This window comes from Arenibacter antarcticus (genome assembly GCF_041320605.1).
In the GTDB taxonomy this organism is placed as follows: Bacteria; Bacteroidota; Bacteroidia; order Flavobacteriales; family Flavobacteriaceae; genus Arenibacter; species Arenibacter antarcticus.
This window is the reverse complement of the sequence record NZ_CP166679.1, coordinates 1,787,815-1,903,157: the sequence shown is the minus strand read 5'-3', so window position 1 is coordinate 1,903,157 and position 115,343 is coordinate 1,787,815. Positions and strand designations below refer to the sequence as shown.

Sequence of the window (115,343 nt, the reverse complement as noted above, 5' to 3'; positions counted from 1 at the left end):
GTTTTGCAGGTAAACTTTCCAAGCCCACTGAGTCTTTGGCTATTACCGTGTAATTATATAAACCAGAATCGTGAACTGTTGTATCATAAAAAAGGGTGTCATTTACCGTGAAAGATTCGACTATTTTTTCCCATTCCTTTTCCTCTTCACTTCCGTATTTTCGATATACTATATGAGATGCCACATCCACACTACTACTAGGTATCCAAGAGAGTATTATTCCTTCTGCGGTTACTTCATAGTTATTTAGCAAGGGGGATGCTGGCGGAACCATATCCGGTTTATCCACCGTTAAGATTTCCGAAAATCCAGAACGATTGTACCGTAAATCCTCTGCAGCTATTTTATAATAGACTTTACGGTTCAGGTTTTTAAGGGGGACGGTGTCTGTAAAAGTTTCTCCTCGTAACGTTGTATTCGTCAGTTCGCTGAATTCCACATTGGGATTATTGCTCTTAAAAATGCGATACCCCCCTAAATCCATTTCAATGTTTTTTGTCCATCTTATTTTTACAATACCTGTAGAATCCATAATCCCCTGTAAACCGATAGGTGGTATGGGGGGAGTGGAATCGATGGGTTGTACCATGGTCGCATAGGATTCGCTTTCCAATCCATTTCTTCCGAGGGCAACAACGGTGAAATAGTTAATCCGTTGTAGGTTTGTAACGTTCGTTTTCCTTTCTGTAGCAGGAAGACCAGTTTCTACAGTTTCAAACGGCCCTTTTTCATTATTGGCGCGGCGCACTTCAAAACCAGTAATAAGGTCGTTGCCTTCTTCGTCAAATTCCCAATACAGAATGGCAGTGTTTTCAGTAGGTATTTCCTTCCTATAGATACGTGGGACAAAGCCTAGATTTTTCGTTGCCTTGCCCATCAATGGTTCTGTGGCTGGTCCGGTTTCACCAAAAGCTGTTTTGCCTCTTACACGATAGTAGAAGTCGGTATTGTTGGGAATAGAATCGGTATAATGGAGAGAAACCTCCTCCATACCTGTGGATTCTTGCGCATTGAATAATGGCACTCCATTCAGGCGACTAAATGTTTTGTTGTCATCGGATCTCTCAATGATATAATTGGTATAGAGATGTTGTAATAAATTGAAATTCCAGTTGAGCATAACATTTTCATCGCCAAAAACAGCAGATAATCCAATGGGTTTTGGAAGTTTCTCATATATATCGGGACTAGCAAAAACACTCCCCTCTTCAATATCAAGAGTATTTTCTAACGGTATGGCTACCGTAATTTTGTACACATATTTCTCCCCAGATGCTACATTGTTATCTTCAAAAGCCCAGCCTGCTAATTTTGCTGCTTCAAAATTCTGTTCTGCAGCGAGTAGTGCAAAGGTAAATCGCTGCTCTAATTCATCGTTTACGGCGTATATTTTACCCATGGCATTGCTTGGAGATTCAGTTATAAAACTATCTCCATATAAGGCCTGCGCCAGTACTGCAGCGTTTTGGTCCGAGACTGCGAGAGTCTCCCACTCTTCCAAAGGCCTAGGTTTTAATGGATTACTTGCCAATTGCTGTCGCTCTATGGGAACCACTGCCTCCCCATTACGAGAGATGGTACTTTTCTCGATTAAGAACCCATATTCGTTTGCTTTTTTCCATGCTAAAGGTTGATCAACCGCCCAACGCAGAAGGACTTTATTGGGTAACGAACGTGCAATTATCTGAACAGCAGGATTCTCTTGGGCGTTTGCCAAGGAAATCATCAACAATAAAAACGGTAGTACATGTTTCAATATAACAGTGTTTTATTTTTTTAATTTGTTTCCACGACCTGCACTAATTTGGCTTATTATTGAGGTTACAATAGTGATGGTGGCCTTTTAATCATTTTTATATTTAATCTCATAACCTTTTTGATATAGATCTCCAGGGGTACGATAAATTAATTGAGCTTTATAAATCCCTAATGGCAAGGGAGGAAATGCGTTTTCAGTTAGGTATTTAAATGCCTCGTATTTTTCCATATCCCCATTCGTTTTGTTGTATACATTAATAATACTATTCCTTAGATGAACTAAATCCGATTTATAGATAAAGGGAAGGTTGTACACAAAGGGAATCCTATTCTTCACCCAAGCTGAATTGGGATTACCCTCTAGATTGGCTAAGTATTCATTCCCCACATAAAAGGAACGTATCGGAGGTACGCCCAAAAGTTCCTCATCCCTATTTACCCTAATGTTGCCATCCAACGGATAATTTTTATAGAGTAACGGGTGTATTTGTTTTTCAAAGTATGAGTCGGTCAATACCGCTTGTGCGTATACTAAGGGAATTGAATTGGTATACTTACCTCCAACTACTTCTAGTTTTTCTAAATACTCATAATTCGCAACCTCAATGGACATAGAATGCACATCAGCATAAATATAGTTGAGTAAATTATCGGTTACTTTCAAGTCTTTCACCTTATTTTTAAATGATTTGTGCTTACTGGTCTTAAAATTATAGTCCAAAATTGATTTAGGAGCACCGTTGGAAAGGGTTACTTTATTAGCCTTTTTACTTGCAACAAGTGCACTACCAGCAGTAATTACAGTTTCTTTCCCCTGAGTTTTTGAACCTACATCGAACCAATTGGTATCTCCCGCATCCACCTCGGCAAATAACTCTTCTTTCACAATTTTAATTTCCTGATTTATTTCAGTCCCAGGAGGGAATGCAACAAGATTTAAGGTATAAGAAGCATTTAACATCATGTCCGGTACGTCATAAAAGACGGTCGATTTGGACCGATCGTAGGAAATTTTGGTCCGGATGGCTTGCCCTGAATTATTGTCGGCAAATTCGGCTCGCATTTCGTAGCCCGACTCAAAAAGATAATTTTGAGCACTTTTTAATTTTACATACCCTATTTTGTATTCTTCCGGATAAAAACTTTGCTGATCTGGTACGGGATACATATATAAAATATTTTCCATAGGAATATAATCTGGAGCTTTATCAGTTTTAAAGATTACCTCCTTTTTCTCCAGTACAGGTTTTCCATTATCTACTAGGGTTTGGAACGTACCGCCAATTTTTTCATCAAAACTGACTTCCACTACCAGTTTAACTTCCTTTTGGGAAGGAAGGGTCTCAGCAGACATAAAGGTTACCGCATCATTTTTATCGTTCCATTCCAAAGTACCTTCCAGAGATTTTCCTTCCGAGGTAACATGAAATTTTTGTAACTGGAGCTTAAAAGTTCTTTTGCCTTTATCCAACTCCACGTCAAAACTTTGGCCGGCAGGATAGTTGAAAACTGCTTGTGGAGCCGTAAATACGGAAACATCATCACTATTATCAGTAGGTGACACATCAGCAATCATAGGTACACCTATTTCATTATTAGTGTTCTCTAATTGACATTCTTCGCCCATTTCTACTTTTAGACGCATTCGTCCCGAAACCAAACCGCCTAAAATATTATAATACATTCCTACATAACCTTGAATATATACTGGATTTGGAAATTGTCCGCGGAGCATAGCCGCTACCCCTGCTTCGGCTACCTGAAATTTTCCCTTTATAAATAGTAGGTTGACCTCGACTCCAAATTCCCCGTACAGATACGCATAAATCTGACCCATGGAATACCAGCCGTTATTACCTATTGGTCCAGGGCGGCCTAAGCATTTAGCGTCAGGGTAGTAGGCGTGCATAACATCAAAACCAGCACCAGCTTCCAGCGATGCATAAAATATTGCGAAATTATAATTTTGCCGATAAATGAAATTAAGACCGAATGCAAAGCCTTTGGCAGCTTCTAATTGATTCTCTTGACGATTATCGTTTAGCATATCACTACCCAAAATTTTTACCACTTGCGGGTGTGGATCTAATTGAGAGGGCAGTTTGGTACCTGTCATAAAATATCCGCCAACTTCCAACTCGAACGCATCCATGGAAAAAACTAAGGAAATTCGCTTTTGCGGAGTACCAATATAAATATACCAATCTTCTGGCCCTGTGTGCATCTTAGCATAACCTGCAAGATTGTTGGGACCACCCCCTCGGATGCCCTCAAGATCTAAGTAAAGCTCAAACTCTCCATCAAACGTTTGGTTCACAAAGTCCTTCTCAATGCCTACATAAACTCCAATACTTCCTTGCTTTGCAACATCGGATTTAGGAATGGATTTTTGGGCTGCCTCCAAATAGTTGCCGTCATCCAAAAATTTTTTTATTTGTTTTTCATTTTTTTCGATGGCTTTTTCAACATTTTTTAGCGTATTCTCTAAAAAACCCATATTATCTTTTGAATTGCTTGCAAAACTATTTTTGTCGCCTCCCATGAAAGTCCCTTCTCCGGTAAATCCTATTCTATTGAGACCGCCATGGGTATTGAATTCCATATCGAGATAAACCCTTCCGCTAAATGCACCTTTGTTTTGAGCACTAATACCTATACCGGCTCTTACACCTAAACCCGTGTTGCTATCTGGTTTGTAAACAGCAGATGATGGTGAAAATCCATCACTATTACCACTTACTTTTCTCATCTTATGGGATACGCCTCCCACAAAAGAATTTATAAGTAATTTACCACTACTCTTATCTTCATTTTTATCTGACCAGACATCTACAAACCAATACCTAAAATCCTTATTACCAAACATCGCTTTTCCTGATGCAGAATAATCTATGGCGGTTAGCGTAAGGGTGAGCTCTCCTGAAAATCCGTCACCATAGGTGGGGTCGTCTTCCATTACAGCCAATCCTCCCTTTAATTTAATGTTGCCTTTTTCATAATTTATTTCGAGTCCGTCAATTTTGACCTGTTCGAATTTCCATTTCTGGACTTTCGCATCATCTTCCAATTTTCCCATTACCACCATGCTGGTTGTGGCATGGGAGCCTTCCCCGTCCAAATTGACTTTAAGGTCAAAGGAGAGTCCAACTTGGTTACTCGGGGTTACTAATTCCAATTTCTCTACGGAAGCAGGAAAGTTCATCAACTTCATTTCTCCCTCAAATCCAAAACTTTTGGCACTAATACCCTTTTTTCCTGGTTCCGTTTCCAACTTCAGGCCTTCGAAAGTAATCCCAGGAAAACTAAAACCTTTCGCATTATTCTCTGTAAATTCGGGCTTGGCTGATTCCTCTTCTCCTTCTTTTTGATTTATTTTTCCAAACATGGATAGTTGGCCCGCCAAGTTTGCGGAGGGATATACGGTGCCATCTTTCACATCGATTGCTACACTCGAGTTACGTTCCAGATGCATTTCTCCTAGAAAAACAGGCGTCTTATACTTACTCTGAAGTCCCACCTGAAGACCATAACCATCATGCTGTATGTAGCCTTTGTAATCCATAGGTTTCTCTAAAATAGGGACAGCGATATCTCCTCCTATGGTCCCTCCAGTCAATGCATTCCTAGAGAGGGATAGACTTACATCGGCAATGGTAAAGGCCCATTGGCCAGCCGATCCTTCGCCTACCTTCAATACATCTTCGGCAAAGAAGCTACCAGATACGCCATGACTGTCCAAGATGAGGTGTTGGGCACCAAACTGTACCCGCTTGTTGGATGATTCCGTATTTTCTATGCCCTTGGGCAACATTACGCTAATCTCTTTAGCATAGAATCCTCGCCATAGGTTGCGTTGGCCCCTAGTAAGCACCTCACTATAATCTTTTGGGAATTTTATTCCATCTGCATTACGACTATCGCTTAGGTCTAAAACCGTACGTTTTAGATTGAAACCCCATCCCTTTAATCCCCTTATTTCAAATTGGGGCAGGGAAACTTCAACCAGTAAATCATTCCATCCATTACCTTTTACACTAAAATTTGCCCCCACATAGCACTCATTTTTTACTACATCGGAATCTCTGAAATATTTGTCCTCAGATTTATCACCACATTTATAATTACCACCACTTGTTATCGGTAGCAGAATATTACGGGAAATCCGTAAGTCGGCCTCCAAACCAATTGATTTCAATCCAGAACAGTCGAATTCTATATAAGATTGATCGCCAAAGGCTCCTGTTTTCAAATTAACGCCCCCTTTAAGGGTGAGTAACCAACTATCCCCGTTTAAGGTAATAGCCTGGTCTCCTAATAATACCAATTTCATATCTCCCAACAGGGCACCGTCATGTGAGAGTTTTATGCCTTCCGCTCCAAAATATAGCTCCCTACTTGGCTCCCCCTTGGGTCCTTTTACAGGTATAATCATTTTGGCCCATGCATTGAATTCGGCATATTGAGGAGTAAACACCACCTTGGTAATGGACAGTTCAATGGTATTTCCTGAAGTGGAGTCCTTTTTACTTAGTCCTACTGGTAATTCCAACAATTCCTTTCCAGTGATGACATCTACGAAATTTCCGAGTTCCTTTACCGCATCAATTGCGCGTTTTGCTTGTGCCACCAGCGTATCCACTTTTGGGTTCTTAGAAAAATTGGCAGCAATAAACTCTTGGGTGAATTCTGGTTTCAAATTGAAGAAAGAGACATTGAAGTCTTGATTTTTAACTAGATTTTCATCTAGTAAAGGAAAGGTTCTTGTTTCCCACTTCTCCATTAGTGCAGGTTCTTTGCCTTTAAGGACGATGTTGTTACTAGAGAATGTCGAGAGTGGTTTCGTTTTTTGGAAAATCACACTATTTCCCTTCCTAATAGCTGCAATTTGTTGTAAACGCGATAAATGACCTATCTCAACAGTGGAATCTAAACTCTTTCCTAATAGGAAGGAGTTTCTTTTTTTAATTTTGATGCTGTCTTTATCCTTTGAAATTAGCCTTGAAACTATTACCACATTATGATATAAGCTTTTTTCATTTTTGGGATTGCTCGCTGAGTATATTTCATTGGTCTCACCCAATGCTAGGGCATTCATACTGTAAAGGCATGCCCACAGCAAGGAGATAGTCTGTACGGTCTTTTTTTTCATAATTCGAAATTATGACAGGTTGGTTTTTTACTTATACGCTTGGTTGTCGAGATTAGGGTTGCCTAATCTCAATTCTCTACGAATTATATGGCAGCTACTCTAGCAAAATAATCATGCCATCGGGTCCATCACTTAGTGTATTTACTATTCGTGATAAAACTAGTTCGCTTCATAGGGTTACTCCTTCATTTATTTTTCAATCCGGGCAAGAGTACGGGGGTATTGCCCAGTGATTCAAATGCTTTAGCTGGGGGCTTTATTACACATCTGGAACAAAGATTCTATTACATGCAGGACATTGTTTTTGTAGGAGAAGGTCATGCCAAAATTTTTGTTGTAATAGCGAAATGATTGGGGGATGTAATACAGAGAGGGGGCCTTAAAATTTAGGTTTTCAGTAAAATAAGGAGGTAAGTGAAGATGGTTAGGGATACTATTAAATTGAACTCTAGTTGCGGTGATTCCGCCGAGATCGTGCAGTCGATATCCCATGCCCAAGTGGTCAAAATTAAAACATTGGGTGAAACCGAGCGTACACAGCATCATAAAAAGGATCTTAAATAATAAAAAAAGTTAAAATTTACATAATTACCTAATTTATTCGACGAAATACTATTAATAATTGTAGTATTTAAATTATCTTTTATAAGATTATTCTTCTTAATGTGAAATAGTATATCGATGATAGTTATTGGAATACGTTAGTAATAACGCGTCTTAAAAGGAAATGACTTACTACAGAGACAACCCACTGTAGCACTATTAGTTAAGTCTTATTTTAATCTCTTTTTTATAATAGAACCCCCTCATTTTTTTGGTTATTCCACTAGCTTGGGAGAGCTAGATTTATCTCAGCAGTAACTGTAATGATATGTGCTTTGTCTTGCACGCGTATGATATTGCCTTCTTTAAAATTTTTGTTCAGATTAACTTCTCGAATCGGTAATTTCCGCAAAGTCGGGAGACTTTGCGGAGCGGGGCTGGATCTATCTCAGCAGTAACTGTATGGAAATGTGCTTTGTCTTGCACGCGTATGATATTGCCTTCTTTAAAATTTTTGTTCAGATTAACTCGAATTGGTAATTTCCGCAAAGTCGGGAGACTTTGCGGAGCGGGGCTGGATTTATCTCAGCAGTAACTGTATTGAAATGTGCTTTGTCTTACACACGTATGATATTGCCTTCTTTAATATTTTTGTTTAGATTAACTTCTCGAATTGGTGATTTCCGCAAAGTCGGGAGACTTTGAGGAGCGGGATGATAGCGTTAATCTCTGCAGAAAACAATGGATATTTGGCAGAAATTCAGCATCCTTAACACACCAAATTTCTGTTTAATGATTGGCAACCGCCACCAATAATTTAATTACTTTTATCTCCCAGGCCAATATGCCTCACTATCCATGCAACAGTGCCTAAATTTAAGTTCGTAAAAATGAAGATCTTACTAATTTCAAACCATATTATGGGCTATATGGAAGTTCCCCGCCAAGAGTTGGAAAATATGGGGCATGATGTACATATTCTATATTACTGTAAGTGGCCCTTAAAATTTAAATACAAAAGTTTTGGGCAAAGATTAATTTCTTTTCTAAGAAAAATAAATGGCAACTCAATCAAAAAAAAACATAGGGAAGATACTATTAAAGAATTTACGAGTACCAAAGTTTACGACAAGATATTGGTTACCCATCCTCAAAACCTAAACTCAAAGACCCACAAATACCTAAAGAGTATTACGAAAGACTATATTGTTTACTTATTTGATGGATTAAAAAAAATGCCCATCCAGGAACATTACATCCACTTTTTCGACGAAGTTTTTAGTTATGAGCCTGCTGATTGCAAAAAGCACAATTTAAAATTTATTACCAATTTTATCCCTACGGAACGCTTTAGAAACTCGGATAGTAAGCGTAACTTATTTAATATCTCGTCTAAAGATGTCAGATACCCTAAATTGCGAAAACTAGCGGAATACTGTCATCATAATAACATTCCCACACGATTCATCCTCTTTTCAAAAAAACCTCTTAAAACCGCTCTATTTCAAGTCATCTCTTGCAAAATAAATATTCAACAAATAGACCAACACTTAAAGCATGTGACCACATTTGTAGATATACAACGCCCGGAACAAAATGGATTGAGCTTTAGAGTATTTGAGGCAATGGGCAATGAAAAGAAATTGATTACCAATAATAGCCATATAAAACAATATCCTTTCTACAACCCAACCAACATTCACGTTATAGATTTTAATAATCTCCATATCCCGGAAGAATTCCTTGCTACCCCATATCAAAAAACCGAATGGAACCTTTATCAAAAATACACTGCAAAAAATTGGGTGCAGGATATCTTAAGCTTAAATTAAAAACAACAGGTATCGTACATCCATAAAAATAAAAAAGCCATACAAATTGTATGGCTTTTCACTAATTATGTATAGGGATCTCGTATTAATCTGCTAATATTATCACCCTGTTTTTCTTCATTTCTACCGTACCACTGGTAATATGTAACACCGTATCACCATTGGCAGCTTTTGAGAATTTACCTTCATAGGCTTCCTCAACAACCACATTTCCCTTTATCTTCACATTACCTTCCTCCAATAGGGATACTATAGGCGCGTGGTCATTCAACATTTGAAATTCACCATTTACACCAGGCACAGTTACCGAAGTAACCTCTCCTGTAAATAACGTAGCCTCTGGGGACACAATTTCTAGATACATATTTTTATAGTATTAAGTATTAAGTAGTAAGTAGTAAGCTGTTAAATGCCAACCTTCACTATCTACCATCTACTAGATTATACCTCAGCAAGCATTTTTTCTCCTGCTTCTATAGCTTCTTCAATGGTTCCTTTAAGGTTAAAGGCAGATTCTGGAAGGTGATCTAATTTACCATCCATAATCATATTAAATCCTTTAATGGTCTCCTTAATATCTACCAAAACTCCTGGAATCCCAGTAAATTGTTCCGCAACATGGAAAGGCTGAGAAAGGAAACGCTGTACACGTCTTGCTCTACCTACTGCCAATTTATCTTCTTCAGACAGTTCTTCCATCCCTAAGATGGCAATTATATCTTGTAGTTCCTTATATCGTTGTAATAATTCTTTTACGTTTTGGGCACAAGCGTAATGGTCTTTACCTAAAATTTCTGCTGTTAAGATCCTAGAAGTAGAATCCAATGGATCTACTGCTGGGTAAATACCCAACTCAGCAATCTTACGAGACAATACTGTAGTAGCATCCAAGTGGGCAAATGTTGTTGCCGGTGCCGGATCCGTTAAATCATCCGCAGGTACGTAAACCGCCTGTACAGAAGTAATAGATCCTCTTTTTGTTGATGTAATACGCTCCTGCATGGCTCCCATCTCTGTTGCCAAAGTTGGTTGGTACCCTACTGCAGAAGGCATACGACCCAAAAGTGCCGATACCTCTGATCCTGCCTGCGTAAAACGGAAGATGTTATCCACGAAGAATAAAACGTCCTTCCCTTGTGCTTCACCCGCTCCATCACGGAAATATTCTGCAATGGTCAATCCTGAAAGGGCCACACGCGCACGAGCTCCAGGAGGTTCGTTCATCTGTCCAAAAACAAAAGTTGCTTTGGACTCTTTCATTACTTCTTTATCTACTTTGGATAGATCCCATCCGCCTTCTTCCATAGAATGCAAGAAATCGTCTCCATATTTTATAATTCCTGATTCCAACATCTCACGTAGCAAATCGTTCCCTTCACGGGTACGCTCCCCAACTCCTGCAAATACAGATAAACCACCGTGTCCTTTTGCAATGTTGTTGATTAACTCCTGAATCAATACTGTTTTACCTACACCAGCTCCTCCAAAAAGACCAATTTTACCTCCTTTTGCATAAGGCTCAATTAAGTCGATTACCTTAATCCCGGTAAACAATACTTCGGTAGAAGTGGACAGATCTTCAAATTTAGGGGCATCCCTATGGATAGGAAGACCATCCTTACCAGCTTTCGGCAAATTGCCAAGGCCATCAATAGCATCACCAATTACGTTGAAAAGACGACCGTATACGTCATCACCGATAGGCATTTGAATAGCGCTACCTGTTGCTTTTACCTCAACACCTCTGCTTAAACCATCCGTGGAGTCCATGGAAATTGTCCGCACGGTACTTTCCCCAACATGGGATTGAACTTCCAATACTAATAGTGATCCATCTTCATTTTGGATTTCCAAAGAATCGTATATTTTTGGAAGGTCTGCTCCAGATTGAAATTCTACATCCACAACCGGGCCGATGATTTGGGAAACTTTACCTGTAACTTTAGACATTACTTAAGTGTTTAATGTTGAGAAATATTAATTCGAAAAACTACGGGACCAAATTAAACTACCATTACATTTTTCGCGCTGCAAAGATATATTTTTTTAATTAAACAAAGAAAGGGGAATAGGATGTTTTTTGGATATAAAAAAACACCTCCATTTAGAAGGTGTTTTTGAATTGTTATTTATGTCTCATTTATTGAAATGTATGACTATAGTTTGTGGGATACGCTCCAACATCCGCCTTTACCCCGGCTTCTATAAAGTTAGATCCATACTTGGCATCCATGGCTTCTAGAAATTTATTGGCCAATGCTGCATAACCCCTAGAGGTTAAATGAATCCCATCTAATCCCATTAAACCACCTTGCACCAATGCAGTGGTGAATATAAAATTTCCATCAGATACTCCTTGGGTTGCTGCTTTTTGCAGTATGCCCTTAAAATCCACTAGAGCCAGACCCTTAGCATCGGCCACAGACTGGATGGTGGCGTTATAAGCATCGGTCGCCGCTTTTATTTCGTCTTGTTCGCTAGGAAGAACTACCCATTTATCTGCCAATGGAAAGGTAATTCCTTCTATAGAAAATTGTCCCGCCAATTGCTGCGACAACCCCATACTCATCAAAGCAGCCACAGAACCCGTATTCACAGTTCCTATTATAGAACTACTAGGCAACACCAAAAGATCTCCTGAGGTAGCCTGCCTTGTTTGCCCATAGGCTGTGCCTAATAGGTTAGCAACTAGCGGAGCAGCCTGCGCAGGAAGTCCAAATTGGGCAATAAAAGCGGGGAATGTTGGGCTGTTATTTAAAGCTCCCTCGATTTGTAAAGATATATCCGCTAATGTCTCGTCCCTAATAACAACCGCACTAGCAGCTGTCTCAGAAAATACAACCTTACGATTCGGCTGTTGTACCGCTTCATAGATTTGGTTTAATGCCCCAAAAATGGAATTTAACAGCGGTATCTGCGGACCAAAGTCGGGATTAGTTGGATTTAAAGGTTTATGTGGAACTGTTGTAAAATGTGGTAAAGAAGTAATATAAGGTACGTTGGTTACAACTCCCTTGGCACCATTGGCGGTTAGCCCATCTACCAATGCAGTAAAGGAGCCTCCGAAAACCGCTGGGGGAGTAATAGGGTTATAATTATCCGCACTGATATCGCTCTCTCCACCAGAAACAGCATATCCCAATACATCATTCCCACCAACATCTGAAAGTGTAAAGAAAGTTGGGTTCTGAGCCATGGCCAATTCCAATACCGAGGCGTTTGGCGTAGTGCCCGTCATTCTCACAAAATATGGGTTAGCTGCGGCCGGAAAATTAGCAAGGTTACCATATCCAGGCGCTAATAAATGGAAGCTCTTTGCTCCAGGCACCCCAAGGTTATTAAAAGGACCTGTTGGGTTGTTCATGGCTATATCCGTACTAACGGTAATGGGCCCTATCAAGGATTCTATTGGCACAGGCGTCTTTCCTCCAAAAACAAGCCTTGGCCCAAAAATTCTATTGCCTCCTACAGCCAAGCCACCATAATTATCGTTCATCAATGGCTGGGTAAACGCTCCGCCACCCCCTTGGGCAAATTGTTGCGAAAGAATGTTTGGAAAAGATTTTTCCTGTGCTGCCTTAAATAGTGCATTATCGCTATAACCCGCTGTAAAACTAGCCCCTACGGCCACATAAGTAGTTAAATCGAGCTCCCCGGTAGTAAGTTCTGGTACAGGCACAATAACCACATCATTGCTGTCGTCATCGCTACATGCTGTAAATCCGATAAGGATAGCGGACAGTAGTACGTATTTTATATTTTTCATTGTAGGTTTCATATTTGTTAGTTATTTATTGTCCAAGACACATAATACATAGATCCTATATGGCCCGTACCAATTGCAGTGGTATATTCCTCACCCAAAGCATTTGCCGCACCTACTTTAAAGGTCGACTTTATACTTGGAACACTATAGTTGATCTGTGCATCCAAGGTATGGAAAGAGGGAACTTGACCATCACCAAATGTCGCTTGCCAGTAATAGGTATCACTCCATCTCCAAGCCACATTAAATCCAAAGTTTTTGAAAAGTTCTGGATTCCCGAAGGAAGCTTTTACTTTATGCTCGGGTGTATTAAAATTGGTCCTGAAATCTGGGAAAGCAGCTTGGTCAAAATCTTGTTGGGTAAAAGTATAACTACCGCCTAGATCAAAATTCCCCAAGACCTTTGTTGAAATTCCAATAGATCCTCCATAGGAATTAACATCCGCTTCTGAATTAGTATAGGTCTGATACACCTTATAATCTCCATTGGCAATGGCTGCAACAGACAATCCATTGTCGCCAACTTCTCCGTAGAACGGGGCAATGACATTTTCACCGGAGATAAAATCTTTATAAGTACTGTAATAAACACTCATATCTATTACGGTGTTTTTTAGCTTACCTCTATACCCTACCTCAGCAGAACTCACTTTTTCTGGCGCTACCAAATCCGAGTTCCCTATTTCTAGGACTGCGGGATTTTCGGTAGCGGCAAACTTCTGAACGGAGGTTGCTAAATAAGAGTTGTTATAGGCAGCGCCACCAGTTTGAGTAACCGTTGCTGGCTGGCCCATTAATTGACCAGAGGCACTCACGTCATACGATCTAGAATACCTGTCCAAGTTTGCAGGAGCCGACCCTACCAAGATAGCCCTACCGGCATCCAAGCCTATAAAAAGATCTTGGGTAGTTGGATTCCTAAACCCGGTTTGCACCGAAGCCCTAATATTGTGATTTCGATTTACTGTAAAACCTGCAGAAATACGCGGGGACAAAAATCCATCAAAGAATTCGGATTTGTCATAACGCGCAGAGCCTGTCAATTTCAAATTCACATTATCGCTTAAGTCGATCTGCTTTTGCAACTGAGTATAAATTCCAAACTCAGAATATTTAATACTACCATCATAATCCGTATAGATGGTTCCAAAAGAATTTAAGTCATACGTTCTATAAGATCCCCCTACTTGGATATCTATAGCATCCCAAAGGTGGGAAAAGTTGTAATTGGCATCGGCATGGTAATATTTGGAAGCATCCTTAAACTGTGATCCCTTGGAAAAATCAGGATCTTGGATAACTCTATCAAAAGCGGATTTAAATTCTGGCGTCCCTGGAACCAATCTCCCAGTTTCTGCCTTTGCCCGTGCCGCGGCATGCGCCTGCTCATCTGTAGCACCGCCCAGTGTAGCTCCGGCATAGGTAGTTATATATTCACTGAACCATTGTTGGTCCGGTTTCCATACTCGGTTGATATTGATCCCGGTAAAGACCATATCATAAGAATCCCCTGCCTTATCAGCCACCACATAGCCTCTGACAAAGAAATTGTCGTTCTTTACCTCTAGCTTATGCTGCTGTTGTGTAAAATTATCAATATTGTATCTGTTGGTTCCTTGATATATAGTGGTTCCCGTTCCTACTTTACCTACATAGGCGATTTCAAAATCGTCTCCCCAAGGTCGGTAATAAAGACCCCAGTCTGCCTTTACACTTTCGGCATTATAATCGGTTAGGTCTCGCTCTTCATAACCGGTCCTGCTTACTACAACGTCTGGAATTATCCCCAGACCTCCAGAAGCTGCACGTATATTGGTTGAAACCTCATCCCCATACACATTATAACCATCGTAATCTATGCTCGCCCTAGTAGCGCCGGTTCCAGGTTTTGCAGAATAATCATTTGCTGCCCAATCTGTACCTTTTAGAGAAGAAAAATTGACCTTCCCTGCAAATTTATCACTGAATTTAAGTGCTGCACGGATACCAAAATCGGTATACGCATTATCACCTGAAGCATCCTGTGAAGTAATTCCCCTTTTGGCATAAGCACTAATCCCAGAGTAGTCGAACGGACTTTTACTTCTCATAAAGAGAATTCCATTAAAGGCATTCGCCCCATATAGGGCAGAAGCAGCTCCAGGAAGCAACTCCACACTCTGTACATCGTTCTCATTCATCCCCACAAGGTTTCCAATAGGGAAGTTAAGCGCTGGAGTAGAATTGTCCATCCCGTCTACCAATTGCATAAAACGGGTATTCGCAAAACTGGCAAAACCCCTGGTGTTAATCGACTTAAAAGTAAGACTGTTGGTATTTACGTCTACTCCCTTTAAATTCTCCAGTCCGTCATAAAAATCGGCCGAAGCAGTGTTTTTTATTTCTTTTAGTCCAAACCGCTCTACTGTTACGGGGGATTCAAAAATACGTTCTGGAGTTCTAGAGGCAGAAATCACCACTTCATCCAAACGTGTCTGTTCTTCATTTAAAACAATGTTAAGGGTCTGCTCACTTTGCGTTATACTTACCGTAGTAGGCACAAATCCAATACTGGTTACATTAAGTTTAAATGGGGGTATTTCACTGGTGTTCAAAGAAAATTTACCATCAAAATCGGTCACCGTACCAATTGCTTTTCCCACAATTACTACGTTGGCTCCGGGTACGGGAGCATTGTTCTGGTCCACCACAATCCCATTTATGGCTGTTTGGGAATGAGCGAGCAATCCAAACATAAAAAAGAATAATAGAAGGGTCGTTCTCATAAAGATTTGAGTTAAGTTAGCATTAGTATACATCAAAATGTATTTAGCCAATATACATATATTTTTATTTCAACTCGAATAAATTCAATTAAATTATGCATGCATAGTATTTATTTGTCAAAATTTCTATGATTTTGATCACTTATCCCCAAAAATATGCCCTCAAAAAAATAACATCCCTAAAATATAGCTTTTTAGACTACACTTTAGGGATGTTATACACACTCTATTATTTAATCGCTATTCCACTGTGACAGATTTTGCCAAATTACGTGGCTGATCCACATTACACCCTCGCATAACCGCTATATGATACGAAAGTAATTGCAAAGGAATTGTAGTCAATAAAGGTGTGAGATTTTCCAAAGTTTCTGGAACTTCAATAACATGGTCCGCCAATTCCCTAACCTGAACATCTCCTTCAGTTACAACAGCAATGATCTTACCTTTCCTAGATTTTATTTCTTGGATATTACTGACGATTTTTTCATAATGCCCCTTACTGGTAGCAATCACCACCACTGGCATGTGCTCATCTATCAATGCAATGGGACCGTGCTTCATCTCGGCAGCCGGATACCCCTCTGCATGAATGTAACTGATCTCCTTAAGCTTTAATGCCCCTTCTAATGCTACTGGAAAGTTATAGCCTCTACCCAAATACAAACAATTGGGGGAGTCTTTGTACACCTTCGCAATAATCTCTACTAAGGGATTGGTGAGCAGGGCCCTCTCTACCTTAGCAGGAATCTGCTCCAATTCTGTTAAATACTCATGAAAACGTGTACTATTGAAAACTCCTTTGGCCTTGGCCAATTTTAAGGCCAACAATGTAAGGACAGTTATCTGGGTAGTAAAGGCTTTTGTAGAGGCCACCCCAATTTCTGGACCAGCATGGGTATAGGCCCCGGCATCAGTTTCCCTAGCAATGGAAGATCCCACTACATTACACACCCCAAATACAAATGCCCCTTTTTCCTTGGCCAGTTTGATGGCCGCTAACGTATCAGCCGTTTCCCCAGATTGAGAAATGGCGATAAGTACATCATTTTCTGTAACTACAGGGTTTCGGTACCTAAATTCGGAAGCGTATTCTACCTCTACTGGTATTCGCGCCAAATCTTCAAAAATATACTCGGCAACCAAACCGGCATGCCAAGAAGTGCCACAGGCCACAATAATAATCCTGTTAGCATTAAGAAATTTCTCCATATTTTGATCGATCCCAGCCATTCTTATTATTCCCTCCTTGGCTAAAAGTCGGCCTCTATAGGTATCCAATATTGCTCTAGGCTGCTCATAGATCTCCTTTAACATAAAGTGATCAAAGCCTCCCTTTTCTATTTCCTCAAGATTTAATTGTAATTCCTGAATTGAAGGATAGGCTATAGAATCGTCCTTGATCTTGCGCAACTTAATTTCCTTTCCCAATCGGATGATAGCCATTTCCTCATCCTCAAGGTAAATAGCATTGTTAGTGAACTCTATAAAAGGGGAAGCGTCAGAAGCTATAAAAAATTCATTTTCCCCTACACCGATCGCTAACGGACTTCCCAATTTAGCCACCACTATTTCATCGGGTTTTTGCTTGTCTATAACGGCAATAGCATAAGCACCTACCACCTGGTTCAATGCTATCTGCACAGCCTGGCCAAGCTTCACATTTTCCTTTTTCTTTACTTCTTCGATGAGGTTCACCAATACCTCGGTATCGGTATCCGAAGAAAAGGTATACCCCCTATTGATCAGTTCCTTTTTTATAGAATCGTAATTTTCTATAATCCCATTGTGAATTATAACTAAATTGCCAGAATTGGAATAATGGGGATGCGAATTTACATCGTTAGGAACCCCATGAGTAGCCCATCTAGTATGTCCAATCCCCAATTTCCCCTTTAAAGAAATAGTATTCTCGGATTTTCTTTTTAGATCTTCGACCTTTCCTTTTGTCTTTGATAAATTGATGTTACTCCCATCAAAAAGAGCTATGCCTGCACTGTCATAGCCCCTGTATTCTAATCGTTGAAGTCCTTTTATTATAATTGGATAGGCATCCCTATGCCCAATATATCCTACAATTCCACACATATCTCAAGGTTTAGTTATTAAAAATAAAAAAGGTCTATAGTAACAAATGTAGTTTCTTGTTACTATAAACCTTCAGATTTTTAGATAATTAACCAAAAAATACTTTGATCAGTACTTTTTTTGCCCTAATTAGCTTTGGTGTAAAATATTTCGAGTTGTAATTTTCTGTTTTCCTGACCGCTAGGCACATTATTACTTCCCATCAGCACTGTACCTAAGGGGTTGACTATGGTCATTAACGGCAGCTTATCCTCGGAACCATCGCCTAACATGGCTTTTCTAACAGTATTCAATCTAATGTCGGAGGTCACTGCCAAGTTAAGTGTAGCATTTACGGAGTCCCTAACAATTATGTCGTTTATTAGATTGGTGATCCTAATCTTATATCGATCCCCTTTACCCTCTTTCTTATACAGTTTGCCATCGTAGTTGGTCAAATTTCCAAGATTAAAATCCTGCTCATTTTCCAAAAATGCATTGTACACAGGGCTCTTATTTTCCTTGTAGAGGTATAATATGGAAGGCTCAATAGCTTCCGGAGCAGCATCAAGTGTGCCCCTATCTACATAAAACACAAGATTAGCCTCATTTATTATCCAGTTCTTATCCTTGATCTGATTGATAATTTCCTCACTATTGGCCTCATCAAAAAGTTTAATCTGCACAAAACTACCAGCACCTCCTTTTAGATACAATTTGGAGGCATTCTCTCCAGTATCCATAGCGCTAAGAATTTCACCAGGATAGTTGGCATTATTAAGGGTATTTACGGCGTTCCCCAAAATGGCTCCTGTATTGGCATCCCTTCTAATAAAGGACAGCACATAGTCCTGTTCAATCTTTTTAATCGTGGCGTCCGTAGAACTGGTAACGCTATCGTATTCGTATTTTATAGTGATACTTCCTTGGGTAAGGTCCAACAACAACATTATATCATCTGAAACAGACATATGGACACCCCTAAAATATTCCTTAAAATTAGCCTGACTAAACAATTCAGTGCTGCCTTCCTTGTCTAGAATAGCAGCTTGAAAAAATGCGGCATTAAGGGGAACTTTTATTCCTGGAAGCGTTCTCGTAGGTGCCTCTTCTGATTCGTCTATATCTTCTGTAGCGGGATCATCCACTTTAAACACCAAGGTCTCCGTATCTGAAATTTCCACTTCCCCATCAAACAACACATCAGAAACAAAATCTGGCGAGAATTGTTGGGAAGAATAATAGGGCTGTGACTCTTGAAAATTACTATTGGGATCCAAATCCCTTAGGAAATAGGTAGAGCGTTCTACCTTAAAATTAAAGGGCACCTCTCTGTTTCCAAATATACTGTCCAAGTCAAACTTTTTTGGGAATCTATTTGGTGCGGTTTCACTATCTAAACTATCCTTAATACCATCTCCATCTGTATCCGGATTTAAAGGGTCTGTTCCCAACTGAAGCTCTTGTGCATCCGTTAAACCATCTCCGTCTGTATCGCTGTTTGGATCATCTGGGTCCGCATCAAAAATATCCGGAACTCCATCCCTATCCCTATCTCCACGAGTATTGGTCAGGAATGGTATAAACAAAAATACTTCCTTCACCGTCTCATTCTCCTGAATGGTAAGACTACTACCATCAGAACCTGAATTGGCCTCTACATCGGCAGAATATTTCCCAAAAATGGGATTACCTCCCCCGGCAAGCTGAACTTGAGATGTAATACTAGCTTCGGTTGCCCCATAAATGGGATCGTTAAAAGTCCCTATCTGATAAACTGGAACTCTATTAGACCTAACCGCTTCTATTTTTTTGTTATAAGCAAAAACATCATAAACTGCCTTGTTCGCTGTAAACGGTTCATTGCCCACAACCCCACTACCAAGAGTGGTAATATCCTCTTCACACGATATAAATGTTGCAGCGAGCAATATTCCTACTACCGTAGATAAGGTAAATCCTTTCCTTAAATTCATTTAGATTATTTTAATACTTCAGTGTTATAAAAGTTCATGTAAGCTTCTTCAAACTCTTGTAAAGAAACGTACGGCAACACAGGTTTATTGAGGTTGGATATATGATCTCCCAATTCTTTTGGAATATCGTTGGCAGCTAATATAACGGCATCGGAATTATCTACCGCAACTTTTAACAAATTATTATAAGTGGGGTCTTCAAGGTCTTTTATGCTCTCTTCCGAGATACCGTCAAAGGCAATTTTTTTAACCATTTCGGGATCAAGGGCACCATCAAATCCTTGCCCATAAACGGACATTACTATTTTACTTTCGACAAATAAGGGTTCGTCCGCATAGTATTTCTTTAAATACAATGGAAGCAAGGACGCCATCCACCCATGTACATGAATAATATCTGGGGACCAATTTAATTTTTTAACGGTTTCCACTACTCCCTTTGCAAAGAATATGGCCCGTTCATCATTATCTGAAAAAGCATTACCATCCTCATCTGTAAAAGTGGCTTTCCTTTTAAAATACTCATCATTGTCTATAAAATAGACCTGTATACGCTCCCTCGGGATAGAAGCAACCTTTATAATCAAAGGCATATCCATATCATTGATCACCAAATTCATACCAGATAGTCTGATCACTTCATGCAGTTGATGTCTTCGTTCATTAATGTTTCCAAACCTGGGCATAAAAATCCTAATCTGGCCGCCGTTACTGTTGACCATCCTAGGAGTTTCATAGGACATTAGGGATACTTCATTCTCTGGTAGATAGGGTACTAATTCAGAAGATACAAACAATATCTTTTTACCATTCATAAAAGCTATATTTTATTTCTAGTGCAAACGCAGCTGCAAAATTACGAAAATTATGCAGATTAGGAGTAATTATAGTAAGTTTGCTGTCTTTTAAGCAAAACACATGCAGTTAATTAACACCATTAAGGAGCTAGATTCGCTATTAAAGTTTATGGACAAAACCAAAACCGTTGGCCTAGTCCCTACCATGGGTGCCCTACATATGGGGCATATCTCCTTAATAGAGCAATCGGTAAAGGAGAACGACCATACCATAGTAAGTATTTTTGTAAACCCAACCCAGTTCAATAATAAGGAAGACCTTGCCAAATATCCAAACACCTTAAATGCGGATATTTCCTTGTTAAAGTCTGTTTCCGACAGCCTTATTGTCCTCACCCCGACCGCCAAAGAAATCTATTCTGGGGAAATTACGTCCAAATCCTATGATTTTAATGGTTTGGAAAATGTAATGGAGGGAGCATTTAGGGAAGGTCATTTTAATGGGGTGGCCACCATTGTTGAAAAATTACTTTCCCTAACTAAACCCACAAGGGCCTATTTTGGAGAAAAGGACTTTCAACAATTACAGATCATTAGAAAACTGGTTCAACTTAAAAATGTGCCTGTAGAAATAATAGGCTGTCCAATTGTCAGGGAATCTAACGGCCTTGCCATGAGCTCCAGAAACGAAAGGCTTTCCAAAACCCAAAGGGAGGATGCATCCTTTATCTATAAAACACTGAAATCAGCCAAAGAAAAATTTGGCACGAATAGTGCTAATTCTACAATAGACTGGCTGAAAAATGAATTCCTTACACGGCCAGAATTTAAACTGGAATACATTAAAATTTCTGACGAGGAACAATTGTTGCCAGTTATCGAAAAAAAGGAAAATTCAAAATACCGGGCATTTATTGCTGTATATATGGGCGATGTAAGACTTATAGACAATATAGCCCTTTAACTTAAACAATAACCTCAATACTTTTTAGGCACTTATCCCGAACATCTGAATATAAAACGTAAAATGATTAACTTTGTCCCATGTTAATAGAAGTAGTAAAATCTAAAATACACCGTGTAAAAGTTACTGGTGCAGACCTAAATTATATAGGTAGCATTACCATTGATGAAGATTTAATGGAGGCTGCAAATATTATTAGGGGAGAAAAGGTGCAGATTGTAAATAACAATAATGGGGAGCGACTGGAAACTTACGCCATTCCAGGAACTAGGGGCAGCGGTGAGATTACCCTGAACGGAGCGGCAGCTAGAAAGGTTGCAGTAGGAGATGTTCTAATATTGATCACTTACGCGCAAATGGACTTTGAAATTGCCAAAACCTTCAACCCTTCTTTGGTATTCCCCAACGAGGAAACCAATCTTTTAACATAAGTTGAAAACTTCTATAAAGAATTCCTTAAAAACAATACTTCCAATAGCATTTGGGGTCTTCCTACTATGGTACTCCTACTTTTCCACTTCGGAAGAAGAGCGAAAACAAATAATATACTATATTAAAAATGCCGACCTTTTTTGGGTGGGCGTATCTGTTTTATTGGGGGTGTTAACCCATATTTCCAGAGCAATACGGTGGAACTACCTATTGGAACCCCTAGGCTATCGCCCAAGCTTAATCAACAACATTCTAATCATCCTCACCGCATATTTCACCAATTTAGGCATTCCCAGGTCTGGGGAAATTTTAAGGGCTACAGCTTTGACTACATATGAAAATGTTCCCTTTGAAAAAGGGTTCGGAACTATTGTGACCGAGCGAGTGGTCGATTTAATAATGTTATTCTTAGTAGTTGGACTTGCATTTTTTTTACAGACCGATATTATTTGGGAATTTCTAAAGAATAAGGGCCTGAATCTTGCATTCTTAATCATTTTCCTATCCTCCGGAATTATAGGCTTTGCGCTTCTATTGTTTTTTGTAAAAAAATCCAAGCACCCCTGGGCAGAAAAAATAAAAAGATTCCTAAAAGGTCTTTTAGGTGGCATTCTCAGTATTTTTAAGATGCGGAATAAATGGGCATTTATTTTACACACCCTCTTTATATGGGCCGCGTATATAGGTATGTTTTGGGTCATAAAGTACACCGTTGTGGAAACTGTAGACCTCACTATAAGTCAGTTGTTGGTGGCCTTTGTCGCCGGAGCTTTCGCCATGTCTGCCACCAATGGTGGAATTGGGATCTACCCCATAGCCGTCAGTGGAGCACTGGCTATTTTTGGAATAAGCACCGTCTCAGGTGATGCATTTGGATGGATCATGTGGATCTCACAAACTTTAATGGTTGTCGTTTTTGGGACAATATCTTTCCTACTATTACCGTTATGGAACAGAGTTAAATAGTTTTCCAATTCCCAATTTAAATTCAAATTATGTCACGCATTTTAACCTTGGCCGCAGTCTTACTTTGCATGGGAACCTCTGCTCAGGTTACCCAAGAAATATTTGAATCCTTTAAATTACAGGAGCGTAGGGATGTGGCCTACTATATCCCTGAAACCTACACCCCAGAAAAAATATACCCCATAATCTTGGTTTTGGATGCCGAATACCTGTTTGACCAGGTTGTAGCAAATGCCAAATTTTATAGCAGGTTTTACAATATGCCAGAAGCTATTGTGGTTGGGGTGTACCAATCCAAAAACAATCTACGGTATCTAGACTGCGGCTATGAAACCAACAGCGGACTTCCTACGGAAAAGGGGAAAATGTTTTTCGAATTCTTAGGAATGGAACTCATCCCCTATCTGGAAAACAAATACAGCAATGCACCTTTTAAAATGTTTGTAGGGTACGATATAACCGCCAATTTTGGCAACTTCTATCTTTTTAAAGACATCTCCCTCTTTAATGCCTTTGTTAGTATTTCACCCTCCTTAGCCCCTGAAATGACCACTAGGATCCCAGAAAGGTTATCAGCAATGAAAAAGCAAATATTCTATCAATTGATATTGGACGGCGAAAAAGGCAATCATACCAATGACATTTTAGCGCTTGATCAATCCTTAACAGCAATGGATACGGAAAATCTACATTATTTTTTTGATCAATACCCCAATGCAGATCATATTTCTGTAGCCACCTATGGTATTGGAAAAGCCTTCGATAATATTTTTGGAATATTTAAGCCCATCAGCCCTAAAGAATACCGGGAAAAAATACTCACCTCTAAAGAACCTGTGTTCAAATATTTGGAGGACAAACAAGCCTCTATAGTCAGTCTATTCGGTTTTAAAAAGACCACTAGCCTCAACGATATTATGGCTATTTATGCCGCCTCTATAAAAAAGGAGGATTTTGAATCCCTAAAACCCTTATCGGATCTCTGCAAAAAAGAATATCCAGATACCATGCTCGGCTTTTATTTTGAAGGCGAATATTACGAGCAATTGGGAGAGCCAAAAAAAGCACTTAGGACCTTTGAAAAAGCCTTCGGTATGGCAGAAATCGATTTTCTAACCAAGGAAATGGCTTTAGAAAAAATTGATGCACTAAAAGCTGATTTTGGGTATTAACTAAAGCTGCCTCCCCTTTCATAAAATCTATTGGTAAAAATAAGCCTACCGTCCTCCACTTTGGATTTTACACAAAACTGCTCTGTCATTTTTCTTAGCCCGTGATAAAAGTCGGAGCAAGAAAGGCAGGAAATAGCGCTATCACCCATTTAAAATTACTGGCCTTCTAAAGAAGAAGGAGCGACTATTTTTTTGAATCCTTTTACTACCTTAGCGCAAACCATAAATAAGAAAATGGCCAAAACCAAAATAGCATTTTTTTGTCAAAATTGCGGCACCCAATATGCCAAATGGGCTGGACAATGTAGCGCCTGCAAAGAGTGGAACACTATTGTTGAGGAAGTAGTGCAAAAGGAGGAGAAAGTTGCATGGAAAAGCAGTACCCCCAATTCCAAGAAAATCGCAAAACCCTTGCGAATCAACGAAATAAGCACTGATAAGGAAGTTCGATTAAATTCGTACGATCAAGAATTCAACAGGGTTTTGGGTGGAGGATTGGTCCCAGGTTCCCTTATCCTTTTGGGTGGCGAACCTGGAGTCGGGAAAAGCACATTGATACTACAGATTGCACTTAAACTACCTTATAAAACGCTCTACGTTTCTGGTGAAGAGAGTCAGAAGCAAATCAAAATGCGAGCAGACCGCATCAATTCCGAAAATGAAACCTGTTTTATACTGACCGAAACCAAGACTCAGAATATATTTAAACAGATCGAAGCCACCGAACCAGATATCGTGGTCATAGATTCCATACAGACCTTGCATACCGACTATTTAGAATCTGCTGCTGGCAGTATTTCTCAAATTCGGGAATGTACGGCAGAACTTATAAAATTTGCCAAGGAGACCAATACCCCGGTTATCTTGATAGGCCATATCACCAAGGATGGCTCCATTGCCGGACCAAAAATATTGGAGCATATGGTAGACACCGTATTGCAGTTTGAAGGGGATCGGAATTATGTATACCGGATCCTTCGCTCCTTAAAAAACAGGTTTGGCTCTACGGCAGAATTGGGGATTTATGAAATGCAAGGAAGCGGACTGCGTGAAGTAAACAATCCATCCGAGATATTGATTTCCAAAAACGATGAAGGGCTAAGTGGCACCGCCATTGCTTCTACCGTAGAGGGGATGCGCCCCTTAATGATCGAAATACAGGCACTGGTAAGTACAGCGGTTTACGGAACTCCACAGCGCTCTACAACAGGTTATAATGCCAAGCGCTTAAATATGCTTTTAGCGGTATTAGAAAAAAGGGCAGGATTTAAATTGGGAGCAAAAGATGTATTTCTAAATATAACAGGGGGTATAACTGTTGATGACCCAGCCATAGACCTAGCCGTAATTGCCGCAATCCTTTCCAGCAATGAGGATATTCCTATTGAAAAGGGAATTTGTTTTGCTGCCGAGGTTGGACTAGCAGGTGAAATACGACCGGTACAACGTATAGACCAGCGTATTTTGGAGGCCGAAAAATTAGGCTTTACCACCATCTACGTGTCCAAGAATAACAAGATTACACTTAAGCAGCCAAAAATACAGGTGATATTGATCGGCAAGATCGAAGATATTGCCAATCAATTATTTAATTAGTCTTTTGAATTAAACATACGCGTAAGGACCAAAATTACTAGGATAACCAATAAAATAAGTCCCAACTGCCAGAAACCGACTTTTAAAAAATGCATATTTTATGTTTTATGGAGCAGGGTTAGGTATCGCTTGGTGAATCGCCTCAATGCCTTTAAGCACATCATCGTTTAGCACCACATTACTACTATCAATATTTTCTTTCAATTGCATTAAATTGGTGGCCCCAACTATGGTACTGGTAACGAAAGGCCTGGAATTAACGTAGGCAAGTGACATTTGCGTCAAGGACAAATCGTTAGCCTGAGCCAGATTATGATACATTTCAGTTGCTTTTACCGCTGTTTCTCCACTGTACCTATTGTAGTTTGGGAATACGGTAACCCTAGCGTTTTCGGGCTTTCGATTCCTCAAATACTTTCCACTCAACACTCCAAAGCCCAAAGGAGAATAGGCCAACAATCCCAAATTTTCCCGATGTGAAATCTCAGATAAGCCTACTTCAAAGGTTCTATTTAACAGGCTGTAAGGGTTCTGGATAGTGATCATTCTGGGCAGGGTGGCATGCACCTTACTCTCCTCTAAATACCGCATGGCCCCCCAAGGAGTTTCATTGGAAATCCCTACATGACGGATCTTTCCCTCTCTGATCAAATCGCGCAGGGTTTCTAAAATTTGATGAAAATTATCTTCCCAAAAGTCGGACACCTCAGGCATATACCCTCTTTTTCCAAAATAATTGGTAGCTCGGTCTGGCCAATGCAACTGATACAGGTCTAAATAATCTGTTTGCAACCGACTAAGACTTCCTTCCACAGCCTCTGTGATAGATTCCCTATTTAATCCTGTGGTTCGTATAAAACTTGTTGCTGGGGACCTACCGGCAATTTTAGAGGCCAAAATAACCTTGTCCCTATTACCGTTCTTCTTTAACCAAGTCCCAATTATTTTTTCTGTAGCCGCATAGCGTTCTTTGGCAGCTGGAATTGGATATAGCTCGGCAGTATCAAAGAAATTTACTCCCTGCTCCATTGCGTAGTCCATTTGCTCATGACCTTCGGCCTCCGTATTCTGATTGCCCCAGGTCATTGTTCCAAGACATATTTTACTGACTTCTAAATCTGTATGGGGAAGTTTGGTATAATCCATTGTATTGCGTTGTAGCTTTGTTATTAAAATTTAAAAAATTAATGGCACAAAAATTATTCATCCAGTTCCACTAAAATGGGACAGTGATCACTATGAACGGCTTGGGACAAAATAACCGACCTCTTTAATCTTCCTTTCAAGGGGGCACTCACCAATCCATAATCCAATCGCCACCCTTTATTATTCGCTCTAGAATTTGCCCTATAGCTCCACCATGTATAATTGTCTGGTTCTTTGTTAAAATGTCTAAAACTATCTATAAAACCACTTTTCATAAAGTCGTCCAACCACTCCCTCTCCACCGGTAAAAAACCAGAGACATTTTTATTTCTGACCGGATCATGGATATCTATAGCCTGATGACAAATATTATAATCGCCACAGATAACTAGATTGGGTTTGGACTGTTTCAAAGAATTTATATATTCTCGGAAGTCGTCCATATAGTGCAGTTTATGGTCTAATCTGGCGATATTGGTCCCAGAAGGCAGGTATAGGCTCATTACAGAAACGCCATTAAAATCTGCTCTAATATTTCTACCTTCAAAATCCATGTACTCTATTCCCGTTCCAAATTCTACATGGTCTGGCTGTGTTTTAGATAGGATTGCCACTCCACTATACCCTTTTTTTTGGGCACTGTACCAATAGTGATACTTATATCCTACCTCTTCAAATACAGAAAGATCCAATTGATCCTGATTGGCCTTGATCTCCTGTAGGCAGATGACATCCGGATTTACACTTTGCAACCATTCCAAAAAACCTTTCTTGAGGGCTGCACGTATTCCATTTACATTATAAGAAACAATTTTCATCCAGATCTATATATTTTCTTGACATTAATATGCGGGGTGCACCCAAACTAAAAGGATAGAATTCCACGCTTATTTCAAGGACCTCCCTGAAAATTTGGCTAAAAATAGACAATGTTTCCCAAACTGAAAAAGACAAAAGGGATAGATTCCTCATATGTTTTTAAAGCGTTATAAAAATTACCGTTAGAGCAACAAATTAGAAATTTTGATAGAATATTTCTTAAGTTTACCTCCTTAATCTAGATTCATGAAAACCTGCTATACAATTCTTTTATTTCTTTCCCTGTTTTTCATATCCCAAGCCCAAAATCCAGTTCAAAAGGACAGTATTACGGAATTGGATGAAGTTATTCTTCTGGAAGCCCTTAAATCGTCAGCCGAAAACGGAATTGTACCGACGCAAATAATTGGGGGCAAGGTTTTTAAAAACTATAGTCCTATTGACATTGTCTCTGCTATCAATCAAGTTTCAGGGGTATATATATTATCTGGGGCATTAAACACCAACAGGATTACTGTAAGGGGAATTGGTGCAAGAACCTTATATGGCACAGATAAATTACGACTGTATTACAACAATATTCCAATTACCAATGGATCGGGATTTTCCACTATAGAATCCTTTGATTTGGAAAACCTAAGTCATATAGACCTTATTAAAGGGCCAAAAGGAACTAATTTCGGAGCCAATCTGGGAGGGGCAATTTTACTTAATTCCAAACAGCCTGCCACCGGGTCTTCTTATTTTAGGAATAGTCTTACAGTGGGATCTTATAATCTCTTAAAAAACAATTTTTTATTTACACTTCAAGAAGACAAGCTTTCCCTAAGTCTGCATTATGGTCATACAGAAACCGATGGCTATAGGGAGAACAATCGTTTTGAGCAGGATGGGATCCTCCTAGATATAAACTATCGATTAAGTCCCAAAACCGATATTGGGCTCCTAGTCAACAATGTGGATTATACGGCGCAAATTCCAAGTTCATTAGGGTTAACCGATTTTTTGGAAGATCCAAAACAAGCTGCTTTTACCTGGAAATCAGCCAAAGGATACGAGGCCAACAATTATAGCTTAGCAGGACTTACACTGAACCATGCTTTTTCAGGAAAATTAAAAAACTCTACTAGTATTTTTTACAACTATCTAGACCATTACGAACCACGACCATTTGGTATCTTAGATGAATTTACCCATGGTTTTGGCTTTAGGACTAAGTTTACTGGCGAATTTGATTTAGGCACTACCAACGTGGATTATAGCTTTGGAGGTGAGCTATACAAGGATGAATACAACTGGAGTGAGTACGAGAATGATTACCGCAACAATGGTGGCCAAGGCAGTAAAATAGGGGAACAATTTGCCGAAAACAAAGAGTTTAGGCGTCAGTTCAATGTTTTTGGAAACCTGCTTTTTCCTTTAAGCAATGACTTCTCAGCCCAAATTGGCATGAGCATCAACAAAACCTATTACGATTTTAGGGATCAGTTTAATGATGGCAACGCAAACATGAGTGCGGAAAGGAATTTTAAACCCATTTTCTTACCCAGTCTAAACTTAAACTATGCTATTTCAGGTGAAAATAGTGTCTACCTAAATATAAGCAGGGGTTTTTCCAATCCTAGTCTTGAAGAGACCCTAACCCCAGACGGCGTGATTAATCCGGATATCTCCCAAGAAACAGGAATAAACTATGAAATAGGGACCCAATGGCGACTTTTAAAGCAAAAAATGAGGGTCGATCTGGCGCTTTATAGAATGGATGTTAAAAACCTATTGGTGGCACAACGTGTTGGGGACGACCAATATGTTGGTAAAAATGCGGGAAAAACAAAGCACCAAGGTGTTGAATTGGAAATGGAATACCAATGGGACCTAAGTCCAAAATTAAGCCTGAGCCCCTTTTTAAGCTACACCTATAGCCACCATAAGTTTGTATCGTTTATAGATGATGGAAACGATTATTCTGGAAATCCATTGACCGGAGTACCGGCGCACCGTCTTAATTCTGGCTTACAGGCAACATTTGCACAGCAATTCTATTGGAATACAACCCATAACTATATTGGTGAAATTCCCTTGACCGATGCAAATACACTATACAGTGACCCCTTCACTATCATTAACAGTAAAATTGGGTATAGAAATCAATTGGCAAAAAATTTATATATGGACTTTTCCTTCGGCCTAAACAATGTCTTTGACACCAAATACGCAAGATCGGTACTTATAAATACCACAGGTTTTGGTGGTTCGGAACCGCGCTATTACTACCCAGGAGATGGCAAAAATTATTATGGGAGCTTACAGTTGAGATATGCGCTATAAGGTTTTATCCAACTCATCACATACAGTTACACTCTAATAAAAAATAGATCCGAAGCCGCAATCTGCGGTAAAATTAGCATAAGAAGAAGAAGAAGGCTGATTAAATCTTTACACCATCCTCAGAAAAAAACAACCCCCATTAAAATATAATTTCAATGGGGGTTTGTATTTAAACCAACTAAACGTTGGATGCAAATTTTATGCTATTCCATCCTTTGTAGCCAACTTTTCATATCCACTTCTTTATGGATAATCGCTTTTACATCCTCTATAGCCACACGTTGTTGCTCCATGGTATCTCTATGGCGTATGGTTACGGTCCTATCTTCTAAAGTCTGATGGTCTACCGTAATACAGAAAGGAGTTCCATTGGCATCCTGACGTCTATAACGGCGGCCCACGGCATCCTTCTCATCATAAACTACATTAAAGTCCCATTTAAGATCCTCTAAAATTTCATGTGCTAATTCTGGAAGTCCGTCCTTTTTTACCAATGGCAAGATTGCAGCCTTATTTGGAGCCAAAACTGCCGGTAATTTGAGAACGGTCCTAGAAGAACCATTTTCCAACTCTTCCTCCATCAAGGAATTGGAGAATACAGCCAAAAACATTCGGTCCAATCCAATTGAAGTTTCCACTACATAGGGTACATAACTCTCGTTAAGTTCTGGATCAAAGTACTGTAATTTTTTACCTGAGAATTTTTCATGGCTTGCCAAGTCAAAATCGGTTCGAGAGTGTATCCCTTCCAGTTCCTTAAATCCGAATGGGAATCTAAATTCTATATCGGCAGCAGCATCGGCATAATGCGCCAATTTCTCATGATCGTGAAATCTATAATTGTCTTGGCCAAGTCCTAAGGACAAATGCCATTTCATTCTTTTCTCTTTCCAAGTCTCGTACCATTCCTTTTGAGATCCAGGACGAATAAAAAATTGCATCTCCATCTGCTCAAATTCTCTTTGACGGAAAATAAACTGTCTGGCCACAATCTCATTTCTAAAGGCCTTTCCTATTTGGGCAATTCCAAAAGGAATTTTCATGCGACCGGTTTTCTGTACATTTAAAAAGTTAACAAAAATCCCCTGTGCGGTTTCGGGCCTTAGGTAAAGGTCCATAGAACTATCGGCTGAAGCGCCAATTTTGGTCCCGAACATGAGGTTGAATTGCTTTACATCGGTCCAGTTTTTAGATCCAGAAAGTGGACAAACTATCTCCAATTCTTCAATTAGCAATTTCACATCTGCCAAATCTTCCTTTTCCAAGGAAGACCCAAGCCTTTTTAATATAGTAGTAATCTGTTCTTGGTAGCCTAACACCCTTGGGTTGGTTGCCAAAAATTCTGCCTTATCAAAAGCATCACCAAAGCGCTTTTCTGCCTTGGCCACTTCTTTTTCAATTTTGGCCTCAATTTTAGCAGTATAATCCTCTACCAGAACATCGGCACGATATCTCTTTTTGGAATCTTTATTATCTATTAGGGGGTCGTTAAAGGCATCTACGTGTCCCGAAGCTTTCCATACCGTTGGATGCATAAAAATTGCGGAATCTATACCCACAATATTATCGTTCATTTGAACCATGGCCTTCCACCAATATTCCCTAATATTCTTTTTTAACTCTGCTCCGTTCTGGGCATAGTCGTAGACTGCACTAAGTCCATCGTAGATTTCACTGGATTGGAATACATACCCGTATTCCTTAGCGTGTGAAATAACTTTTCTAAAAATGTCTTCTTGTTTTGCCATGCGGCAAAAATAGGATATTACCTCATAATTAGGTAATTTATTTCAATTGAAATTCCGAAGAAGCCAGTAATTTTTCGTCCTCAAAAACATTTAACGTATAGGATCCTTCTGACAAAGAACCTTCGGGAACAGAAATAGCGTCACAAACATTGAATTCCTCTCCCTTAAAAACGAGCTGCACGCGTTTACTGTAAATATTTCCGTTCACTGAAATTGTATTGGCATTATCCTCAACAATAGACATATCGGGTCCTAAAAACTGAAAGTAAATTACCCGGTCCTCGCTTTTTGTATTGGGATTCCCTACAATGGTAACACATCCTCTAAGTTTGGAAATGGTATTGGCTTTATTGGTCTTGATATGCTTGCCGCTTCGCAAGCGAAATCCACTTCCCTCAGAGTTGTCTAGTTTAAGATAGTTTTTAGTCTTTAATTCCTGACTAAGCTCCCTATTTCTTTTCCTCAAAAGTGCTTCCACCTCAGCTAAAGAATTGCTTTTCCCTCTTAATTCTTCGATCAGCTGTTTTGTCTCTTCATACTTATTTCCTAAGAGCATATTGTTATACTTAAGAAAATTATTTTTCAATTTAAGACTGTCGTTTTTAGCTTCTAGGTTTCGTAGTTCTGACCTATACTCTTTAAGCTTTTCTATTGAAAAATTTAACCTCCCTACAGAATCTAACAGTTGCTGCACACGGTATTTAGAATCCTGCAACTCTATCTCATTTACCTCATTAAGTGCAGAAAATCGATCTACATCTGTTTTCACTAAGGTAAGATCCCGTAACAACAACGTTTTTTCCTGTTGCATAAAACCAATCTCATTTTGCGATTGGGCGTAGCTGTAATAAAAAGCAATAAGAATCCCTATAACAACGGCAACCAAAGCGGCTATAATTATTTTATAGTTAAATTGATTATCTTGACTATCCATCTAGAGATATTCGTTTTAAGTAGGTTAATACAAATTGGGCGCATGTTCTACAAGCTATCAAATATAATAAATGATATTAATACCGTCTTGGTACCTAAGCTATGTTTTGGATGTAATGCATTATTATACAGAGGAGAAGAACATGTTTGCACCGTTTGTCGGAATCAATTACCACTTACCCGATACACCTTTAACGAAATAAACCCAGTAGACCGTATATTTTATGGGAGAATCAATATTTTCAAAGCCAGCTCATTCCTATTTTTTACGGATAAGGGGATAGTTAAAAACTTGGTTCATTATCTAAAATATAAAAATCAAGAGCAAATTGGGGACTTCTTGGGCCAATGGTATGGTCAAATCATAAAGGATAACAATTACTTAAAAGATATAGATTATGTAATTCCGGTTCCCTTACACCCAAAAAAGCGCAGAAAAAGGGGATATAACCAAGTATCCTTATTCGCTAAAACAATTGCCCAACACCTAAATGCACATTATCTGGAAGACCTATTAATAAAAACGGCCAATACTAAGACACAGACCAAAAAAACACGGTTACTTCGTTGGCAGAACAAGCAGGCACTGTATATTTTGACAGATATCGATTTTTTAAAAGATAAAAATGTATTGTTATTGGATGATGTTATTACCACTGGCGCCACTATGGAAGCTTGTGCCACTGCGCTAGCCAAAGCTCCGGGCATAAAATTATATATTGCCTCCATGGCCATTGTGCCTTAATTTTACATTTCTACAAATTAGTTGTTTCTTTGTATCACTTTTTACAAATTATATGATTCAACGCATATTAGGGTTTTTATTTTTGGTCTTAGTGGTATCTGCATTCCTGCAATGTGCACGACGGGGCGCACCAAGCGGGGGTGATAAGGACATTATTCCACCGAAAATGGTAAAGGCAGAGCCAGATAATATGACCATTAATTTTAAAGGAAATAAAATACGCCTTTATTTTGATGAATATATTAAGCTTAAAGACCTTGAAAAACAGCTGATTGTCTCCCCTCCCCTAAAATACACCCCTTTAATAACCCCACAGGGCTCACCCAGAAAATATGTGGAAATCATTATAAAGGATACTTTAAAGAAAAATACTACTTATACCTTTAATTTTGGTCAAAGTATTGTGGACAACAATGAAGGAAACCCCAGTAGTTATTTAACCTATGTATTTTCGACAGGGGATTATATAGACTCGTTAACCGTATCGGGTGTTGTGCTGGATGGCTTTAATAAAAAAGCCGACAACTTTATTAGTATTATGCTTTACGAATTGGATAGCACCTATACAGATTCTACTATTTATTCCCAGCCCCCAAATTATATTACAAATACTTTGGATAGCGCCAATATATTTCATCTAAAAAATCTAAAGGAAGGGAAGTATGCTATGTTCGCTCTAAAGGACGAAGCCAAAAACAACATATTTAACCAAAAAACGGATAAAATTGGTTTTATAAAGGACACTATTTCCTTACCAACAGATTCTATTTACGTCCTTACCATGTTCAAGGAAATTCCCGATTATAGCATATCTGTTCCCAATTTTGCAGCCAAGAACAAAATTATTTTTGGCTATCAAGGAATAGGGGAGCATATTACTATTGAATCCCTAACTATACTACCAGATAGCGTTAAGACAAAGGTGACCAAGGAACGCAATAAGGATACCCTTAATTATTGGATCACTCCATTTACTGCTGATTCACTTTTATTTACCGTACACAATGATAAGGAAAAAATTAGGGATACTTTTTCGGTAAAAACAAGAAAGCTTGCCGCAGATACTTTGGTTTTACAACCCAATCAGCGAGGCTCCTTGGAATTTGGAAAACCATTTTATATTGGGGCCAATACCCCCCTTGCTTTGCTGGACAGTTCCAAAATCTCCTTATGGCGAAAAGATTCCACCTATGTAAAACATACCATTGCATTTGACACGCTAAGCAATAAGATCGATTTCGATTTTGAAGTGGAACCTAATGAAAGCTATATCTTGGACTTACTTCCTGGATCGATAACCGATTTCTTTGGAACGGAAAACGATACCATATCTTATACCCTATCTACTAAAAGCTATGCCGATTTTGGCAATCTAAGCCTTACTTTAGAGGGAGAGGTAACCTACCCCTTAATTGTACAATTAACGGATGAAAAAGGGGCAGTTAAAGTGGAGCAATACGCAGCGGAACCAAGAATATTTGATTTCAGCAATATTACGCCGTCAAAATATCTTATCCGGGTAATTCACGATAGCAATGGAAATCAAAAATGGGATACCGGAAATTACCTTAAGCGCTTACAACCAGAGAAGGTAAGTTATTACCCATCGGTATTAGAAATACGTGCCAATTGGGAGTTAGATCAAACCTTTACACTTGTAAACTAAATTGATCCCTATCCTCTAAAAATCTTAATTTTTCCCTTTGGGTTTCTATATGCTCCTTGTCCAAAGTAGCATATAGCACTGTAGCTACTTTGGAACAAACTAGGGTATTGCCCAAAACGTCATATACAGCAGAATGACCCACGTATTCATGACCGTAATTATCAGTCCCTACTCTATTGACACCTATAACATAGGCCATATTTTCTATGGCCCTTGCCTTTAAAAGTGCATCCCAGGCGGCTATCCTTTTTTCTGGCCAATTGGCCACATAGATTAGTACATCATAGCCCTCCGTATTCCTTGCCCAAACAGGGAAACGTAGATCATAACAAATTAGCGGGAAAATCCGAAAGCCTCTAAAATTAATCAGCAATCTATTTTCACCCGCGGTATAAACTTTATCTTCTCCGGCAAGAGTAAACGTATGCCGCTTATTGTAACTCGCAATTTTATTGTCGGGTTCCACAAACCAGAGTCGGTTATAGTAATGCTCCCCTTCTGCAAAGACAATACTCCCCACCAAGGCAGCATTTTTAAGGGTAGCCATAGCTTGCATCCATTCAACCGTTTTTTCACCTTCTTCCCTAGCAATGTTAGCGGGGGTCATGGTAAATCCCGTAGTAAACATCTCTGGAAGCACAATTAGGTCTATACTAGAAGAAAGGGAAAGGATTATCCTTTCCAAATTTTCCCTATTAGCCACTGGGTCCTCCCAAACCAAGGGGCATTGTACCAGAGCTATATGCAATTCAGTAGACATTGATTATAAGTTATTAATAGCGATCGTTCTTAGTAAAAAATAGTAGGTACTATTGAGGTGAACTCAGAAATCTCCGGATCACTAAACACCTTCAAGCAAAGCAATTAATCTGGTAATGCCCTGCATTTTGGCATGGTCCAAAGCCGATTTCCCCCTTACATCTGTAATGCTTGTATCAGCACCATGTTCCAATAGTATTTTAACAATATCAACCCTACTGAAGGTAGCAGCATAAATAAGGCAGGTAGCCCCCATGGTATTGCGTTCGTTTATACTTGCCCCTTTTTCTATCAGCTTTTGAGCAATATCGGAATACCCCTTAAAACACACTCCCATTAAGGCAGTGTTTCCCGTTGCGTCCTTGGCATCTAGTTTAGCTCCGCTGTTTAATAAAAAATCCACAATTTCGGTTTCATCGAAATAGGTGGCCACAATAAGGGGCGTGGCCCCTCTACCATCCTTACTATCCAAAAGCAAAGGATTCTTTTTGAGCATTGCCATTACCTCCGCCAAATTTCCGTTTCTTATTTCTTCAAAAAAAATTTCGTTCATAGCTCGTTAACAATAGTTACATGTATTAAAAACCGTCATTCCCAAAATAATGGCGACGGTTTCAGCTTATATTTTCATCGTATCCTATACTTGGTAAATTCTCTGATTCCAAGTATTAGCCACTCCCTTTGCTTAATCAGAATCGACTTTATCGAAATATATCTTTTGCCGTTAGATATTAAAACAGGTTCAAGTTTAGCTGCAGGCTTCAAATTTTATTCATTTAAAATTGGAGCACCTGCCGAAGTCGTTAATCTCGTTCTAATTTCACCCGTTTTTAGGTGTTTTTTATTTAATGCAATTAGGTTGATACTATCCTTCCTCAATTTACAAAATAAAACCGCTATCCTCCAGCCAAATGCTATTAATACGTTTTAAAACTATAATCGGTACAATTTTTATGAATTTTGGCTCAAAAACAATAAAAATCACCTTTTTTATTTTTAAATTATGAACCAACTTTACTAACATTTGATTTTTGGATACACTCCCTACCGGATTTTCATTTAAAGATACTCCAGTTGCTCTAGCAGTATTGGATGCGAATTTACGCTTTACCAATTTTTCAAATTTGTGGTTTGAAGAACTAACAATTAAAAAAGAGGATATCTCTGGAAAATTCTTTTTTGATATAGTCCCCAATTGCCCAAAATCATTCCTTGAAATATTAGAAAGTTGTCTCTACAAACCTGGAATTTCCACAATAGAACAGCAACACATTGATGGTGAGGGGAGAAGCCAATGGTACCAATGGCGTATACATCATTGCCTCGATAAGGATGAAAAACCAACAGGTCTGATAGTAACTACCAGCAACATTACAAAATTTAAGCATACCAAAGAGATTTTAATAGCAGCCGAAAACATTACGAGAATTGGAGGCTGGGAACTGGATTTAATTTCAGGATCTATCTACTGGTCCAGAATTACTAAGGAAATTCACGAAGTTCCCAAAGATTATATTCCGTCTTTGGAAACCGGTATTAATTTCTACAAAGAAGGGGAGCATCGCGATAAAATAACATCTCTAATAAACATTGCTATTAGCAAAGGGCAGCCTTGGGACACCGAGTTGCTTATTGTCACAGAAAAAGGGAGAGAAGTTTGGGTAAGGGCCAAAGGATCACCAGTTTTTATTAACGGTAAATGCGTAAGGCTTTATGGTGTATTTCAGGATATAGACGACACTAAAAGATTAACTTTAAAAAACGATAAAAACGCAGAAAAATTGCGGCTTGCGACCACAGCTGCAGATGTTGGTATTTGGGAATTCAATCTTCAAGATAACTCCGTGGATTGGGATCGGCAGATGTTTTCCCTTTACGGAATAAAGAAAGGCGATTTTTCTGGCAACTATGACGCTTGGGAAACTTACATCCACCCCAATGATCGCAATAGACTTCAACATGAGTTTAAATTAGCGCTTGAGGGGTCACAGCCACTTAGGACACAATTTAGGGTAATTCACCCACAAGGTGAGATAAGACATATTAAGGCCAATGCCGCACTCCATAAAGATGGAACTGGGAAAATGCTAAAATTGGTGGGTACCAATTGGGATATTACCGAATTTGTAAACAACCAATTGAAGCTAAACATTAACCAAGAATCTTTTAGAGGCTCTTTTGAATCTTCCGCCGTTGGAATGTCCTTGGTGGCCACCAATGGCAGCTGGATAAATGTAAACCAAAGCCTGTGCAAAAGCCTTGGCTACAGTCGGGATGAACTATTACAACTCAGTTTTCAAGATATTACCCATCCCGAGGATTTACATGAGGACCTAGCGTATATGGAGGAAGTGTTAGCGGGGAAAAGAGACAGTTACCAGTTAGAAAAGAGGTATATGCATAAAAATGGTAAAACTGTTCATGTAATTTTAACAGTTACCGCAGTAAAAGCCATTTCGGGAGAGATTTCCCATTTCATTTCACAAATATTGGATATTACAGACAGAATTGAAGCCGATAAAAAATCGGTCGAATTACAGAAAATCACCAAAAGTCAAAACGATAGCCTAACTAATTTTGCCCATATAGTATCGCACAACCTACGGTCGCACTCCACTAATTTAGCCATGCTTACACAGTACCTAACAGAGGAGGAAGATGAGGAAGAAAGGAAGAGTATTGAAAAAATGCTCATAGGTGCCAGTGAAAGTTTAAATGAAACGATACATCATTTAAATGAAGTCGTCCTTATAACCACTGGGGCAAAGGGAGGTCTACACAAGATCAACCTACTTAAAACCATAACAAGTGTAAGGAAAAATATAAATGTCCTGCTAAAAGAGAAAAATGTTCTCTGTGAAATTTGTATGAACAAGGATATTGAAGTGTTGGCTATTCCCGCATATCTGGACAGTGTATTATTAAATCTTTTCACCAACAGTATAAAGTATAGCAGTCCGGACCGCCAGCCAAAGATCAACATAACTTCATTGAGTAATGAGGACAGTATTATTATGGAATTCACGGACAACGGATTGGGAATTGATTTAAAAAGACATGGGGAAAAGATCTTTGGCATGTATAAAACGTTCCACAGACACAAAGATTCCAAGGGCATTGGCCTGTTCATTACCAAAAATCAAATAGAAGCCATGAATGGGACAATATCAGTAGAAAGTAAGGTAGACGTGGGTACTACCTTTAAAATAGTACTACTGTCCGCATCCGATAAAAACTAATCTTGATATAACACTATGAGTAAGATTGAATTCAGTTGCATTATAGATGACGACCCTATTTCTGTATATGGCATCAAGAGGTCTATGAAAATGATAGATTTCTCCAAAACCATTGTAGTTTATAAGAACGGGCAGGAAGCCATTGAAGGGGTCAATGCTATGGTTACTGCTGGGGAGAGGATTCCTTCGATTATGTTTCTAGATCTAAACATGCCCATCATGGATGGATGGGAGTTTCTGGACCATTTTATAAAAATCCCCAATTCCAAGACAGACTATGTCGCTATTTATATTATTAGCTCTTCCATAAATTCTGAGGATATGATAAGGGCCAAAAGTTATAAGATTGTCAATAATTATATCGTAAAACCCGTAGGATCCCAAGATTTAGTAAAGCTATTGACCGATTAAGAAATAAACTGATTCTTTAACGGATACCAGGACTAAAATCTTCAGGAGCATTCTGGGCCAGATTCACAGTTCCACTTCCCCCGCTATCATTATAAAGTGTCCACTCACTAAAAGTATACACTGGGTTTGCCATGACAATATTTAGATTCCTCACAGCTTTTCCATCCTCAAACTCATGATTGGTAGCAGAACCGTCTTCCCCTACCACCCCAAAGCTATCGATCACCGTCCCAAAGGGGTCTACCAACTGAAAATTATCATCCCCATTAGAATCTGCAGGACTATTAGTCCCCACCTCCAAATCAGGAGAAAAGCCATAGGTAGCTTCAAACGAGGATGTATTAGGCGATATCACAAAGGTGCTCTCTGCCCCAATTGAATGATCGGATAGATCTATGGTAGAACTTATTTCGGTATTAGCATTGGTATATCTATGTAGTCGCCACCCCTTTAAACTTAATGATTGTATATCCGAGTTATACAGTTCTACAAACCTAGCCTCAGCATTATTATTTGGATCAGCCAACTCCGAAATAAAAAGTTTGGTCGAAGAAAATTCATCCACCAAATCCGCACATCGGTCCTTAGAAAATTCTATATCCCCCAAACTCCTTATTGCCAATTGATACTTGTTATTCTCCCGCAACAGTACGCCTCTAATGCTCCCATTTAATTCAGGTAGAATTTCAGCCTGGAAATCGGCATACCCACTATTTACCAAAACCAATTCTTGATCAAGGCAATTTATTAAATTTCTATTGGTCTCTTCCTTGACATTTGCAAAAGGGAGTCCCACCTCGTCTTCCCTAATTTCAACACCATCTAATTGCACAAGGGTATTGGTATAATGCTCTCCTAAATCACCGATCTCAATTAATGTTGGCATCATGGTTACCGCTTCCTCACAACTCACAAATATATGTCGGTCCACTACTGCAGCAGGTAGTCTTCCCACAGCGATATTTCCAAAGGAGGTAAACTGTCCCCCCAATTTAAAGACCCCTTTACTTTTGCCCATATATAGTCCCTTTAAGGCAATCAGGATTTTGCTACCTACTGGAAAAAATAAATGGGTATCGCGAACATCGAGTTCTAATTCAAATCCTTGGGTGGGATTGGTGGGTCTGTCCTGAAAGTAAAGTACGCCAAAAAAATTACCGCTCTGGTCCGAGGAGATGACATATCCCTCAATAATTAGGTCTTGCTCTATCTGAATAGTCTGATCTACATAAAGGCTCTTTACTTCGGCATAGCTTGCATTGGCACTTAAATTAACCGAACAGATCGCTTTGGGGGTAGTATAGTCCATATCTTTTACACATCCGCATAACATAAGCAGTCCAATACCAAAGCACCTCCTTACTATAAACTGTACCTTAGGTTTAAAAGCATTCATATTGAACATTTGTTTTATTGGACCTTAGATGGAAATTGACCTGAACATATTTTAGCCCCGTTTTATATAGCCTAGCACTAAAAACTTACCGCCAAATTTATAAAATAGGTGCGCCCATAACTGTACCAGTATTTTGGCGCAAATGAGGGACTTCCGCTTAAATTGTCTTGCTGCAATTGACCAAAATTTCCATTTCTACTTTGCTCATACCCACCGGTACGATACACGGCATCAAAAATATTATTGACACTCACAAAGGCACTGATATACTTGCCACCTTTCAACCAAGATTTACCACCAACCATATTCAACAAATACATATCATCCAATTCATGCTGTTGCAACAACTGCTGTACATTTTCTTCCGTTGCGTTAGGAAATGGATTCCCGGTTTCGGGATCTATATAAAAGCTAGCGGTTCTTGTTATGGTAGAGATTCCTGCGTAATTATTGCCTAAATAATTGGTAGTGGCACCGATCCACCAATATTTAGGATCTCTGTATTCCACCCCTAATGCATAAGCGAGTTGCGGTCCCTGAGATAGTTTCTGGCCCTTAATTTTTGACACCCCCAAGATACTAGTGCCTAGCGAGTTTATCATGTCTTCCTCGGCACCTGCAGTATCAAAATTTATGGTAACAAAGGGATCGCTCGCGTAACTATATTTGCCCACTGCCGCCACACCTGACAATTTTACGGAGGAAGACACCTGATATTCCAACCCCAATTCCGTTCCCATATGTAATTTATCCAAATCACTGACCACTTCCTGTACAAAATCGCTCCCGACCCCTGCATCCACAAAGAAAAAATTAATATCGGTGGTATTTTGAAAACGGGTATAAAATCCGGTAACCCTCCCAGTCAGTTTTGGCATCCTCAAATAATAGTTAATAGCTACAGTAGTGATCTTTTCACTCTGGAGGTCAGGAACCACCTCATTATTTTCTCTAGGATTTATAAAAACATTTTGATAGACTGGAGCCTTCATAATATAGGCTCCCTCTAAGGCCACCCTATGTCTCCCGTTAAATTTGTAAGTAAATCCACCCTTGGTGCCAAAATTGAAAAATTCAACTTTGCTTCCCTCTCCCAAAGAATTATCATAAAAACGCTGGTTTCTAAATAAGCCTTCTCGTTGATAGGAAGTGGTGGAATAGTTTGCTGCTACAAACCCCTCCCATCTGCTCTTTGTAACACTAAACTGGGAGAATAGGTCCCAAATATTTGACTTCATCTTATAGGCATAATTAAACTTATCCCCGTCCCCCTTTTTTAGGCTTCCTTCCACATCGTTTTCAGTATTGGAAAAAGGATCAATATCCTCGTGAAATACACTTCCCAGTAGGTCTTTGATCTGGGCGTAATTATCAGATTCTAAATTGCGATAGGTCCCTCCAAAATCCAACTTTATCCATGGACTTATTCGGTAATTACCTACACTGTTTACGCTTAATTGGGAATCTTCTGAAGTATCATCATACAGTAAATAGGCAGCTTTCCCCTCCATTGAAGCAGTTGAATTTGCCTGATAAAGTCGATTCCAGTTTAACTGCGGATTATCCAAAAACCCATCCTTCGCCATATTGGCACTAACAAAATTGGCTCCTATAGGGCTATTTATATAAAAACTCGGCAAATATCGATAGTAGGTCGGGTCTGGATTAGGAGCGTTATAATAGCCCATCCTACTTCTGGCATCTGTCCCAAATTGATAGGAAATCCCGGTAGTTACATCCAATTTATGAGAACTGTAAAAATGATTGAGCATTAGTATCGGCTCTGCGACCTTTCTTTCCCTTGCATTCCGTATTTCCCCGTTCTGCTTGCCCCAGTAAGGATTATAGGTTTTTCCCATTACATTAAAAACTTCCTCAGTTATCGCCGAAGATCTGCCCCTTCTATTGGGTGTCATTAAGGTAGTTAACAAAAAACTGTGTTTTGTATCTACGGCATATTCCACAGCTCCAAATAAGGAATAGGCATCATATAAGGTACCCTGTATATACCCTTCCTCTGCCCAACGTCTTGAAGCCGATATACTGTAACTAAGCCCATTTTGCCCTCTTCCGGAGGATAGGGTGGCCATTAATCGTCCAGCATACGTCCTATTGGATGCCGAGCTTGATATGCGAATACCCTTTCTAAAACCAGATGGTCTGGTATTTATATTGGTGACCCCTAATATGCCCCCAAAGGAATGGTCGGACAACTGAAGGCCATGTGTAAATTCTTGATTTCGGGTTACATCATTTAACCCGCCCCAGTTATTCCATTGTGGCCTACCATTTATCATTTTATTCATGGGGATACCATTTATAAGGACTAGACCATTTTCCGATCCATATCCCCTGACCCTAAAAAATGCCTGTCCAAAATCGAATGCAGCCCTGTTAAGAAAAACATCTTTACTGGCCTGTAACATCCCCGAAGTAATAGAACTCATTTCATCTTCCAACAAATCAGAATCTGTAAGGGTTATAAGGTTATCAGATTTCTCATAGGCGATATCCCTTTCCAAAAAAATAGTTCCAAGATTTACTGCTTGGTCGGTGACCATAAAAGGGATACGTTTGGAAATATAATCTGGCGCATGAATCGTTAAAATATACTCTTCCTTGGGGATTGCGGAAAAAGAAAATTCACCGCTAAAAGCATCTGGCGTGGCCACCTGCACCCCCAACAGCTCCAATTTCACACCCTTCACTATTTTATGATCATAATTATCCGAAATTATTCCTCTTACCTCAATTTTATCTTGTGTCGAAGCCTGAATACTGCCAAGCATAAAAAGCGATAAAACTAAGGGCCTAACCATATAATAGACTTCAACTTTATTGAAAAATAATATAATATATTAATAATTGACAGATAAATCGCCATCGTTACTAAGATTAATACTGTTTTTTTGTTAAATTACTAATTCTTTCACTAGAAACATGGGCTGTAAAATAGTTTTCCTGATATTCTTTTCACTGCTATTCCGGATGTATTCCCAGGAAAGCAAAAGCTATGAAATTCGCACTATTGCCTTTTATAATGTAGAAAATCTGTTTGATACCCAAAACGACTCCCTCACGTTTGATGACGATCGTACCCCCACGGGAAAAGACCAATGGACCGAAGAGCGCTATTGGGACAAACTGAACAATATCACCAAAGTATTATCCGAAATAGGAAGGGAAGTGACCAATAACGCGCCAGATATAATTGGGCTTTGCGAGATTGAGAATAGGGCGGTTTTGGTAGATGTAATAAATCATCCAAATTTACAGGGACTAGAATACGATATAGTACATTTTGATTCCCCAGACGAACGGGGTATAGACGTGGCACTCTTATATAGAAAAGCGGTGTTCCTCCCCACTTCTTTTAGCAGTCATAGGCTACTGCTCACCAAACAGGACGACTTTAGGGATTACACCAGGGACCAATTGGTAGTAGGGGGACTTCTGGACGGCGAAGAGCTGTATTTTATTGTAAACCATTGGCCTTCCAGGAGCGGAGGAGAGGCTAGGAGCAGACCCAACCGTATAGCCGCAGCCAAATTGAATAAAAGAATTATAGATTCCATTACCCGACAAGTACCTGGAGCAAAAATAATTAGTATGGGAGATCTTAACGATGACCCAATAGACCACAGTTTAAAAAAGATATTAAAAACTAAAAGCAAAGAAGAGATTATGGAACCTACTGACCTTTATAACCCCATGGAGAATCTCCATAAAAAGGGTATAGGCTCCTTGGCCTATAGGGATCGGTGGAATCTATTTGATCAACTATATTTTACCGCCAACCTGTATTTAGATCCTTCCTCGGGATATAAATTCTGGAAGGCGGGTATTTTTAATCCACCTTATCTAATAGATAAAAAAGGAAAGTATAAGGGATATCCCTTGCGCACTTATGCCAATGGCAATTATATTGGTGGCTATAGCGACCATTTCCCGGTATATATCTTCTTAATAAAGCCCCTACACTAAACTTTATTGTGGTAGGGAGAGCTTAATGTTCCTCCATTTCACTTTAATACCTCCACCATCGTGTATCTGAAGGGCAATGGAACCATTTGCTTCACCAATTTTGTCATCTTTAATCCTTACCATTTCAGTACCATTTAACCAAGAGATTAGGGTACCTCCAGAAAGCCTAATCTTCATGGTATTCCATTCGCCTTCCTTAAGAACTTTATCTTTGGATGGATCTGGTTTTATTAACCACCCTCTTCCATAGGATTCGTATACACCCCCAGTATCATGACCTGGAGGGGCAACTTCTACCTGCCATCCACTTACTTTGGTCCCGTCTATAGTAGAGCGAATAAAAACGCCACTGTTGCCGTCCGCCTCTTGTTTAAATTCTAGGCTAAGTTCAAAATCCTTATAGTGCTCATCCGTTGCCAAATATCCGTATTGTTTATCAGGACCACTTTCACAAACTAATAAGCCGTCTTCCACATACCATTTTTCGGTACCATAGATAGTCCAACCGCTAAGGTCTTTCCCATTAAATAGGGATATTTCTTGTGCCATCATCGATATGGCCATGAACGAAAATAGAATAGATAGTAGATTTTTCATATTGAAAATAAATGTGGTTAAATTAAATGTAGATTAAATCGCCATAGAGACACCCTACACCTCAACTTATCAGGAAATAGGGAGGCTCTAAGACTGTAATAAATATTAGTTAAGCCATTGAGCCCAAGGAATCCTACTTAATATAAGCAATAATCCCAATCCGTAAAAAATGGTAATGGTCTTAAATTTACGTTTGGCCTCCAATATTTTCTTGTGCTTGGACCAGCCAATGGTAATGAATACCAACGCTATGATATTGATAAAAGGATGTTCTACCGCCAATAGGCGTGCTGCAGAATTTAATCCTCCCATTCCTAATTCCTGAATGGCATTCAATCCTTTAGGAGAAACAAAAAATAGCACTAGTCCCACCAAGAGTTGTAAATGTGCCAAGATCATGGCAAACAGGCTAATTCTAAAATCCTTGGTCAAGGTAAAGTTCTTTTTTCCTGTCCACCCTAAAATAGCATTGGCGACCGCCAAAAATAGTACGGCCAAAGCCACATAGGCCAAATAAGAATGAGTGTGTAATAATGCTTCGTACATGGTTATCAAATTTTAGCCCTAAATGTAATGAATTTTAAGTATAAAAAAACCCCGCCGATGGCAGGGTTTTAATTTTTGTTTAGAGGCGAATTTTAATTAAAACTATATCTAAGTCCTAATTGCATCTGCCATCTAGAGGATTGCAAACCAGAATCATCTATAATATTGGTTGTTTCAGTAGATCGCGGGTCAAAAGAAAATTGAGGTGTGGTGCCATCTGCTGCAAAACCTTCAAAATCGAAAAGACCTACCTGATTATAGTTAGCGAATGTTCTAACTCCCCATTCCTTATTCAAGAGATTGGTGAAATTGAATATGTCTGCTGTAACTTCAATGATGTGTCTTTTCTTTCCGAACATGAGCCCAAATTCTTGAGCTACTTTCAAATCGATAATATGAGACCAATCCGATCGGTCAGCATTTCTTTCTGCAAATTTACCCTTTCTACTTCTTAGGTAATCATTCCCGTCGATAAATGCACTTAAAGTAGCATATTGCTCCACAGCAGTTAAATCATTTGTGTCAACCAAAAGCGCATCACTGAAACTGGAAGGCACATAAATTAATGAGGAGAAAGAGCCCGTATCAGACAATAGACTACTAGTGTTATAGATATAACTAAATGGTGATCCTTCTGCACCTTCATAGAAAATACCTATTCTAGTTTTTAAATTATCACTCCATTTCAACTCTATAGTGGAGTTGGCAATTACTCGGTGTCCCGGTGAAAAATCTGATCTTGAAAGTACAGGTCTATTAGAACCATTAACGGTTTCCAAATTTCTCCACTGAGAACTATTTTGAGAAGATGTAGCATCGATAAGAACATCAGAATCACCATAAGAATAAGTTGCTTGTGTCCTAATATCGATCATTGGTCCAAAAAAGCTTTTTGTCAAAGTACCTGATACATTGTATGAACTACCTTCTCCGGTATTATACCCAAGGTAAACATCACTGTAGGTTCTATCCACTTTTGCAAAGCCATAATTTGGTCTAGATCCAGGGCCAGTGGTATTAAATTGTGGTCCTGCCAAGTTTAAATTCTCAAAGGCTACTGCAGTAATGTTATCGTTCCAGATAAAATCTGCCGAGAAAACTACACCACCGGGTAACTTTTGATCGATGGCAATGTTTGTTTTAAACACCTGTGGCATTTTAAAGTCCTTAGCATATAAATCTATTTGCCCACCAACGGAACCACTACCGGGTGCGGGATCGGCAAATTGGCCTTGAGGGTCAGGATTAAAAGCAGGTACATTATTTCCGGTCAATTGAATATAGCCAGCCGTAATACCGTTATTGTTATAGGCTCCTCCAGGCCATACCAAAGGTATTCTAGAAGTGAACACTCCTAACCCTCCTCTAATTTGAGTAGAACGATCACCATTAACATCCCAATTAAAACCTACTCTAGGCGCAAAATGAACATTTGCATCAATCCCTTGCCCTACCCTAGCTCCTTGTAAATCCTTTCCTGCAGCCTCTAACAAAGCTACGGATCTTGTATTAAAATCCTGATTATCTAGACCATCTGCCCAAAAAGGAACGTCTATTCTAACTCCCATAGTAAACTTGAAGTTATCGGTCACGTTCACTTGATCTTGGACATACAAACCAAATTGGAATAAATCAAATTCTGCTGCACCTTGAGAGTCATCTCCAAATCCTCCCAAAAGAGAGTAACCATATCTATATCTGTTGGCCGGGTTTCCACCCATGAAATCAGATAAATTACTAAAGCGATAGTCTCCAAAATTCTGTCTGAAGAATACATTTTTAGAGGAAGAGAATTCGTTATTGGTACCTATCGTAATATTATGTCTTCCTGCATAAATTTCAAAATTATCGGTAATAGTCAAATTACTTTGCTCCAATAAATTAGCGGTGGAAAAAGCTTCAGAACCAAAATTAATGGATGTTCCAGCTACATCAGAGATTTGAACTGAGGGAAAACCGGCTCCATTAGGATCTCTATCATCATTTACCGAGGTATAACCTATAACCAGATTATTTGCCATATTTTGTCCAATCTTGGTATTGAGCTCTAAGGCTGTAGAATTGGTAATGGATTCTAAATTTATAGCCCCATTAAAAAAGTTAATAGACCCACCATTGGAAGAAGGCGCATCTAACTCTACGGCCTTAACATAACTGTGTTTTAAAGACAGTTTATTATTTTCATTGATATTCCAGTCGACCTTTGCTATCAATTTATCGCTCACTAAAGAAGAAGTGTTGTTGGTATAGCCACCCGCATCATATCCATAATTAGCCTTTAGTAAATTAGCAAGGTTGTCTAGGTCAGCTGCTGTAGCATTACCGTCGTAATTGTCTATATTAAATGGTTGAGGAGTCTCATTCTCTTGTCTTTCATAATTAACAAAGTAGAATAGCTTATCCTCTATAAGGGGCCCACCTACTCTAACACCATATGTCTTAGCAGTAAAGTCTTCTAGCTTAGAACGCTTACCATCCGAACCTACAAGGCCTGCAGGAGTTTTACCGGTCAAACTTTGGTTTCTTAAAAACCCATATACAGAACCTTCGATACTATTTGTTCCAGATTTGGTAATAGCATTTATACTACCTCCGGCGAAACCAGATTGTCTAACATCAAAAGGGGCTACATTTATTTGAAAGGACTCTATGGCATCTAATGATATTGGACTAACTCCCGTTTGCCCACCATTAGTACCATTGGCAGCTAAACCAAAAACATCATTATTCACCGCACCATCAATAAATATTGCATTAAAACGGTTATTTTGACCACTAATGGAAATTACGTCATCCCCAGTAACCTTAGCCTGTGGTGTAAGCCTTGCAAAATCTGAAATGTTCCTAGAAATTGAAGGTAAGTTATTTACCTGCCTTTGACTTACATTGGTTTCGGCTCCCGTTTTACCCGAATCAAAAATACTATTGGTCTGACCGATTACAATCACCTCTTCAAGTGCGTTAAAGGACTCACCCAGTTCAACCCTGATTTTTTTTGAATCACCCAATTGTAAATACACATCATTGTACTCACTGTTTTCAAAACCTACGTAGGAAATGGTAATTTTATAGGGTCCACCAACTCTCATATTGGATATCCTATAAAATCCATCAAAATCCGTTATGGCACCATAAGTTGATCCCGAAGAAGTATGAACCGCCACAATGTTGGCACCAAATAATGGAATGTTTTCATTATCCAATACCCTTCCGTTAATGGAAGATGTTGTCACACCCTGTGAAAATCCAATCGCCGTGCATAAAAACACCGCAAAAACCAAGTAAATTTTTTTCATTTTTCTTGAGTTAAAGAGTTTTAAATTCAAGCTGCAAAAATGTTATATTTTTTGCAGCCAAATATTAAAACTATGTTAAATTAGTTAAGGCAAATTTAACATAAAACTCAAGTATATAATTGCTAAACAAGAAGTTACAGGTGATTATTGGAATTATTTAGTCTTTCCCCTTAATTCTTAAATAAATCTAAAAGATTTAACGTAGATACATCATGATTCGCAATATCATCTCCCTCTATATCACTGAGAATTGCGGTTGCAAGTTGCTTCCCCAATTCCACTCCCCATTGGTCGTAACTGTAAATATTCCAAATTACCCCCTGCACATATATTTTATGCTCGTATAAGGCAATTAGGGCACCCAAAGATTTTGGAGTCAATTTGTCCAAAAGCAAGGTATTAGTAGGCTTGTTGCCTTCAAATACTTTAAATGGGAGTATTTTGTTTATGGAAGATTCATCCTTATTGTTGGAAAGAAGTTCTTTCTTCACGTCTTCGGGCGACTTCCCATTCATCAGCGCTTCGGTCTGCGCAAAGAAGTTGGCCATTAGTTTATTGTGATGATCCTTGTCCCCGTATAATGATTCCTTAAACCCAATAAAATCTGTAGGAATTACTTTGGTTCCCTGATGAATTAATTGAAAAAATGCATGTTGGGAATTGGTTCCTGGTTCTCCCCAAATAATGGTGCCAGTTTGGTAATCTACTTTCTGCCCGTTTCTATCCACACTTTTTCCGTTACTTTCCATGACTCCCTGTTGTAGATAGGCTGAAAAACGGGATAAATATTGTGAATAAGGTATTATGGCTTCAGTCTCGGAACCATAAAAATTATTGTACCATATACTGATAAGCGCCAAGACCACAGGAATATTCTCTTCAAAATCTGCAGTTTCAAAATGGTTATCCATTTCATTGGCACCGGTTAGCATCTCACTAAAATGTTCATAACCTACTGCTAGGCAAATGGAAAGTCCCACTGCACTCCATAGGGAAAATCTACCTCCCACCCAATCCCACATTGGGAAAACATTTTGTGGTACTATCCCAAATTCCTCTATTTTCTCAGTATTGGTAGAAACAGCAGCAAAATGCTTGGCCACATCTTTTTGGGCAGCAGATTTTAAGAACCATTTCTTTATCGTAGTAGCATTTGTTAAGGTTTCCTGAGTAGTGAAGGTTTTGGAAACTACCACAAATAGGGTGGTTTCTGGATCCAATCCTTTTAAGGTTTCGTGCACATGATCTCCATCCACATTACTAACAAAATGCATTTTAAGATGGTTGCCATAGAATTTAAGAGCTTCTACGACCATTGCAGGACCAAGATCGGACCCACCAATCCCAATATTTACCACATCGGTAAAGGCTTTACCTGTATATCCTTTTGCAGATCCAGAAATTATAGAATCGGAAAACTGCTTCATCCTATTTCTAACGGCATATACCTCGGGCACAACATTTACACCATCTACCTTTATAACGTCGGTTTCCTTTGCCCTAAGCGCAGTGTGCAACACCTCCCTACCTTCGGTTTCATTTATGACCTTTCCTTTAAATTGATCGCGGATAGCATTTTTTAACCCTACTTCCTCAGCGAGTTGCAGGAGAAGATCCATAGTTTCCTCTGAAATTCTGTTTTTGGAATAATCTACGGTAAAATCGTTCCAAGTAATGGTGAATTTATTTGCCCGATCTGGATTTGACCCAAAATACTCCTCCAAAGTCTTGGCCGAAGTATCTTTAAAATGAGAGGTTAATTTTTTCCAAGCTTTGGTTTTTGTAGGGTTACTGTGATCTAAGGACATATTAATCATTTAGTGTTAATAGCTGCTCCTCTGGGAGTTCTATATATTCTATACAGTCTAACTTGCTTTTAAATGGAGCTATAAAGGCTAAGTATTGTGTTTTTAAACTATCGGCAATTGGGTCTGCAGTAGGCAATTTTTCTCTTAAAGGGTCTACTTGATGCCCGTTTTTCCAAAAGCGGTAACAAACGTGTGGGCCACTGGTATTCCCGGTCATCCCAATCCATCCAATAACATCTCCCTGCTTTACGAATTGCCCCCTTTTTACATTTTGCGCCTTCATGTGAAGGTATTGGGTACTGTAGGTTCCGTTGTGCTTTATTTTTACATATTTACCATTCCCACCCCTTCTGGTGGACTCCTCCACTGTACCACTTGCCGTAGCTAGGATAGGAGTTCCTAAAGGAGCAGCATAATCCGTCCCTTTATGCGGACGCACTTTATTGCCGTAATAGGCAATTCTTCTATTGAGGTTATATCTGGAGGAAATTCTGCTAAACTGTACTGGAGACCTCAAAAATGCACGTCTTAAGTTCTTTGCTTCCTGATCGTAATACTCCCTAATATTCCTTATAGAATCCGTGACAAAGTTAAAGGCGTAAAACGGCTCCCCGTTATGTTCAAAATAAGCCGATTCTATTTGTCCTGAACCTGCATAGATAGAATCGTTGATATATTTCTCTTTGTAGATTACTTTAAATTTATCACCCTTTTGCAGCCTAAAAAAGTCGATGTTCCATGCGTAGATTTCCGACAGGCGATTTGTGATATTATAATCTATGCCCTGCTCTAAAATAGCTTCCGACAAAGAAGATTTTATAATCCCTGAGGCTTCGCGTTCCACGTATTTTACCTTTTGCTTTTTTCTATAGGCCACTACGCTATCTCTCAAATCAACCACAGTGTAATTAATAGGGTCGTTCTGATAAATAAATACTTGGGCAGTATTACTAGTGTCTTTGGATTTTAAAATTAAATAAGGCTTTCCTACGTTGAATTTACGAACGTCAAAAGTATCTTTAAAATTTTCTGTAATAGCTGCTATTTTCGGGTAATTTACTTTATTTCTCAGCATTATTTCCCCGAAGATATCCCCTTTTCTCACGGTATCCCTTAGCACTTCAAAATCTTCAAGATTAAACCCGAACTGCATTACGGCAACTGGTTTTTTTATAGTGACCACTTCCACCAATTCACCTCTTTGATGCTTATCATCTTTACAGGAGACAACCAATACTAAACTAAAAATCAGGGCCCAATACTTACTCATCGCTATTTTTTTACTTTTTCTGGGTTAAAGATATGGTCTACCCATTGTTTTCCCCAATTATTTAACTCTTGTTTGGTATATAGTTCTGGAAAAAAAATCACCTTTTGGAAACTTGGCGGTAAATATTCCTTCCAATTGGTTCCTCCGGTAGCTTCAATTTGGGCATTATCCTTAGTTAAATAGCGATAGGCCGATCCCATGTGCATTAAAGGCCAATTTACATTGGCGTTCATATCCAATGCCTTTAACGCTTCAACCAAAGTTTTATTATCCTTGGCTTCCTGCGGAAGCTGTAGGTACTTATCATATATAGTACTATTTTCTACTTGCTTCGCTATCCTGATCAATCTTGGAGTATATCGGTACTCGAACTGTTTTAAGGTCAGGGTCTTTTCACCGGTCACCTTATCTGTGGCTCCCTTTTTCCAATAGATATGTTCGTACAACTCCTCAAGAGTACTATTTGAAGAGAAATCTTCACGTTCGGAATAATGGACCAAATTCTCCATGGAGGTAGCGTAAAGCTCTATCATCCTATACTGAGCAGATTGAAATCCGCTAGCCGGCAACAAGGCCATTCTATATTGCATAAACTGCTCCCTTTGCATTCCTTTGATCATTACGCTAAAAGAAGAGATTAAGACTTGATAATAGCTATTGATACGATTGGCTTTTTCTATAAAGAAATCTAAATCCTGGGATTTATCGTCAACAAGTTGTTTTTGTTCGTGCAGAATGAGCTTAAAATAAAGTTCGGTAATCTGATGGTACATTATAAATATTTCCTCATCAGGAAAATGGGTTCTAGGCACTTGGATACTTAGAAGGGTATCCAAATTAATATAATCCCAATACGTAAGATACCGTTGGTAAAGCAAGCCATCTAAATAAGAACTAAGATCTTGCCCGGAGTCCCTGTATTTTTCTTCTAATTTGGAAATCTGGGAATCTATATGCTCTTTATCCATTTTTAATCCATTATAATTTTAAATTGATGCTTAAGTCCATTATAACCATCCAAATCTGCTTTTATGGAGCCAACCCTGATATCTGCCTGAATTCTAATGGGAATTTTGTTATCGTCATTAGAAACCCATAACGACAAGCTTTCTTGCGCCTTAAACACCCTTCCAGATTGGACATAAGGCCTAAACTTCAGGCATTCTACCTTGCCAAATTTTGTTTTTAGGATTTCTTTACCTAAATATTTAAGCTTAAATTTAAATACCCCATCATCGTCATAAAGCACATCAAGATTTATCGACTTACCTTCTTCCAAATCTTCGAATATGTAATTGTTGCGAAGAAAATAAAAGGCCGAAACCAAATCTTGGATATCCTTTTGGATGGTAAAATTAAACTTTTTATCGTTTTTCTTATCGTTTAATACCGCAATATCGGTTTTATAATCAAAATTCACCTCGATATCCTTGGTATATCCGCCCTCATTTATTTTCCTAATAAACTTATAGGGCCTACCGTCTTGCTGATCAAAGTAACTTTCGTAGGTGTCATCAACCTTAAAAAATATACTTGCGAAACCAGCAGTTTTTCCATTTCCCACAACGTGATATACAGGAATCCCGTTTAAATTTTCGGATGTTAGGTGCAAGGTGGCATAGCTGGCATTTAAAAATCCATAATGAATTCGAAATTTGAGCCATTCGCCAGGCTGAAAAGCCGACATCTTTGGTGAATCCTCTTCCAAAAATTCAGTTGTGGTATTCCACTTAGGTGGATGATTCTGCGAATTAATGGAAAGTCCTACAATTAAAACCAGAATAACACTAATCTTTTTCATATTCTTTTGCTGTTGTAAAATTAATAAAAACATTTGAATTGTGCCTTTATTCGCTACTACGTAAACAAGAATTATTCCAAAGTATTGTTATACAAAAAAAGCCCAGTCGTAAAACTGGGCTTTCCTAAATAACCAACCAAACTTTAAATTATGAAAAACCAATACTTAAAGTTGCAAGGGAACCACCCCTTGCGAGTACAAATTTAATACAACTCTTAGTTCTGAAATAGCTTTTAACTTACTTTAACGCTTCCCTTAACACAATTTAATATAAACGTTGGGGAAATTAGCAAATAGTTAAGAAAAAACGGCTTGTTAGAGCGTTCCTCGTGACTCTTGCTCCCTTTCGATTGCCTCGAACAACGCTTTAAAATTTCCCTTCCCAAAAGATTTTGCCCCTTTTCTTTGAATTATCTCAATAAACATAGTAGGTCTATCTAGAATTGGCTTGGTGAATATCTGCAAAAGATACCCTTCCTCATCCCTATCTATAAGTATTCCCAACTCCCTCAATGGCGCCAGATCTTCATCTATCTTACCTACCCGATCCAGAACGTCCTCATAATAACTGGACGGAACGGTAAGAAACTCGACTCCTCTAGCTTTTAGGGAACCCACAGTCTCTATTATATTGTCCGTGGCCAATGCCATATGCTGTACTCCCGCCCCATTATAAAATTCTATATATTCCTCTATCTGGGATTTTTTTCTCCCCTCTGCAGGCTCGTTGATTGGAAATTTGATACGTCCGTTGCCATTGCTCATCACTTTGCTCATAAGGGCCGTATATTCCGTTGAAATATCTTTATCATCAAAAGACACCAATTGCGAAAAGCCCATTACTTTAGCATAGAACTGACACCATTTATCCATTTCATTCCACCCTACGTTGCCCACCATATGATCTATATATTTAAGACCCAAATCCGAAGGTTTATATAGAGGATCCCAATTTCTAAAACCGGGCATAAATACTCCCTTGTAATTTTTCCGCTCCACGAACACGTGTACTGTTTCCCCGTAAGTATGTATTCCGGATAGCACCACCTCACCTTCGGCATCTTTCCTAACCCTAGGCTCCATATAACTTTCCGCACCCCGGTTCACCGTTTCTATATAACTTTGCCTAGCATCATCTACCCATAGCGCTATAACTTTTACACCATCTCCATGCGCATCTATATGCTTGTTGATATCTCCTCCAGATTTTAAGGGAGAAGTCAATACCAATTTAATTTTATCTTGCTGAAGCACATAGGAAACCCTATCTTTAAGTCCGGTTTCCAAACCCGCATAGGCCAAAGGCTGAAAACCCCAAGCAGACCTATAATAATGCGCTGCCTGTTTGGCATTTCCCACATACAGCTCTACGTAGTCCGTTCCCAATAGAGGAAGAAAATCTTCTACCCCCAAGTTCTCCTTGGGCAATTTTAAGGGTGTTTTATCTGCAGCCATAATCGTATTATTTTTTAATAGAAATATAATTTGCGAGGGCTGTGACAACTGCTTTCTCCAAGAAATTCCTGGCCATTTTACCTCATCGCTCTAAAATAAGCGACAACCCCTATTTTGCAGTATAGCATCTTAAAATACTTGTCGCTTAAATAACAAATATCGCAATAAATATCATCCTATTTTGTTAATTAATATTATTTGGAGGCCATAAACATTAAGGGGGTCCTTAAAACCAATACCCAACACTGAAGAAGAGATGATTTTCCTTTTGCTCGGGAGAAAAAGTATAATAGAACTGAATGGGACCAATAAAGGATTCAAGACCGTAACCAATACCATAGCCAGAAAACTCTGGTTCCTTAAACCAATCTGCGGTCCTAAAAAGGTCATCTCCTACATTGGCGAAATTTGCCGTAATAAGAATATGATTTTTAGGCACAAACTCATAATCTATCTTGGCTGTTGTCTTAACAAAACTATTTCCTACAAGGCTCAAAAAATCATATCCATAAAAGGGAATTGCATTGTTTACCAAATGGGTGCCAAAACCTCCCAATATAAAATCCATTGAAGCAACGGGTGAAATACCCCATTTAAATCCGCCTTCAGCTTCTAAATTTAGATAGACCTTATTGAAAAGTGAGAATGCACCCCCCATTCTGGCCTTGCCTATGGAAAACTCCTTGAAATTATTATTAAAATCTGACGACAATACATAAAAGTGAAAATCACCGTCGAAAAACAGTCCTTTGGTGGGGAAGAAAATATCATCATAAGTATCATAGGTCAGCTTACCGTAAGCACTGTAAAAATTACTATTCTCAAAATAGGTTCTACTATTAGACGGAACGGTAGAAGACGTACTAGTAGTATCCGCAACATTTAGCGTTTTAGTGCTGTATTTCAACAACTTATGCTCCAATCCCAAAGTAAATGCAAATTCTTCCTTCAATACCGTTTGCACATATACCTGGTTGGTAAGATCTGTGGCACTCAGATTTATTTTTTGGATATTGGAACTAGCATCTACCTCAAAATTGGATCTTATCAAATCAAAATCTATCTCCTTGTTAAAATCATCGAAATTGGAATTTATACCGAAACTCCAGTAAAACCCTTTATCCACATAATACTCCAAATTATACCTAAGATTATCCCCTATAATAATATCGAACGAGGCCACATCATCATCCATTAAAAAGTTCTTCTTAGTTAGATTTGCAATTCCGGCACTTTTATACAGATCATCATAATGCAAGCCCAACCTGATAAACATTTTGTCCGGATTTTCTGTTACGTTGAGCAGCAGGCCAACCCCATCACCATTACCCAACATCTCGTATTTTATGGACCTAAAGTTACCGGTGGCCGACAAGTTATTGATACCCCTTTGTAATTTAGCAAAGGTAATATCATCATCTACGTTAAACCGAAGCTTACCCATGATATAGGCCCTAGAATAATTGTAATTCCCCTGTATCATCAGCTCATTTACATGAATGGTATCCTTGAGTTTTGCTGGAATTACCCCTCTTTTTTTAACAAACGGGTCACCCGCCAACTTCACCAAATCATCAAATTTTAAGCGAGCCGCCACTTCTCCTTTATCTATTATGGCACTGCCATAATTAAAATCGATTACCGAATATTCCTTTATATCAGGGGTGATGTAAATATCGGTCAGTTCCGATTTTTTTTCCATATCCCTCACTGTTCTATAATTGTTAATCTGCAGAAGAATTTCCGTAGCGGAAACTAGATTTTCCCGATCGGAAAGGCCGTGTTGAACATCGACTCCTATAATAATATCGGCTCCCATTTTTTTCACTTCCCTCAAGGGATAGTTATTGACCACCCCACCATCAATTAACACTTTCCCATCTAACTCCACTGGTCTAAATAGGGAAGGAAAAGTCCCGCTGGCTAAAATAGCCTGTGGCAAATACCCATGATCTAAACGCACTTCATCCCCAGTTTCTATATCGGTAGCTATGCAGACAAACGGAATTTTTAATTTGCTAAAATCCTTTACGTCCTTTACATGATAAAGCAATCTCACAAACTCGTTATAAATACTTTGCCCTCCAGAAATGGCTTGCGGTATGGTTATTTTAAATCCATTAAAAGGAAGGGTAATGGCATATCTTTCCGAATCTTCCTTCTCATAGAATGTTTTGGAGCTTCTGGGCACATTATCCTGGATTAGGCTCATAAAATTGGTGCTCCTAAATATGGAATCTAGTTCGGAAGCCGTGTATCCCGACGCGTAGAGCGCCCCCACGATAGCCCCCATACTGGTACCCCCTATATAGTCTATTTTTACACCCGCTTCCTCAATAACCTTTAGTGCACCTATATGGGCCAAGCCCTTGGCTCCACCGCCACTAAGGACAAGCCCTATTTTTAAATCTTTATGCTTATTAGAATCCTGTCCGCGAAACGCAGTAGAAAAAATGATTAAAAATAGGAGCATCAAGTATTTTGGCATTTTACTAAATTAGGGGTTTAATGAAAGGATTCATAAATTATTTTCGCCTTGGAATTACCTACGGTTTCCGCAAGCTCTTCCAGAGAGGCTTCTTTGACCCTTTTTACAGATTTATATTTTTTTAACAGTTCCTCTACTGTCTTCTTACCTATGCCTTTAATTGCTTCCAGTTCAGAATCAATAGCCGCCTTACTCCTCTTATTCCTATGAAAGCTAATCCCAAATCGATGCGCTTCGTTCCTAAGTTGTTGGATGATTTTTAGGGATTCGGACCTTTTATCCAAATATAGGGGAATGGGGTCGCCCGGGAAATATATTTCTTCCAATCTTTTGGCTATGCCCACAATGGCAATTTTCCCTCTAAGACCTAATTCATCCAAACTTTTTAAGGCAGATGAAAGCTGCCCTTTACCCCCATCTATAACTATAAGTTGCGGCAAGGATTCACCCTCTTCGGTCAATCGTTTATACCGCCTAAAGACCACCTCTTCCATAGAAGCAAAATCATCTGGACCGGAAACCGTTTTAATATTGTAATGCCTGTATTCCTTTTTCGTTGGTTTTCCATCCCTAAACACTACACATGCCGCAACAGGATGGGTACCTTGGATGTTGGAATTATCAAAACATTCTATATGTCTGGGCTCTTTTGCTAGTCGAAGATCAGTCTTCATTTGCGCCATGAGCCTATTGGTATGCCTGTCCGGATCAATAATTTTTATTTGCTTAAATCTGTCCAGACGGAAAAATTTAGCGTTTCGCTCAGATAGCTCCAATATCTTTTTCTTATCCCCCAATTTGGGTACCACAATTTTTAAATGGTCCTCCAGAGCTATCACATACGGAAGGTAAATTTCCTTGGATTGCGAATTAAACCGTTGCCTAATCTCCACAACCGCCAACTGAAGCAACTCGGCATCAGTTTCATCCAATTTTTTCTTGATTTCCATGGTATGGGAGCGTATGATGGACCCATGGGAAAGCTGTAGGAAATTTACATAGGCAAATGCCTCATCTGAAACAATGGTAAAGACATCTACATTATTGATATTGGGATTTACTATCGTTGTTTTTACCTGATAGTTTTCCAAAACATCTATTTTATCCTTGATCTTCTGGGCTTCCTCGAACTTCATTTCCTGGGCCAAGGACTTCATTTGATCCCTAAAATAATGTAAGGACTCCTTAAAACTACCCTTTACAATCTCCCGTATATCAGCAATTTGCCGGTTGTAATCTTCCTCAGATTGCAAACCTTCACACGGCCCTTTACAGTTCCCCAAATGATATTCCAAACACACCTTATACTTATCGGCCGCAATTTTATCTGGGGATAGATCGTAATTACAGGTACGCAAGGAGTAAACACTTTTTATAAGATCCAGCAGGGTATGTACGGTCTTCATACTGGTATAGGGACCAAAATACTCTGATCCATCCTTAATATATCTTCTAGTAGGGAAGATCCTTGGAAACCGTTCATTTTTAATACAGATCCACGGATAGGTCTTGTCGTCCTTTAAAAGCACATTATATCTTGGCCTGTACTTTTTGATAAGATTATTTTCGAGAAGCAGGGCATCGGATTCGGTAGGAACCACTATATGCCTAATGTTTTTAATTTTCTTTACAAGAACCCTCGTCTTCCCGTACTCGTGATTTTTGTTAAAATAAGACGCAACCCTTTTCTTTAAATTTTTAGCCTTACCTACATAAAGTATCTTTTCTTCAACATCATAAAATTGATATACTCCCGGATTTTCCGGTAAAGATTTTAATTGTACATCGATAGGGGTATAGGGCATTTTATTAAGGTTTCTACGTTCTTAATTATCAAGGAAAATTACTACGTTTTTATCAAAGCACACAGGAATTATAAACTTTTAACGAGCTCCGAAAAATCAACTCCACCCTACGAGGGTGTCCGTAGGGATATTATGCAGCGAACTCTCAAAAACAATCGAATACTATACCTCATTTATCCAAAAAAAATCGTTTAAACTAATTTTTATCCGATTAAGCACCAAATCGCCCTGATTATGACTCAAATGGGTAAAAATATATAACGATTTGATAATCAGTTATTTATGTGTTATAAACATTCATAGAGCTGAAAACTATCACTTTAAAAACAAAATAATATGTTAAAATTTGTGTATTTCATCGATTAAATGGTGCGCTTTATAGATAAACTAGTGCTTTTTTAAGTACCTTTAAAAAAATCATAAAGCAGAATTGCAGATGGACAACTACATAATCACCCTAGCAACTTACTTAATTTTAATGGTTGTATTTAAGATTTATTATTATTTTAAGGTAGGAGTAAGAGAATAGTTATCCACAATTCCATTCTTGTTCCCCCAAATTTTTTAGAATCCAATCCGTAACTATGTTGAAAAAAGATTTGCGATTGAAATATCAAGAACGTCGCGAAAATCTTAGTATCCAGCAACTTGACGATTATAGTTTGGCCATTGCCAACCAACTTCTTAAAATCCCGATATGGGATTTTTCCTATTACCACCTATTCCTAAGTATTTCAGAGAAAAAAGAGATAGACACCAGTATGGTACTATCCATTTTACAAGGTAAGGATAAAAATGTGGTACTACCGAAAATGGTGGACCACCAAAATCTCATCAATTACCTACTGACTGATAACAGTATTATTAAAAAAAATCATTGGAACATTCCAGAACCGGTAGACGGGATTGAGGTTCCCCCAAAAAAGTTGGATGTTATCTTTATTCCCTTATTGGCTTTTGACCTTCAAGGCAACAGGGTAGGTTATGGCAAAGGTTTTTACGACACCTTATTAAAGACATGCAGACCAGATATTATAAAGATAGGACTATCCCTATTCTTGGCTGAGGACTTAATTTCGGACTCCGAACCTCATGATGTACCGTTGGATTATTGCGTTACTCCTGATCGGATATATTCGTTTTAGACTCGTTTATAGGATGTCCAAAAGCTTTTTTATTGAAGACGATCAAGATTCCTACACCAGTACTTATGGCCATATCTGCAATGTTGAAAACGGGTTCAAAAAAACGGAAATTATTTCCACCTACAAACGGGACCCAATCTGGCCACAGCACATCTATCATTGGGAAATAGAGCATATCTACCACTTTCCCATGAAAAATACTCCCATACGGCTCCGCTGAAAAAACTGTGGCCACTTGGGAATAACTGTCGTTAAAGATCATTCCGTAAAAAACTGAATCCAAGATATTACCAAGTGCCCCGGCAAAAATAAGAGACACTGCTATAATTAATGTTTTAGAAGAATTCTTTTTTATGGTATCAAAGAGCCAATAGCCTATTCCTACAATCGCAAACAATCTAAAAATGGTCAGTATCAGTTTTCCAACCTTATCAGAAATAGGGAAAATATCACTTAACTTGGTGCCCCAGGCCGCCCCTTCATTCTCAATAAATAATATTTTGAACCAATTAAATACGTCTATTGATTCTCCCAAAACAAAATGGGTCTTAATATAAATTTTGCTTACCTGGTCTATAAGGAGGATCAAAATTATAATGAAAAGCGATTTTTTTAAAGTCATTACTTACAAAATAGATTTGGCAAAAATAGTCATATTATTCGGTTTTCCTTATTGTGATATGTCCAGTTACGGAATTAAGGGAAAAATGGGATTCTCCCTTGGGGATAAAATCACTCATAAATTGCCCGTATTTAGTGATGGCGTCTATTTCAGCCCCTGTGGTAAGCACTTTTATACCTCCGCTTTGCGTAAAAACATCCACTACGCCCATTACTTTTCCTAGATAACATTCCCCATCATTTAAAGTAATCTTAAGGGATTTATAAGTACCGCTAACCTCTAGGTTGCTGCTATTCCCGTTCACTACTACTTGTAGTTTTTTGGGAATACTTATTATTAAACTTATGGAGATCACTTTATGGGCACTAAGTTTATCGTTTGGGTTTATAAAATTGGGTTGAAGTCCAGTTCCAATCCACAAGACAGAGTCCTCTTGCCTTAGGTTTAACATAAGATCTGTCATATACTCTCCCTCCATAGCCGCTAATACAGATATCCCCGGAGCATCCACCGTTTCCAATTGGACCGAAAAACAATTTCTAGAATCTATATGCACCTGTGAAATATTGGCGCTTTCAATGGTTTTAGTCACCTGCTTTTGCGCAATCAGGGTAGGGATGTTTCCTATAACAAGTAGGAGTAAGAAATATTTCATATACTAAAAAACGCCCTTTCAGGCGTTTTAGAAGTGTTTAGGACTGCATGTTTTTTGCTTCAATACTCAGGGTGGCATGGGGCACTAATTTTAGTCGCTCCTTGCTAATTAATTTTCCTGTCACACGACAGATCCCGTAGGTTTTGTTTTCAATCCGCAACAAGGCATTTTTTAAATCCCTAATAAACTTTTCCTGACGGATTGCCAGTTGCGTGTTTGCTTCTTTGCTCATAGTCTCAGAACCTTCCTCAAAAGCCTTAAATGTGGGCGAGGTATCATCTGTACCATTATTCCCATCATTCATATATGAACTTCTAAGCAAATCTAGGTGACTTTTTGCTTTGTCAATTTTTTCCTCAATCAGTACTTTAAATTCGCTTAAATCCTTATCTGCGTACCGTACTTTTAAATCATCGCCCATAATCTTAGTGTTTTACAATAAATAATCTGGTATTTACTTCATCAAAGGAAATCTCAATACCATTGTCCAAGCTTTCCTCAAATTTTAGTTCCGCTGCAAGTGTCTCAGTTTTAATATAGGCTATATTGCTTTCTACTGCTGCTTGCACAAAACCATTTTTTAATAATGTAATATCAATTCTATCAGTCACTTCAAACCCTGATTCCTTTCTCAGGTTTTGAATTCTATTCACTAGTTCCCTAGCAATACCTTCTTTTCTTAGGTCCTCATTGATAGATACATCCAAGGCTACTGTTAATGCACCTGAACTAGCCACCAACCAACCCTCTATATCTTGCGAGGAAATTTCTACATCCCCAAGCTGTAAATTAATGCTTTTATTATTAATCTGCAGCAATATTTCGCCATCTTGTTCAATTTTCAAGATATCATCCTGATCCAACTTGGCCACTTCGGCAGCGATCAACTTCATATCCTTCCCATACTTAGGACCTAAAGTCTTAAAATTAGGTTTTATTTGTTTCACCAAAATCCCTGAGGCATCATCCAACAGCTCAATTTCTTTTACATTAACCTCAGTTTTAATCAAATCCGCAACCGCTTCTATTTCCGATCTTTGTTTGTCATCCAGTACAGGTATCATTATCTTTTGTAACGGTTGACGCACCTTGATCTTCTCTTTTTGCCGTATAGACAATACCAATGAAGTAATGGTCTGCGCCTTTGCCATTTTACTTTCCAATTCCTTGTTCACCATCGTCGGATCGTACTTTGGGAATTCGGCCAAATGTACACTTTCAAACGGTTCTTTTCCTGTTGCATCGGTCAAATCCTTATAAAGTCGGTCCATATAAAAAGGAGCCACTGGTGCCGATAATTTTGCAACCGTTTCCAAACAGGTATAAAGTGTTTGATAGGCCGAAATCTTATCTTGCTGATAATCTCCCTTCCAAAAACGTCTTCTACTTAAGCGAACATACCAATTACTAAGGTTTTCCTGCACGTATTCCGATATGGCTCTCGTAGCCCTCGTAGGCTCGTAATCGCCATAAGCCTCATCCACCGTTCTTATCAACGAATGCAATTCTGACAAGACCCATTGATCGATCTCTGGTCTATCCTTCAACGGAATATCAGTTTCTGAATAATCAAATCCGTCAATATTAGTATAAAGCGCAAAGAAGGAATAGGTATTATACAAGGTGCCAAAAAACTTTCGTTTTACTTCTGCAATCCCTTCCACATCGAACTTTAAATTATCCCATGGGTTTGCATTGGTAATCATGTACCAACGGGTGGCATCCGGACCAAATTCATCCATAGTCTCAAAAGGATCTATGGCATTTCCCAATCGTTTAGACATTTTTTTCCCTTCCCTATCCAATACCAAGCCGTTGGAAACCACGTTTTTATACGCAACAGAGTCAAAAACCAAGGTAGCTATTGCATGCATGGTATAGAACCATCCCCTTGTTTGATCTACCCCTTCTGCGATGAAATCGGCGGGAAAAGTCTTGCCCTGATCTATTAAATCCTTATTCTCAAAAGGGTAGTGCCATTGGGCATAGGGCATAGACCCACTGTCGAACCATACATCAATAAGGTCGCTTTCGCGCTTCATAGGTTTCCCGGATGGCGAAACCAAAATAATCTGATCCACAATATTCTTGTGCAGGTCTATTTTGTCATAGTTCTCCTCGGACATATCCCCTACCACAAAATCCTTAAAAATATCTTCTTTTAGGACCCCGGCATCCACGGCCTTTTTCATTTCCTCTTTAAGCTCGGCCACAGACCCCACAAAAAGTTGCTCACTACCATCTTCATTTCTCCAAATAGGCAAGGGAATTCCCCAGTATCGGGAGCGGGAAAGATTCCAATCATTGGCATTGGCCAACCAATTTCCAAACCTACCCTCTCCAGTAGCCTTGGGCTTCCAGTTGATGGTCTGGTTTAGATCGAACATTCGCTCTTTTACATCGGTAACCTTAATAAACCAAGAATCCATTGGATAATACAGAACAGGTTTATCCGTACGCCAGCAATTAGGATAGCTATGCACATACTTTTCTACCTTAAAGGCCCTATTATCTTCCTTTAGTTTGATGGCAATCTCCACATCTACGGATCTTTCCGGGGCTTCGCCATCTTCGTAATATTCGTTTTTTACGTATTTTCCGGCCAATTCCTGTAATTCTGGTCGGAACTTCCCCTGTAGATCCACCAATGGAACTGGATTGTTATTTGCATCCAACACCAACATTGGCGGCACCACTGGAACCGCTTGCTTGGCCACAAGGGCATCATCAGCACCAAAGGTAGGTGCAGTATGTACAATTCCGGTACCATCTTCCGTGGTAACAAAATCGCCCGAGATCACCCTAAAAGCATTTTCCGGATTTTGATAAGGTAGTACGTAGTCTAATAATTGCTCATACCTTACCCCCACTAGGTCAGCCCCTTTGGCCTCCCCAATAATTTGGTAAGGAATTTTCTTGTCTTTAGATGTGTAGTTGGCAAAATCCTCTTCACTTTTCGCAGCAAAAAATTTACCGCTGAACTGTTTTCCTACTAAGGATTTGGCCAGAACAACATCAATAGGTTCAAAAGTATATTGATTAAAAGTCCTTACGGCAACATAATCGATCTTCGACCCTACAGTAAGTGCCGTATTGGATGGCAATGTCCAGGGAGTGGTGGTCCAGGCCAAAAAGAAGGCCTCATTATCCAACCCATCAAAGACCCCATTCAAGGTTTCCTTTCTAATTTTAAATTGGGCAACAACAGTAGTATCGGTTACATCCTGATACGTCCCCGGCTGATTGAGCTCATGTGAACTTAAACCAGTTCCAGCCTTTGGGGAATAGGGTTGAATAGTATATCCTTTGTAGATAAGCCCTTTCTCATAGATCTGTTTTAGCAACCACCAAACAGATTCCATATACTTGGACTTATAGGTGACATAGGGATCTTCCATATCTACCCAATACCCTACCTTTTCGGTCATAGAATTCCAAACATCCGTATAACGCATTACCGCTTTCTTACAAGCTGCATTATAATCCTCCACAGAAATTTTGGTACCAATATCTTCCTTAGTGATACCCAACTCCTTTTCCACACCTAATTCTATGGGTAAACCGTGAGTATCCCAACCGGCCTTACGTTTTACCTGAAAACCTTTCATGGTCTTGTACCGTGGAAATATATCTTTTATAGTACGGGCCATTACATGGTGTATCCCTGGTAGCCCATTTGCAGACGGGGGGCCTTCGTAAAAAACAAAGCTCTCCTTGCCTTCCCGTGAAGTAACACTTTTTTCAAAAACAGTATTCTCCTTCCAGAAGTGTAAAATCTCTTCTGCTACTTTTGGTAAATCTAATCCCTTATATTCTGCAAACTTCATAATAACAGCTTCTAATGCTTCATTTTAAGTTTGCAAAATTACTAAATCTGAACAAATTTCTACCCATCTTAACCCTGGTAAAAAAATCTTTTATCAATTGACTAGCTTTTCCGCCAAGTAATTGGTTTATATACAAAAGTCATATTATTCACAATTTAAATTTTCCCGCTTGTAATAGGGTGAAATGTAAAAAAAGAGGCCGTCTCCTAGACAGCCTCTCTTAAAACAATTAATGGAAGATAATTTAGTATTACTTAGATCCAATAATGGTAACATTGGCACTTAATTTTAGGGTAGAAGTAACGCTAATAGCTCCTACATTTATGCCTGTGGCCGACTCCACTTCCAATAAGGAATTAAAATATAACCCGCTTTCTTGATCCTCTTTATAGGAAGCAAAGATAAGCTCATATTCTCCCTCTTTTAGGAAGTCTAAACTATAAGACCCACTAAGTCCCTTTACCTCTGCACTGGTTACTGCGTTAGCAAAAGTTACACTACTTTCTCCTTTACCTTTAGACTCAACATCAGCGTTGAAAGTTCCCTTCTTATAGGCATAAACAATAATTTTGTCCGAAGTGTTTTTAGAATCGTTCACAGTTCCAGAAATCTTTCCCGTAAGCTCGGCGTTTACAGTTCTAATTCCGGCAGAAAGCTCGGTCATAGTCACAAAGTTAAAGTCGCTGGTAAAGTTGCTTTTCTCGTCCCTGATCGTTTTTCTAAGATCAAAATCCACAACAATAACATTTTTGGATTGGGCAAGAACCTCAAAGGTATCGTTAATACTTATTTTGTTGGAAGACGCAACCAAAGCATCCTTTTCTCCATTTGCCTTTTTCACATAGCAACCAGGAGAATTACCAGCTACATCCTTTTCAAAATCCAATTCAAATACGATATTGGAGTAGGATCTTGCCTGTAAGTCCAAATTACCCAATACTTCTGTTTTACCATCAACCAAAGCAGCCAAATTTATTGTGGTAGCACTAAATCCTTCCAAAGATTTTCCGTCCACCGAAACATTGGCAATAGTCACAAAAACAGCTTTTACATCGGCATTATCAATGGGGGCATCTGTAATTTCAAAACTTGTATTGTACGATTCTCCCTCCATGGCCGAATCATCACTTTTATCACATGATACCATTGCCATTACAGCTATTAACATCAATCCTGAATTCTTAAAATAATTGCTCCTTACGTTCATAATAATTTAGTTTGAATATTTGCCTATAGAACACCTCAGCCTAGTTTCACCCTACCCTAAAAATGTTAAAAATGAAGTTTATACCACTACTGCGCTGATTAGCAATGACATACGAATTAGCGTTTTATGACCCCCACGCTCTTGTATAGTTGAGTATTACGTACAGAACATCTTATGTTGATTTGAGACGTTTTCGAAACCATCTTACCCTAAACAAAGTCAAATGGTCCACACCCCCCGTTTTTACGTATATTAAACCAATAAAGAATTGAACCATGAAAATCAGAATTATGAAAAAAGTAGTATTGAGTTTTATTATAATGATGGCACTAAGTTTTTCCTTTACGTCTTGTAGGGAAGTAAACGACAAGGCTAAAACTGCTGCAGAGGAGACCAATGAGGCGTTATTGGAAGTAGGCGAGGATTTAAAAAAGGCAGGCAATGATGTTGTAAAGGCCGCAAAAGAAGCAGGGGAAGAACTTAAAGAAGTTAGCGAAGAGGCATTAGAAAAAGCGGATAAAACCGCAGATAGTGCTAAAAAGACGGTGAATGAAATTGGTGAGGACGCTAAAAAGGCAGCAAATAAGGTGGCCGATAAAGCTAAGGAATTGCAAGAGAAGGTTAAAGAATAGTTTTTTACAAAGCGTTAAAGACGCTAAAATGTATACGCTGCACCCATTATTAAGTTAATTCCAGGAGCTACGATTCCTGAGGAATAGGAACGATATCTTTGATCCGTCATATTCTCTAGGTGCAGCATTATTTTTAATGGCTGGGAAATCTGATATTGGGAACGAAGGTTTAACGTATACCAAGCCGGAGAATAGGGATTACCATTGGCATCCTGCGCGTAGATATAGCTCTTACTCCTTTCCGAAATCGCCATATCTCCATTAGAAATTTCACCGTTAAAATTCACAAATAGATCGGTTTTTAATTTTTGGTTCTTCCAAACCAGATGGACATCCCCAAAAGTTGGCGCCACATGTCTTCCCGGGGAATGTGACCCATCATCCTCCTCTTCTTCTCCCTCGGTTATGGTAAAGTTGGAAGAAAGGGAAAGGTTTTCGGTCAAATACGCTTCAAGTCCAAGCTCAAAGCCATAGACATAGGCCATTGCAGCGTTCTGTACGGCCTGCACCCTACTGATTTCTCCGTTGTACTCTATTTCACTATTCCCATTAAATTGGTAATCGCGTCGCACCAGTGCATCTACTAGATAAGTATAAAATGCAGCACCTTTAAAGGTAAATCGATCACTAAAGTTTTTTTGGATCCCCATTTCAATATTATAGGCATACTCTGGTTCCAAATCGGGATTAGGCACTACCACAGCCCCTGGTTCGGAATCAAAAATCTTACCAATATCATCTATATTTGGCGCCCGAAACCCGGTAGAACCATTAAGGGTAAGCTGAAGATCGGTTTTGGGAAACCAACTAAATCCAATGCTACCAGTTAAGGCACCGGTACTTAAATCGGCATTTTTGAAAGGAAAAGGGTGAAACGTATTGTCAAAAATAGCATCTATCCAAACATGACTATAGCGCAAGCCCGAGGAAAGGGTGAAATTAGGCTTTGCCTTTAGCTCCCCACTTATGTACCCCGCCAAAGTCTGCCAACTAGACCCGTCAGGATATCTTGAAGCCGACGCTATAGTACTATAATTGTCAAGATCTAATTGACTGCCTTGGGATCCAATTTTATTGTACACATACTCACTTCCATAATACAACCGAAAATTGCCCATTCTTTTATTTTCGAAGTCCACATTGGCGCTTAAAGCATCTACATTTTCTTGAGTAGCATATCGGATAGCATCCTGAAATCCACGATCGTTCCTACTCTCTTTAAAATTTTGGTAGGCAGTAGTTATCTTTAGTCCGTCATAGAATTTACCTTGGCCATTCTGATAAAACTGAAGGTTCCCCATAAACCATTTTTGAGGGCCGTAATACCATTCTGCCGAACGCAGCCCTGCTCCATCCTTAGAAGGTCTAATAAGACGGTCATACCTAGCATAATCAGAAGTTTCGGAATAAAATAAGCCCAGATTGATATCCCAATTATTGTTGGGTTTGTACGCCAGCTTCTGCATTAAATTAATTTGATCGTAGGCCGTAGGATGCTGCACCTTGGGTTCCTTGTTTTGTTCCACAAAATCTTCTCCATTTCGAGTAACTACGAGCTTGTCCCGTAGATATGAAGTGGGACCGTGGGAACCCATTCTAAGATCCTCAAAACTATTATAGGTAAGGCTAGAGAAAAAGGCCCATTTTTTTTTGCCAAGATTAAAATCCACATGAAAAGTATTTTCATTGTTGGCCGAGGAGTATCTGTAATTTCCACTCCCCAAAACTAACAAGCTGTCCTTTGTTGAAAATTGCGGATTTTGGGTATAAAAATTCATCACTCCTCCAATGGCATCAGACCCGTAAATCACCGATCCAGGCCCAAATATAACTTCGGTATTTCGAATGGTAAAAGGGTCCAAAGAGATAATATTTTGCACATTTCCACTCCTGAATATGGCGTTGTTCATACGCACCCCATCAACGGAAATCAACAACCTATTTGTCGCGAAACCCCGTATCATGGGACTACCGCCTCCAAGTTGACTCTTCTGCACAAAGACTTTCCCGCTATTACTTAATAGGTCTGCCGAAGTTTGTGGTGCCGTAAATGCAATATTTTGGGCGTTTATCACCGCTATTTTTTGAGGAATATCTTTCCGTTGTTGTTCCCATTTGGAAATGGACATTACCACCCCATCCAATTGCTCAGCGTTCAATGACAGATATAGTACTCCCTTCTTAACTAGGTGTGTCTTTGTAGCCTTTGTAATCTGATAGCCGATATGCCTAAAGGTTATACGCTCATTCAAATTAAATTGGGTGAGATCACATTTCCCATCAAAGTCGGACAAGGCAGTTTTGGATCTATCGGAATTATAAACCATAACATTGACGATGGGCTGATGATCATCCTCGTCCAAAATTATAATTTCCTGCCCCCAAGCACCGTAAAAAAGAAAAAAAACAATGGTAACTACAGTCCTTTGCATATTAACTAAACACTTCATTTAACACCGCTATCGTTTTTGGTTTTTTAAACCCCTGTAAATGTAGCTCATAATAAAGCACAAGGTTTTTTAAGAGATTCTTTCGGTCGTTTTTACCGAGTTTGATCCCTTCTAAGCTATCAAAATTTGTGCCCAAGAGGCTTTTAAAATAAAATAATTCCCTTCCCTCCAAAATTGGGTTTAATGAAGGTACTTTCACAAACTCCCCTTCCAATAGATCAAAGCAAGGGAAATCCGTATTTTTCACATCGGGATAAAACCCCAAATACTTGCTTAGGGTCAATAAAAAATACAGGTGAAAATTCGCATGTTCATTATTGCTATCCAACCATTGCAAAGAGGCTTGAATAAAATTAAAAAGGGCTTCGTTCGACTCCTCCTCATGAATGCTGTTCGCAATCATTTCAGCCAAAAAAAAGCTCAGTGCATTTTTTGCAATTTGGGTATGTAAGCTCTGGTAATGATAACTTAGCCTAACCTCCTTCAAGTGTTCCAAGGTTCCTTTATCCCTATGCACAGCAACAACTTCTAACTGCGCCAAGGGTTGAAAATACGCGGCTTTCAACTTACCTTTTTTAGAGGCAAGAACACCTTTTAACATATAGGTCCGCATCCCACTGGAAAGCGTATACATCTTAACGATCAGGCTAGATTCCCCATATTTTATGGATGTTAAAACAATGGCCTTCGTAGTAATCTGCATGGTATATATTTTCTCGTTCAAAGATAAATTTATCCTTCCAGATGAACTTATAAATTATTCGGATAAAACAAGATTCTTATCCCCTTTATGACCTGTACTTCGTATAGATGTACAGCCTTTTCCTTAAATATTTATAAAAAAGGGACCGAAATAGCTATAAATGCCACTTCGGTCCCAAATATACCTTAAGACTTATATTTTTTTTACAAATCTTAGATTACACCTTGAGCAAGCATTGCATCGGCAACTTTCATAAAACCGGCAATATTGGCCCCTTTTACGTAGTTACAGTACCCATCTTCACCACGCCCGTATTCTATACAAGAAGCGTGTATATCGCCCATTATTATTTGCAATCTTCTATCTACCTCTTCACGGGTCCAACTTAGTCGCAATGAGTTTTGGGACATTTCCAGACCAGAGGTCGACACCCCTCCTGCATTGGCAGCTTTACCAGGACCAAATAAGATCCTAGCTTCCAAGAATAAATCTACAGCCTCCGGTGTGGAAGGCATATTGGCACCTTCAGCCACACATATACAACCGTTTTCCAAAAGTTGTTTTGCATCTTCTTCATGTAGCTCATTTTGAGTGGCACATGGCAATGCAATATCACATTTTACCTTCCAAGGAGTTTCACCTTCTATATATTCCGCTGATGGATATTGCTCTACATATTCGGAGATCCTTCCACGCTTATTGTTTTTAAGGTCCATCACAAAGGCCAACTTTTCAGTATCTATTCCGTCTTTATCATAAATATAGCCTCCTGAATCTGAAAGAGTATGCACCTTGCCGCCCAATTCCAGTACTTTTTCTGCCGCATACTGTGCCACATTTCCGGAACCTGAAATAACTACGGTTTTATCCTTAATGGTTTGCTTTATCTCGCGAAGCATACTTTGTACGAAATACACAGTACCATAACCTGTAGATTCTGGCCGTATTTTAGACCCTCCATATGAAAGGCCTTTCCCAGTTAGTACACCGGTAAATTCATTTCTTATTTTTTTATACATCCCAAATAGGAAACCTACCTCTCTTGCTCCCACCCCTATATCTCCAGCTGGGACATCGGTATGCTGTCCAATATGCCTACAAAGTTCTGCCATAAAAGCTTGACAAAAACGCATAACTTCTCCATCCGATTTTCCTTTAGGATCAAAATCCGCACCTCCTTTACCACCACCCAAAGGCAAAGTAGTTAAGCTATTTTTAAACACCTGTTCAAAGGCAAGAAACTTTAAAACACTAGCATTTACGGTAGGGTGAAATCTTAGACCTCCTTTATAAGGACCTAAGGCCGAGTTCATCTGTACTCGGTATCCCCTGTTAACATTTATTTCTCCTTGATCATCTACCCATGCCACCCTAAAATAAATTAAGCGTTCCGGTTCTACCATCCTTAGAAGTAAGTTTTTACCACCATACTTTTCGTTCCCAGGTAGGAAAATAAAAGGTATAATAGTTTCCGCTACTTCTTGAACCGCTTGTATGAATTCTGGTTGATGACCATTACGAGCCTTAACCTCGTCCATAAATGCATTAATTCTTTCTTCCATAAAAAAATATTGTCAGTTTACTATTCTTAAGTTAATATTGAATTTGATGACAAAAATACGGTATTTATCATGTTTATCAATCAATTTTATCGCTTTTTAAAGAATTCATTGCTGAATCGCCTGTTTCAGATCTTCAATTAAGTCGTCTACATCCTCTATTCCAACACTAAGTCGAATTAAGGAGTCTACCACACCACTTTTCTCCCGCTCTTCCTTAGGGATGCTGGCATGAGTCATGCTTGCCGGATGTCCGGCCAAACTCTCTACTCCCCCCAGTGATTCTGCCAAGGTAAAAACTTCTAATTTTTCCACTATTTTTATTGCAGTGTTATAATCTGCACCTTTGGGAACAAAGGAAATCATTCCCCCAAAATCTTTCATCTGATTTTTTGCCACCTCATGGTTGGGGTGATCCGCAAATCCGGGCCAGTATACTTTTTCAATTTTCGGATGCTTGGATAAATATTCCGCTATGGCCCTTCCATTCTCACAATGTCTTTGCATTCGCACGTGCAGTGTCTTTATTCCCCTCAACACCAAAAAGCTGTCCATAGGTCCGCATACAGCCCCACTAGCATTCTGGATAAAATAAAGCTGATCTGCCAATTCCTTATCCTTAACCACCAAAGCTCCCAACACTACATCGCTATGTCCTCCCAGATATTTAGTAGCCGAATGCATAACGATATCGGCACCAAGATCTAGCGGTAATTGTAAATAAGGCGTAGCAAAAGTATTATCTACCGCAAACCAAATTCCATGCTTTCTTGCCAATTGAGAAACCGCCTTAATATCTATAATATTCATCATGGGATTGGATGGCGTCTCTACCCATATCAATTTTGTATTCTTGTTAATTCGCTCTTCAATGGCTGCTGCATTCTGCATCCCTACAAAATGGAAAACTATCCCATATTGCTCAAAGATTCTCTTAAAAAGACGATAACTACCTCCATACAGGTCATTGGTAGAAACTACCTCATCTCCGGGTTTCAATAATTTTAAAACAGCATCAATAGCGGCCAGTCCACTACCAAAAGCAAGTCCATAATTTCCATTTTCTATACTAGCCAAAGCATTTTCCAAAGCTGTTCTAGTGGGGTTGGCACTTCTGGAGTACCCAAAGCCCTTATGTCCGCCAGGTGTGGTTTGAGCATAAGTAGAGGTTTGATATATAGGAGGCATTACAGCTCCGTAGGCCTTGTCAGGAAACTGACCGCCATGTATCGTTTTGCTGTTGAATTTTAATGCTTTCTTGCCCATAATTAAAATTTATATATACAAATGTACCTTTATCTTTCGGAGATTACAATGATATTGTAGCTTTGCCTCATTCTAAAACTGCTATCTAATATGACGAAATTTTTATCTTGCTTATTGGTTTTAACAATGGTATGGAACTGTAAAGATGAAGAGCAACTTGCATTTGAACCTCTAGAATTTAACTCGGAAAGCTGTTCGGGTTGCCCAAAAGTTTCCATTGCTATCCCAAAGGCACTTAACAAAGACACCTTAAGTACTACCATCAACAATGCACTCCAAGAGGAGATTATATCCCTACTAATTTATGACGACGAAATAGAGGCTAGCACCATCGAGGAGGCAATTGTATCCTTTACCAATGGTTTTTTAGAATTGAAAGAATTATATCCAGATGAACCAGTAGGATGGGAAGCGCAAATAGAGGGAAAAATCACCTATGAGGACCAAAGCCTTCTAACCATTCAGCTAACCTCCTATTCCTTTACCGGGGGAGCACATGGATTTTCTACGAGCCGTTTTTTAAATTTTGACAAGCAAAAAGCCATAGAACTGGATAATACGCAATTGTTTAAGGGCGAAGAAGATTTTACCGATTACGCCGAAAACAAATTTAGGATCCAAGAAAAAATTCCCCAGGGCACATCGATCAATTCCACTGGGTTTATGTTTGAGGGGGATGAGTTTTACCTCCCCTTTAATATCGGATTTACCGAAATGGGGCTACAGTTAATTTATGAACAATACGAGGTGGCTTCCTATGCAGAGGGTCCAATAACCTTAACCCTACCTTATTCGGAAATAAAATCTTTTTTAAACTTTGATCTGGAGCCCTAGTGACAAGTCAAAACTGAAATGAATCGCTACTCCCTACGCTCTTTTTAAGGCTTTAAGTAACGATAGGATAGTGCCCAGATGAATTCCCTCGTGGTACACATTGAACATAATGGCATCTTCCACCGTCCTAAGGGTTACATTAACGCTGGTTGTATATTCTTCATATCCTGAAAAGACTCCGTTTTCATAATCTTGTTGAGCCCATTCCGCAGTGGCCAACAGCAGGCCGCTAATTTGGTTTAATTCCTCTTCTGTTGCCGTGCCATCAGGAACCGTCCCTTTTTTAAAAGTATCTACCAACGCGGAATCTACACGCATTGGCTGCCCACTTAATTTATAGACCAACAGTTGCTGGGTAACCACCACATGGGCAATATTCCACCATATATTATTCCGGTATCCGTCTGGAATCCGCAACAACATCTCCTTTGGGGTTTCCGTTAAAAATTTATACAGTATTTTTCTATTTTGCAGGGTAATGTTGAATGCGTTCTCCAATGCGTTTATTTTTCTGAGTTACTAGTTACAATTGCCCTAAAAGTAGTACAATTCAATGAAAATGGGTTTCTTTGTAGGTATATTTTCTATTAATTGAAAGGAAGCCAAAAAATGAAAAAGATTTATTACCTGAGCACATGTGATACCTGTAAACGGATATTGAAAGAATTGGAACCCAATACGGAATTTGAGCTTCAAGATATAAAGGCCGAAGCCATTACCCCTGAACAACTTGAAGAAATGGCCCTTTTGGCAGGAAGTTATGAAAATCTGTTCAGCAAGCGAGCCCGACTCTATAACGAGCGAAATTTAAAAGAGCAAAACCTTTCGGAATCAGATTATAAAAACTTGATTTTGGAGCATTATACGTTTCTAAAACGGCCTGTAATTTTGACAGACAACCATATTTTTGTTGGTAATAGTAAAGCGGAAATTGCCGCCGCCAAGGCCAAAATAAATTCGTGAGTAAACGGAACCTCGCATTCCTAGCCGCATTTGGCGCTGCTACCATTTATGGAATTAACCACACCATTGCGAAAGGAGCAATGCCTCATTATGTACAGCCCTATGGATTTATATTCCTCCGCCTTCTCGGGGCTACCCTATTATTTTGGGGCATTTCATTTTTTGGCCCCAAGGAAAAGCTAAAAAAAGAAGATTGGAGAAGGATTCTTGTATGTGCCGTGTTCGGGATGGCTATTAACATGCTCTCCTTTTTTAAGGGATTGGCATTGTCTACCCCGATCAACAGCGCTGTTCTCATTACTATTACCCCTATCCTGGTTGTAGTATTATCTGCCTTTCTGATCAAAGAAAAAATATCGTTACAAAGGGGAGCTGGTGTGTTTTTAGGTCTTATAGGTGCTTTGGCGCTAATCTTATTTGGCGCGAAAAGCAGAAGTGATGCCAGCAATATTCCCTTGGGGAACCTTCTTTTTATTGTAAATGCCACCTCCTATGGTCTGTACCTTATCCTTGTGAAAAAACTATTGGAAAAATACCATCCATTTACGTTGATGAAGTGGTTGTTTACTATTGGTCTCCTTATCACCCTTCCCATTACCTACCCCGAGTTTTCCATGATAAAATGGCAAGAATTGCCCACAGACATTATTGGCGCTATAACCTTTGTCATTATAGGGACTACTTTTTTAACCTACTTGTTCAATGTATTTGCACTTACCCAACTAAAGGCTTCTACGGTAGGTGTTTTCATGTACCTACAGCCATTGATCGGAATTGTATTCGCTATGGCAATGGGAAAGGACCACCTTAGCCTAATTAAGGTGATCGCCATTGTTTTGGTGCTGATTGGGGTGTATTTTGCAAGTAAAAAACCTAGGCTAGGTCCTTAGGCCGCACCGCAAATTTACGGGTATCTTCCCTAGTCAAAACCTTAAACTCATCCCCTTTGGGTATCTCGTTAAACATCCCTAAAAACTCTTCCCCCAACCCAATGAGGCTCCTAGTTGTTAAATCTATCCAAGCCCCCATAATCTGACAATGGGCAAAATTTCTCCCCTTTGTGTCATAAAAGTTGTGATGGAATTCAAAAAACATTCCGTCCTCACTTAATCCCATTACCTCCAAGGATACCTTAACTGGCTTCCCTAAAAAGGCTTCTTTAAAATAATAGACATGTTCGTGGAATACTACCGGTCCAATATTATGGGTGGCCATGGTCTGCTGATTAAACCCCATTTCCAATAAAAAGGCCATTCGGGTATGGCTCATAAAATTTATATAAGCAGAATTGGCCATATGACCATTGGCATCCACATCACTCCAACGAATTTCGAAATCTTTTATAAACATCCTTATATTATTTAGTACTTTTGAAAATGTTATGCATGCATAACATTTTCAAAAGTAGCACAGTTTTGGAGAAAAATTCCTTTTTTACTTACAAATCTTAAGTGCCAGCATTAAATCAATTTCGTAAAATACAAATCCATATGAGCAACAAAGCAGCTTTCATTAAAGATCTTTCCCTACCTGCAGTAGCGGCCCCCATGTTTCTGATATCGGGACCCCAACTGGTTATAGAGTGTTGTAAAAACGGAATTGTAGGGACATTTCCCGCACTAAATCAACGTACCACCGAAGGTTTTGAGGAATGGGTGATAGCGATTAAAACGGCACTAAACGACTTTGAGAAGGAAACTGGAAAAAAAACAGCTCCTTTTGGTGTAAACTTAATTGTACATCCTACCAACCCCAGGCTGGAGGCCGATTTAAAAATATGCATTAAACACAAGGTTCCTTTAATAATCACCTCTTTGGGAGCAGTTGCCCAATTAGTCGATGCCGTGCACAGCTATGGCGGATTGGTATTCCATGATATTATTAAGAAGCGCCATGCCGAGAAAGCGGCAGAAGCAGGGGTAGATGGATTGATCCTGGTGGCAGCAGGAGCGGGCGGACATGCAGGCACCATCAACCCCATTTCCCTAGTGGCTGAAATTAAGAAATTTTACAATAAGACTATTTTGCTCTCTGGATGTCTCAGCACTGGGAGAGATATCGCTACTGCACTTCAAATGGGTGCAGACTTGGCGTATATGGGGACTCGTTTTATCAACACCAAGGAAAGCAAAGCCCCTGAAGAGTACCGGAAAATGATTATTGATTCTGGAGCGGATGACGTGGTCTATACCGCAGCCATCTCCGGAGTACATGCCAATTTCCTAGGTGCCAGTTTAAAAGCAGCGGGAATTACCGAAGCTGATTTAAAAAAAGATATGAAAATAGACTTTGGAAAGGAATTAAATACTGAGGCCAAGGCGTGGAAAACCATCTGGTCTGCCGGACAGGGAGTCACTACTATAAATAATGTTCCCACCGTATCCGAATTGATAGGCACCTTAAAATCGGAATTCAAATCTTCTATAGAAGAACAAACAAAACTCTTGGAAACCTATCCAAAATAATATGTACCCATGCCAATCGTAACTTCAACCTACAACCCACCCTTCCCATTTAGAAATGGGCATTTATCCACTATCTATTCAGGGATAATTAGAAAGGTAAAAGGCTTAGTTCAAGAAAGGGAAAGATTAGAACTCTCAGATGGGGACTTTATGGATTTAGATTGGAGCCATGCCATTAGTCCTACCTCCAAGGTGGTTATTTTATTGCACGGACTGGAAGGAAATGCACAGCGCCCGTATATAACAGGTGCCGCCAAATATTTCACAAAACAGGGGATTGATGCCTGCGCCGTTAATTTTAGGGGCTGCAGTGGTAGTACAAATCGCTTATTTAGATCCTATCATTCCGGAGCTACCGAGGATTTGGAGCAGGTAGTAGACCATATCCTACAAAAGGAAAAATACGATCAGGTTTTTCTAAATGGATTTAGTCTTGGCGGCAATATGGCTCTGAAATATTTGGGGGAAGGGCGCAGCCTACCCAAGGAAATCAAAGCTGCTATAGTCATCTCTGCACCCTGTCAATTACACAGCTCCCTAGAGCAACTCTTAAAACCTAAAAACATGCTGTACGCCAATCGATTTAAAGCCCGATTGGTTGAGAAATTACGGGCGAAAAAAATACTTTTCCCCAACAAACTAAGCGATGGGGAGATCGCCAGAATAAACACTCTAAAGGATTTTGACGACATATACACCAGTAGGGCACATGGATTTTTGGATGCAATGGATTATTATAAAAAAAGCAGCTCCTTGCAATTCCTAAAAACCATAAACATTCCTACTTTGATTATCAATGCACAAAACGATTCCTTTTTGGGAGACCTATGCTTTCCACATAAGGAGGCACAAGCAAATAATTTCCTGTATTTTGAATCACCTAATTATGGGGGACATGTAGGATTCTACGATCGCAATAACATTACGTATACCGAAAAAAGAGCATTAAATTTCATTGAAGAGCAACAATAAAATAATCTATTTCTTATCTTAGTGCATTAATTATAAAAAAAAAGATGAAAAAACTATTGATCCCATTTGCTATAGTTGGGTTATTGATGAGCTGTGGCGAAAAAAAAGAAGAGAAAAAAGGAGGTTTTGAAATGAACCGAACCAAAAAGGAGGTTAAATCGGCACCTGTAAGCGAAGGTGTACCGGTAGACATGGACAATAAAGGTGTTGGCCCCATTAAATCTGTTTCTTTTGCGGACGCAATAGACGCTGATATGGCAGCAAAGGGTCAAAAAATCTTTAGTACTATTTGTGTGGCCTGTCATATGGCAGAACAGAGAATGATTGGACCAGCGTTAAAAGGAGTGTTTGAAAGAAGAAGTCCTGAATGGGTAATGAACATGATCTTAAATCCTGACGGAATGCTTAAAGAAGATCCTATTGCTAAGGCACTTCTAAAGGAATACAACAATGCCATTATGCTAAATCAGAACTTATCTGAAGAGGATGCAAGGGCAGTTTCCGAATATTTAAGAACAATGTAAAATTAAACAGTATTAATAAAAAACGCTGGTTGGAAACTTTGGTTACCGACCAGCGTTTTTTGCTACTATAAAGCCTTGCCGTCTCTACTTGGTAAGCCTTTAATTTTTTTGATAAGGTACAATCCTTATTTACTGATCATTACTCTATAAGTAGGGTCTTCTATGATATTCACCTCAATAACACTTTCCGCATTTGTCAATAGCTTTAAGCAATCGGGGCTCAAATATCTCAAGTGTAATGTTTTACCTTCTTTTTGATATTTTGCAGTGATTTTATTCAGGGCATCTATAGCCGACATATCTACCACCTTACTTTCCTTAAAGTCAATAACAACCTCATCGGGGTCGCTTTCCACATCAAATTTTTCGATAAATGTAGCGGTGGAACCAAAGAAAAGCGGGCCGTATATTTCATAATGCTTAACCCCATTTTCGTCTATATGTTTTCTTGCCCTAATACGTTTAGCGCTTTCCCAGGCGAATACCAAGGAAGAAATGATTACCCCAATCAATACTGCCAAAGCCAGATTGTGCAATACAACGGTAACCACAGCAACTAATATCAAAACAAAAATGTCATGTTTAGGCATCTTGTTGATTACTCTAAAACTTATCCACTCAAAAGTTCCTATGGCAACGACCATCATCACTCCCACCAGAGCAGCCATCGGAATTTGTTCAATTACAGGTCCACCAAATAAAATAATCAGCAATATGGTAAGTGCACCTATAATAGCAGAAAGCCTTGCTCTTGCTCCAGAACCGACATTTACCAAAGTTTGAGCTACCATAGCACATCCTCCCATTCCACCAAAAAATCCGTTGGTAATATTCGCTATACCTTGTGCGGCAGCTTCTCTATTTGATTGCCCCCTAGTATTGGTAATCTCGTCTACCATATTAAGCGTTAAAAGGGATTCAATAAGTCCAACACCTGCCATGACCAATGCATATGGAAAAATAACCATCAGGGTCTCAAAATTAAAAGGAATTTCTGGGATATGGAATGATGGCAACGAGCCACTTACCGAAGCAATATCAAATACTTTTTTGGTGTCTATGTCAAAGAAAAAGACAACTCCAAATACAACCAATATGGCTACTAATGAAGCAGGAACAGCTTTAGTGATCTTTGGCAATATGGCAACAATTGCAATGGTTAAGAGGGTTAAGCCTGCCATTACATATAATGCAGAACCTTCCATCCAACCATCAATACCGTTTTCCGATGTTTTAAATTGAGCTACCTGTGCCATAAAAATAATCACTGCAAGTCCATTTAAAAAACCAAACATTACAGGTTGCGGAATTAGGCGAACAAATTTCCCCAATTTAAACAGACCAACCAATAATTGGAGCACTCCAGCTAAGGCGACAGCTGCAAACAGATACTCTACACCATGAGAATTGGCCAATGCGATTAAAACAACAACCGTAGCACCAGCTCCACCAGAAACCATCCCTGGTCTTCCACCAAAAATCGCGGTCACGATACCCATTAAGAAAGCTGCATAAAGTCCCGTTAAAGGCGACAATCCCGCTAAAATAGCGAAGGAAAGAGACTCTGGTATCATTGTCATTGCCACCGTGAGCCCTGCTAAAATTTCAGTTTTATAATTTACTTTCTGACTAAAATCAAAAAGGTTTAAGTACTTCTTCACGTTTGCGTTTTTGAGGGTGCAAAAGTACTTCTTTTTCTTGTTTTAAGGAGCATTATAACACTAAAATTCAGGCTACTGTATGATTACCACAAATTTAAACCCAATAGTTTTTCCCCTAACTTACTCAATTCTGCAGTAGGATATTTCAATTGCTCCCAATTTCTTGGATCTCCAGGAAAAGCATAACCTTCAGGTGCCACTCTATTTTTCCAAGAATTTATTCTCCATTCCCGCAACGTTTTATTGTTTTCCTCTGCGGGCATCATGGAAATATATTGCGCAATCCGCACCTTATCCTCACTTAGATTGGGCCTAATTCCGTGCGGCTGCGTACTATTAAAGATCAATAGATCCCCGACCTTCATTTTAACTTTTACAATTTTGCCCTGTAAATTGCTAACGTCTGGCTGAAAACGATCCCTATCTACTGGCTGTGTTAATTTCCAAGTATCGTAATTGCGGTATAACCATGGGATACATTGAAATCCTCCCATATTTTCATCTGTTTGGTCGGATAAAGCCAAAACACCCTGTACATTTTGAGGCTTTGTCTCCGGATCATAATCCCAATGTATAAACCCTTTTTGTTCATAGCCTGGTCTATTTGGAAAATTTAGGTTGGCACGATCAATGGTCACCCACAATTTTTCGGTGCCCCAGATATCTACAAAAGCATCATAAATCCTTTGCTGTTGTCTATTGTTCCACAACAATTGATTATTATATACTTCTACCATTCCCGTCCCCGTTAACTCCTTCATCTTCATTTCGGCTCGCGGAGCCGCATACCAACTCTCAGGCTTGTCAGGATCCTTCTCTTCAAATTCCCATAAAAATTGGGCCGTTTCCTGTGCCTGGGCCTTAGTAATAGCATTATTGATCACAATATATCCGTTCTGCACCCAAAATTGCCAGTCGGCCTCACTAAGCACCCGCAAGCTAGAGTCGTTCTCCCTATCGTTTAATTTAATACTACTGGTCGTAGCCGTGGACGGATTACCCGGGATATTATCATGGTACTTATTACCCGTTTCCATGTTAGATTTTTTCATATGAAATATTTATTGATTTTTAACGGTCATACTTCAACTGCGCCTACCTCCGGTAAGTAAACTCCAGTACAGTTAGGTAAACCTACCTACGGCAGGTAAACTTGCCTGACGGCAGTCAGGTTCGCAAATCTTCATTCGTATTTGCGATCAGATTTCAATCGTGCTTATTTCATAATAACTGATTTGGAATAAGGGCTGTTTACATTTTTTTCAAAAAAGAAATGCTACATTACCTAATAGGCCTACGTAAATGTAATAATCACCTAAAATGGAAACCACCTTGATATTGACCATAATTTGAATTATATTGACTTCATAAGCAGTGTTAATCTAGCTTCCTGAGCAATTTTGTCATAAAGCGGTATGAAAATTCAACTTGAAAAAATAGGGTCCAGTGAAGAAAGGTCATTTTATTTATTGCATCATCCCAGGTTGAACGACCTGTTTTATTGGCATTTTCACCCAGAATACGAATTGGTCTATATAGAGGGGGCAAGCGGAACCCGCCACGTGGGCACCCACATCTCTCCCTATAAGGAAAGCGACCTTGTATTGATAGGCTCCAATATTCCCCATTTAAATTTTGATTATGGAGTAAAATCAGATTATAAAAAAGAGGTCTTACATCTAAAACCGAATTTTAAAAACAAGGTTTTCAAGGAAATGCCAGAGTTCTCCAAAATTTATGAGCTCCTAGAAAGGTCCCAACATGGATTAGTTTTTCACGGTAATACAAAGGCCGACATCGGAAAAAGAATTCAAGAGTTATTTGGAATGCCCACATTCCAACAATTTTTGGAAGTGCTTCATATTTTAAGCATTTTGGCTGATAGCGAGGAATATCAACTTTTACATCCCGATCCGGTAATTAACAATTACTCTAAAAAGGAACAGGAGCGATTGGGAAAGGTGTATGCATTTGTAGACGATAACTACCAACACAAAATAAGCCTGGACCAAGTGGCCCACCTATGCAATCTGGAGAAATCAGCTTTTTGCAGGTATTTTAAAAAGGCAACCGGCAATACCTTTATTCATTTTCTAAACCAATATCGGATAAGTCGGGCCAAGCGCTTACTGCTTATGGGCAAAAATGTTAGCGAGACTTGTTTTGAATCTGGTTTTGAAAGTCTCTCCTATTTTAATAGAATCTTTAAAAAATTAACGGATCAAAATCCCTCAGATTTTAAAAGAAATATTCAAAAGACAACAATGTAAAAACCGCCCCTAATAAAACATAGGGACGGTTCTCATTAACCAACCAAAAACTTCATCAAAATTTCATCTCCAATATTGGAGATAAAATGCTCATTTTAATTCTTTCTTTTTACCGACACATTCATAGTTGTATTTGTAGATTTCCTCCTTTTTTTACCTGTTGGTGAGCTGCCAGATTTTAGGTAAGTGATAAATCCCCTCCCCTTAAAAGTGTACACGGTACCGCTACCGGTGTGGTATAGTTCCAAGGTGCTATCATTTATTACGTACAGCTCAAAATAATCACTGCCCATAAAATCATAATCTAGGGTTACGGCTTTAACCAGATCATTGTTGGGAATATTAAAAACCTCATAACCCCCTTTGTAATCCCAAAGTACCTTATTTAAAGCAATTCCATTAGCGTCCAATGAGGAACGGAACCCATTACCATTCCCATCGGCAAAAAACTGTAAATAATTTTCATCATCAAATTCGTTTATCGCTCCTTCTACACTAGTGCTCACTTTTTCCCATAGATCATATTCCTGAAGATAATATTGAAGATTATCGTAAAAAACCTTGTCATAATTAAAGTTGTTTCTTTGGTAGCCCCTTAAAAAATATGAAGTATCGCTATTGGCATCGTAGATTTCTATGGTATTATTATTTACGACAAACACCTCCAAGCCCCATAAACCTTCTACATCGTGATCTATATTTAACCAACCCTTGGCAGTGTTAAAAAACCCGACTTGGATCCCAAAACCATTCCCTGTTTTCCCAAAACCGGCCAAATTGTTGTTCGCATACATGGTTCCCTCATTAAAAGATACCGTAAATGCACGTTGAAGAAAGGGTACCTCTCCTTTTCCTTCGGTAGCGTTTATATCTACATACCACAATTCATAAGACTGCATTAAATTTCTTAAATTTGGGCCTGCTTCCAGTACATAATCATCCTCAACAATAACTTCCGTATAACAACTTGTGACCAAGGTTCCCATTAATACTATTAAGAATACTAATTTTAATGTTTTCATAAGTTTGCATTTTTCGGTTATCAAAGTTGTTTAAACCAATCATCGTGCCGTTTTTTGCAATTACTTGATTTATAGTTGTTTCCATGTTCGTGAATTTTAATATTTTCGTTAGTCCCAAAATAATACAAGCGGCTTACTAATGAATTTTAACACCCATTATACCGTGCAACTCCTTTGAAACTCCAAAAATCCGTCCTACATTGCCGGCCTTTAAAACAAAAATTTCGGGAAGGATAACTATTTCTATTTGTTATTAGGACGTGTGTTCCGATAAATCGGAATAAACAATTGAGTCCCGTTTTATTTCTTTTGTAGCGACCTTGTGTTGGTCTAATGAAATGGGGCAAGAAAAAAAAAGATACTTTTATGACGATGAAGAATGATATGAAATTTGCTGTATTGGGAGGGGGAAGCTGGGCTACGGCCATTGTAAAAATGCTGACCGAAAATACGGATGTGGTGCAGTGGTATATGCGAAATACAGATGCCATTGAACACATTAGGACTCAAGGACACAACCCTAATTACCTAAGCTCCGTAGAATTTCGGACGGAACAATTAATGCTTACCGATGATATTAATGTAGCTATTTCCAATGCAGACGTCCTTATTTTCGCCATTCCTTCCGCCTTTTTGGATTCGGAGTTAAAAGAATTGACTACAGACATTAAGGACAAGATTGTTTTTTCTGCCATTAAGGGAATTGTCCCGGAAACTAATTTAATTGTAGGGGAACATTTTAATATCAACTATAATATCCCCTTCGAAAATATAGGTGTAATTACAGGGCCCTGCCATGCTGAGGAAGTAGCCTTAGAGCGACTCTCCTATTTAACCATTGCCTGTGCAGACACCGAAAAGGCACAATTGGTAGCCAAGCATTTAAGTAGTGATTATATTAAGACCAAAATATCAGATGATATTATAGGTACGGAATATGCTGCCATGTTAAAAAATATTTATGCCATAGCAGCCGGAATTGCTCACGGTCTTGGGTATGGAGACAATTTTCAAAGTGTATTGATGAGCAATGCCATTAGGGAAATGAAACGCTATATAAAGCGTGTGCACAAAATGAAACGCAACATCAACAACTCGGCTTATCTGGGCGATCTCTTGGTAACTGGGTATTCCGTTTTTAGCCGCAACCGTATGTTCGGCAACATGATCGGGAAAGGATACACAGTAAAAAGCGCCATGATGGAAATGAAAATGGTTGCCGAGGGGTACTACGCCACTAAAAGTGCCCATTTAATTATTTCCAAACACAAGAAACAGTCGAAAACCCCAATCCTAACTGCGGTATACGAGGTTCTTTATGAGCATAAAAACCCCAAGATAGTTTTCAAGGAATTGACTGATAAATTGGATTAATCCTAGCGGTAATTATAAGTAAAATAACTTATAACACCAGAGTTAGCAACTTAATCTCGGCTCAAGGAAAAATTGGAATGTTCCTCTATTTCTAGTTTCAGGGTTTTTCTATAATGGTCAATAATGTCCTTATCCAGCTTATAAATCTGCCGAAATTCTTCCAGTATGGGGTCCATTAGTTTTTTCACACTTTCAATATCAAAATAGAGTCGGCCTGTTCTTCTGATAAAAAAATCCATAGGAGTACTTACCATTTCATGATCAATTGTAAAATGCAATTCGGCCTTGGCCATACCTACAACATGGTCATTGTCTTTCTGCTTGTCATATTCTGCCAAAATAGTTTCCGTCTGTTTTCCATAATTAGTTACCAAATACCAAGCATAATATGCTGTAAAACCATCAGGAGCCAGCCTTTCATGTATTTGTGAAATATATTTTTCAACCTGTTTGTATTTCTTAAAATCGTTCCCACATAATGGAATTTCAATCGTGGTACATTCTTCTATTTTAATGTCAAAATCTTCCACCATCCTTTTCGCCACCCTATTCACTACTCTTTCCGCCATTTTTCTGTAGCCTGTGAGTTTACCTCCAGCAATACTAATTAATCCGGAATCGGAGGTAAAAATCTCATCCTTTCTGGAGAGTTCGGAAGCTGATTTCCCTTCTTCATGGATCAGGGGCCGCAATCCTGCCCATGAGGAAATTATATCATCTAGTCCCAAATTAATTTTCGGAAACATATTGTTTACAGCGGAAATTAAATAAATGGCATCTGCCATATTAACCCTTACCCTATCCTTATTTTCATTGAAATTGGTATCTGTAGTGCCCACATAGGTGACTTTACCTCTAGGGATGGCAAACATCATCCTACCGTCCGGAATATCAAAATAAACCGATTGTTTTACAGGTAACTTTTCATAAGGGAAAACCAAGTGAACCCCTTTTGTAAGATGTAGCCGCTTGCCTTTTTGGGAATTATTGAGCGCCCTAAGCTCGTCTACCCACGGCCCTGCTGCACTGATCACATATTTGGATCTTATTTTAAACTCACTAGTGCCAATATGATCTATCACCTTAACCCCTGCAACTTTATCATTGTCATAAATAAACTGGGAAACTTCGGCATAATTAATGGCAGTAGCCCCGTACTGTAGGCTAGTCTTTATAGTTTCCAAAGTCAATCGGGCATCATCGGTACGGTACTCCGCATAATACCCAGCACCTTTAAGAATTTTTTTAGGCAAAAGCGGCTCCAACTTTAGGGCTTCCTTCTTTTCCAACATTTTTCGCTTATCATCCCCAGATACTTGAGCTAGGATATCGTATACTTTCAAACCAATAGAAGTAAGCCATTTTCCGTAGGATCCATTTTCTATCAGTGGCAACAACATTTTCTCTGGCAATACCAAATGCGGCGCTAATTTGTGCACAATGGCACGTTCCGACCCCACTTCCTTTACCAACCAAAAATCGAACTGCTTTAGGTAACGCAACCCCCCATGTATCAATTTAGTAGATTTGCTACTGGTTCCTGAGGCAAAGTCGTACTTTTCTACCAAGGCCACTTTTAGTCCTCTGGCGGCAGCGTCTAGCGCAATTCCTCCTCCTGTTATCCCACCACCCACAACTACAAGATCAAAAGTCTCTTCTTTTAGTTTTGCAATAGCATTTTGCCTATCCAAATTGGAAAATCGTATGTTTCTTTTCATCTTTCTTAAATTATTCCGTGGGGGAATAAAGAAATTGCTCTTTGATCCTTAGTCCTTTAAAGATATAGTTTTGCAATGCGATATCAAAAGAGAAATCCTACTCTATGGTAATGTTAACCATAATTTCATTTCCCGACCCGTCTACTGCGGTTATTCGGTGCCTACCTTTCTCGGGAATAAGTCCCCGCTCATGGTAATTAACAGTCTCCCCAAGATAGGTATCGTTTAAATACCAATACACAGTGGTACCGGGCTTCGCGTGGGCAAGTTTAATCACCAATTCCCCAGTTTCCCCTCCGAAATTCTTGGTTAGGGTAATCCTGCTCCCATCCTTAGGATAAATAAATGCCATCTCTGGTATTCCAGTTTGCTTACAACTGGACTTAAATGGGGGCAACATAACATAAGAAGGGTGGCTTCTTTGATAGTAATACCCCATTAAAGGAGGTAATACGAACCAAGGTTCAGTCCTAATTTCCGCAGGATTCCCACAAGACGAATTTACCCTGAACCTTCCACTTTGGTCTAAATGCACCAGCCTATGATAGTCACAAACGGGTACATACTGTTTTTTATTTGGGATACGGATGCTGCTTTTGGGACAAATAGCGGAAGCCAAATACCCGCTTTCGGCACATACATCAATAGTGGTAAACTCATCTTCAGGAGCCTGAAACCAAGAAGAGGTGGGCAGCACATCAAATACATCAAATAAAATAGGTGCCGCGGTGTTCAATCCCATCATATTGGGCCTTCCTTCCCCATCGGCATTCCCTACCCAAACACCAACAACATGATCTTTTGTTACGCCAATAGCCCAAGCATCCTTATTTCCGAAGCTAGTCCCTGTTTTCCAAGCGATTTTCTTGGAAGAATCATAAAACTCCCACGATTCGCTCCCTTCTGGTCTATTTAAATCCTTCATAGCTTCAAAAGTAAGATAGATACTGGCTGCGTCGAATAAGGTTTTTTCTGTGGATTTCTTCCCAAAATCGGCATCGAAACCCATACGGAGCACGGGTTCTACAAATTCGTCAATATAGTATTCACTGGAGGTTTTGTTAAAATGATTAATGGTAGACGCTAAGGAGGCATAGGTTTTACAAAGATCCCATAAATTACTTTCGGCCCCACCAAGAATCAGCGTCAAACCATAATGATCTGCGGGTCTATTGAGTCCCTTAAGTTTAAAGAAGTCCAATTGATCTCTAAATTTTTGTAATCCATAAGACTGCAACAATCGTACTGAGGGAATATTCAAGGACCTTGCCAAGGCCCTATCCGCCCGTACCGCACCACTATAAGAACGGTCAAAATTTTCAGGGGTATAACCAGCGATATGTGTAGGGACATCTGGGACCAGCATCCCTGGCAACAATTCCCCAGCATCTATCATAGCGGCATACAACAGAGGCTTTATTACACTTCCCGTACTGCGATTGGCATGTACCATATCTACATTCTCCTCATGATCCGCTCCTGCTGTGGTGTTACCCACATAGGACAGCACCTTCCTGCTATTTACATCCATAACAAGGACTGCTGCATTGTGAACCTGATTCTGCCTTAGCACCTTGTGATGGTTATTCACTATTGCATTCACTGTGGTTTGTAGGTATGGATCCACGGTTGTGGTGATACGCTCCCCCCTATTTCCTTTTGCTAAGAATTGCAGCAAATGAGGCACTTTATTAGGAACATTAAACGGTTTATTGGGCAACTTCTCCAGCAGCGAAAGCTGGTAGGTAAGACTGTCTAGGTAGTGGTTCTTATGTAATTTATGGAGCAATCTATTTCTTTTCTCCAATAATTTTTCCTGGTTCTTACCTGGATAAATCAGGCTAGGGGCATTGGGCAAAACGGCCAATGTAGCGGCTTCTGCCCAAGACAGTTGATGGGGTTGCAATCCAAAATAGCGCCATGTCGCCATTTCCAGACCCACAACGTTCCCCCCAAAGGGAGCGTGACTTGCATAGCTCTTTAGTATTTCCTTTTTAGAAAATCGCAATTCCAACCTAGTGGCAAGCACCAATTCTTTAATTTTCTCCCAATAGGTTCTCTGTTGCTGATGGCGAGACATTCGTATTAACTGCTGGGAAAGCGTACTTCCCCCTCTTACTGTCTCTCCTGCCCTCCAATTAGATCTAATTGCCTTGGCCATAGAGACGGGATTGAAGCCGGGATGCCTATAAAAATGAGCATCCTCAAAATTCAGGATGCTAACTTCAAATTTATGGGGCACGCTATCCACCACGGGAAACCGCCACTGGCCATCTTCCGCTATAAGGGCTCCTAAGAGCTGCCCAGAACTGCTTTCTACTACCGTTGCCGTTGGTACCTTGAAAAGTTTATCTGGCAAACAAAAATAGTAGGCAATGGAAAGTGATACTAGGATAGAAACTATTAGGATGTGCTTTTTTTTCCTAAAAAAAGGAGTAATTACACCATGATTGGATAGTCTATAATTTCTAACCATTTCAATATTTATATCCTTTTTGGACAAGTAAGTTTTGATAATTGCCCACTCCACAATTTAATCTTTCTACAATTGGACAAACTTCCCAATCCACAGAAAAATAAACTGAGGACCTCAGTACAAAAAAGCACTTCAACAAAAGTTTTCCCTAGGAAATATATTCTTTTTCCACGAAATAACTCACAATCGCCTCTTTCATCAAAACAGATTGCTCCCCCGCCTTTAAAGTTGGTAATTCTTCCTTAATGATATAATGTGGCCAACCTTGTTCATCGAAGTATTCGAATTCATAATAACCATAGGGCTCCAATAACCTACAGATAGCTATGTGCATGAGGTCTAATTTTTCGTCCTTTTTATATTTTCTATGGATCTGCCCTAATTCCTGGACTCCAACCAAATATATTATCGCGTCCAATTCCAACGGGTCGTTATCCGCGAACTGGGCAGAAAGCTTATCTACCAAAACCTTCCATCTTTCCTTTAACTGTATATCTCTAGACATTGTTTTATTTACGGATCATTGTGCGGTGCCTGAATTTGAAATAGGGAACGCACAGAATTTTTCAAAGGTACAAATCAAAGTTCTATATTTGTCAAAAGCTAAATTTAGAATGGGAATATTGGACATAATTTTAGGACTTCTATTGCTTTACGGACTTTACAAAGGCATTAGAAATGGCCTCTTTGTAGAATTAGCCTCCTTGGTAGCAGTTATTGCAGGGCTTTATGGGGCTATCCACTTCTCCTATATTGCTGGGGAATATCTATCCGAAAACATGGATTGGGATGAACGCTATATGAACACCTCTGCATTTATCATCACCTTTATCCTCATAGTGATAATCATTGTTTTGGCAGGGAGGTTATTGACGAAAATAGCCAACTTTGCCATGTTGGGGCTGCTTAACAAGTTGGCTGGAGCTGTGTTTGGCACCTTAAAAGTTGCGGTAATACTGGGAGCATTACTGATCTTTTTCGACAAGGGCAATAATCAACTAGGTGTTGTTAAATCGGAATTTATGGAAGAATCTAGATTATATACGCCAGTAAAGGAAATAGGTGCCTTTGTATTTAGCAGGGTACTGAAAGAAACTCGTACCCTTAATGGAAATGAGGAGGGACAAGAAGGAAGCTTTCTGGATCTTTAGGCTACAGCTAACAACAAAATCTTTCTTTTGCCTGTCTTCTTGGGTGTAAAAAACAACAACCCCACTCTTGCTCTAAAATCAAGCAAAAAATTTTCAAAAAAAAATGGATCGAACACTAATGTCCGATCCATGGTATATTTAAAAATTCGGATAAAACTATTCCACAGGCTCTGTTTCGCTGTCAGCCTTAGAATATGTAAAGGTAATGTCTGTTAAGATCTTTTGCCCATTTGCATCCGTTATATTATAATTCCCTGTAAAGGAATAAGCAGATTTATCCTCATTGAATTCAAGAGTCATATTCTGAGAAGAGCAATTGTTTACAAAACTTAAAACATTGCCATTTAGCTTCCATGTACCGCTAAACTTTGCCTTATTGGTGCAATTCTCTGCACTCTGTCCCTGAGAGTTGGTATAGCCCCTATCTGATGTATAAACAAAATTGGCATCCCTATCACATTCGGAATATTGCACATAAATATCCGTTTTAGGGTTGCTTTCACTATCACTGGTTAGGTCTACTTCCTTTTCCGCTACGATTGCAGTGAGCTCCCATTTGCCCACTAATACATTTTCGTTTTCCACAAGAGCACCCGTGAAATCCTCCTGACATACAAATTCAGTATCATTAGAGACATCACAGCTATTAAAACCTAGTACAAGGACAAGAGTCCCAAATCCTGATAAAACACTTCTTAATTTCATAAATTGATTTTTATTGTCAACCCTTAGAATGCAAAATCCTTCAATTGGTTGCGCAGAAATTCAGAGTATATTTTTCATCCTGCGGATTTTCGTTACTGAACCACTTGTATCCATTGCCCCTTGGTACGCACAAAATAATCATTGTCGTACATGGCCTCTGCCTGGATTCCCGGTAAATAATATTTCCCTAAATAGGAGGCGTTTAACAATATCCGCAAGGTCTTCGTCTCGTTTCCTTTCATATCGAAATAGAAGTTGGCTCTGTCATCCCTAAGGTCGGTATAGGTTACATCATTATCAGCGAAATCTCCAAAATCCGTAAAGCGAGTATTTACAATTTCCCAACCACTGGGGAAAATTTGAGAGAGGGCAATATTTTTAAGGGAGGCCGTTTTACTATTTGTCAGGGAAACTTCTGCCACAAAATTTGTTCCCTGCCCTACCATGGAGGGGTCAATTATAGAACCGTCCCTACCTTTATAAACCACTTTAGCCACTAGGTTCCGGGATAGCTCCTTTTCTTCGCCTACGGGTAAAACACCACTCTTTATGATATTTACAAATATGGTGTTATCACCATTGTTCTTTATTGCAATGGTGTTCATGCCCTTATTAATTTCCAAATCCAAATTCGCCAATGTTTTATCGGTCTCCACTTTGGATGCTTTTTGGTTGACCTTAACTGAGGCCTTTATTCCATTCCCACCAATCATTTCTGCAAATTTGGCCAATGCCAATAAGCTGTAAGCGGTACTCTGGGTACTCATCCATTGGTCTTCTGATAAGCGTTCTGCCAATATTTTTGCCAATTCCTGTGCTTTAATTTTATTGCCTAAAAGCACATAGGTTTCTAAGGCCATAGCCCTATTTCGATCTGCTGACCCATAGGTACTGTAGTAATTTACCCTGTCTTCCTGATTATAATTAGCGGATTTAAGGATTTCCTCCGCCACTTTGGTTTGTCCGATCAATCCGTAGGTGGCGGCCAATCTAAATTTTCCTTCGTTAGTAAGCGTAGTTGTTTCTCGAAGCCTGTTCATCGAAGCAATGTCCGCATTTCCTGAAAATGCCAGCGTATATAGTCTATATGCCTGGGCGAGATCGGAAGTAGTAGTTTCGGCACGCCAAGCCTTGGCTATATTCTGTTGATATTTCACCCAAGTAGATTTAAATCCAATAGGCAATACATAGCCTTTTTTCTCGGCCTCCAATAAAAAGTGGCCAACAAAGGAGGAACTCCAGTCATCGGCTTGGTACTGTCCTGGCCAATAGGAAAAGCCCCCAGATGGAAGCTGATAGGCCCCCGACCTTTTAATGGTGCTTTCCACATTCTGTTGGATCTGCTTTTTCTTTGTAGAATTTAATTCAAAGATATCGGCAAGGAATAATTGTGGAAAAGCCCCAGAGATAATCTGCTCCAAACAACCATGTGGATAGTTGATTAAATACTGCATTCTTCCACTAAAATTCATAGGTGGCAGGGTAGAAAATTCTAGCTGTGCCGAATTACTTCCTGCTATACCGAAGGTAGTAAGAGAAAGGGAGCTCGACTCATTAGGCGCTAAGATAAGATCATCCGTCTGTGTGCTTATCGGATTCGGATTCACCACATCGATCTCAACGACAAAAGAGGCTTTTTCCCCATTACCCGAAGCTTCTACCCTTAGCTTTCCTATTCCTTTAAAATCTGACACTTGCAATTGAAAATAAGCCATCTTTTCATCTGGGCTGGTAAACGAGACGGTTTGCACTGCATTCCCTAAAACCTTAAATGAGGGATCTGGTTTTATTTTTAGACTAACCTCCTTCACCTTATCTTCCATAGCAAATACGGTAACAGGTAAGGTAACTGTTTCCCCAGGTGTAATTTTCCGAGGTAAGGAAGCCAAGACCATCAAAGGCTTGCGCACAGGAGTGGTTTCTTCTACCATCCCATAAGCAGCGTTTTCGGGATTCCCCGCCACTACCATGGTCCGTACAGAACCCACATATTTTGGAATGCTTATTTCATGAGCCTTGGCTTCGCCAGCTTTAAGGGAAAATGGTCCCAAAAACACCACCATGGGCTCAAAACGATTTGCTTTTTTATTTTTCGCCCCTGCCAATTCCCCATCACCACCAATGGCGAATACCTGATCTATCCTACCTCCAAAAGCACCTATAACATCATCATAAATATCCCAACTCTTAACACCTAATGCCTCACTTGCATAAAAGGTTTTCCATGGGTCAGGAGTTACAAAACGTGTTAAATCTAACAAGCCTTCATCAACCATGGCAATACTATAAGTCATAGCCCTGCCCTGCTTTTCCTTCACCTTTATGGTGACCTTTTCTTCGGGTCTTAAGACTTTGGGCATATCAATGGAAGGCACCAATTTTGTCGCCGGATTTTCTACTGATATAGGTACAATTCCATACAACCTAATAGGATTATCGTTTAGGGTAGTAGCATGCGGCTGTAACAAGCTTATATTGATAAATACATTGGGCGCGTGCAGTTCTGTAATCGGAATTTTAAATTTAGTTTCCCCTTGGGTAGTGTTCACCCAACTCGCATCTAAGACCTCAACACCATTTTCTATAGTAACCAACGCCCTCCCACCTATAGAACTCGGAAAAGTGACCGTGGCCGATTCGCCAACCTTGTAATTTTCCTTATCTGTAGAGAACATTAACATGGTCGCCGCAGAGGGATCGCTCTTCCTGGACTTACCTGCCCAGCCCGGCCAATCTACATAAATGGTCGTAGCGGTGGCATGCTGTCCCTTGGGATCTTCTACCCGTACCAGATACCTTCCCCAATCAGGATATTTTAATTCAAAGGAAAATGCCCCCATCCCTTTAGAATCGGTACTAATGGTCTTTTCCAATACTTTCTCCTGATATTGATCGCTATTAAAGCTGGAAAGGTTCTCCTGAGATGTCTCCCACCACCATCTCCAATTGATTTTGTAGATCACCACCTTTAAATTCTCCGTAGGTTTAGGGCTGCCATTTTCGTCTACAGTAACCACCTCAAAGTTATGGGGAACATCGGTAAGCAGCATACCCTTAGTTTTATCGCCCTTGGGCACATTTAACCCTACATAGGTCCGATAGGGCGAAAAAGGTTTGGAAAATACATCCGTACTAAAATCCCCGCCATTTTCATAGACTTTGGTCACAAATACAGCACTCAACATCCCAGGAGCAGGACTATTAAATTTTGGATCCATTGTAAAGTTCGCCTTCCCATCCCCATCTATCTTATTGTTAAAAATAAGTTGATCCTCCATCGTAAATGCCCGAGTTGGATCATCAAAAGTATAATTTGAAAATGCTTTAAAGGATGTATTCTGAACCTTAAACTTAGCGGTAATATCGGCCTTAAGATTTTTGGCCACTGCCCCGTGCAACCATGCAACTTCCATTTTACCTTGAATTGGAGATTTGCTACTGAGGACCTCATGGGAAAATTCCGTTTTGATCTTTAGCCTATTGGGCTTTATGGTCTCTATTTTTAGGGATTTGGTAAACGTAGCGCCACCCACTGTAATTTTCGCCAACCAATTACCCGTAGGGGCATTTTCATCGGTCTTATATTGAAAACTGTAGTAATTATTTAACCCACCGGTGTTTATCTGGCGGTGTACCACCTTATTGTAGGGGTCCAAAAGCTCTAATTTTACAGGATGCCCCTCGGGGAGTTTGTTGTCGTTGTCGTTTAACATAAACGAGAGGTATATCTTATCTCCTGGACGCCACACGCCCCGTTCCCCAAAAATAAATCCTTTTATCCCCTTCTGGACCAACGCCCCATCTACCTTAAACTTACTCACCGAAAGCACATTGCCATCGTTTAGTTTAACATAGGTTTTTTGGCCCTGGCTTTCCACTACAGCAAAGAAGGCCAGATGCTCTGAGTCATACCTAGCGGTCCCGTCCACTTCGGTGGTAACCTCCCCTAATGGCTGCTGTTGGTAATTATAAAAAGTGGCTTTGGCACCCGGTATCGGCTCCGTATTTACAATATTATTAACTGCTATAAAATAACTCTTGTTGGTTCCCCTTTTTATGGTGACCCCTATATCGGAAGCCAAAATATTGGTTCCTACGGTCTTGTTATAATAGTACGAGGTGTGGCAAGGATTATCTCGCTGGTTCCAATCGTAATTATCGTAATAATCATTGTAGTATTCCGCTACTCCGTCCCAAGAACTCATTTCTTTTTCTTCATCAAAATCTGAATCATCCAACTGTACGTCAATAAAATTGGTAGCATCACATTTGTAAATGCTAAAGGATGGATTTATACTTAGCTCTACTCTGTAAATAGCGCCAACTTCAGGTCTAATCAACGTTTTAAGATCTAGAGCATGGGCGGTCCATTTACCGCTTCGCACAGCAATATTGTCCCCTAGATCAATAGTTTTAGTAGCAATAGGACGCGCCACAGCCTTTAGATTGTAACTTTCACCTATGCTATTTTGTTGAAGGAATTGCAAGACGTTATTTTCAAAGATTCGCAGTACGGAAACATGGACAGATTTTACATTTACCGCTTCAAAATTTATTTTTAAATTATTGGAAGAAGGCAAAATGGTGCCGTTGGACAGAAGCCTGACTTCAGGTTTCACCTGTTCAAAGGCTATCTGCTGGTGGTACTTGGATTTTAATCGGTGACCGTCCACGCTTTGTATACCCTCAAAAACGTTTAGTGCTACAGCTCCACTTATCTCCTTGGATGGATATACTTTTAAAACGTTGCCTTCTATGGCATACTTGGGAGTATCGTCGCCTTCCAATAGCACCAAGCCCTTAAAGTTTTGGCCTTTTTTTAAAGGATCAGAGAAATTGATAAGCAACACTTGGGTGCCACCGGTTTCTACAACAACATCCAAAATACTAAAATTGCTCTTCCCTGGGATTTTTAGGGAATTCTTGCCAGAACTGTCAATTCCCAAATCAAACCCATCCCAAACAACCACCAATTCTGAATCTTCCTTAAAACGGGAAATACTATCTATTTTGAATGGAAACTGGGTACCTTCCTTTACGGTTCTGTCAAATTTAAGAGGTATGGTTTTGCCTTCTTGGGTTACGGATATTAATTTCTTGGCGTCTTCCAAAGTCAATTGATCCGAAGTAATCAATTGGCCTTCCAAATATTGATAATCTTTGGAATAGGATTGTATGGCCTGGGTATACACATTAAACTGCTGCTTTAGGGTTTTTACACCAAAAGTAAAACTGTACAATTCTTTAGGCAGGTCTGGCATTAAACTTTCTAGATCCAAAGTAAACACATAGTTAGCATCCTGCTTAAATCTCTTTTCTGGGACAAAGGCTATGGTCCTTGCATCCAAAGCAATTACTTTCCCTTTGGTCTGGGGAGATACCTTAAGAAGCTCCTTATTTAATTCCTGCCCATTTACCCATTTATCCATCGGAGTTTTTAATACTATCCGTACATCTGACTTGGCGGAAATTATTCCGTGGGTAACTTCGGTAATATAATCTTGGTAAAGGTTTAAAGTATCCAAAGTCAATTTGCCAGAATCTTGTTTTTGGTTGCACCCTAGAACAAAAAGCAAGATAAGGCTACGTAAAAGTAATTTCATAGGAATATATTTTTGGCCTTGTAAATATATAAGGATTTCCGTGTTTGCCCATCTTTTTTTCAACCTTTGGCACACTAAAGATATAACATTTACTAGACGGGGATACTTATTTTAAACTAGGCAAACGCTATCATTTCTTACGCAATCAAAAGGAAAGATTTAGTCAAAAATCCTTACCAAAGCGAAGGTTTCATTAGTCGACATAATTCAATATTGATATAAACTGTATTGTTATTTCAATATTTTTTTGTAACATTACAAGGATTGGTTACGAGAAGCCAATTTTTCAGAACACAAGAATACCCATTCTTCCCTTCTACCTACTTGCAAAGAGAACACTATATGAAAACGCATTATTTATTAATGCTTTTGTTCGCGTGCGCATTAAGTTCCTGTAGTAAGGAGACTGTCGAATCCATTGCTATTGAAGAAGCAGAAAACGCGGTAAAGGTAGAACAGCAAATATTATTGCTTCTTAATGAACATCGAAGTTCACTAGGATTCAATGAGTTGAATTTTAGCGACTTGGCATATGCGCAAGCTAACGAGCACACAGATTATATGATAGCCAAAGGCACTGCCAATCACGATAATTTTAGCGTACGCGCTTCCAATATCTCCTCCGCGGCAAATGCCACCTACGTATCAGAAAATGTAGCCAAAGACTATGACTCTGGTTTAGAGGCCTTCCAACAATGGTTGGCTAGTTCCGATCATCGCATGACCATGGAAGGCGAATTTACGCATACTGCGGTAAGTGTTAAGCGCAATGGTCAAGGAAAACTGTATTTTACACATCTCTTCTACAGATAGTTAACCTTCCTGAAAGCTATAGTTGCAATTTTCAACTCAAGTTCCAAAATTTCTTTAAGTTCTGTTGAAATGAGTCTACTTTTCTTATTTTTGACATGGACTTATTTATAGGGTTATAATTACAATTTAGCCCATATCGCATACATTAATTTTTAAAATCAGGAACGAGCATGTCTATACAACCGCCATTTAATTTGGGTCGATGGATTTCAGAAAATCGGGAAATACTAAAACCCCCTGTCGGCAATAAAAACCTTTATACAGAATCGGGAGATTATATTGTAATGGTGGTAGCCGGTCCAAATGCCAGGAAAGACTATCATTACAATGAGACTGAGGAACTATTTTATCAGCTGGAAGGAAATATCGAGGTGCACATTCAGGAGGATGGAGAAAAGAAAACCATGCATTTGGGTCCCGGGGATATGTATCTCCACCCTGCCAAGGTTCCCCATTCACCTGTTAGGCATGAAGGCTCTATAGGATTGGTAATTGAACGAAAAAGAGCGGACATGGAGGTAGATGATGGACTACTTTGGTTTTGCGACAATTGCAATAACAAACTGTATGAAACCTATTTTACTTTAAATGATATAGAAAAGGATTTTCTTGCACATTTTAAAATCTTTTACAGCTCACAAGAGCTCCGAACCTGTAATAACTGCGGAACGGTAATGCCTGTGGACCCCCGATTTATTTCGGGTGGGGATCGCTAAGTAATCACTTTTCCAACTTAAGTGTCGATCACATCCTATTTACGCTTATTATTTGGTAAATTTGAAAATATCACAATTAATACCTAAAAAGTTAAGAATGTCAAAAATTGCAAAAGAATTTGGAATTCAAGAAGCCCTGACCGCCTTAGGGATCAAAGATATAAATCAGGGAACTTCAACGGGTTCCAACAGTTTTTCATCAGGGGAAGTCATAGAATCTTTCTCACCAGTTGACGGTGCCTTAATTGCAAAAGTAAAGACCACCTCCAAAGCCGATTACGAAAAGGTTATGGAAACGGCTACCACTGCATTTAAGGAATGGCGAACAAAACCTGCTCCACTAAGGGGCGAAATCGTTAGGCAGTTTGGGGATAAGCTTAGGGAGCTAAAAGAACCTCTTGGAAAGCTGGTTTCTTATGAGATGGGAAAAAGCTATCAGGAAGGTCTTGGCGAAGTACAAGAAATGATAGATATATGTGATTTTGCAGTTGGTCTCTCCAGACAACTGCATGGACTTACCATGCATTCAGAAAGGCCAGGCCATAGAATGTACGAACAATACCACCCCTTGGGTACGGTAGGCATTATATCCGCGTTCAACTTCCCAGTAGCCGTTTGGGCCTGGAACACTGCACTAGCATGGATCTGCGGGGATGTCTGCATCTGGAAACCCAGTGAAAAAACACCCCTATGTGGTATTGCCTGCCAAAACATAGCTGCAGCGGTATTTAAAGAAAATAACCTCCCAGAAGGCATTTCCTGTTTAATAAATGGGGATTATAAGGTTGGGGAATTAATGACCAATGATGGGCGTGTCCCTCTTATATCGGCCACCGGCTCCATACGTATGGGAAAAATTGTCGCTCAGGCCGTAGCAGCCAGATTGGGCAAATCACTTTTAGAGTTAGGAGGAAATAACGCAATTATAGTAACCCCTGATGCCGATATAAAAATGACAGTAATTGGGGCGGTATTTGGAGCTGTTGGCACTGCTGGTCAACGTTGCACCTCAACACGAAGATTAATCATTCACGAGTCTATTTACGACAAGGTGAAGGAAGCTGTAACAACTGCCTACAAGCAATTGCGAATCGGGAATCCTTTGGATGAAAAGAACCATGTTGGCCCATTAATCGATACTGATGCCGTGAAAAATTACCATCACGCCCTAAAAAAGGTTGTGGAAGAAGGCGGAAAAATAATAGTTGATGGAGGTGTTTTAGAAGGCGAGGGCTACGAGAGCGGATGCTACGTGAAGCCTGCCATTGCAGAAGCACAAAACAGCTATAAGATTGTACAGCACGAAACTTTTGGACCCGTTCTTTATCTCTTAAAGTATTCTGGGGATCTTGAAAATGCCATTGCTATTCAAAACGGGGTAGTTCAAGGCCTATCTTCCGCAATAATGACCAACAACCTTAGGGAAGCAGAACATTTTTTATCTACCTATGGCAGCGATTGTGGTATCGCCAACGTAAACATTGGAACTTCTGGCGCCGAAATTGGTGGCGCATTTGGAGGAGAGAAAGAAACTGGAGGAGGACGCGAGTCCGGTTCCGATGCCTGGAAGATATATATGAGAAGACAGACAAACACCATTAATTACACTACTGAACTTCCATTAGCACAAGGCATAAAATTTGACCTATAGGTCTTACTATTCATTTAATGAAAAGCCGTTTTATTCCTTAACTGGAACAGAACGGCTTTTTTATCATTCAGAATTCTCACTATTTATTTCGAAGATACATTCTAGTATTACCTTAGATTTACTAGGCGCAACACAGAGGGAAATGCGGGACTTGGAAACTGAATTTCTATCCTTGTCAATACCATTGAAGAAATAACTCCCTATTATTTAGCGTGTAATTCAATAGGAAACCCGAAGCCATTATAAATTTCCCCTCCCCCCGAATAGGCAAATTCGCAATAGCTGCGGGTTTAATCAAACTAACTCAAACTATTTTAAATTTTCAAGGACCTATTTCAATGCCGAAACTTGGACGGGAGAAATTAGGTCTTTATAGGCGCTAATATTACACTTTTAATTGAAGTACAATTATGAATATATATGGATGGTCCTAAAATTTGTATAATCGGTAGCTTTTGATAAGAATCGCTGCATCTCGCCCACCACTTACTTAAGTTAGATCAACATGGTTCAACAAAAAAAAAGAGGCAATCTAGTTACGCCATAACAGCACTAACAGATTACCTCCCCTTTTCACCGCTTTTAGCAGCTAGCTCTTGTTCTTTCGTAAAGAATGATGCACTATACCATTCTTCCGTTAGCTTCTACCCACTTAAACCTATATTCATCTTCAGGGAATTTCATTCTTGTAGCTATGCGCTCCAAACGATCTGGCAGTTTCATTAAATAATCCCTTGCCCTTTCCGCATCGTCATTAAGAACCCTAATATTATCGAGCTCCCAATAGCTATTCAATTTTTTCAAGATTTCTATATAATCATGAGCGGTGTACACGCCAAGGCGTTGCGCACAATTCGAGAAATTTTCAAAGGCCGTACCTATACTTCCACCGGACTCCCTTAGAAAATGTGCAGGCATTACAATTTTTTTCTTCATCATATCGGCAAAGGCCAACATCATCTGACTGGGGTCGTGCTCAAATATCACCTTTACAAATTCCCTATAGGCCAAATGGTGACGCATTTCATCGCCAGCGATAATATTACACATTTTACCCAAAAGCGCATTTCCGCCCTTTTTACACATTTGCCCAACCCTCTTATGAGAGATATTGGTAGCTAATTCCTGAAAAGAGGTATAAACGAAATTTTTATACGGATCCCTATCGGTCCCAATATCAAATCCATCTGCTAATAAATGCTGGGTAGTAATCTCCACCTCTTTCATATTTACCCTTCCGGCCAAATAGAGGTATTTATTCAATACATCGCCATGTCTATTTTCTTCAGCGGTCCAATGACGCACCCATTTAGACCAACCATTTTTATTCTCACCATGCTGATCTATTCCTTCAACGTCCATTAGCCAGGATTCATAAGTAGGAAGCGCCTCTTCGGTAATGGTATCAGCAACTAGGGTAACCCATAGATCGTAACCTAATTCCTTGGCTTCTTCCCGTATTTGGACTACTTGATCCATAAAACCTTCACTTTGGGAATCGGGTAAAAAATCTGAAGGCTGCCAAATATCTTCGATCGGAATGAGGTAGGAGTCTATAAACCCATCAACCTTACTCTCGATTGCTTTCATTACTTCTATTCTTACGTTCTTATTAGACATTGTTAATTTTTTTTGTAAATATCCTTAATAATCTTGATAATTTTTCCAAATAATCGGTTAAATTTAATTCCTCCCATTTTCAATTGGATACAATAAATGCACTGGATCGCTCTGCCAAAATTCTTTGGAATTTACATCCATTATAGTAAGCGGCCCCTTAAACGCAGCTCCTGTATCTACATTCCATATATTAGCTGCCTTCCTTGGTGTGGTTATACCTATTCTAGTCACTGGGGTATGCCCAATAAAAATCTCCTTGTAGTGGGTTAATCTTTTTGGATATAAAGCGTCCCCTAAAGCAAGTGATGGATTTAGTGAAAGCGCCAATTCCCAAAGGGTTCTATCCCAGTAAAAAGTTTTGGTATCGTACTCCTGTTCCACACCCTTTAAGTTAGTAAAACCTGCGTGGATAAACAAGCGATTTTCGCCATCAATGTAATAATTATCTAAATTGTCATAGAAATTGACATGGAGTTTTTTAACTTTATCATCTGCCTTATCATAGGAATCGAGGGTAGCACGCCCACCATGTTGCAACCAGAGCGGATTCTTGTCCCCGCCTTTTAACCAATCATTACACAATTCATCGTGATTTCCCCGTATAAATGTACACCTCTGTTTGGCTTGTAGTTCCAGTAAAAAATCAACAGTTTCCACCGCTTGGCCCCAGCCATCCACATAATCGCCCAAAAAAATAAGATGATCCCTAGGACCTACCTCAGCCCGTACCATTAACTGCTCCAATGCTTTTAATCCGGAATGCACATCACCTATAACCATTGTTCTCATAATGCAAAAATCGCAATTAGCACAATACTGGCAATGACAAAGAGTAATAAAAAGTGAAATTATTAAAGTTTAGGCGAAGAATAAGCACCCTTTTATGGCAACCTAATACCCAGAGGCGTTTTTTGAGTACCCAAATAACAATTAAATAAAATATTAAACTTCTACCTATAGGAGTTGGAAAACTAGAATAAATCCGTTTTAAATATCGAGTTATCAACACAAAAATGGCCTTGAAAAGAACAAAACTCTATGGCAATTACTCCCATAACCCATTAGGAACCCAACATTTAAGCTTTGGAATATGGGTGTGAACCATCAAAATACACAGATCACTTTTAATTATTCATATTCATTAAAAATTAATTTTATTTGTTAACTTTTAATTGTTAATAAATAATTAACTAATTGATTTATAACCTTTTAAGTGATTGTAAGTGTAAACTTTCATAATTGCCCACATGTTGTTTATGCCAAATTTTTTAATACTTTTACACTTTAATTCAACAACCCGTTAATCTAATTTCACCGTCCGATGCAAACAAAAGTAGCCCAAAACCCCAAGAAGACCTACACGCAGGAAGAAGCGTTCAATGCCTCCCTTATTTATTTTAAAGGAGACGACCTGGCCGCTAGGGTTTGGGTAAACAAATATGCCCTAAAAGATTCCGAAGGCAACATATATGAGCTGACCCCGGATGACATGCACAAGCGTATTGCTAGCGAAATTGCAAGGATGGAGAAAAAGTACCCAAATCCACTAAGTGAGGACCAGGTATTTGACCTTATCAAGAACTTTAAATACATAGTACCTCAGGGAAGCCCCATGGCAGGAATTGGAAATCCTTTCCAAATCGCCTCCCTGTCCAATTGTTTTGTAATAGGCAACGAAGGGGTATCCGATTCTTATGGGGGTATTTTAAAAATAGACCAAGAACAGGTACAGCTAATGAAGAGACGTGGCGGGGTAGGCCATGATCTTTCCCATATCCGACCTAAGGGATCGGCGGTGAAAAATTCAGCACTTACCTCTACAGGACTGGTTCCTTTTATGGAGCGATATTCCAACACTACTAGAGAGGTGGCCCAAGATGGTAGAAGAGGAGCCTTAATGCTTTCTGTTTCTATTAACCATCCGGATGCTGAGGATTTTATCGACGCAAAAATGGAACAGGGAAAAGTTACTGGGGCTAACGTTTCGGTAAGAATGGATGATGATTTTATGAGTGCTGTGGAAAACGGACAAACATATACCCAAAAATTCCCTATCCAAAGCGCAGATCCCAAGGTAACCAAAGTAATAGACCCTAAAAAATTGTGGGGCAAGATAGTCCACAACGCTTGGCAATCTGCCGAACCTGGAATTTTGTTCTGGGATACCATTATTAAGGAATCCGTTCCAGATTGTTACGCTGACCTTGGCTATAAAACCGTATCTACCAACCCATGTGGTGAAATTCCATTGTGTCCTTATGATTCTTGTCGCCTATTGGCCATTAATCTTTTTTCCTATGTAGACCAACCCTTTACAGACAAGGCTAGCTTTAATTTTGAATTATTTAAGCAGCATATAGCAGCTGCACAGCGAATCATGGACGATATTATTGACCTTGAATTGGAAAAGGTTGATGTTATTTTGGACAAGATAAAAGCGGACCCGGAATTGGATGAGACCAAAGCGGTAGAGCTTAGACTATGGGAAAAGATCAAAGAAAAAGCATTACAAGGTAGAAGGACCGGAATTGGTATTACTGCGGAAGGCGATATGTTGGCAGCATTAGGATTGCGTTATGGTAGCGAGAAAGCCAACACCTTCTCCATAGAAGTACACAAAATCATTGCTATAGAAGCTTATAGAGCATCCGTAAATACAGCTAAGGAGAGGGGTGCCTTTGAAATATTTGACGCGGAACGTGAAAAAAACAATCCATTTATTCTCCGTTTAAAGAAAGCCGATGAAAAGCTTTTCTATGATATGCTGGAGTATGGACGTAGAAATATTGCCTTATTGACCATTGCGCCAACCGGCACAACTAGTCTTATGACCCAGACCACTTCAGGGATAGAACCTGTGTTTTTACCCGTTTACAAGCGTAGGCGTAAGGTAAACCCCAACGACAAGGATGCCCGTGTGGACTTTGTAGATGAGGTAGGTGATTCTTGGGAGGAATACATCGTATTCCATCATAGGTTTAAACAATGGATGTCTGTTAATGGCATAGACACCGACAAAACCTATAGCAATGAAGAACTCAATAAAATTGTAAAAAAATCGCCTTACTACAAGGCTACCTCCAATGATGTAGATTGGTTGAGCAAAGTACGTTTGCAAGGTGCGGTGCAAAAGTGGGTAGACCACTCCATAAGTGTCACCATAAACTTACCAAATGATGCTACCGAAGATTTGGTTGGAAAACTGTATTTGGAAGCGTGGAAAGCAGGTTGTAAAGGGGTTACCGTTTATCGCGATGGATCTAGATCTGGAGTGCTGATTTCTAACGAACCCAAGAAGGAGGATGAAAAAGAAGCCTACACGCCATTCCCAGTTAAACGTCCAGTAATTTTGGAGGCTGATGTGGTAAGACTTCAGAACAACAAAGAAAAATGGATTGCTTTCATCGGCTTGATCGACGAAAAACCTTATGAAATTTTTACCGGAATGTCCGATGACGAAGATGGCATCTTGCTTCCGCGTTGGGTAAACAATGGTGTCATCATAAAGAGCAGAAATGAAGATGGCACTTCCCGTTACGATTTTCAATATGAAAACAAAAGAGGCTATAAAACTACCATTGAAGGGCTTTCACATAAATTTGATCCTGAATATTGGAATTATGCCAAATTGATCTCTAGCACCTTACGTCATGGAATGCCCATTGAGAAGGTAGTAGATCTGATCAATAGTTTACAGTTAGACGGTGAATCTATTAACACTTGGAAAAACGGAGTCGCCAGAGCCTTAAAACGCTTTGTGGAGGACGGTACAGAAGCCAAGGGTCAAAAATGTGAAGGCTGTAATTCCACTAACCTGATTTATCAGGAAGGATGCCTTACCTGTAAGGACTGTGGCTCCTCTAAATGCGGGTAAATTGTAGCTGACTACTTTCAATTATCTCCTTACCATTAAAGTAATAGTAAGGAGATATTGAGAGTCTTATTTTCGGTAATTTAACATAGATCGATCAATAGTTTAACGCCAAAAAAAACAATTCGATGAAGAATGTATACTGTATTGGGGAATTATTGATCGATTTTGTTGCCGAAAAACAGGGAAGCGACCTAAGTAAGGCTACAGATTTCACTAAAAAGGCCGGGGGAGCACCCGCCAATGTTGCCGCTGCCGTAGCCAAATTAATGGGTAGTAGTTATTTTGTAGGCTGTGTTGGGAAAGACCCTTTTGGCACCTTTCTTTTAAATACCCTAGAAAAAGGCAATGTAGATATTTCACTTGCACAACGCTCAGCAACCATTACAACCCTAGCCTTTGTATCATTGGCTGACGATGGGGAACGGGATTTTGTTTTTAGTCGTGGAGCGGACAAAGAATTAAGCTATGACCCTGACCTAAAGAATCATTTTAAAAATCAAATCGTTCATTTTGGTGCCGCTACGGCTCTTTTGGGCGGGAATTTAGAAGAAACCTACTCCAACTATTTTCGAGATGCACTCCTGAGCGATGCGTTTGTATGTTTCGACCCGAATTTTAGGACAGATCTTTGGAAGGGAACGGAAAACACCTTTGTTCAGAAATGCCTTCCCTTTATTAAGCAATCACATTTGGCCAAATTTAGCTTGGAAGAAGCCCAATTAATTTCAGGAAAACAGGATGTAACAGAAGCCTGTGTTTATCTACACAATTTAGGAGTAAAAACAATTACCGTAACACTGGGAAAGGAAGGCACTTATTTAAGCACTACTACCAACCAAAAAATAATTCCCAGCATACCCGTAAATCCGGTGGACACCACAGGAGCTGGTGATGCATTTATCGGTTGCCTTTTACAGCAAATTTCCCAAGTGAAAAATATGGAGCTTACAGAACTGCCTTTTAACACCTTAGAGGAAATGGTATTCTTGGCAAATAAGGTGGGGGCAATTACGACTACCAATTACGGAGCTATTGTAGCCCTACCAGATCAAAATCAATTAAAACTGATGTAAGCCTACATTAGCACTTAATTGTAATTCATTTTCCTAATAATTCGCAGCGATTCCTTAATGGATTGATAGGTAGGAAGGTCAAATTTCTTGATGATAGGCTTTGCTGCCTCCATAACTTCCTTTGCCTCCTCAAATCCATTGACATAGCAAATTAAGAAGGTATCGGACATCAGGGAAAAATCCTTTAGCTCATTGGAGGTCAATTCAATATCTGCTTCAATTTTTTTCAATAGAGCTAGATTGGCATTGTAAATATGGAACAATGTTTTTTTATCATAGAGAGGAGGGACAAAGATCATATCGCTTAAAATGGTATAAGTGCCATTTTCAAAAAAATTAATGACCACCTTCTCCAAGGGGTAATATTTCTGTTGATCATTTAATCCCAATTGCACATATTCTATGGTAGTAAAGGAGTGTTCGTCATACGCAATGGTAATTTCATCAAATTCGGAATAGAACAATTTCACTTGTTCGTTGATCAGTTCAATATCTACCCGGGAATAGTAGGTCTCCCCACTTACTTTTTTCTGATTCCCTGCCCAACACACCACAAATTGCTCTTTAAAAACCTTGTAATAACTGCTTAGATCTTTGTGCCTTTCATTTAAAAAATCGATGACACCGTCCAAGGTAAGCTCAATATTATTTTTGGCGTGTTGTTCAATTCTCGCAACCGCATCGGTATTTATATCCTTTAACTCGATACCGTAGGACTTTGGCAAGCTTATACTGCCCTCCCTAAAAAATACAGCCCCTCCATAATATTTCCAAATATTCTTTCGCAATGCACAGACCTTCCCACTAGACCTAATGGTAACCAGGCCCACTACCTTACCTTGAGGAAGGTGTGGAAAGGGAATGTTCTCATAGGCAATAAGCGGGGGATTCTCCAGATAGGCATTTACCAGGTTTTGGATTTTACTGTCATCAAAAAAATCGACGCCCACAATTTCATTATCCTCATCCTCCACCCCAATAACAATAAAAGAATTGTTGTTAGGGTTACTATTTGCCAACGCACAAACGTGCTTTAAAAATTTTGCCTTTCCTTCTTTTTGCCCAATATCAATAAACCGCTTTTTATCGTAAAAGCTATTTTCATCATTATGGGCCAGAAGGTTTTTTACAAGAAGGCGCTTATTAATCATGGCTGCTTATTAACAATAGTGGCATTGGCCTGTGCGGTAGGCATTACCAATAAATCTGCAATATTCACATGATAGGGCCTTGTAACCATAAAATGGATTATGTCCGCAATATCCTCTGGTTGTAGTGGCTTATAGCCCTTGTAAGTCTCGGAAGCCCTTTCTGTATCCCCTTTAAAACGCACATCACTAAATCCAGTCTCTACCAAACCAGGATGTATGGCACCTACTCGGATATTGTATTGGTTCAGATCAATTCTCATCCCTTGGTTAATTGCGTCCACAGCGTGTTTACTAGCGCAGTAAACATTCCCTTTGGGATATACTTCTTTTCCCGCAATGGATCCGATATTGATAATATGTCCTGATTTTTTGCGTACCATATTAGGGATTATCGCCTTGGAAACATAGAGCAGGCCTTTGACGTTTATATCGAGCATAGCATCCCAATCATCAAGATTTCCCTCATCAAAATCATCAAATCCATGGGCATTTCCTGCATTATTTACCAGTATATCTATATCAAAAAAATCGGCAGGAAGCGAATCTATGGCATTAAAAACGGCCTCTTTATCCCGAACATCAAAATTAAGGGTATGAATCTTTGCATATCTAGAAAGCTCCTTTCTAAGGGCGTCCAACGAGGCTTGTCTTCTTCCACATAGGATAAGATCTATTTTATTTAAAGCAAAAAGTTTGGCCGTCTCCAGACCAATCCCACTAGTTGCCCCTGTGATAAATGCTATAAATTTCTTGTTAGGTAAGTGCATAATAAAAATGATATATTAAATTTCATAAAAAATTTGAGCAAGAAACCGTCTCGGGAAACATAATTAAACGCTCCGGAGCCGGTTTAGATTTAAAAAATAAACCTGACTCCCATTTAAGGTCAATATAAATATCGCATGAAAAAAACATAGCTAAATTATTCTCTTGCACATTATGCAACAGTTCCTTTATCGATCGGTAGATTAATTTTACATATGTTTGTGAAAATATGAATAAATACCTTAAATACTTCACAAATCTTAGTCCTTTCCTAAATTTTTAACCATACATTAACAGCCAATAACTAAATAAATTTTCAATTTGCATCCACTTTTGGAACTAACTACTTAATGCAAAACAAAACATAGAAATATATGGAACAAAATACTTCGGTGGATATCAGCGCTGTAAATGAAAAGATTGCACAGGAGAGTGCTTTTATCGACCTTCTTATTTTAGAAATGAACAAAGTTATCATAGGGCAAAAGCACATGATAGAACGTTTGCTCATAGGTCTTTTGGGGCAAGGCCATATTCTTTTGGAAGGTGTCCCAGGACTGGCAAAAACCCTCGCCATAAACACTTTGGCCAAAGCAGTTCACGGAAGTTTTAGCAGAATTCAGTTTACACCGGACCTTTTACCGGCAGATGTGGTTGGGACCATGATCTACAATATGAAATTAAACGACTTTTCTATTAAGAAAGGTCCCATTTTCGCCAATTTCGTTTTGGCAGATGAGATTAACCGTGCACCTGCAAAGGTACAATCCGCCCTTTTGGAAGCCATGCAGGAAAAGCAAGTAACTATAGGAGACCAAACCTTTATTTTGGACAAACCGTTCTTGGTAATGGCCACCCAAAACCCCGTAGAGCAAGAAGGGACCTATCCATTGCCAGAAGCACAGGTAGATAGGTTTATGCTGAAAACGGTTATAGACTACCCTAAATTAAACGAAGAGCAATTAATTATCCGTCAAAATTTGACCGGCGCATACGAGGAGGTAAAACCTGTAGTTAGCGTGGAACAAATTCTTAGGGCACAAAAGGCCGTAAGGGACGTGTATATGGATGAGAAAATTGAAAAATATATACTCGATATTGTTTTTGCCACCCGTTACCCCGAGAAATACAACTTGGAAAATCTTAAACCATTAATTAGTTTCGGTGCTTCCCCAAGAGGTAGTATCAATTTGGCAACTGCAGCCAAATGTTATGCGTTCATAAAAAAAAGAGGCTATGTGGTCCCAGAAGATGTTAGGGCGGTTACCTTAGATGTATTGCGTCACAGAGTGGGTATTACCTACGAAGCAGAGGCAGAGAACATTACTTCGGAAGAAATAATAAATAAGATCGTAAACGAAATTGAAGTGCCTTAATCAGTCTACAGTTATCAGTCCATAGTCGACAGTCTAAAAACATAAGGACCTACTGTGACTGAATACTTATCAATGCAAACTGCAAACTGAAAAATGGATACGAAGGAATTACTAAAAAAAGTACGTAAAATTGAAATAAAGACTAGGCGTCTTTCCGATCATATTTTTGGTGGGGAATACCACTCTACCTTTAAGGGAAGGGGTATGACCTTCAGTGAGGTTCGCCAGTACCAATTTGGAGATGATGTTAGGTCTATAGATTGGAATGTTACCGCACGCTACAACGAACCTTATGTAAAAGTCTTTGAAGAAGAAAGAGAGCTTACCATGATGCTTTTGGTAGACGTTAGCGGCTCCCAACTCTTTGGTACCAACAACCAATTTAAAAAAGAAATAATTACAGAAATTTCTGCCACCCTAGCTTTTTCTGCCTTGCAGAACAATGACAAGGTAGGACTACTACTTTTTACCAATGAAGTAGAACTGTATATTCCACCAAAAAAAGGAAAAAGTCACGCCCTGCGAATTATAAGGGAATTGTTAGAATTTTCCCCAAAAAGTACGAAAACTGATATTGGCGTAGCTTTAAAGTTCCTGACCAACGTAATGAAAAAGAAGGCCATTGTTTTTGTTCTTTCAGATTTTATTGCGGACGATTACCTTCAGACTTTGCGGATAACAGGGAAAAAACACGACCTAACAGGAATTAGGGTTTTTGATGAACGCGAGGAGCATATCCCCAATTTAGGGATGGTACAAATGCAAGACGCCGAAACCGGAACCCTGCAATTGGTAAATACACAATCCAAAAATGTGAGAATGGCCTATGGAAAATATTACAGTGAACGGGTTTCATATTTCCAAGAAACTTTTACAAAATCCGGTTGCGGAGTTCTGAGCTGCAGGGTAGACGAAAGTTATGTAAAGAAATTGTTGGGCTATTTTAAGCGAAGAGGTTGATACAAATGAGGAATTCTGTGCTATTTACAATTAAAAAATATAGTCCGCACTTACTGCGGTCTATAGCTATCTGCCTTTTTTTGGCATCAATACCGGGGTTCTCACAATCTCTACCTACTATTAAGTCGGGCGTAGACACCACGGAAATTAAGATCGGGGAGCAGATTAACTTTAAAGTTACAGTAGAAACCGACACTATCTCCCATGTAGTTTTCCCAGACGGCCAGACCTTTTCACCCTTAGAAACCGTGGAAGCGCTAAAGACGGATACGGTAAGAAAAAAAGATCGTCTAACTCTTCAGAAAATATACGCCCTTACACAATTTGATTCTGGGACTTATACCCTACCTTCTCAGATGATCGAAATTAATGGAAAACATTTTTTCACAGATTCGCTGGTGATAAACGTGGCCAATGTAGCGGTAGATACCACTACACAGAAAATGTACGACATAAAACCCATAATCAAAGTAGAAAAGAGCAGCAGCATTCCTTGGGTTTTAATTTTATGGATTTTGGGCATACTCCTTGTTTTGGGTGCTTTATTATATTGGTTTGTTTTTAGAAAAAAACCCCTTAGCGATGAAGAGAAAGTGGCCTTATTGCCTCCTTTTGACAGGGCCATCCTAGGCTTAAAACAGCTAGAGAATTCCAAATACTTAATCCAGGACGATTACAAATCGTACTATTCTGAACTAACAGACATTGTGCGTTCCTACTTAGAGGAAGATGTTCATGTCACTGCCTTGGAAAGTACCACGGACCAGCTTATAGACAAGTTGGAGTTGATGAAGGATGCTGGGAAATTAAAGTTGGACCACGAGACCATCCAACAGTTCAAAAAAGTTTTGCAGACGTCAGATCTTGTTAAATTTGCCAAGTCCAAACCTGAGACTTCGATTGCGGAGGAGGACAGAAAATCTGTAGAGCAGATCGTTATCAAAACTAAGGAAGCTATCCCAGAGCCTACTGAAGAAGAGTTGTTGCAACAGGAAGAATATCAAGAAGAGATTCGGCATAAAAACTATAGAAAAAAAGTGATGCTCACTTCCATAGCTGCAGTCTTATTGCTATTGTTATCGGGGATAGCTGCAGTAAGTTATTATGGATTTGATTACGCAAAGGACACGGTGTTTGGTCATCCCACAAAAGAATTGCTGGAAGGGGATTGGGTACAGAGCGATTACGGATACCCTCCGGTAAGCATACAAACCCCAAAAGTACTTTTACGCCAAGCCGTAAAATTGCCGCCAGAATCACAAGCGGCCATCAAAGAAATGCAGGCATTTGCCTATAGGAGCGCCACCGGATTGTTTACCGTTGCCACAACTTCTATTCTCCTTTCCCAACCCGAAGAGCCCGATTACGAAAAATCCTCCGAGCAAATATTAAGGAGTTTTGAAGCCCAAGGAGCCAAGAACATTACCACTAAACAGGAGGAGTTTACCACTCCTACAGGGGTAAAAGGCGTAAAACTCTACGGTAGCGGAAAGTTTGCTGTACCAGAATCGGACGAATTGGTCACAGGCAATTACGTGGTCCTATTTTTTGGCGGAAAAGGTTTTCAACAAAACCTAATTATTAGCTGGCTTGCAGACGACACCTATGCCGATAAAATAGTAGATAGGATATTATATTCAGTTGAAGTAAAAACAACCTTATAAATGTTAGAAAATATCTCCTTTGCCAACCCACAGTTTTTCTGGCTCTTTTTATTGCTGCCAGTGGCAATATTTTGGTATTTTTTTAAAAGAAGGGAACAATCCGCTTCTTTAAAACTATCGAGCATAAAAGGTTTTCCTAAAAACAGTGTGCTACCCAAGTTAAAACCACTGTTATTTGTATTGCGTTTGGTAGCATTGGCGGCTATAATTATTGCCATGGCCAGACCACAGACCGAAGAAATCTCTACCCGCACCAAGACTACCCAAGGTATAGATATTGTGATGTCCATAGATGTATCTTCCAGTATGTTGGCCAAGGATCTTAAACCCAATAGATTGGTAGCCTTAAAAAAGGTAGTGGCAGAGTTTATCGACGAAAGGCCTAATGACCGGATAGGATTGGTAGTATATGCCGGAGAAAGTTATACCAAAACGCCAATTACAAGCGACAAGAGCATTGTAAAGAACGCCTTAAGCGATATCACCTACGGCCAGTTAGATGATGGAACAGCAATTGGGATGGGCCTTGCCACCGCCGTAAACAGGCTTAAGGACAGTAAATCTCTTAGTAAAGTGATTATTTTACTGACCGATGGGGTCAACAATTCAGGATTTATTGAACCACAGACCGCTGCCAATCTTGCGGTAGAATTTGGCATAAAGACCTATACCATCGGAATTGGGACCAACGGCAATGCATTGTCTCCAGTTTCCTATAATGCGGACGGCTCCTTTAGGTATGCAATGCAAACCGTGGAGATAGACGAACCTTTATTGAAATCGATAGCAGAAACAACAGGCGGTAAATATTTTAGGGCTACGGACAACAAAAAACTGGAAGCGATATACCAAGAAATAAACAAATTGGAAAAAACTGAAATAGAGGAGTTTAAATACTACAAATACGAAGAAAAATTTAGGCCTTGGGTATATTTGGCAGGAGTATTGTTATTGATTGAATGGTTGACAAGGATAACCTTGTTTCGAAGTTTTATATAGTCCCATAAGCAAAGGAAGAGGAGAATTCTCTAGTAGTTACAAATGATAAAAGCAACATGATCCAATTAGACGAAAAAACATATTTATACCTGTTGTTCATCATTCCCGTGATGATCGTACTTTTTGTATTGCTTCAAATTTGGAAAAAGAGAACACAAAGAAAATTTGCAGACCTCTCCCTTCTAAAGCAATTGACTCCCGAAAAATCGAATTTTAAGTCGACTTTAAAATTAATACTTCTCTTATTGGGAGTAGCATTCCTGACCCTTGCCTTGGTGAACCCCAAGATGGGTACCAAATTGGAAACGGTAAAAAGAGAGGGCGTAGATATTGTATTTGCGGTAGATGTCTCCAAAAGCATGTTGGCAGAGGACATTGCCCCCAACAGACTTGAAAAGGCAAAACGACTGGTTTCCGAAATCATAAATCAGCTGGCTAGCGATCGTATTGGGATTATAGCCTACGCGGGGCAGGCATTCCCACAATTGCCTATAACAACAGATTATGGGGCCGCCAAAATGTTCCTACAAAATATGAATACCGATATGCTTTCTTCCCAAGGAACAGCTATAGATCAGGCGATTAATTTGGCAACCACCTTTTTTGATAATGAGGAACAGACGAATAGGGTGCTTTTTATTATCTCAGATGGAGAAGATCATTCCGAGGGAAGTATTTCCCAAAGTGTGGAAAACGCGACCAATGAAGGGATACGAATCTTCACCATCGGGGTAGGAAATGAAAAAGGAGCGCCTATTCCTTTAAAGAGAAATGGAATTGTAGAGAGCCTTAAAAGGGACCGACAAGGAGAGGTGGTCATTACCAAAATGAACGAAAAAACCTTGAAAGATATA

At 39.3% G+C, this 115,343-nt stretch carries 83 protein-coding genes (2 of these 83 only partly in view); 33 read left to right on the top strand and 50 right to left on the bottom strand.

Going from position 1 to position 115,343, the window contains the following annotated elements; genetic code table 11:
* Positions 1 to 1,756, bottom strand: the 5' portion of a protein-coding gene (locus KCTC52924_RS07780) for a hypothetical protein (protein WP_251806159.1). The gene continues 305 nt to the left of window position 1, outside the view; only the first 1,756 of its 2,061 coding nucleotides appear in the window; it begins with the start codon at positions 1,754 to 1,756; its stop codon lies off the left edge, out of view.
* Positions 1,757 to 1,843: 87 nt separating this feature from the next.
* Positions 1,844 to 6,907, bottom strand: coding sequence for a hypothetical protein (locus tag KCTC52924_RS07775; RefSeq protein ID WP_251806158.1), 5,064 nt, complete (start codon positions 6,905 to 6,907; stop codon positions 1,844 to 1,846).
* 1,433 nt (positions 6,908 to 8,340) lie between these two features.
* Between KCTC52924_RS07775 and KCTC52924_RS07770 the strand changes: the two genes are divergently transcribed.
* On the top strand, positions 8,341 to 9,282 hold the full coding sequence (locus tag KCTC52924_RS07770; protein WP_251806157.1) for a hypothetical protein: 942 nt from the start codon (positions 8,341 to 8,343) through the stop codon (positions 9,280 to 9,282).
* A gap of 85 nt (positions 9,283 to 9,367) precedes the next feature.
* On the opposite strand, the gene KCTC52924_RS07765 is transcribed toward KCTC52924_RS07770, so the two are convergent.
* The 7 genes from KCTC52924_RS07765 to KCTC52924_RS07735 form a co-directional block, all read right to left on the bottom strand.
* Positions 9,368 to 9,646 (bottom strand): F0F1 ATP synthase subunit epsilon, encoded by a 279-nt coding sequence (locus tag KCTC52924_RS07765; protein ID WP_251806156.1) that lies wholly within the window; start codon positions 9,644 to 9,646, stop codon positions 9,368 to 9,370.
* 77 nt (positions 9,647 to 9,723) lie between these two features.
* Positions 9,724 to 11,232: a F0F1 ATP synthase subunit beta gene (atpD, locus tag KCTC52924_RS07760; RefSeq protein ID WP_251806155.1), complete on the bottom strand. Its 1,509-nt coding sequence runs from the start codon at positions 11,230 to 11,232 to the stop codon at positions 9,724 to 9,726.
* Between the two features lie 190 nt (positions 11,233 to 11,422).
* Positions 11,423 to 13,048 carry a G-D-S-L family lipolytic protein gene (locus tag KCTC52924_RS07755; RefSeq protein WP_251806154.1) on the bottom strand — a complete coding sequence of 542 codons (1,626 nt, stop codon included), beginning with the start codon at positions 13,046 to 13,048 and terminating at the stop codon, positions 11,423 to 11,425.
* Positions 13,049 to 13,065: 17 nt separating this feature from the next.
* Positions 13,066 to 15,813 (bottom strand): TonB-dependent receptor domain-containing protein, encoded by a 2,748-nt coding sequence (locus tag KCTC52924_RS07750; RefSeq protein WP_251806153.1) that lies wholly within the window; start codon positions 15,811 to 15,813, stop codon positions 13,066 to 13,068.
* Between the two features lie 240 nt (positions 15,814 to 16,053).
* The gene (gene glmS / locus KCTC52924_RS07745; protein ID WP_251806152.1) at positions 16,054 to 17,901 is read right to left on the bottom strand and encodes a glutamine--fructose-6-phosphate transaminase (isomerizing); all 1,848 of its coding nucleotides are present in this window, start codon (positions 17,899 to 17,901) and stop codon (positions 16,054 to 16,056) included.
* 125 nt (positions 17,902 to 18,026) lie between these two features.
* Complete coding sequence (locus KCTC52924_RS07740; protein WP_251806151.1) at positions 18,027 to 19,856, bottom strand: DUF4270 domain-containing protein; 1,830 nt, start codon at positions 19,854 to 19,856, stop codon at positions 18,027 to 18,029.
* A 5-nt stretch (positions 19,857 to 19,861) separates the two neighbouring features.
* Positions 19,862 to 20,671 (bottom strand): glycogen/starch synthase, encoded by an 810-nt coding sequence (locus KCTC52924_RS07735; protein ID WP_251806150.1) that lies wholly within the window; start codon positions 20,669 to 20,671, stop codon positions 19,862 to 19,864.
* A gap of 103 nt (positions 20,672 to 20,774) precedes the next feature.
* On the opposite strand from KCTC52924_RS07735, the gene panC reads away from it, so the two are divergent.
* The 5 genes from panC to radA all read left to right on the top strand — a co-directional run bounded on the left by panC (position 20,775) and on the right by radA (position 25,783).
* Entirely contained in the window at positions 20,775 to 21,617 is an 843-nt protein-coding gene (gene panC, locus KCTC52924_RS07730) for a pantoate--beta-alanine ligase (protein WP_251806149.1), read from the top strand.
* A gap of 80 nt (positions 21,618 to 21,697) precedes the next feature.
* Positions 21,698 to 22,048, top strand: a complete 351-nt coding sequence (panD, locus tag KCTC52924_RS07725; protein WP_251806148.1) for an aspartate 1-decarboxylase — start codon at positions 21,698 to 21,700, stop codon at positions 22,046 to 22,048.
* A gap of 1 nt (position 22,049) precedes the next feature.
* Positions 22,050 to 23,015: a lysylphosphatidylglycerol synthase transmembrane domain-containing protein gene (locus KCTC52924_RS07720; protein ID WP_251806147.1), complete on the top strand. Its 966-nt coding sequence runs from the start codon at positions 22,050 to 22,052 to the stop codon at positions 23,013 to 23,015.
* Positions 23,016 to 23,044: 29 nt separating this feature from the next.
* Positions 23,045 to 24,187, top strand: coding sequence for an alpha/beta hydrolase (locus tag KCTC52924_RS07715; protein ID WP_251806146.1), 1,143 nt, complete (start codon positions 23,045 to 23,047; stop codon positions 24,185 to 24,187).
* A gap of 234 nt (positions 24,188 to 24,421) precedes the next feature.
* Positions 24,422 to 25,783, top strand: a complete 1,362-nt coding sequence (gene radA, locus KCTC52924_RS07710; protein WP_251806145.1) for a DNA repair protein RadA — start codon at positions 24,422 to 24,424, stop codon at positions 25,781 to 25,783.
* Positions 25,784 to 25,888: 105 nt separating this feature from the next.
* On the opposite strand, the gene KCTC52924_RS07705 is transcribed toward radA, so the two are convergent.
* Positions 25,889 to 26,929, bottom strand: coding sequence for an NADP(H)-dependent aldo-keto reductase (locus tag KCTC52924_RS07705; protein ID WP_251806144.1), 1,041 nt, complete (start codon positions 26,927 to 26,929; stop codon positions 25,889 to 25,891).
* Positions 26,930 to 26,982: 53 nt separating this feature from the next.
* The gene (locus tag KCTC52924_RS07700) at positions 26,983 to 27,747 is read right to left on the bottom strand and encodes an exodeoxyribonuclease III (protein WP_251806143.1); all 765 of its coding nucleotides are present in this window, start codon (positions 27,745 to 27,747) and stop codon (positions 26,983 to 26,985) included.
* Between the two features lie 247 nt (positions 27,748 to 27,994).
* On the opposite strand from KCTC52924_RS07700, the gene KCTC52924_RS07695 reads away from it, so the two are divergent.
* A complete protein-coding gene (locus tag KCTC52924_RS07695; RefSeq protein ID WP_251806142.1) occupies positions 27,995 to 30,076 on the top strand; it encodes a TonB-dependent receptor domain-containing protein in 2,082 nt (693 codons plus the stop codon).
* A 203-nt stretch (positions 30,077 to 30,279) separates the two neighbouring features.
* On the opposite strand, the gene KCTC52924_RS07690 is transcribed toward KCTC52924_RS07695, so the two are convergent.
* Positions 30,280 to 31,824: a glycine--tRNA ligase gene (locus KCTC52924_RS07690; RefSeq protein WP_251806141.1), complete on the bottom strand. Its 1,545-nt coding sequence runs from the start codon at positions 31,822 to 31,824 to the stop codon at positions 30,280 to 30,282.
* 37 nt (positions 31,825 to 31,861) lie between these two features.
* Positions 31,862 to 32,758, bottom strand: a complete 897-nt coding sequence (locus tag KCTC52924_RS07685) for a hypothetical protein (RefSeq protein ID WP_251806140.1) — start codon at positions 32,756 to 32,758, stop codon at positions 31,862 to 31,864.
* 42 nt (positions 32,759 to 32,800) lie between these two features.
* Here KCTC52924_RS07685 and KCTC52924_RS07680 point away from each other — a divergent pair, with 42 nt between their 5' ends.
* Complete coding sequence (locus tag KCTC52924_RS07680) at positions 32,801 to 33,502, top strand: ComF family protein (protein ID WP_251806139.1); 702 nt, start codon at positions 32,801 to 32,803, stop codon at positions 33,500 to 33,502.
* 52 nt (positions 33,503 to 33,554) lie between these two features.
* The gene (locus KCTC52924_RS07675; RefSeq protein ID WP_251806138.1) at positions 33,555 to 35,168 is read left to right on the top strand and encodes an Ig-like domain-containing protein; all 1,614 of its coding nucleotides are present in this window, start codon (positions 33,555 to 33,557) and stop codon (positions 35,166 to 35,168) included.
* On the opposite strand, the gene KCTC52924_RS07670 is transcribed toward KCTC52924_RS07675, so the two are convergent.
* Both KCTC52924_RS07670 and KCTC52924_RS07665 read right to left on the bottom strand, forming a co-directional pair.
* A complete protein-coding gene (locus KCTC52924_RS07670) occupies positions 35,152 to 35,928 on the bottom strand; it encodes an amidohydrolase (protein ID WP_251806137.1) in 777 nt (258 codons plus the stop codon). The two genes, KCTC52924_RS07675 and KCTC52924_RS07670, sit on opposite strands and share 17 nt — an antisense overlap.
* 81 nt (positions 35,929 to 36,009) lie before the next feature.
* On the bottom strand, positions 36,010 to 36,480 hold the full coding sequence (locus tag KCTC52924_RS07665; protein ID WP_251806136.1) for an ankyrin repeat domain-containing protein: 471 nt from the start codon (positions 36,478 to 36,480) through the stop codon (positions 36,010 to 36,012).
* 478 nt (positions 36,481 to 36,958) lie between these two features.
* Between KCTC52924_RS07665 and KCTC52924_RS07660 the strand changes: the two genes are divergently transcribed.
* Positions 36,959 to 39,166 (top strand): PAS domain S-box protein, encoded by a 2,208-nt coding sequence (locus KCTC52924_RS07660; protein WP_251806135.1) that lies wholly within the window; start codon positions 36,959 to 36,961, stop codon positions 39,164 to 39,166.
* 15 nt (positions 39,167 to 39,181) lie between these two features.
* On the top strand, positions 39,182 to 39,577 hold the full coding sequence (locus KCTC52924_RS07655; protein ID WP_251806134.1) for a response regulator: 396 nt from the start codon (positions 39,182 to 39,184) through the stop codon (positions 39,575 to 39,577).
* A 16-nt stretch (positions 39,578 to 39,593) separates the two neighbouring features.
* Here the strand turns inward: KCTC52924_RS07655 and KCTC52924_RS07650 are convergent, their stop codons facing one another.
* Both KCTC52924_RS07650 and KCTC52924_RS07645 read right to left on the bottom strand, forming a co-directional pair.
* The gene (locus KCTC52924_RS07650; RefSeq protein WP_251806133.1) at positions 39,594 to 40,973 is read right to left on the bottom strand and encodes a DUF5689 domain-containing protein; all 1,380 of its coding nucleotides are present in this window, start codon (positions 40,971 to 40,973) and stop codon (positions 39,594 to 39,596) included.
* A 77-nt stretch (positions 40,974 to 41,050) separates the two neighbouring features.
* Entirely contained in the window at positions 41,051 to 43,762 is a 2,712-nt protein-coding gene (locus tag KCTC52924_RS07645; RefSeq protein ID WP_251806132.1) for a TonB-dependent receptor, read from the bottom strand.
* A 151-nt stretch (positions 43,763 to 43,913) separates the two neighbouring features.
* Between KCTC52924_RS07645 and KCTC52924_RS07640 the strand changes: the two genes are divergently transcribed.
* Positions 43,914 to 44,957 (top strand): endonuclease/exonuclease/phosphatase family protein, encoded by a 1,044-nt coding sequence (locus KCTC52924_RS07640; RefSeq protein ID WP_251806131.1) that lies wholly within the window; start codon positions 43,914 to 43,916, stop codon positions 44,955 to 44,957.
* 3 nt (positions 44,958 to 44,960) lie between these two features.
* On the opposite strand, the gene KCTC52924_RS07635 is transcribed toward KCTC52924_RS07640, so the two are convergent.
* The 10 genes from KCTC52924_RS07635 to uvrC all read right to left on the bottom strand — a co-directional run bounded on the left by KCTC52924_RS07635 (position 44,961) and on the right by uvrC (position 60,023).
* On the bottom strand, positions 44,961 to 45,554 hold the full coding sequence (locus KCTC52924_RS07635) for a DUF1080 domain-containing protein (RefSeq protein WP_251806130.1): 594 nt from the start codon (positions 45,552 to 45,554) through the stop codon (positions 44,961 to 44,963).
* Between the two features lie 105 nt (positions 45,555 to 45,659).
* On the bottom strand, positions 45,660 to 46,100 hold the full coding sequence (locus KCTC52924_RS07630; RefSeq protein ID WP_251806129.1) for a hypothetical protein: 441 nt from the start codon (positions 46,098 to 46,100) through the stop codon (positions 45,660 to 45,662).
* A 92-nt stretch (positions 46,101 to 46,192) separates the two neighbouring features.
* Entirely contained in the window at positions 46,193 to 49,396 is a 3,204-nt protein-coding gene (locus KCTC52924_RS07625) for a carboxypeptidase regulatory-like domain-containing protein (protein ID WP_251806128.1), read from the bottom strand.
* 170 nt (positions 49,397 to 49,566) lie between these two features.
* On the bottom strand, positions 49,567 to 51,204 hold the full coding sequence (gene pgi, locus KCTC52924_RS07620) for a glucose-6-phosphate isomerase (protein ID WP_251806127.1): 1,638 nt from the start codon (positions 51,202 to 51,204) through the stop codon (positions 49,567 to 49,569).
* Between the two features lies 1 nt (position 51,205).
* Positions 51,206 to 52,474 (bottom strand): peptidoglycan DD-metalloendopeptidase family protein, encoded by a 1,269-nt coding sequence (locus KCTC52924_RS07615; protein WP_251806126.1) that lies wholly within the window; start codon positions 52,472 to 52,474, stop codon positions 51,206 to 51,208.
* Between the two features lie 2 nt (positions 52,475 to 52,476).
* Positions 52,477 to 53,442: a tryptophan 2,3-dioxygenase family protein gene (locus KCTC52924_RS07610; RefSeq protein WP_251806125.1), complete on the bottom strand. Its 966-nt coding sequence runs from the start codon at positions 53,440 to 53,442 to the stop codon at positions 52,477 to 52,479.
* A gap of 2 nt (positions 53,443 to 53,444) precedes the next feature.
* Entirely contained in the window at positions 53,445 to 54,275 is an 831-nt protein-coding gene (locus KCTC52924_RS07605) for a DUF3108 domain-containing protein (RefSeq protein WP_251806124.1), read from the bottom strand.
* A gap of 315 nt (positions 54,276 to 54,590) precedes the next feature.
* Positions 54,591 to 55,730 carry a 4-hydroxyphenylpyruvate dioxygenase gene (gene hppD / locus KCTC52924_RS07600; protein WP_251806123.1) on the bottom strand — a complete coding sequence of 380 codons (1,140 nt, stop codon included), beginning with the start codon at positions 55,728 to 55,730 and terminating at the stop codon, positions 54,591 to 54,593.
* Positions 55,731 to 55,956: 226 nt separating this feature from the next.
* Positions 55,957 to 58,218: a patatin-like phospholipase family protein gene (locus KCTC52924_RS07595; RefSeq protein ID WP_251806122.1), complete on the bottom strand. Its 2,262-nt coding sequence runs from the start codon at positions 58,216 to 58,218 to the stop codon at positions 55,957 to 55,959.
* Between the two features lie 17 nt (positions 58,219 to 58,235).
* Positions 58,236 to 60,023 carry an excinuclease ABC subunit UvrC gene (gene uvrC / locus KCTC52924_RS07590; RefSeq protein ID WP_251806121.1) on the bottom strand — a complete coding sequence of 596 codons (1,788 nt, stop codon included), beginning with the start codon at positions 60,021 to 60,023 and terminating at the stop codon, positions 58,236 to 58,238.
* Between the two features lie 584 nt (positions 60,024 to 60,607).
* Here uvrC and KCTC52924_RS07585 point away from each other — a divergent pair.
* A complete protein-coding gene (locus tag KCTC52924_RS07585) occupies positions 60,608 to 61,168 on the top strand; it encodes a 5-formyltetrahydrofolate cyclo-ligase (RefSeq protein ID WP_251806120.1) in 561 nt (186 codons plus the stop codon).
* Here the strand turns inward: KCTC52924_RS07585 and KCTC52924_RS07580 are convergent.
* The 5 genes from KCTC52924_RS07580 to KCTC52924_RS07560 form a co-directional block, all read right to left on the bottom strand.
* Positions 61,140 to 61,790 (bottom strand): lipoprotein signal peptidase, encoded by a 651-nt coding sequence (locus KCTC52924_RS07580; RefSeq protein ID WP_251806119.1) that lies wholly within the window; start codon positions 61,788 to 61,790, stop codon positions 61,140 to 61,142. The two genes, KCTC52924_RS07585 and KCTC52924_RS07580, sit on opposite strands and share 29 nt — an antisense overlap.
* A gap of 34 nt (positions 61,791 to 61,824) precedes the next feature.
* The gene (locus tag KCTC52924_RS07575) at positions 61,825 to 62,445 is read right to left on the bottom strand and encodes a hypothetical protein (RefSeq protein ID WP_251806118.1); all 621 of its coding nucleotides are present in this window, start codon (positions 62,443 to 62,445) and stop codon (positions 61,825 to 61,827) included.
* A 37-nt stretch (positions 62,446 to 62,482) separates the two neighbouring features.
* Complete coding sequence (locus KCTC52924_RS07570; RefSeq protein ID WP_251806117.1) at positions 62,483 to 62,866, bottom strand: TraR/DksA C4-type zinc finger protein; 384 nt, start codon at positions 62,864 to 62,866, stop codon at positions 62,483 to 62,485.
* A 4-nt stretch (positions 62,867 to 62,870) separates the two neighbouring features.
* Positions 62,871 to 66,272 carry an isoleucine--tRNA ligase gene (ileS, locus tag KCTC52924_RS07565; protein ID WP_251806116.1) on the bottom strand — a complete coding sequence of 1,134 codons (3,402 nt, stop codon included), beginning with the start codon at positions 66,270 to 66,272 and terminating at the stop codon, positions 62,871 to 62,873.
* 250 nt (positions 66,273 to 66,522) lie between these two features.
* On the bottom strand, positions 66,523 to 67,479 hold the full coding sequence (locus KCTC52924_RS07560; protein ID WP_251806115.1) for a DUF4382 domain-containing protein: 957 nt from the start codon (positions 67,477 to 67,479) through the stop codon (positions 66,523 to 66,525).
* 290 nt (positions 67,480 to 67,769) lie between these two features.
* Between KCTC52924_RS07560 and KCTC52924_RS07555 the strand changes: the two genes are divergently transcribed.
* A complete protein-coding gene (locus KCTC52924_RS07555) occupies positions 67,770 to 68,111 on the top strand; it encodes a hypothetical protein (protein WP_251806114.1) in 342 nt (113 codons plus the stop codon).
* A 23-nt stretch (positions 68,112 to 68,134) separates the two neighbouring features.
* Here the strand turns inward: KCTC52924_RS07555 and KCTC52924_RS07550 are convergent, their stop codons facing one another.
* From KCTC52924_RS07550 to KCTC52924_RS07535, 4 genes are all read right to left on the bottom strand, one after another.
* Positions 68,135 to 70,561, bottom strand: coding sequence for a TonB-dependent receptor plug domain-containing protein (locus tag KCTC52924_RS07550; protein ID WP_370671526.1), 2,427 nt, complete (start codon positions 70,559 to 70,561; stop codon positions 68,135 to 68,137).
* Positions 70,545 to 71,285, bottom strand: a complete 741-nt coding sequence (gene recO, locus KCTC52924_RS07545) for a DNA repair protein RecO (protein WP_370671525.1) — start codon at positions 71,283 to 71,285, stop codon at positions 70,545 to 70,547. The genes KCTC52924_RS07550 and recO overlap by 17 nt, the downstream gene beginning before the upstream one ends.
* Positions 71,286 to 71,476: 191 nt before the next feature.
* Positions 71,477 to 72,826, bottom strand: coding sequence for an NADP-specific glutamate dehydrogenase (gene gdhA / locus KCTC52924_RS07540; RefSeq protein ID WP_251806112.1), 1,350 nt, complete (start codon positions 72,824 to 72,826; stop codon positions 71,477 to 71,479).
* Positions 72,827 to 72,931: 105 nt separating this feature from the next.
* A complete protein-coding gene (locus KCTC52924_RS07535) occupies positions 72,932 to 74,089 on the bottom strand; it encodes a cystathionine gamma-synthase (protein WP_251806111.1) in 1,158 nt (385 codons plus the stop codon).
* 90 nt (positions 74,090 to 74,179) lie between these two features.
* Between KCTC52924_RS07535 and KCTC52924_RS07530 the strand changes: the two genes are divergently transcribed.
* Positions 74,180 to 74,923: a DUF3298 and DUF4163 domain-containing protein gene (locus KCTC52924_RS07530; protein ID WP_251806110.1), complete on the top strand. Its 744-nt coding sequence runs from the start codon at positions 74,180 to 74,182 to the stop codon at positions 74,921 to 74,923.
* Positions 74,924 to 74,956: 33 nt separating this feature from the next.
* On the opposite strand, the gene KCTC52924_RS07525 is transcribed toward KCTC52924_RS07530, so the two are convergent.
* A complete protein-coding gene (locus KCTC52924_RS07525; protein WP_251806109.1) occupies positions 74,957 to 75,421 on the bottom strand; it encodes a DinB family protein in 465 nt (154 codons plus the stop codon).
* 111 nt (positions 75,422 to 75,532) lie between these two features.
* On the opposite strand from KCTC52924_RS07525, the gene KCTC52924_RS07520 reads away from it, so the two are divergent.
* Positions 75,533 to 75,886 (top strand): arsenate reductase family protein, encoded by a 354-nt coding sequence (locus tag KCTC52924_RS07520; RefSeq protein WP_251806108.1) that lies wholly within the window; start codon positions 75,533 to 75,535, stop codon positions 75,884 to 75,886.
* Positions 75,883 to 76,776: a DMT family transporter gene (locus KCTC52924_RS07515; RefSeq protein WP_251806107.1), complete on the top strand. Its 894-nt coding sequence runs from the start codon at positions 75,883 to 75,885 to the stop codon at positions 76,774 to 76,776. The genes KCTC52924_RS07520 and KCTC52924_RS07515 overlap by 4 nt, the downstream gene beginning before the upstream one ends.
* On the opposite strand, the gene KCTC52924_RS07510 is transcribed toward KCTC52924_RS07515, so the two are convergent.
* Complete coding sequence (locus KCTC52924_RS07510; RefSeq protein ID WP_251806106.1) at positions 76,760 to 77,236, bottom strand: thioesterase family protein; 477 nt, start codon at positions 77,234 to 77,236, stop codon at positions 76,760 to 76,762. The two genes, KCTC52924_RS07515 and KCTC52924_RS07510, sit on opposite strands and share 17 nt — an antisense overlap.
* A gap of 140 nt (positions 77,237 to 77,376) precedes the next feature.
* On the opposite strand from KCTC52924_RS07510, the gene KCTC52924_RS07505 reads away from it, so the two are divergent.
* Genes KCTC52924_RS07505 through KCTC52924_RS07495 form a run of 3 tightly spaced genes read left to right on the top strand, consistent with a single transcriptional unit; the run spans position 77,377 to position 79,847 of the window.
* Positions 77,377 to 78,351, top strand: a complete 975-nt coding sequence (locus tag KCTC52924_RS07505; protein WP_251806105.1) for a nitronate monooxygenase family protein — start codon at positions 77,377 to 77,379, stop codon at positions 78,349 to 78,351.
* Between the two features lie 9 nt (positions 78,352 to 78,360).
* Positions 78,361 to 79,323, top strand: a complete 963-nt coding sequence (locus KCTC52924_RS07500; RefSeq protein ID WP_251806104.1) for a YheT family hydrolase — start codon at positions 78,361 to 78,363, stop codon at positions 79,321 to 79,323.
* Positions 79,324 to 79,367: 44 nt separating this feature from the next.
* Positions 79,368 to 79,847, top strand: a complete 480-nt coding sequence (locus KCTC52924_RS07495) for a cytochrome c (RefSeq protein WP_251806103.1) — start codon at positions 79,368 to 79,370, stop codon at positions 79,845 to 79,847.
* Between the two features lie 125 nt (positions 79,848 to 79,972).
* Here the strand turns inward: KCTC52924_RS07495 and KCTC52924_RS07490 are convergent, their stop codons facing one another.
* Together KCTC52924_RS07490 and KCTC52924_RS07485 are read right to left on the bottom strand one after the other, a co-directional pair.
* Entirely contained in the window at positions 79,973 to 81,508 is a 1,536-nt protein-coding gene (locus KCTC52924_RS07490) for a SulP family inorganic anion transporter (RefSeq protein ID WP_251806102.1), read from the bottom strand.
* 83 nt (positions 81,509 to 81,591) lie between these two features.
* The gene (locus KCTC52924_RS07485; protein WP_251806101.1) at positions 81,592 to 82,560 is read right to left on the bottom strand and encodes a phytanoyl-CoA dioxygenase family protein; all 969 of its coding nucleotides are present in this window, start codon (positions 82,558 to 82,560) and stop codon (positions 81,592 to 81,594) included.
* Between the two features lie 363 nt (positions 82,561 to 82,923).
* On the opposite strand from KCTC52924_RS07485, the gene KCTC52924_RS07480 reads away from it, so the two are divergent.
* Positions 82,924 to 83,778 carry an AraC family transcriptional regulator gene (locus KCTC52924_RS07480; RefSeq protein WP_251806100.1) on the top strand — a complete coding sequence of 285 codons (855 nt, stop codon included), beginning with the start codon at positions 82,924 to 82,926 and terminating at the stop codon, positions 83,776 to 83,778.
* A gap of 95 nt (positions 83,779 to 83,873) precedes the next feature.
* Here KCTC52924_RS07480 and KCTC52924_RS07475 read toward each other — a convergent pair whose 3' ends face one another.
* The gene (locus KCTC52924_RS07475) at positions 83,874 to 84,800 is read right to left on the bottom strand and encodes a nicotinic acid mononucleotide adenyltransferase (protein ID WP_251806099.1); all 927 of its coding nucleotides are present in this window, start codon (positions 84,798 to 84,800) and stop codon (positions 83,874 to 83,876) included.
* A 372-nt stretch (positions 84,801 to 85,172) separates the two neighbouring features.
* Between KCTC52924_RS07475 and KCTC52924_RS07470 the strand changes: the two genes are divergently transcribed.
* Entirely contained in the window at positions 85,173 to 86,174 is a 1,002-nt protein-coding gene (locus KCTC52924_RS07470) for an NAD(P)H-dependent glycerol-3-phosphate dehydrogenase (RefSeq protein WP_251806457.1), read from the top strand.
* A 50-nt stretch (positions 86,175 to 86,224) separates the two neighbouring features.
* Here KCTC52924_RS07470 and KCTC52924_RS07465 read toward each other — a convergent pair whose 3' ends face one another.
* From KCTC52924_RS07465 to KCTC52924_RS07455, 3 genes are all read right to left on the bottom strand, one after another.
* The gene (locus KCTC52924_RS07465) at positions 86,225 to 87,892 is read right to left on the bottom strand and encodes a glycerol-3-phosphate dehydrogenase/oxidase (protein ID WP_251806098.1); all 1,668 of its coding nucleotides are present in this window, start codon (positions 87,890 to 87,892) and stop codon (positions 86,225 to 86,227) included.
* Between the two features lie 97 nt (positions 87,893 to 87,989).
* On the bottom strand, positions 87,990 to 90,368 hold the full coding sequence (gene pbpC, locus KCTC52924_RS07460) for a penicillin-binding protein 1C (RefSeq protein WP_251806097.1): 2,379 nt from the start codon (positions 90,366 to 90,368) through the stop codon (positions 87,990 to 87,992).
* Between the two features lie 148 nt (positions 90,369 to 90,516).
* Positions 90,517 to 90,873 carry a hypothetical protein gene (locus KCTC52924_RS07455; protein WP_251806096.1) on the bottom strand — a complete coding sequence of 119 codons (357 nt, stop codon included), beginning with the start codon at positions 90,871 to 90,873 and terminating at the stop codon, positions 90,517 to 90,519.
* Positions 90,874 to 90,961: 88 nt separating this feature from the next.
* Here KCTC52924_RS07455 and KCTC52924_RS07450 point away from each other — a divergent pair, with 88 nt between their 5' ends.
* The gene (locus tag KCTC52924_RS07450; RefSeq protein WP_370671524.1) at positions 90,962 to 91,519 is read left to right on the top strand and encodes a CvpA family protein; all 558 of its coding nucleotides are present in this window, start codon (positions 90,962 to 90,964) and stop codon (positions 91,517 to 91,519) included.
* 156 nt (positions 91,520 to 91,675) lie between these two features.
* Here the strand turns inward: KCTC52924_RS07450 and KCTC52924_RS07445 are convergent, their stop codons facing one another.
* Both KCTC52924_RS07445 and KCTC52924_RS07440 read right to left on the bottom strand, forming a co-directional pair.
* Positions 91,676 to 92,224, bottom strand: coding sequence for a DUF5004 domain-containing protein (locus tag KCTC52924_RS07445; RefSeq protein WP_251806095.1), 549 nt, complete (start codon positions 92,222 to 92,224; stop codon positions 91,676 to 91,678).
* A 92-nt stretch (positions 92,225 to 92,316) separates the two neighbouring features.
* Positions 92,317 to 97,827 (bottom strand): alpha-2-macroglobulin, encoded by a 5,511-nt coding sequence (locus KCTC52924_RS07440; protein ID WP_251806094.1) that lies wholly within the window; start codon positions 97,825 to 97,827, stop codon positions 92,317 to 92,319.
* A 342-nt stretch (positions 97,828 to 98,169) separates the two neighbouring features.
* Here KCTC52924_RS07440 and KCTC52924_RS07435 point away from each other — a divergent pair, with 342 nt between their 5' ends.
* From KCTC52924_RS07435 to KCTC52924_RS07425, 3 genes are all read left to right on the top strand, one after another.
* Positions 98,170 to 98,640, top strand: coding sequence for a CAP domain-containing protein (locus tag KCTC52924_RS07435; RefSeq protein WP_251806093.1), 471 nt, complete (start codon positions 98,170 to 98,172; stop codon positions 98,638 to 98,640).
* 170 nt (positions 98,641 to 98,810) lie between these two features.
* A complete protein-coding gene (locus KCTC52924_RS07430; RefSeq protein WP_251806092.1) occupies positions 98,811 to 99,356 on the top strand; it encodes a 3-hydroxyanthranilate 3,4-dioxygenase in 546 nt (181 codons plus the stop codon).
* A 97-nt stretch (positions 99,357 to 99,453) separates the two neighbouring features.
* Positions 99,454 to 101,007 carry an aldehyde dehydrogenase family protein gene (locus KCTC52924_RS07425; protein WP_251806091.1) on the top strand — a complete coding sequence of 518 codons (1,554 nt, stop codon included), beginning with the start codon at positions 99,454 to 99,456 and terminating at the stop codon, positions 101,005 to 101,007.
* Between the two features lie 621 nt (positions 101,008 to 101,628).
* Here KCTC52924_RS07425 and KCTC52924_RS07420 read toward each other — a convergent pair.
* Positions 101,629 to 102,627, bottom strand: a complete 999-nt coding sequence (locus KCTC52924_RS07420; protein ID WP_251806090.1) for an acyl-ACP desaturase — start codon at positions 102,625 to 102,627, stop codon at positions 101,629 to 101,631.
* 63 nt (positions 102,628 to 102,690) lie between these two features.
* A complete protein-coding gene (locus KCTC52924_RS07415; RefSeq protein ID WP_251806089.1) occupies positions 102,691 to 103,416 on the bottom strand; it encodes a metallophosphoesterase in 726 nt (241 codons plus the stop codon).
* A gap of 532 nt (positions 103,417 to 103,948) precedes the next feature.
* On the opposite strand from KCTC52924_RS07415, the gene KCTC52924_RS07410 reads away from it, so the two are divergent.
* Together KCTC52924_RS07410 and KCTC52924_RS07405 are read left to right on the top strand one after the other, a co-directional pair.
* Positions 103,949 to 106,501, top strand: a complete 2,553-nt coding sequence (locus tag KCTC52924_RS07410; RefSeq protein ID WP_251806088.1) for an adenosylcobalamin-dependent ribonucleoside-diphosphate reductase — start codon at positions 103,949 to 103,951, stop codon at positions 106,499 to 106,501.
* Positions 106,502 to 106,626: 125 nt separating this feature from the next.
* Positions 106,627 to 107,574 carry a carbohydrate kinase gene (locus KCTC52924_RS07405; RefSeq protein WP_251806087.1) on the top strand — a complete coding sequence of 316 codons (948 nt, stop codon included), beginning with the start codon at positions 106,627 to 106,629 and terminating at the stop codon, positions 107,572 to 107,574.
* 14 nt (positions 107,575 to 107,588) lie between these two features.
* Here KCTC52924_RS07405 and KCTC52924_RS07400 read toward each other — a convergent pair whose 3' ends face one another.
* Complete coding sequence (locus KCTC52924_RS07400; protein ID WP_251806086.1) at positions 107,589 to 108,725, bottom strand: ATP-binding protein; 1,137 nt, start codon at positions 108,723 to 108,725, stop codon at positions 107,589 to 107,591.
* Positions 108,722 to 109,492, bottom strand: coding sequence for an SDR family NAD(P)-dependent oxidoreductase (locus tag KCTC52924_RS07395; RefSeq protein ID WP_251806085.1), 771 nt, complete (start codon positions 109,490 to 109,492; stop codon positions 108,722 to 108,724). Before KCTC52924_RS07395 ends, KCTC52924_RS07400 begins: the two co-directional genes overlap by 4 nt.
* Before the next feature lie 372 nt (positions 109,493 to 109,864).
* On the opposite strand from KCTC52924_RS07395, the gene KCTC52924_RS07390 reads away from it, so the two are divergent.
* The 5 genes from KCTC52924_RS07390 to KCTC52924_RS07370 all read left to right on the top strand — a co-directional run.
* Positions 109,865 to 110,866, top strand: a complete 1,002-nt coding sequence (locus KCTC52924_RS07390; RefSeq protein ID WP_251806084.1) for a MoxR family ATPase — start codon at positions 109,865 to 109,867, stop codon at positions 110,864 to 110,866.
* Between the two features lie 93 nt (positions 110,867 to 110,959).
* The gene (locus tag KCTC52924_RS07385) at positions 110,960 to 111,826 is read left to right on the top strand and encodes a DUF58 domain-containing protein (protein ID WP_251806083.1); all 867 of its coding nucleotides are present in this window, start codon (positions 110,960 to 110,962) and stop codon (positions 111,824 to 111,826) included.
* A gap of 5 nt (positions 111,827 to 111,831) precedes the next feature.
* Complete coding sequence (locus KCTC52924_RS07380; RefSeq protein ID WP_251806082.1) at positions 111,832 to 113,490, top strand: BatD family protein; 1,659 nt, start codon at positions 111,832 to 111,834, stop codon at positions 113,488 to 113,490.
* Entirely contained in the window at positions 113,491 to 114,489 is a 999-nt protein-coding gene (locus KCTC52924_RS07375; protein WP_251806081.1) for a VWA domain-containing protein, read from the top strand. It begins immediately after the preceding gene.
* A gap of 56 nt (positions 114,490 to 114,545) precedes the next feature.
* Positions 114,546 to 115,343 carry the 5' portion of a VWA domain-containing protein gene (locus KCTC52924_RS07370; RefSeq protein WP_251806080.1) on the top strand. Its footprint extends 240 nt past the window's final position, so 798 of the gene's 1,038 nt are visible here — the first part of the coding sequence; it begins with the start codon at positions 114,546 to 114,548; the stop codon falls past the right edge of the window.

Bases quoted from the DNA above. Each gene is read 5' to 3' on its own strand.
- KCTC52924_RS07775 (WP_251806158.1), bottom strand. From the start codon at position 6,907: ATGAAAAAAAAGACCGTACAGACTATCTCCTTGCTGTGGGCATGCCTT.
- KCTC52924_RS07770 (WP_251806157.1), top strand. From the start codon at position 8,341: ATGAAGATCTTACTAATTTCAAACCATATTATGGGCTATATGGAAGTT.
- KCTC52924_RS07765 (WP_251806156.1), bottom strand. From the start codon at position 9,646: ATGTATCTAGAAATTGTGTCCCCAGAGGCTACGTTATTTACAGGAGAG.
- atpD (WP_251806155.1), bottom strand. From the start codon at position 11,232: ATGTCTAAAGTTACAGGTAAAGTTTCCCAAATCATCGGCCCGGTTGTG.
- KCTC52924_RS07755 (WP_251806154.1), bottom strand. From the start codon at position 13,048: ATGAAAAATATAAAATACGTACTACTGTCCGCTATCCTTATCGGATTT.
- KCTC52924_RS07750 (WP_251806153.1), bottom strand. From the start codon at position 15,813: ATGAGAACGACCCTTCTATTATTCTTTTTTATGTTTGGATTGCTCGCT.
- glmS (WP_251806152.1), bottom strand. From the start codon at position 17,901: ATGTGTGGAATTGTAGGATATATTGGGCATAGGGATGCCTATCCAATT.
- KCTC52924_RS07740 (WP_251806151.1), bottom strand. From the start codon at position 19,856: ATGAATTTAAGGAAAGGATTTACCTTATCTACGGTAGTAGGAATATTG.
- KCTC52924_RS07735 (WP_251806150.1), bottom strand. From the start codon at position 20,671: ATGAATGGTAAAAAGATATTGTTTGTATCTTCTGAATTAGTACCCTAT.
- panC (WP_251806149.1), top strand. From the start codon at position 20,775: ATGCAGTTAATTAACACCATTAAGGAGCTAGATTCGCTATTAAAGTTT.
- panD (WP_251806148.1), top strand. From the start codon at position 21,698: ATGTTAATAGAAGTAGTAAAATCTAAAATACACCGTGTAAAAGTTACT.
- KCTC52924_RS07715 (WP_251806146.1), top strand. From the start codon at position 23,045: ATGTCACGCATTTTAACCTTGGCCGCAGTCTTACTTTGCATGGGAACC.
- radA (WP_251806145.1), top strand. From the start codon at position 24,422: ATGGCCAAAACCAAAATAGCATTTTTTTGTCAAAATTGCGGCACCCAA.
- KCTC52924_RS07705 (WP_251806144.1), bottom strand. From the start codon at position 26,929: ATGGATTATACCAAACTTCCCCATACAGATTTAGAAGTCAGTAAAATA.
- KCTC52924_RS07700 (WP_251806143.1), bottom strand. From the start codon at position 27,747: ATGAAAATTGTTTCTTATAATGTAAATGGAATACGTGCAGCCCTCAAG.
- KCTC52924_RS07695 (WP_251806142.1), top strand. From the start codon at position 27,995: ATGAAAACCTGCTATACAATTCTTTTATTTCTTTCCCTGTTTTTCATA.
- KCTC52924_RS07690 (WP_251806141.1), bottom strand. From the start codon at position 31,824: ATGGCAAAACAAGAAGACATTTTTAGAAAAGTTATTTCACACGCTAAG.
- KCTC52924_RS07685 (WP_251806140.1), bottom strand. From the start codon at position 32,758: ATGGATAGTCAAGATAATCAATTTAACTATAAAATAATTATAGCCGCT.
- KCTC52924_RS07680 (WP_251806139.1), top strand. From the start codon at position 32,801: ATGTTCTACAAGCTATCAAATATAATAAATGATATTAATACCGTCTTG.
- KCTC52924_RS07675 (WP_251806138.1), top strand. From the start codon at position 33,555: ATGATTCAACGCATATTAGGGTTTTTATTTTTGGTCTTAGTGGTATCT.
- KCTC52924_RS07670 (WP_251806137.1), bottom strand. From the start codon at position 35,928: ATGTCTACTGAATTGCATATAGCTCTGGTACAATGCCCCTTGGTTTGG.
- KCTC52924_RS07665 (WP_251806136.1), bottom strand. From the start codon at position 36,480: ATGAACGAAATTTTTTTTGAAGAAATAAGAAACGGAAATTTGGCGGAG.
- KCTC52924_RS07655 (WP_251806134.1), top strand. From the start codon at position 39,182: ATGAGTAAGATTGAATTCAGTTGCATTATAGATGACGACCCTATTTCT.
- KCTC52924_RS07650 (WP_251806133.1), bottom strand. From the start codon at position 40,973: ATGAATGCTTTTAAACCTAAGGTACAGTTTATAGTAAGGAGGTGCTTT.
- KCTC52924_RS07645 (WP_251806132.1), bottom strand. From the start codon at position 43,762: ATGCTTGGCAGTATTCAGGCTTCGACACAAGATAAAATTGAGGTAAGA.
- KCTC52924_RS07640 (WP_251806131.1), top strand. From the start codon at position 43,914: ATGGGCTGTAAAATAGTTTTCCTGATATTCTTTTCACTGCTATTCCGG.
- KCTC52924_RS07635 (WP_251806130.1), bottom strand. From the start codon at position 45,554: ATGAAAAATCTACTATCTATTCTATTTTCGTTCATGGCCATATCGATG.
- KCTC52924_RS07630 (WP_251806129.1), bottom strand. From the start codon at position 46,100: ATGTACGAAGCATTATTACACACTCATTCTTATTTGGCCTATGTGGCT.
- KCTC52924_RS07625 (WP_251806128.1), bottom strand. From the start codon at position 49,396: ATGAAAAAAATTTACTTGGTTTTTGCGGTGTTTTTATGCACGGCGATT.
- pgi (WP_251806127.1), bottom strand. From the start codon at position 51,204: ATGTCCTTAGATCACAGTAACCCTACAAAAACCAAAGCTTGGAAAAAA.
- KCTC52924_RS07615 (WP_251806126.1), bottom strand. From the start codon at position 52,474: ATGAGTAAGTATTGGGCCCTGATTTTTAGTTTAGTATTGGTTGTCTCC.
- KCTC52924_RS07610 (WP_251806125.1), bottom strand. From the start codon at position 53,442: ATGGATAAAGAGCATATAGATTCCCAGATTTCCAAATTAGAAGAAAAA.
- KCTC52924_RS07605 (WP_251806124.1), bottom strand. From the start codon at position 54,275: ATGAAAAAGATTAGTGTTATTCTGGTTTTAATTGTAGGACTTTCCATT.
- hppD (WP_251806123.1), bottom strand. From the start codon at position 55,730: ATGGCTGCAGATAAAACACCCTTAAAATTGCCCAAGGAGAACTTGGGG.
- KCTC52924_RS07595 (WP_251806122.1), bottom strand. From the start codon at position 58,218: ATGCCAAAATACTTGATGCTCCTATTTTTAATCATTTTTTCTACTGCG.
- uvrC (WP_251806121.1), bottom strand. From the start codon at position 60,023: ATGCCCTATACCCCTATCGATGTACAATTAAAATCTTTACCGGAAAAT.
- KCTC52924_RS07585 (WP_251806120.1), top strand. From the start codon at position 60,608: ATGTTGAAAAAAGATTTGCGATTGAAATATCAAGAACGTCGCGAAAAT.
- KCTC52924_RS07580 (WP_251806119.1), bottom strand. From the start codon at position 61,790: ATGACTTTAAAAAAATCGCTTTTCATTATAATTTTGATCCTCCTTATA.
- KCTC52924_RS07575 (WP_251806118.1), bottom strand. From the start codon at position 62,445: ATGAAATATTTCTTACTCCTACTTGTTATAGGAAACATCCCTACCCTG.
- KCTC52924_RS07570 (WP_251806117.1), bottom strand. From the start codon at position 62,866: ATGGGCGATGATTTAAAAGTACGGTACGCAGATAAGGATTTAAGCGAA.
- ileS (WP_251806116.1), bottom strand. From the start codon at position 66,272: ATGAAGTTTGCAGAATATAAGGGATTAGATTTACCAAAAGTAGCAGAA.
- KCTC52924_RS07560 (WP_251806115.1), bottom strand. From the start codon at position 67,479: ATGAACGTAAGGAGCAATTATTTTAAGAATTCAGGATTGATGTTAATA.
- KCTC52924_RS07555 (WP_251806114.1), top strand. From the start codon at position 67,770: ATGAAAAAAGTAGTATTGAGTTTTATTATAATGATGGCACTAAGTTTT.
- KCTC52924_RS07550 (WP_370671526.1), bottom strand. From the start codon at position 70,561: ATGAAGTGTTTAGTTAATATGCAAAGGACTGTAGTTACCATTGTTTTT.
- gdhA (WP_251806112.1), bottom strand. From the start codon at position 72,826: ATGGAAGAAAGAATTAATGCATTTATGGACGAGGTTAAGGCTCGTAAT.
- KCTC52924_RS07535 (WP_251806111.1), bottom strand. From the start codon at position 74,089: ATGGGCAAGAAAGCATTAAAATTCAACAGCAAAACGATACATGGCGGT.
- KCTC52924_RS07530 (WP_251806110.1), top strand. From the start codon at position 74,180: ATGACGAAATTTTTATCTTGCTTATTGGTTTTAACAATGGTATGGAAC.
- KCTC52924_RS07520 (WP_251806108.1), top strand. From the start codon at position 75,533: ATGAAAAAGATTTATTACCTGAGCACATGTGATACCTGTAAACGGATA.
- KCTC52924_RS07510 (WP_251806106.1), bottom strand. From the start codon at position 77,236: ATGTTTATAAAAGATTTCGAAATTCGTTGGAGTGATGTGGATGCCAAT.
- KCTC52924_RS07505 (WP_251806105.1), top strand. From the start codon at position 77,377: ATGAGCAACAAAGCAGCTTTCATTAAAGATCTTTCCCTACCTGCAGTA.
- KCTC52924_RS07500 (WP_251806104.1), top strand. From the start codon at position 78,361: ATGCCAATCGTAACTTCAACCTACAACCCACCCTTCCCATTTAGAAAT.
- KCTC52924_RS07495 (WP_251806103.1), top strand. From the start codon at position 79,368: ATGAAAAAACTATTGATCCCATTTGCTATAGTTGGGTTATTGATGAGC.
- KCTC52924_RS07485 (WP_251806101.1), bottom strand. From the start codon at position 82,560: ATGAAAAAATCTAACATGGAAACGGGTAATAAGTACCATGATAATATC.
- KCTC52924_RS07480 (WP_251806100.1), top strand. From the start codon at position 82,924: ATGAAAATTCAACTTGAAAAAATAGGGTCCAGTGAAGAAAGGTCATTT.
- KCTC52924_RS07475 (WP_251806099.1), bottom strand. From the start codon at position 84,800: ATGAAAACATTAAAATTAGTATTCTTAATAGTATTAATGGGAACCTTG.
- KCTC52924_RS07470 (WP_251806457.1), top strand. From the start codon at position 85,173: ATGAAGAATGATATGAAATTTGCTGTATTGGGAGGGGGAAGCTGGGCT.
- KCTC52924_RS07465 (WP_251806098.1), bottom strand. From the start codon at position 87,892: ATGAAAAGAAACATACGATTTTCCAATTTGGATAGGCAAAATGCTATT.
- pbpC (WP_251806097.1), bottom strand. From the start codon at position 90,368: ATGGTTAGAAATTATAGACTATCCAATCATGGTGTAATTACTCCTTTT.
- KCTC52924_RS07455 (WP_251806096.1), bottom strand. From the start codon at position 90,873: ATGTCTAGAGATATACAGTTAAAGGAAAGATGGAAGGTTTTGGTAGAT.
- KCTC52924_RS07445 (WP_251806095.1), bottom strand. From the start codon at position 92,224: ATGAAATTAAGAAGTGTTTTATCAGGATTTGGGACTCTTGTCCTTGTA.
- KCTC52924_RS07440 (WP_251806094.1), bottom strand. From the start codon at position 97,827: ATGAAATTACTTTTACGTAGCCTTATCTTGCTTTTTGTTCTAGGGTGC.
- KCTC52924_RS07435 (WP_251806093.1), top strand. From the start codon at position 98,170: ATGAAAACGCATTATTTATTAATGCTTTTGTTCGCGTGCGCATTAAGT.
- KCTC52924_RS07430 (WP_251806092.1), top strand. From the start codon at position 98,811: ATGTCTATACAACCGCCATTTAATTTGGGTCGATGGATTTCAGAAAAT.
- KCTC52924_RS07425 (WP_251806091.1), top strand. From the start codon at position 99,454: ATGTCAAAAATTGCAAAAGAATTTGGAATTCAAGAAGCCCTGACCGCC.
- KCTC52924_RS07420 (WP_251806090.1), bottom strand. From the start codon at position 102,627: ATGTCTAATAAGAACGTAAGAATAGAAGTAATGAAAGCAATCGAGAGT.
- KCTC52924_RS07415 (WP_251806089.1), bottom strand. From the start codon at position 103,416: ATGAGAACAATGGTTATAGGTGATGTGCATTCCGGATTAAAAGCATTG.
- KCTC52924_RS07410 (WP_251806088.1), top strand. From the start codon at position 103,949: ATGCAAACAAAAGTAGCCCAAAACCCCAAGAAGACCTACACGCAGGAA.
- KCTC52924_RS07405 (WP_251806087.1), top strand. From the start codon at position 106,627: ATGAAGAATGTATACTGTATTGGGGAATTATTGATCGATTTTGTTGCC.
- KCTC52924_RS07400 (WP_251806086.1), bottom strand. From the start codon at position 108,725: ATGATTAATAAGCGCCTTCTTGTAAAAAACCTTCTGGCCCATAATGAT.
- KCTC52924_RS07395 (WP_251806085.1), bottom strand. From the start codon at position 109,492: ATGCACTTACCTAACAAGAAATTTATAGCATTTATCACAGGGGCAACT.
- KCTC52924_RS07390 (WP_251806084.1), top strand. From the start codon at position 109,865: ATGGAACAAAATACTTCGGTGGATATCAGCGCTGTAAATGAAAAGATT.
- KCTC52924_RS07385 (WP_251806083.1), top strand. From the start codon at position 110,960: ATGGATACGAAGGAATTACTAAAAAAAGTACGTAAAATTGAAATAAAG.
- KCTC52924_RS07380 (WP_251806082.1), top strand. From the start codon at position 111,832: ATGAGGAATTCTGTGCTATTTACAATTAAAAAATATAGTCCGCACTTA.
- KCTC52924_RS07375 (WP_251806081.1), top strand. From the start codon at position 113,491: ATGTTAGAAAATATCTCCTTTGCCAACCCACAGTTTTTCTGGCTCTTT.